The 111,148-nt window shown below is 68.0% G+C and carries 105 protein-coding genes, 1 rRNA gene and 1 riboswitch (1 of these 107 cut by a window edge); of the genes, 67 read left to right on the top strand and 39 right to left on the bottom strand.

What is annotated here, in order from left to right; all coding sequences use genetic code 11:
- From pnuC to NCCP691_RS14415, 3 genes are all read left to right on the top strand, one after another.
- On the top strand, positions 1–437 hold the 3' portion of the coding sequence (pnuC, locus tag NCCP691_RS14425; RefSeq protein ID WP_220809240.1) for a nicotinamide riboside transporter PnuC. 184 nt of this gene lie to the left of the window's left edge; 437 of the gene's 621 nt are visible here — the last part of the coding sequence; its start codon lies beyond the left edge, outside the window; it ends in the stop codon at positions 435–437.
- A complete protein-coding gene (locus tag NCCP691_RS14420) occupies positions 434–976 on the top strand; it encodes an AAA family ATPase (RefSeq protein WP_220809239.1) in 543 nt (180 codons plus the stop codon). The genes pnuC and NCCP691_RS14420 overlap by 4 nt, the downstream gene beginning before the upstream one ends.
- 106 nt (positions 977–1,082) lie before the next feature.
- Positions 1,083–1,580 carry an FxsA family protein gene (locus tag NCCP691_RS14415; RefSeq protein ID WP_220809238.1) on the top strand — a complete coding sequence of 166 codons (498 nt, stop codon included), beginning with the start codon at positions 1,083–1,085 and terminating at the stop codon, positions 1,578–1,580.
- A gap of 48 nt (positions 1,581–1,628) precedes the next feature.
- Here the strand turns inward: NCCP691_RS14415 and NCCP691_RS14410 are convergent, their stop codons facing one another.
- On the bottom strand, positions 1,629–2,090 hold the full coding sequence (locus NCCP691_RS14410) for a hypothetical protein (RefSeq protein WP_220809237.1): 462 nt from the start codon (positions 2,088–2,090) through the stop codon (positions 1,629–1,631).
- A 326-nt stretch (positions 2,091–2,416) separates the two neighbouring features.
- Between NCCP691_RS14410 and NCCP691_RS14405 the strand changes: the two genes are divergently transcribed.
- A complete protein-coding gene (locus tag NCCP691_RS14405; protein ID WP_220809236.1) occupies positions 2,417–4,096 on the top strand; it encodes a methyl-accepting chemotaxis protein in 1,680 nt (559 codons plus the stop codon).
- Between the two features lie 34 nt (positions 4,097–4,130).
- Here the strand turns inward: NCCP691_RS14405 and NCCP691_RS14400 are convergent, their stop codons facing one another.
- From NCCP691_RS14400 to NCCP691_RS14380, 5 genes are all read right to left on the bottom strand, one after another.
- Entirely contained in the window at positions 4,131–5,231 is a 1,101-nt protein-coding gene (locus NCCP691_RS14400) for a glutathione S-transferase family protein (RefSeq protein ID WP_220809235.1), read from the bottom strand.
- Positions 5,232–5,361: 130 nt separating this feature from the next.
- A complete protein-coding gene (gene cynS, locus NCCP691_RS14395) occupies positions 5,362–5,805 on the bottom strand; it encodes a cyanase (protein WP_220809234.1) in 444 nt (147 codons plus the stop codon).
- A 248-nt stretch (positions 5,806–6,053) separates the two neighbouring features.
- Complete coding sequence (locus tag NCCP691_RS14390; RefSeq protein ID WP_220809233.1) at positions 6,054–6,527, bottom strand: hypothetical protein; 474 nt, start codon at positions 6,525–6,527, stop codon at positions 6,054–6,056.
- Positions 6,517–7,731, bottom strand: a complete 1,215-nt coding sequence (locus NCCP691_RS14385; protein WP_220809232.1) for an MGDG synthase family glycosyltransferase — start codon at positions 7,729–7,731, stop codon at positions 6,517–6,519. The genes NCCP691_RS14390 and NCCP691_RS14385 overlap by 11 nt, the downstream gene beginning before the upstream one ends.
- A gap of 19 nt (positions 7,732–7,750) precedes the next feature.
- Positions 7,751–8,593, bottom strand: a complete 843-nt coding sequence (locus NCCP691_RS14380) for a UDP-2,3-diacylglucosamine diphosphatase (protein WP_220809231.1) — start codon at positions 8,591–8,593, stop codon at positions 7,751–7,753.
- A 185-nt stretch (positions 8,594–8,778) separates the two neighbouring features.
- Here NCCP691_RS14380 and NCCP691_RS14375 point away from each other — a divergent pair, with 185 nt between their 5' ends.
- Positions 8,779–9,600: an FRG domain-containing protein gene (locus NCCP691_RS14375; protein ID WP_220809230.1), complete on the top strand. Its 822-nt coding sequence runs from the start codon at positions 8,779–8,781 to the stop codon at positions 9,598–9,600.
- Between the two features lie 163 nt (positions 9,601–9,763).
- Here NCCP691_RS14375 and NCCP691_RS14370 read toward each other — a convergent pair whose 3' ends face one another.
- The gene (locus NCCP691_RS14370) at positions 9,764–10,564 is read right to left on the bottom strand and encodes an alpha/beta fold hydrolase (protein ID WP_238482449.1); all 801 of its coding nucleotides are present in this window, start codon (positions 10,562–10,564) and stop codon (positions 9,764–9,766) included.
- On the bottom strand, positions 10,561–11,580 hold the full coding sequence (locus NCCP691_RS14365) for a M14 family zinc carboxypeptidase (RefSeq protein WP_220809229.1): 1,020 nt from the start codon (positions 11,578–11,580) through the stop codon (positions 10,561–10,563). The genes NCCP691_RS14370 and NCCP691_RS14365 overlap by 4 nt, the downstream gene beginning before the upstream one ends.
- A gap of 142 nt (positions 11,581–11,722) precedes the next feature.
- Between NCCP691_RS14365 and NCCP691_RS14360 the strand changes: the two genes are divergently transcribed.
- Both NCCP691_RS14360 and NCCP691_RS14355 read left to right on the top strand, forming a co-directional pair.
- Entirely contained in the window at positions 11,723–12,487 is a 765-nt protein-coding gene (locus NCCP691_RS14360; protein WP_220809228.1) for a GNAT family N-acetyltransferase, read from the top strand.
- Entirely contained in the window at positions 12,484–12,750 is a 267-nt protein-coding gene (locus tag NCCP691_RS14355) for a hypothetical protein (protein WP_220809227.1), read from the top strand. The genes NCCP691_RS14360 and NCCP691_RS14355 overlap by 4 nt, the downstream gene beginning before the upstream one ends.
- On the opposite strand, the gene NCCP691_RS14350 is transcribed toward NCCP691_RS14355, so the two are convergent.
- From NCCP691_RS14350 to NCCP691_RS14335, 4 genes are all read right to left on the bottom strand, one after another.
- Positions 12,722–14,869: a TonB-dependent siderophore receptor gene (locus NCCP691_RS14350; RefSeq protein ID WP_220809226.1), complete on the bottom strand. Its 2,148-nt coding sequence runs from the start codon at positions 14,867–14,869 to the stop codon at positions 12,722–12,724. The two genes, NCCP691_RS14355 and NCCP691_RS14350, sit on opposite strands and share 29 nt — an antisense overlap.
- A 40-nt stretch (positions 14,870–14,909) precedes the next feature.
- A riboswitch (TPP riboswitch) is annotated at positions 14,910–15,008 on the bottom strand.
- Positions 15,009–15,044: 36 nt separating this feature from the next.
- Positions 15,045–16,733: a methyl-accepting chemotaxis protein gene (locus NCCP691_RS14345; protein ID WP_220809225.1), complete on the bottom strand. Its 1,689-nt coding sequence runs from the start codon at positions 16,731–16,733 to the stop codon at positions 15,045–15,047.
- Between the two features lie 84 nt (positions 16,734–16,817).
- Entirely contained in the window at positions 16,818–18,509 is a 1,692-nt protein-coding gene (locus NCCP691_RS21530) for a methyl-accepting chemotaxis protein (RefSeq protein ID WP_220809224.1), read from the bottom strand.
- 18 nt (positions 18,510–18,527) lie between these two features.
- Positions 18,528–19,010, bottom strand: a complete 483-nt coding sequence (locus tag NCCP691_RS14335) for a chemotaxis protein CheW (protein ID WP_220809223.1) — start codon at positions 19,008–19,010, stop codon at positions 18,528–18,530.
- A 249-nt stretch (positions 19,011–19,259) separates the two neighbouring features.
- Between NCCP691_RS14335 and NCCP691_RS14330 the strand changes: the two genes are divergently transcribed.
- From NCCP691_RS14330 to gloA, 4 genes are all read left to right on the top strand, one after another.
- Entirely contained in the window at positions 19,260–19,880 is a 621-nt protein-coding gene (locus NCCP691_RS14330) for an excisionase family DNA-binding protein (RefSeq protein WP_220809222.1), read from the top strand.
- A 52-nt stretch (positions 19,881–19,932) separates the two neighbouring features.
- Positions 19,933–20,301: an Hpt domain-containing protein gene (locus NCCP691_RS14325; RefSeq protein WP_220809221.1), complete on the top strand. Its 369-nt coding sequence runs from the start codon at positions 19,933–19,935 to the stop codon at positions 20,299–20,301.
- A 35-nt stretch (positions 20,302–20,336) separates the two neighbouring features.
- Entirely contained in the window at positions 20,337–22,472 is a 2,136-nt protein-coding gene (locus tag NCCP691_RS14320) for a hybrid sensor histidine kinase/response regulator (protein ID WP_238482448.1), read from the top strand.
- 61 nt (positions 22,473–22,533) lie between these two features.
- Entirely contained in the window at positions 22,534–23,070 is a 537-nt protein-coding gene (gloA, locus tag NCCP691_RS14315) for a lactoylglutathione lyase (RefSeq protein WP_220809219.1), read from the top strand.
- Here the strand turns inward: gloA and NCCP691_RS14310 are convergent.
- Positions 23,067–25,553 (bottom strand): penicillin-binding protein 1A, encoded by a 2,487-nt coding sequence (locus tag NCCP691_RS14310; RefSeq protein ID WP_373870360.1) that lies wholly within the window; start codon positions 25,551–25,553, stop codon positions 23,067–23,069. The two genes, gloA and NCCP691_RS14310, sit on opposite strands and share 4 nt — an antisense overlap.
- Positions 25,554–25,756: 203 nt before the next feature.
- Here NCCP691_RS14310 and NCCP691_RS14305 point away from each other — a divergent pair, with 203 nt between their 5' ends.
- The 4 genes from NCCP691_RS14305 (at position 25,757) to NCCP691_RS14290 (ending at position 28,213) form a co-directional block, all read left to right on the top strand.
- Entirely contained in the window at positions 25,757–26,071 is a 315-nt protein-coding gene (locus NCCP691_RS14305) for a hypothetical protein (RefSeq protein WP_220809218.1), read from the top strand.
- Positions 26,072–26,216: 145 nt separating this feature from the next.
- Positions 26,217–27,251, top strand: coding sequence for an SRPBCC family protein (locus NCCP691_RS14300; protein ID WP_220809217.1), 1,035 nt, complete (start codon positions 26,217–26,219; stop codon positions 27,249–27,251).
- 14 nt (positions 27,252–27,265) lie between these two features.
- Positions 27,266–27,469 (top strand): hypothetical protein, encoded by a 204-nt coding sequence (locus NCCP691_RS14295; protein WP_220809216.1) that lies wholly within the window; start codon positions 27,266–27,268, stop codon positions 27,467–27,469.
- A 93-nt stretch (positions 27,470–27,562) separates the two neighbouring features.
- Entirely contained in the window at positions 27,563–28,213 is a 651-nt protein-coding gene (locus NCCP691_RS14290; protein ID WP_220809215.1) for a CBS domain-containing protein, read from the top strand.
- 113 nt (positions 28,214–28,326) lie between these two features.
- On the opposite strand, the gene NCCP691_RS14285 is transcribed toward NCCP691_RS14290, so the two are convergent.
- Entirely contained in the window at positions 28,327–28,974 is a 648-nt protein-coding gene (locus NCCP691_RS14285; RefSeq protein ID WP_220809214.1) for a LysE/ArgO family amino acid transporter, read from the bottom strand.
- Positions 28,975–29,047: 73 nt separating this feature from the next.
- Here NCCP691_RS14285 and NCCP691_RS14280 point away from each other — a divergent pair, with 73 nt between their 5' ends.
- The 6 genes from NCCP691_RS14280 to NCCP691_RS14255 all read left to right on the top strand — a co-directional run bounded on the left by NCCP691_RS14280 (position 29,048) and on the right by NCCP691_RS14255 (position 35,362).
- Positions 29,048–29,944 (top strand): LysR family transcriptional regulator ArgP, encoded by an 897-nt coding sequence (locus tag NCCP691_RS14280; protein WP_220809213.1) that lies wholly within the window; start codon positions 29,048–29,050, stop codon positions 29,942–29,944.
- 98 nt (positions 29,945–30,042) lie between these two features.
- Positions 30,043–30,555: a C40 family peptidase gene (locus NCCP691_RS14275; RefSeq protein ID WP_220809212.1), complete on the top strand. Its 513-nt coding sequence runs from the start codon at positions 30,043–30,045 to the stop codon at positions 30,553–30,555.
- Between the two features lie 437 nt (positions 30,556–30,992).
- A complete protein-coding gene (locus NCCP691_RS14270) occupies positions 30,993–32,690 on the top strand; it encodes an AMP-binding protein (RefSeq protein WP_238482447.1) in 1,698 nt (565 codons plus the stop codon).
- Between the two features lie 84 nt (positions 32,691–32,774).
- Positions 32,775–33,986, top strand: coding sequence for an ABC transporter substrate-binding protein (locus NCCP691_RS14265; RefSeq protein ID WP_220809211.1), 1,212 nt, complete (start codon positions 32,775–32,777; stop codon positions 33,984–33,986).
- 93 nt (positions 33,987–34,079) lie between these two features.
- Positions 34,080–34,856, top strand: coding sequence for an enoyl-CoA hydratase/isomerase family protein (locus NCCP691_RS14260; RefSeq protein WP_220809210.1), 777 nt, complete (start codon positions 34,080–34,082; stop codon positions 34,854–34,856).
- 296 nt (positions 34,857–35,152) lie between these two features.
- Positions 35,153–35,362 carry a cold-shock protein gene (locus tag NCCP691_RS14255; protein ID WP_220809209.1) on the top strand — a complete coding sequence of 70 codons (210 nt, stop codon included), beginning with the start codon at positions 35,153–35,155 and terminating at the stop codon, positions 35,360–35,362.
- Positions 35,363–35,391: 29 nt separating this feature from the next.
- Here the strand turns inward: NCCP691_RS14255 and NCCP691_RS14250 are convergent, their stop codons facing one another.
- Positions 35,392–35,628 carry a hypothetical protein gene (locus NCCP691_RS14250; RefSeq protein ID WP_220809208.1) on the bottom strand — a complete coding sequence of 79 codons (237 nt, stop codon included), beginning with the start codon at positions 35,626–35,628 and terminating at the stop codon, positions 35,392–35,394.
- 42 nt (positions 35,629–35,670) lie between these two features.
- Between NCCP691_RS14250 and NCCP691_RS14245 the strand changes: the two genes are divergently transcribed.
- From NCCP691_RS14245 to NCCP691_RS14235, 3 genes are all read left to right on the top strand, one after another.
- Positions 35,671–36,528 (top strand): hypothetical protein, encoded by an 858-nt coding sequence (locus NCCP691_RS14245; RefSeq protein WP_220809207.1) that lies wholly within the window; start codon positions 35,671–35,673, stop codon positions 36,526–36,528.
- Positions 36,525–38,381, top strand: a complete 1,857-nt coding sequence (locus NCCP691_RS14240) for an adenylate/guanylate cyclase domain-containing protein (RefSeq protein WP_220809206.1) — start codon at positions 36,525–36,527, stop codon at positions 38,379–38,381. The genes NCCP691_RS14245 and NCCP691_RS14240 overlap by 4 nt, the downstream gene beginning before the upstream one ends.
- A gap of 83 nt (positions 38,382–38,464) precedes the next feature.
- Positions 38,465–38,995: an SRPBCC family protein gene (locus tag NCCP691_RS14235; RefSeq protein WP_220809205.1), complete on the top strand. Its 531-nt coding sequence runs from the start codon at positions 38,465–38,467 to the stop codon at positions 38,993–38,995.
- A gap of 5 nt (positions 38,996–39,000) precedes the next feature.
- Here the strand turns inward: NCCP691_RS14235 and NCCP691_RS14230 are convergent, their stop codons facing one another.
- Positions 39,001–39,999 carry a sodium-dependent bicarbonate transport family permease gene (locus NCCP691_RS14230; RefSeq protein ID WP_220809204.1) on the bottom strand — a complete coding sequence of 333 codons (999 nt, stop codon included), beginning with the start codon at positions 39,997–39,999 and terminating at the stop codon, positions 39,001–39,003.
- A gap of 93 nt (positions 40,000–40,092) precedes the next feature.
- Here NCCP691_RS14230 and NCCP691_RS14225 point away from each other — a divergent pair, with 93 nt between their 5' ends.
- Both NCCP691_RS14225 and NCCP691_RS14220 read left to right on the top strand, forming a co-directional pair.
- A complete protein-coding gene (locus tag NCCP691_RS14225; RefSeq protein ID WP_220809203.1) occupies positions 40,093–40,998 on the top strand; it encodes a LysR family transcriptional regulator in 906 nt (301 codons plus the stop codon).
- Positions 40,999–41,051: 53 nt separating this feature from the next.
- Positions 41,052–41,462 carry a hypothetical protein gene (locus tag NCCP691_RS14220; protein WP_220809202.1) on the top strand — a complete coding sequence of 137 codons (411 nt, stop codon included), beginning with the start codon at positions 41,052–41,054 and terminating at the stop codon, positions 41,460–41,462.
- A 28-nt stretch (positions 41,463–41,490) separates the two neighbouring features.
- On the opposite strand, the gene NCCP691_RS14215 is transcribed toward NCCP691_RS14220, so the two are convergent.
- From NCCP691_RS14215 to NCCP691_RS14205, 3 genes are all read right to left on the bottom strand, one after another.
- On the bottom strand, positions 41,491–41,742 hold the full coding sequence (locus NCCP691_RS14215) for a hypothetical protein (RefSeq protein ID WP_220809201.1): 252 nt from the start codon (positions 41,740–41,742) through the stop codon (positions 41,491–41,493).
- A 130-nt stretch (positions 41,743–41,872) separates the two neighbouring features.
- Complete coding sequence (locus NCCP691_RS14210) at positions 41,873–42,208, bottom strand: helix-turn-helix domain-containing protein (RefSeq protein WP_220809200.1); 336 nt, start codon at positions 42,206–42,208, stop codon at positions 41,873–41,875.
- A gap of 231 nt (positions 42,209–42,439) precedes the next feature.
- On the bottom strand, positions 42,440–43,591 hold the full coding sequence (locus NCCP691_RS14205) for a hypothetical protein (RefSeq protein WP_220809199.1): 1,152 nt from the start codon (positions 43,589–43,591) through the stop codon (positions 42,440–42,442).
- A gap of 412 nt (positions 43,592–44,003) precedes the next feature.
- Here NCCP691_RS14205 and NCCP691_RS14200 point away from each other — a divergent pair, with 412 nt between their 5' ends.
- Entirely contained in the window at positions 44,004–44,366 is a 363-nt protein-coding gene (locus tag NCCP691_RS14200) for a DUF4148 domain-containing protein (RefSeq protein ID WP_220809198.1), read from the top strand.
- A 165-nt stretch (positions 44,367–44,531) separates the two neighbouring features.
- Complete coding sequence (locus NCCP691_RS14195) at positions 44,532–45,266, top strand: aldolase (protein ID WP_220809197.1); 735 nt, start codon at positions 44,532–44,534, stop codon at positions 45,264–45,266.
- A gap of 101 nt (positions 45,267–45,367) precedes the next feature.
- Here the strand turns inward: NCCP691_RS14195 and NCCP691_RS14190 are convergent, their stop codons facing one another.
- Positions 45,368–46,675 (bottom strand): solute carrier family 23 protein, encoded by a 1,308-nt coding sequence (locus NCCP691_RS14190; protein WP_220809196.1) that lies wholly within the window; start codon positions 46,673–46,675, stop codon positions 45,368–45,370.
- A gap of 488 nt (positions 46,676–47,163) precedes the next feature.
- Between NCCP691_RS14190 and NCCP691_RS14185 the strand changes: the two genes are divergently transcribed.
- Positions 47,164–48,333: an NHL repeat-containing protein gene (locus tag NCCP691_RS14185; RefSeq protein ID WP_220809195.1), complete on the top strand. Its 1,170-nt coding sequence runs from the start codon at positions 47,164–47,166 to the stop codon at positions 48,331–48,333.
- Between the two features lie 136 nt (positions 48,334–48,469).
- Here NCCP691_RS14185 and NCCP691_RS14180 read toward each other — a convergent pair whose 3' ends face one another.
- Positions 48,470–50,173: a long-chain-fatty-acid--CoA ligase gene (locus NCCP691_RS14180; protein ID WP_274387237.1), complete on the bottom strand. Its 1,704-nt coding sequence runs from the start codon at positions 50,171–50,173 to the stop codon at positions 48,470–48,472.
- A 239-nt stretch (positions 50,174–50,412) separates the two neighbouring features.
- Here NCCP691_RS14180 and NCCP691_RS14175 point away from each other — a divergent pair, with 239 nt between their 5' ends.
- The 4 genes from NCCP691_RS14175 (at position 50,413) to NCCP691_RS14160 (ending at position 57,887) form a co-directional block, all read left to right on the top strand.
- A complete protein-coding gene (locus tag NCCP691_RS14175; RefSeq protein WP_220809193.1) occupies positions 50,413–52,125 on the top strand; it encodes an NADH-ubiquinone oxidoreductase-F iron-sulfur binding region domain-containing protein in 1,713 nt (570 codons plus the stop codon).
- Positions 52,122–54,944 (top strand): formate dehydrogenase subunit alpha, encoded by a 2,823-nt coding sequence (gene fdhF / locus NCCP691_RS14170; protein ID WP_220809192.1) that lies wholly within the window; start codon positions 52,122–52,124, stop codon positions 54,942–54,944. Before NCCP691_RS14175 ends, fdhF begins: the two co-directional genes overlap by 4 nt.
- Positions 54,945–55,063: 119 nt before the next feature.
- Positions 55,064–56,449: a DUF2868 domain-containing protein gene (locus NCCP691_RS14165; protein ID WP_220809191.1), complete on the top strand. Its 1,386-nt coding sequence runs from the start codon at positions 55,064–55,066 to the stop codon at positions 56,447–56,449.
- Positions 56,442–57,887, top strand: a complete 1,446-nt coding sequence (locus NCCP691_RS14160) for a GTPase/DUF3482 domain-containing protein (RefSeq protein WP_220809190.1) — start codon at positions 56,442–56,444, stop codon at positions 57,885–57,887. The genes NCCP691_RS14165 and NCCP691_RS14160 overlap by 8 nt, the downstream gene beginning before the upstream one ends.
- Before the next feature lie 30 nt (positions 57,888–57,917).
- Here the strand turns inward: NCCP691_RS14160 and NCCP691_RS14155 are convergent, their stop codons facing one another.
- The gene (locus NCCP691_RS14155) at positions 57,918–58,169 is read right to left on the bottom strand and encodes a GlsB/YeaQ/YmgE family stress response membrane protein (RefSeq protein WP_220809189.1); all 252 of its coding nucleotides are present in this window, start codon (positions 58,167–58,169) and stop codon (positions 57,918–57,920) included.
- A gap of 163 nt (positions 58,170–58,332) precedes the next feature.
- On the opposite strand from NCCP691_RS14155, the gene NCCP691_RS14150 reads away from it, so the two are divergent.
- Positions 58,333–59,250 (top strand): ZIP family metal transporter, encoded by a 918-nt coding sequence (locus NCCP691_RS14150; RefSeq protein WP_238482446.1) that lies wholly within the window; start codon positions 58,333–58,335, stop codon positions 59,248–59,250.
- A 79-nt stretch (positions 59,251–59,329) separates the two neighbouring features.
- A complete protein-coding gene (locus NCCP691_RS14145; protein WP_220809188.1) occupies positions 59,330–59,869 on the top strand; it encodes a DUF924 family protein in 540 nt (179 codons plus the stop codon).
- A gap of 70 nt (positions 59,870–59,939) precedes the next feature.
- Here NCCP691_RS14145 and NCCP691_RS14140 read toward each other — a convergent pair whose 3' ends face one another.
- Positions 59,940–60,281 (bottom strand): BON domain-containing protein, encoded by a 342-nt coding sequence (locus tag NCCP691_RS14140; protein ID WP_220809187.1) that lies wholly within the window; start codon positions 60,279–60,281, stop codon positions 59,940–59,942.
- A 301-nt stretch (positions 60,282–60,582) separates the two neighbouring features.
- Between NCCP691_RS14140 and gdhA the strand changes: the two genes are divergently transcribed.
- From gdhA to NCCP691_RS14125, 3 genes are all read left to right on the top strand, one after another.
- Complete coding sequence (gdhA, locus tag NCCP691_RS14135) at positions 60,583–61,926, top strand: NADP-specific glutamate dehydrogenase (protein ID WP_220809186.1); 1,344 nt, start codon at positions 60,583–60,585, stop codon at positions 61,924–61,926.
- 269 nt (positions 61,927–62,195) lie between these two features.
- A complete protein-coding gene (locus NCCP691_RS14130; protein ID WP_238482445.1) occupies positions 62,196–63,338 on the top strand; it encodes a YsnF/AvaK domain-containing protein in 1,143 nt (380 codons plus the stop codon).
- Between the two features lie 88 nt (positions 63,339–63,426).
- The gene (locus NCCP691_RS14125; protein ID WP_238482444.1) at positions 63,427–63,708 is read left to right on the top strand and encodes a hypothetical protein; all 282 of its coding nucleotides are present in this window, start codon (positions 63,427–63,429) and stop codon (positions 63,706–63,708) included.
- Positions 63,709–63,782: 74 nt separating this feature from the next.
- Here the strand turns inward: NCCP691_RS14125 and NCCP691_RS14120 are convergent, their stop codons facing one another.
- From NCCP691_RS14120 to NCCP691_RS14085, 8 genes are all read right to left on the bottom strand, one after another.
- Positions 63,783–64,172: a hypothetical protein gene (locus tag NCCP691_RS14120; RefSeq protein ID WP_220809184.1), complete on the bottom strand. Its 390-nt coding sequence runs from the start codon at positions 64,170–64,172 to the stop codon at positions 63,783–63,785.
- Between the two features lie 106 nt (positions 64,173–64,278).
- Entirely contained in the window at positions 64,279–64,725 is a 447-nt protein-coding gene (locus NCCP691_RS14115; protein WP_220809183.1) for a YaiI/YqxD family protein, read from the bottom strand.
- A gap of 65 nt (positions 64,726–64,790) precedes the next feature.
- On the bottom strand, positions 64,791–65,216 hold the full coding sequence (locus NCCP691_RS14110) for a hypothetical protein (RefSeq protein WP_220809182.1): 426 nt from the start codon (positions 65,214–65,216) through the stop codon (positions 64,791–64,793).
- Positions 65,217–65,410: 194 nt separating this feature from the next.
- Positions 65,411–65,815, bottom strand: a complete 405-nt coding sequence (locus NCCP691_RS14105) for a GFA family protein (protein ID WP_220809181.1) — start codon at positions 65,813–65,815, stop codon at positions 65,411–65,413.
- Between the two features lie 106 nt (positions 65,816–65,921).
- Entirely contained in the window at positions 65,922–66,590 is a 669-nt protein-coding gene (bluB, locus tag NCCP691_RS14100) for a 5,6-dimethylbenzimidazole synthase (RefSeq protein WP_220809180.1), read from the bottom strand.
- A gap of 84 nt (positions 66,591–66,674) precedes the next feature.
- Positions 66,675–67,373, bottom strand: coding sequence for a potassium channel family protein (locus NCCP691_RS14095; protein WP_238482443.1), 699 nt, complete (start codon positions 67,371–67,373; stop codon positions 66,675–66,677).
- Positions 67,363–68,655 (bottom strand): TrkH family potassium uptake protein, encoded by a 1,293-nt coding sequence (locus tag NCCP691_RS14090; protein WP_238482442.1) that lies wholly within the window; start codon positions 68,653–68,655, stop codon positions 67,363–67,365. Before NCCP691_RS14090 ends, NCCP691_RS14095 begins: the two co-directional genes overlap by 11 nt.
- Positions 68,656–68,922: 267 nt before the next feature.
- Positions 68,923–69,879, bottom strand: a complete 957-nt coding sequence (locus tag NCCP691_RS14085) for a hypothetical protein (protein ID WP_220809178.1) — start codon at positions 69,877–69,879, stop codon at positions 68,923–68,925.
- 208 nt (positions 69,880–70,087) lie between these two features.
- On the opposite strand from NCCP691_RS14085, the gene NCCP691_RS14080 reads away from it, so the two are divergent.
- The 5 genes from NCCP691_RS14080 to NCCP691_RS14060 all read left to right on the top strand — a co-directional run bounded on the left by NCCP691_RS14080 (position 70,088) and on the right by NCCP691_RS14060 (position 77,728).
- Positions 70,088–70,522, top strand: coding sequence for a hotdog fold thioesterase (locus NCCP691_RS14080; RefSeq protein ID WP_220809177.1), 435 nt, complete (start codon positions 70,088–70,090; stop codon positions 70,520–70,522).
- An 85-nt stretch (positions 70,523–70,607) separates the two neighbouring features.
- Positions 70,608–72,830: a hybrid sensor histidine kinase/response regulator gene (locus tag NCCP691_RS14075; RefSeq protein ID WP_220809176.1), complete on the top strand. Its 2,223-nt coding sequence runs from the start codon at positions 70,608–70,610 to the stop codon at positions 72,828–72,830.
- Positions 72,831–72,854: 24 nt separating this feature from the next.
- On the top strand, positions 72,855–74,903 hold the full coding sequence (locus tag NCCP691_RS14070; RefSeq protein WP_220809175.1) for a PAS domain-containing hybrid sensor histidine kinase/response regulator: 2,049 nt from the start codon (positions 72,855–72,857) through the stop codon (positions 74,901–74,903).
- 96 nt (positions 74,904–74,999) lie between these two features.
- Positions 75,000–75,572 carry a diguanylate cyclase gene (locus NCCP691_RS14065; RefSeq protein ID WP_220809174.1) on the top strand — a complete coding sequence of 191 codons (573 nt, stop codon included), beginning with the start codon at positions 75,000–75,002 and terminating at the stop codon, positions 75,570–75,572.
- A gap of 158 nt (positions 75,573–75,730) precedes the next feature.
- Positions 75,731–77,728, top strand: a complete 1,998-nt coding sequence (locus NCCP691_RS14060; protein WP_220809173.1) for an acyltransferase family protein — start codon at positions 75,731–75,733, stop codon at positions 77,726–77,728.
- Between the two features lie 10 nt (positions 77,729–77,738).
- Here NCCP691_RS14060 and NCCP691_RS14055 read toward each other — a convergent pair whose 3' ends face one another.
- On the bottom strand, positions 77,739–78,230 hold the full coding sequence (locus tag NCCP691_RS14055; protein ID WP_220809172.1) for a hypothetical protein: 492 nt from the start codon (positions 78,228–78,230) through the stop codon (positions 77,739–77,741).
- Positions 78,231–78,281: 51 nt separating this feature from the next.
- Here NCCP691_RS14055 and NCCP691_RS14050 point away from each other — a divergent pair, with 51 nt between their 5' ends.
- The 11 genes from NCCP691_RS14050 to NCCP691_RS14000 all read left to right on the top strand — a co-directional run bounded on the left by NCCP691_RS14050 (position 78,282) and on the right by NCCP691_RS14000 (position 92,724).
- Positions 78,282–81,701, top strand: a complete 3,420-nt coding sequence (locus tag NCCP691_RS14050) for an NEL-type E3 ubiquitin ligase domain-containing protein (RefSeq protein WP_220809171.1) — start codon at positions 78,282–78,284, stop codon at positions 81,699–81,701.
- 176 nt (positions 81,702–81,877) lie between these two features.
- Positions 81,878–84,985 carry an NEL-type E3 ubiquitin ligase domain-containing protein gene (locus NCCP691_RS14045; RefSeq protein ID WP_220809170.1) on the top strand — a complete coding sequence of 1,036 codons (3,108 nt, stop codon included), beginning with the start codon at positions 81,878–81,880 and terminating at the stop codon, positions 84,983–84,985.
- A 268-nt stretch (positions 84,986–85,253) separates the two neighbouring features.
- Positions 85,254–85,433 (top strand): hypothetical protein, encoded by a 180-nt coding sequence (locus NCCP691_RS14040; protein ID WP_220809169.1) that lies wholly within the window; start codon positions 85,254–85,256, stop codon positions 85,431–85,433.
- A gap of 132 nt (positions 85,434–85,565) precedes the next feature.
- Positions 85,566–86,321 carry a DNA/RNA non-specific endonuclease gene (locus NCCP691_RS14035; RefSeq protein ID WP_220809168.1) on the top strand — a complete coding sequence of 252 codons (756 nt, stop codon included), beginning with the start codon at positions 85,566–85,568 and terminating at the stop codon, positions 86,319–86,321.
- Between the two features lie 116 nt (positions 86,322–86,437).
- Positions 86,438–86,632, top strand: a complete 195-nt coding sequence (locus tag NCCP691_RS14030; protein ID WP_220809167.1) for a hypothetical protein — start codon at positions 86,438–86,440, stop codon at positions 86,630–86,632.
- A gap of 295 nt (positions 86,633–86,927) precedes the next feature.
- Positions 86,928–87,386 (top strand): MarR family winged helix-turn-helix transcriptional regulator, encoded by a 459-nt coding sequence (locus tag NCCP691_RS14025; RefSeq protein WP_220809166.1) that lies wholly within the window; start codon positions 86,928–86,930, stop codon positions 87,384–87,386.
- Positions 87,376–88,605, top strand: coding sequence for an MFS transporter (locus tag NCCP691_RS14020; protein WP_238482441.1), 1,230 nt, complete (start codon positions 87,376–87,378; stop codon positions 88,603–88,605). The genes NCCP691_RS14025 and NCCP691_RS14020 overlap by 11 nt, the downstream gene beginning before the upstream one ends.
- Positions 88,602–90,017: an MATE family efflux transporter gene (locus NCCP691_RS14015; RefSeq protein WP_220809165.1), complete on the top strand. Its 1,416-nt coding sequence runs from the start codon at positions 88,602–88,604 to the stop codon at positions 90,015–90,017. Before NCCP691_RS14020 ends, NCCP691_RS14015 begins: the two co-directional genes overlap by 4 nt.
- Positions 90,018–90,121: 104 nt before the next feature.
- On the top strand, positions 90,122–90,610 hold the full coding sequence (locus NCCP691_RS14010) for a CBS domain-containing protein (protein ID WP_220809164.1): 489 nt from the start codon (positions 90,122–90,124) through the stop codon (positions 90,608–90,610).
- Between the two features lie 60 nt (positions 90,611–90,670).
- On the top strand, positions 90,671–92,191 hold the full coding sequence (locus NCCP691_RS14005; protein WP_220809163.1) for an ankyrin repeat domain-containing protein: 1,521 nt from the start codon (positions 90,671–90,673) through the stop codon (positions 92,189–92,191).
- 74 nt (positions 92,192–92,265) lie between these two features.
- Positions 92,266–92,724, top strand: coding sequence for a CBS domain-containing protein (locus NCCP691_RS14000; protein WP_220809162.1), 459 nt, complete (start codon positions 92,266–92,268; stop codon positions 92,722–92,724).
- 4 nt (positions 92,725–92,728) lie between these two features.
- Here the strand turns inward: NCCP691_RS14000 and NCCP691_RS13995 are convergent, their stop codons facing one another.
- The 5 genes from NCCP691_RS13995 to NCCP691_RS13975 all read right to left on the bottom strand — a co-directional run bounded on the left by NCCP691_RS13995 (position 92,729) and on the right by NCCP691_RS13975 (position 96,197).
- The gene (locus NCCP691_RS13995; protein ID WP_220809161.1) at positions 92,729–93,022 is read right to left on the bottom strand and encodes a hypothetical protein; all 294 of its coding nucleotides are present in this window, start codon (positions 93,020–93,022) and stop codon (positions 92,729–92,731) included.
- Between the two features lie 101 nt (positions 93,023–93,123).
- Positions 93,124–94,272, bottom strand: a complete 1,149-nt coding sequence (locus NCCP691_RS13990) for a sensor histidine kinase (RefSeq protein WP_238482440.1) — start codon at positions 94,270–94,272, stop codon at positions 93,124–93,126.
- Positions 94,273–94,483: 211 nt separating this feature from the next.
- Positions 94,484–95,257, bottom strand: coding sequence for a gamma-glutamylcyclotransferase (locus NCCP691_RS13985; RefSeq protein ID WP_238482439.1), 774 nt, complete (start codon positions 95,255–95,257; stop codon positions 94,484–94,486).
- Between the two features lies 1 nt (position 95,258).
- Positions 95,259–95,678, bottom strand: coding sequence for a VOC family protein (locus NCCP691_RS13980; RefSeq protein ID WP_220809160.1), 420 nt, complete (start codon positions 95,676–95,678; stop codon positions 95,259–95,261).
- Between the two features lie 33 nt (positions 95,679–95,711).
- Complete coding sequence (locus NCCP691_RS13975; protein WP_220809159.1) at positions 95,712–96,197, bottom strand: MarR family transcriptional regulator; 486 nt, start codon at positions 96,195–96,197, stop codon at positions 95,712–95,714.
- Between the two features lie 168 nt (positions 96,198–96,365).
- Here NCCP691_RS13975 and scpC point away from each other — a divergent pair, with 168 nt between their 5' ends.
- Together scpC and NCCP691_RS13965 are read left to right on the top strand one after the other, a co-directional pair.
- Entirely contained in the window at positions 96,366–97,892 is a 1,527-nt protein-coding gene (gene scpC, locus NCCP691_RS13970; RefSeq protein WP_220809158.1) for a succinyl-CoA:acetate CoA-transferase ScpC, read from the top strand.
- Between the two features lie 227 nt (positions 97,893–98,119).
- Positions 98,120–99,625, top strand: a complete 1,506-nt coding sequence (locus NCCP691_RS13965; protein ID WP_220809157.1) for a hybrid sensor histidine kinase/response regulator — start codon at positions 98,120–98,122, stop codon at positions 99,623–99,625.
- Between the two features lie 30 nt (positions 99,626–99,655).
- Here NCCP691_RS13965 and NCCP691_RS13960 read toward each other — a convergent pair whose 3' ends face one another.
- Positions 99,656–100,204 carry an SRPBCC family protein gene (locus NCCP691_RS13960; protein ID WP_220809156.1) on the bottom strand — a complete coding sequence of 183 codons (549 nt, stop codon included), beginning with the start codon at positions 100,202–100,204 and terminating at the stop codon, positions 99,656–99,658.
- A gap of 215 nt (positions 100,205–100,419) precedes the next feature.
- Between NCCP691_RS13960 and NCCP691_RS13955 the strand changes: the two genes are divergently transcribed.
- The 4 genes from NCCP691_RS13955 to NCCP691_RS13940 all read left to right on the top strand — a co-directional run bounded on the left by NCCP691_RS13955 (position 100,420) and on the right by NCCP691_RS13940 (position 104,103).
- Positions 100,420–101,721, top strand: a complete 1,302-nt coding sequence (locus NCCP691_RS13955; RefSeq protein WP_220809155.1) for an NTP/NDP exchange transporter — start codon at positions 100,420–100,422, stop codon at positions 101,719–101,721.
- Positions 101,702–102,661 carry an aldo/keto reductase gene (locus tag NCCP691_RS13950; RefSeq protein WP_238482438.1) on the top strand — a complete coding sequence of 320 codons (960 nt, stop codon included), beginning with the start codon at positions 101,702–101,704 and terminating at the stop codon, positions 102,659–102,661. Before NCCP691_RS13955 ends, NCCP691_RS13950 begins: the two co-directional genes overlap by 20 nt.
- A 96-nt stretch (positions 102,662–102,757) precedes the next feature.
- A complete protein-coding gene (locus NCCP691_RS13945; RefSeq protein ID WP_238482437.1) occupies positions 102,758–103,558 on the top strand; it encodes an acyl-CoA thioesterase in 801 nt (266 codons plus the stop codon).
- Positions 103,559–103,566: 8 nt separating this feature from the next.
- Positions 103,567–104,103 (top strand): class IV adenylate cyclase, encoded by a 537-nt coding sequence (locus NCCP691_RS13940; RefSeq protein ID WP_220809154.1) that lies wholly within the window; start codon positions 103,567–103,569, stop codon positions 104,101–104,103.
- Positions 104,104–104,144: 41 nt separating this feature from the next.
- Here NCCP691_RS13940 and NCCP691_RS13935 read toward each other — a convergent pair whose 3' ends face one another.
- Entirely contained in the window at positions 104,145–104,315 is a 171-nt protein-coding gene (locus tag NCCP691_RS13935; protein ID WP_220809153.1) for a CsbD family protein, read from the bottom strand.
- Positions 104,316–104,553: 238 nt separating this feature from the next.
- Between NCCP691_RS13935 and NCCP691_RS13930 the strand changes: the two genes are divergently transcribed.
- The 7 genes from NCCP691_RS13930 to NCCP691_RS13900 all read left to right on the top strand — a co-directional run.
- A complete protein-coding gene (locus NCCP691_RS13930; RefSeq protein WP_220809152.1) occupies positions 104,554–105,024 on the top strand; it encodes a sterol desaturase family protein in 471 nt (156 codons plus the stop codon).
- Complete coding sequence (locus tag NCCP691_RS13925; RefSeq protein WP_220809151.1) at positions 105,021–105,725, top strand: fatty acid desaturase; 705 nt, start codon at positions 105,021–105,023, stop codon at positions 105,723–105,725. The genes NCCP691_RS13930 and NCCP691_RS13925 overlap by 4 nt, the downstream gene beginning before the upstream one ends.
- Positions 105,726–105,733: 8 nt before the next feature.
- Complete coding sequence (locus tag NCCP691_RS13920; RefSeq protein WP_220809150.1) at positions 105,734–107,008, top strand: glycosyltransferase; 1,275 nt, start codon at positions 105,734–105,736, stop codon at positions 107,006–107,008.
- The gene (gene crtY / locus NCCP691_RS13915) at positions 107,001–108,149 is read left to right on the top strand and encodes a lycopene beta-cyclase CrtY (protein ID WP_220809149.1); all 1,149 of its coding nucleotides are present in this window, start codon (positions 107,001–107,003) and stop codon (positions 108,147–108,149) included. Before NCCP691_RS13920 ends, crtY begins: the two co-directional genes overlap by 8 nt.
- On the top strand, positions 108,146–109,639 hold the full coding sequence (locus tag NCCP691_RS13910) for a phytoene desaturase (protein WP_220809148.1): 1,494 nt from the start codon (positions 108,146–108,148) through the stop codon (positions 109,637–109,639). Before crtY ends, NCCP691_RS13910 begins: the two co-directional genes overlap by 4 nt.
- Positions 109,636–110,574 (top strand): phytoene/squalene synthase family protein, encoded by a 939-nt coding sequence (locus NCCP691_RS13905; protein ID WP_220809147.1) that lies wholly within the window; start codon positions 109,636–109,638, stop codon positions 110,572–110,574. Before NCCP691_RS13910 ends, NCCP691_RS13905 begins: the two co-directional genes overlap by 4 nt.
- A gap of 458 nt (positions 110,575–111,032) precedes the next feature.
- A 16S ribosomal RNA gene (locus NCCP691_RS13900) occupies positions 111,033–111,148 on the top strand; the annotation flags it as partial.

The raw sequence follows: 111,148 nt of genomic DNA, 5'->3' as shown, positions 1-111,148 counted from the left end.
GGCTGCAGTTCGTGTTCATCGCGGTGTCGGTCTGGGGCTGGACGCAGTGGCTGCGCGGCGGGCCGGGACACGGCCGGCTGCGCGTGACCCGGCTGGACGCGCGCGGCGTCGCCTGGGCTGCGGCCGCCTGGCTGATCGGCTTCGTCCTGATCGCGCAGTTCCTGCGCACCTGGACCGATACCGACGTGCCCTGGATCGACGGCTTCCTGACGGCCGGCAGCCTGGTCGGCCAGCTGCTGCTGTCGCGCAAGAAGCTGGAGAACTGGCATGTGTGGATCGCCGTCGATCTGCTCTATGTCGGGCTCTACCTGTACAAGGACCTGGTGCTGACCGCGATCCTGTACGGCCTGTTCGTGCCGCTGGCCATCGGCGGCCTGCGCGCATGGCGCCGCAGCGAGCAGGCGCATGCGCGGGCCCCGGACGCGGTCGCCGCATGAGGCCGCGCCGCATCGCCATACTCGGCGCCGAATCGACCGGCAAGTCGACGCTGGCGCAGGCGCTCGCCGCGCACCATCGCACGCTCTGGGTGCCGGAATACCTGCGCGAATTCGTCGAGCGCGAAGCCCGCACGCCGCGCGAGGAAGAACAGGTCGGCATCGCGTTCATGCAAGTCGAGCGCGAGGAGCAGGCGGCGGCGCGGGCGCGCGAGCTGCTGTTCTGCGACACCACGCCGCTGATGACCATGCTCTACAGCCAGCACTACTGGGGCCGGGTCGACACCCGCATCGCACAGCTCGCGCTCGGGCGCGACTATGCACTGACGCTGGTCACCGCGCCCGACACGCCGTGGGAGCCCGACGGCCTGCAGCGCGAATCGGAGCAGGTGCGGCAGCAGATTCACGCGCAACTGCTGGCGACGCTGACCGCGCTCGGGCGGCCCTATCTGCTGGTGCGCGGCACCCCCGAAGCGCGCGTCGCACAGGTCGACGCCGTGCTCCAGGGCGGCCAGGCGATGCCGCCGGGCGCGAACGGATAGCGCCGAAGCGGCCGCGCATCGCATTCCCGAGAACGCCGGTCGCCGGCGCATGGTCAGACCCGCGTACCCGTCCGAATCGGGGATGCCCGAACCGAGCCGAGAGGGAGTGAAAAACATCGTGCGGCACCTGTTGCAAGCTGCAGTGCGCAATCCGAGGACGGCGGCCGCCATCCTCCTGCTGATGCTGGTCGCGCTGGCCGGCACGCTGTCCTACGCCGGCTTCATCGTGGTCGGGACGCTGGCCGGCTATCTCGGGACCAGCCGCTTCCTCGCCGGCCTGCTGCTGGGCGTGCTGTTCGCGAGGATACCGTGGGTGGCACAGGGAAAGCTGCGGACGGTCGGCTTGCTGCCCAGGACTGCGCGGCGCCCGGTCATGCTGGCCCTGCTCGTGCTGGCGCTGGCGACCTGCCTGTACCGGGGGCAGATCGTGGCGGCGCTGTTTCCGGGTTTTGCCTCGGGCTTCCTGCTTGCCTATCCGAGGATGAGAACCGCTTTCGTGCGGCGCACGCTCGCCTCGCTCTTCAGGCCGCGGGGCGATTCCCCGCCTTCCCCGCGCGCCGACGACGGCGTCATCGACGTCGAGTTTCGGGAAAAGAAGGACTGAGGCCGGGATGCCGGCGCGCCGACGCGGGAGAGCGCCGGCAGCGCCGGGTCATTCCCGCGCCCGCCCGATGTCTTCGAGGTCTTCGCGTCCCGCGCCCGGTGCGGTCGACCGCAGGCCGGACATCCTGGCCATCTTGCGCACCAGCGTGAAGACGATGCCCTGGTACTTGTGATCGAGGCTCTCCAGGTCCGCGAGCAGTGCGTCGTACTTGCTCCTGGCGTCCTCGCGGGCGGCGGGGTCTTCTTCGGTCACGCCGAATCTCAGCCAGGGGGCAGGCACGTCCAGCCAGGCGGCGATGATCCGGATCTTGTCCTGCGTCGGTATCGACTCGCCGAGCAGCCACTTGCGGGCCGCGTGCCCGGTGATCGGCTTGCCGTTGAAACGGAGGTTGAATTCCCGGGCGAGGCGGGTAGGGCTGTCCGCCGGGTAGTGCGCGCGCTGCAGCGCCTCGATGAGGCGGCGGGCGAACGCCTGTCGCTCGCCGGCGGCGGGAGGAGTGAGGTCTGACATCAGGTTTTCGGATGAAAGGGTTGAACCAGGACTTGCGCGGATCGGCGGCGCAAGACGATGCCGGCCGCGCTGGGCCGACCCTGTTCCGACCATTGACGAAAGGAAATGTTCCTCAGTTTTGCGAACGCTCGTACTTGAACCGCCGGGATGGGCGACGGCGGCGGCCAGTATCAAACTGGCATTAACCGTAAAGCGATGCACACGCAAGACTGTGTTTCCATGTGGAAACTCGTACACTCGTCCGGGACCTATTGCATCAATAGCCTTTCACTATCGTTCTGCATCAGGCTTGCGCGGGACGCGACGACCAACCCATTCCCCTCCTCATGAAGATATCGGATCTGAAAATCGGCAAGCGGCTCGCCGCAGGCTTCGGCGCGGTGCTCGCGCTCACCGGCGTGGTGGCCGTCATCGGCGTCACCCAGCTCACCAGCATCGACGATGCGACCGCCAGGATGGCCGAGTACGAGCGCCGCAAGTCGCTGTCCCTCGAGTGGGAAAAGGTCATCGAGACCAACAGCGTGCGCACCTTTGCGAAGGCCAAGAGCAGCAGCGCCGAAGACCAGAAATACCTCGACGCCGCGATGACGGCCGCCAGCAAGCGCGCCACCGAGATCCAGAAGGAGCTCGGCACACTGATCTCGTCCGAGGACGGCAAGCGCCTGTTCGAGGCCGTCGTCGCCCAGCGCACCCGGTACGTCACCCACCGCGACGGGCTCTTCAGGCTGAAGGAACAGGGCCAGGACATCGACGCGCTGGTCAGCCAGCAGCTGGTTCCGGAAATGGAAGCCTATGTGAAAAGCGTGGCGGATCTCACCGAATACCAGGACAAGCTCCTCACGGCCGCCGAGAAGCAGGCGCACGAGGATTTCGCCCTCGGCCGCAACATCGTCATCGGCTTCAGCCTGCTCGCCATCGCGCTGGGCGCCCTGCTGTCCTGGCTGCTCTCGCGCACCGTCACCGTGCCGCTCTCGGCCGCCGTCAGGCATGCGGAGGCGGTGGCCGCCGGCGACCTGACGAGCGAGATCAGGGTCGAGTCGAAAGACGAAACCGGCCAGCTGATGCAGGCGCTGAAGGACATGATCGAGAGCCTGCAAGGCCTGGTCGGCGAAGTCAGGACCGGGACCGAGACGATCACCACGGCCTCGGGCGAAGTCGCCGCCGGCAATCTCGACCTCTCTTCACGCACCGAGCAGCAGGCAAGCGCGCTCGAGGAGACCGCCTCCTCGATGGAGGAGCTGACCTCGACGGTGAAACAGAACGCCGAGAATGCCCGCCAGGCCAACGTGCTCGCGGCGAGCGCGGCCGAGACCGCGGTCAAGGGCGGCGCCGTCGTGTCCGACGTGGTCGAGACGATGAGCGCGATCAACGACTCGTCGAAGAAAATCGTCGACATCATCAGCGTCATCGACGGCATCGCCTTCCAGACCAACATCCTCGCGCTCAATGCCGCGGTGGAGGCGGCGCGGGCGGGCGAGCAGGGCCGCGGCTTCGCCGTCGTCGCCGCCGAGGTGCGCACGCTGGCGCAGCGCTCGGCCTCGGCCGCGAAGGAAATCAAGGCCCTGATCGACGATTCGGTCGGCAAGGTCCAGGCGGGCACGACGCTGGTCGACGAAGCCGGCAAGACCATGTCCGACGTGGTGGCCAGCGTGAAGCGGGTGACCGACATCATCAGCGAGATCTCGGCCGCCAGCCAGGAGCAGACGGCGGGCATCGAGCAGATCAACCAGGCGATTTCGCAGATGGACCAGGTGACGCAGCAGAACGCTGCCCTGGTGGAAGAAGCGTCGGCGGCGGCGAGCTCGATGCAGGACCAGTCGGCGAAGCTGTTGCAGGCGGTCGGCGCCTTCAAGGTCAGGGGCGCGGCGAGGGCCGCGAGCGCGCCTGCGCCCGTCGTCCATCGGCCGGCGCCCGCGGCGGTCAGGGCCCCGGCGCGCGCCGCCCGCGCGCTGCCCGTGGCCCGCACTGCCCGGCCGGCGATGTCCGGCGACTGGGAAGAGTTCTAGGCGCGGGCAGGCCTGCCGGCGGCCGGCCGCAGGCTCAGGAGGAAGGCGCGGGCCGTACGCTGAGTCCGGCCCGCGCAAGCCTGGGCGGATCTTCGAAGGCGATGAAGCGGTCGCCGCCGGCCGCATGCAGCATGGCGTCGACCGCGGCCCGCTCCGGGCCGCCGAGCGACAGATAGTAGTCGCGGCAGCGCTGGAGCATCCACAGGCTGTAGGGACGCACGATACGCCGGCCCTCGCATCCGTCCAGCGCAAAGGCATGCATGCCGATCGCGCGCGGCAGGGTCTCGCCGGGATGCGCCGCCATCCACTCCCGCACGCGCGCCGCCGAATCCTGCAGCACCGGCAGCTGCTCCGCGAACATGCGCCGCAACACCGGGATCAGGGTCTCGGGAAGCGCGTCATCGGCGAGAAACTCGCCCTGCAGCGGCGCCGGAGACATCATGCGCTCCACCCACTCCGCCACGCGCGGCGCGACCCTGCGCATGTGTTCGCCGCTTTTCGGGTCGCGATACTGATGCGCGTAGAGCGGGCCGATCAGGCCGAAGTCGCCGATCGACGGCCGGCTGCCGAACAGGAAAGGATGGCGTTCGAAATGCGCCGACAGGTCCCTCAGCAGCGCCTCGTAAGAGGCTTCGATCGCCGCATGCATGTGCGGCTCGGCGCCGAGCAGTACCGCCGCGCCGGCGAAGGGCTCGGCGCGCCGCCTGCCGATCTCGAGTTGCTGTTGCGGCGAGGCGCCGGGAGCGCTCAGGGCGCCGAACGCCTGCATCGCCCAGTCCCGGTTGTGATGCCAGCGGTAGTGCATGGCGGGGATGACCAGCCACTCGTCGCCGTAGGTCTCCAGCAGGAGCGCGGCGAGACGCTGGCGGGGTGAATCCGGATAGACCGGGGGGCCGCCGTGGCGAGCCTCGAGCGCGTCGATGATCTCCGTGCTGTCCTGCAGGCAGACATCATCGGGAGTGATCAGGACGGGAATCACCGGGAAGCCGACCCGGGGGAGAATGATCTCCTTGAAGACGGCGGCGTCGGCGGGCACCTCCCGGTAGTCGATGTGCTTCCATCGCAGATAGGCGCGCACCTTGCCGGTGAAGTAGCTGATTTCGGCGCCGTACAGCACGCATGGCTTTGCCTGCATCCTCGTCTCCCTCTCGATGTGCCGGAGCGGCGCTCCGGTCACTGGAAGCACTGATGCTAATGGAAAAAGCACGACCGTGCTTAAGTGCCCGGCCGCCGCCGCATGCGGGGTACGGCGGGCGTGGCGTGCCTCAGTAGGTCTTGTACGGCAGGAATTTGCCGCTCAGGACCACGTTGACGCGGTCGCCCTTCGGATCGGCCTGGCGCTGGATGTCCATCGAAAAATCGATGGCGCTCATGATGCCGTCGCCGAATTCCTCGTGTATCAGCTCCTTGATGGTGCTGCCGTAGACGCTGACGATCTCGTACCAGCGGTAGATCAGCGGATCGGTCGGTACCGCGGTCGGCAGCGAACCCTTGTACGGCACGATCTGCAGCCAGGCGGTTTCCTCGTCGCTCAGGCCGAACAGTTCGCGCGCGACTTCCGCCTGCTGATGGTTGAGCGTCATCTGGCCCAGCATGGCGGCGGTCGTCCACTCCTTGCTCTCGCCGATCTTCTCGGCGATGTCGGCCCAGCGCATGCGGTTCTTTACTTTGACGGAGAGGATCTTCCTGGTGACTTCGTTGCGGTCCATGCCGGCTCCTTTTTCGGGTGATGGATATCGGGATCGAGTGAACGGGGTTGGCGCAGCATCGGCGATAACGCCGCCCGGCTGGCGGGGCGCGGGCATGAGGGATTGCAAGCGATGTGCCCGGTCGATGCCGGGTTGCGTGACGCGGATGCCCCTGTTGGACGCGGGGCGCGGCCGCTTTTGGTGCAGGGCGGGCGGCATGCTGCGCCGCCGGCACCGTTTCGACGCAGTGCCCGGCTGCGGCGGCGCCCTCAGCGATCCGTGCGCGACAGCCGGATCAGGCCGAAAGCCACGGCGGAAAACACCCAGTACTCGACCGGGGCGCCCAGGACCCAGTGCTTGTGCCACGACACCGCCGCGGGATGAAAGAGGCCGAGGCCGTAGGCGGGATTGAGGACGAACCAGAGAAAGTCCTCGACGATCCAGAACACCATGATGAAGGCGAGCACCCGGCATTCGGCGCGCCACGACCAGCGTCCCCAGAAGAAGAACGGGAAATGAAACACCAGGGCGATGAAGGGAAACATCCAGGCGTGATAGCCGGTCATCGCGCGTCCGCCCCAGAACAGGTCGAGCAGCCAGTGCTCTTCGATGCGCCAGGTCGGCAGGCTGGCCGCCCATCCCGCCGCGCCCTCGATCTGGATCTCGACCTGGGCCAGGAAGGCCGCCAGCAGGACGACCCAGGCGAGCGCCGGCAGCACCGGCGACCCGATGTCAGCGCGCATGATCGGCGTGTCCTTGCAGGAGCGCGTCGATGACGTCGCGCGCGGCATCGGGACGCGCGACCTCGCGCGCGCGGCGCGACATCCGCGCGAGCAGCCCGGGTTGCTCCAGCAGGGTGCGCAGCCGGTATTCGATGGCGGCGGGCGAGGCCGCCTTCATGGCCACGCCCTGTTCGAGCAGGTACTCCGCGTTCCTGTCTTCCTGCCCCGGAATCGGCGCATGCAGGATCATCGGCAGCCCCTGGGCCAGGCACTCGGACACGGTGAGGCCGCCCGGCTTGGTGATGGCCAGGTCGGCGCAGGCCATCACCCGTTCGACCTGCCCGGTGAACGGCAGCGGAAACAGGCGCCCCGGATGGTCGGCCGCCAGAAGCCGGAGCGCATGCAGCGCGCGTTCGTTGCGGCCGGCCAGGACCACCAGCTGGAAACGCGGCGACGCGGCGAGCAGGCGCGCCGCGCAGGCGTCCAGTCCGCCCAGGCCGCCGCCGCCGCCCATCAGAAGCACCGTCGGCAGCCGCGGATCGAGCCCCAGGTCGCGCGCGCACCGCTCGCGGTCGAAGCGTTGCGAGAAAGCGGGCATCAGCGGAATGCCGGTCACGCGGATGGCATCCTCGGGGATGCCGCCGGCGCGCATCAGGAAGGCCACTTCCTCGCTCGCGGCGAAATAGCCGGCCATGCCCGGCTGCACCCAGGCACGGTGCAGGTCGTAGTCGGTGACCTGCACCCACACCGGACAGGCCGGCCGCGACCAGGCAAGCATTTCGGCCGGCAGGAAATGCGTGCAGACGATCGCGTCCGGGCCCAGCGTCTCCAGCAGCGCCCGCGCGCGGCGCGTCAGCCGCCGCTCGAGGCTGCGGCGGATGCGCTGCGCCCGGGTGTCGGGCGCCGACCGGTTGGCGGCGTCGTAGATCCAGCCCCACAGGCGCGGGCAGCGCGCGACCAGGGCCAGGTAAGCTTCGGTATAGAGCTTGCGGTAGCCGGACGGGACGAGATCCATCAGGTCGAGGTGGATGGCATCGAGGCCCCGGGCGAGCGCGGCGGCATGTATCGCCTGCGCCGCGCGCACGTGGCCTGCGCCTGCGCTGACGCTCAGGATCACGATGCGCCGCGGCGTCCTGTCCCCGGCGCGGACGGCCGGCGCGACGACCGCCGGCGCCGGCGCGCCGTAGCGGCGGCGGGCGATGAAGGGCAGCGAGGCGACGTTCATTGCGGCATCCCGCGCGGGCTCATGCCGGCACTCCGGCCATGCTTTCCTCTTCCGCGCGCAGCCGGTCCTTGACCACCACCACCTCCTGCCAGGTGACGATGCGCAGCGCGCCGTCATGGTCTTCCACCAGCGCGGTCAGGCTTTCGACCCAGTCGCCGTCGTTGCAGTAGGTGATGCCGTCGATGTCGCGGATCTCGGCCTTGTGGATGTGGCCGCAGATGACGCCGTCCAGGCCCTGGCTGCGCGCCTCCGCCGCCAGCGCCTTCTCGAAGGATGCGATGTAGCTCACCGCGTTCTTGACCTTGTGCTTCAGGTATTGCGAGAGCGACCAGTACGGCAGGCCGGCGCGCGCGCGCCAGGCGTTGTAGACCTGGTTGAACTTGAGGACCAGGGTATAGAGGTTGTCGCCGAGGTAGGCCAGCCATTTCGCGCAGGCGATGACGCCGTCGAAGCGGTCGCCGTGCAGCACCAGCATGCGCTTGCCGGCCGCGGTCACATGCACCATCTCGTCGCGGATGCGGATGCCGCCGAGGTCGAGGCCGATGTACTGGCGCACCGCTTCGTCATGGTTGCCGGGAACGAAGAAGACCTGGGTGCCGCGCTTGGCCTTCTTCAGCACCGCCTGCACCACGTTGTTGTGGGTCTGGTTCCAGTACCAGCGGCGCTTGAGCTGCCAGCCGTCGATGATGTCGCCCACCAGGTAGAGCGTGTCGGACTCGGTTGCCTGCAGAAACTCCAGCAGCCGCTCCGCCTGGCAGCCGGAGGTGCCGAGATGGAGGTCCGAGATCCATATGCTGCGGTAGCGATTGCGGTGCATGCGTCGGGTGAATGCGGCATCGATAAACTTTTCGCCTGGCTTCATGAGCGCCTCCTTCGTTGACGGGGGTGGCTGTGTATCCGCCGCCTACGAACGCTACCCGTGGATTGCTTCAGGGATATGAAATTGCGGTGTCACTTTGATGACATCGCTGCCGCCGCGCGCCGCCACATGGCTGTCATATTCGCGCCGCATCATGCGCGCATCGCGTCGATCAAAGGAAGCAGCGGGTGGAAGACATCTATCTGAAGACCTGGAGCCAGTTCGTGGACCTGACCGCCGAACTCGACGGCTGGGCATTCCGCGGCCAGCAGGAAGCGGGCTGGCCGCTGCTGAGCTCCCTCTCGCGCTACCTCTGCCGCTTCGGCATCGAGAGCGAGAGCTGGCGCGCCCGGGAAGAGCGCGCGATCCGCATCTTCCGGCGCAAGGCGCACAACTATCTGGCCGATCCCGGCGTGCTCGAGAACGACATGCGCTGCCTGACCCTGATGCAGCATCACGGCGCGCCGACACGGCTGCTCGATTTCACCAAGTCGCCGTTCGTGGCCGCCTTCTTCGCGCTCGAGAATGCGACCGGGGATGCGGCGGTGTACGCGCTCAACACACCGCGCCTGTGGAGCAGCGCGCCGCTGCAGGAGCGCTCGCTGACGCGGGAGCGGATCGATCCGCGGCGCGAAGGAAATTTCGAACGCTACTTCCTGGCGAACGAACACGAAGTGCTGTGGATAGGCGAGCCGTACGAGATGGACAGCCGGCTGGTGGCCCAGTCGGGCACGATGGTGGTGCCGGGAGTGCTCGGCAAGCCGCTCGACGCGGTGCTGCGCGCCTATCCCGGCGGCGACGCGCTGATCAGAAAAATCATTCTGCCGGCGGCGGTGCGCGAGGCGGCGATCAAGTCCCTGTACCGGATGAACATCACCAGCGCGACGCTGTTTCCCGACCTCGACGGGCTTGCCCGCTCGGTGCGCACCGAGCTGGAGATCATGTGGCAGGCCGGGCCGGGAACCGCGTCGGCCGGCATTACCGCGGCCGACCGGCGATTCGCGGCCTGAGGTTCAGACGCTGTGCAGGGTGACGTAGGCCGCGAGCATGACGGCGGCGGCGAACACGGCATTGGCGATACGGGTTTCCACGGCAGATCCTTTCATCGATTACCCGGCGGGCGGGCCATGCAGGCATGATGAGCGCGATGGCGGCCCGGCCTGCTGAACACGGTCAAACCATGCGTGGCGTTTCAGCCTCGGTTTGTTCCCGCTCAAAACTGCCGCGCAGCCACTCGTTCACCTCGCGCGCGACCCAGTCGCCGTCGTCGAGCGGCAGATCGTGGCCGGCCCATGGATGCAGCGCGAGGCTGGCGCCCCACGCCGCCGCCAGCCGCCGCGAGCAGTCCGGACTCACCAGGCCGTCGCCCCGGCTGGCGAGCACCAGCAGCGGCGCCCGCGGCTTGCCGTCCGGCCTGAAGCGCGACGACGCCAGCAGCTGGCGCAGCGTGTTGCCCGCGCTGACCGGCCGGGCCAGTCGCAGTGCCGTCCACCTGTCCAGCTCCGGCGCGTGCGGCGCGCGCCGGCTCGTCAATGCCCAGATGCCGCGCTCGATGGCGGCCGCGTCGCCGCGCGCGGCGGCCAGCCGCAGCAGCATCGGCCACGCGCGCCACCGCAGCCGGTGATGAAGCGGACTCAGGCTGCCGATGCTGGAATTGATCATCACGCAGCCGCGCAGCTGCGCCGGATGCGCGCGCGCCCAGGCGGCGGCGATCATGCCGCCCATCGACAGGCCGAGCACGAAGAACGGCGACGGTATGCCGGCGGCGGCGGCCTGGCGGCGGCAATCCTCGACCATGGCGGTCACGCTCGCCGGACTGCGCTCCGCGTGGCGGGCGCCGTTGCCGGGCAGATCCAGCATGTGCACCGGCACCGGCCCGAGCGCGGCGCGGAACTGTTCGGGGAAGCCGCCCCAGTGACGGCTTTCCCGGGTCAGGCCGCGCAGGAATATCCAGTGGGCGCCGCGCACGCTCACGGCGCCCCGCCATACCAGCGTGCCAGCGCCAGGCGCTCGCTCGCCGCGCGCGCACTGCCGTCCGGCAGCCAGCGTTCGCCCGCCGCCGCGGCACGGGTGAGGAAATCCAGCCAGACATGATGGCGCCGCAGCACCCGTTGCAGGCGATGCGCCGGAAACGGATTGAAATAGCCCTCGCGCGACGCCAGCTGCAGCGGGTTCTTGCGTATCCAGCGCCACGAACCCATCTCCAGGGTCATGGGCAGGAACACCGTCGACGGCGACTCGGCCGCCGCCTGCTGATAGAGGTAGTCCCAGAGATCGCCGTGGGTCAGGTACTGCCGGCTCTGCGGCTCGAAGGTGTAGTCGTGATGAGGATGGGCGCGCTCGAACAGCTGCTGCAGCGCGAACAGTTCGCCGAGATGCGGAATCGGCCGCCGGCTGCAGGCGTAGGGAAACCAGATCCGGTCGCGGAAGCCGAAGCCGGAGTGACAGTCGAGCACCAGCGACAGCGGCCGGCCGAACAATTCCTCGCGCACCAGCTCGCACACGGCGCGGGTTTCCGGCTCCATCGCGCGCGCGCCGCGGTACCAGGGCAGGCGCCGGCTCAGGCGATGGCCGCCCACCATCGGCGCCACCGCTTCCTCCGACTCCACCGGCGCATTGCGCATCAGGTCGACGCCGGCGGCGTTGCAGCGGGTGCGGCGATGCATGCCCGCTGGATTGACCAGCGGGACGAAGACCAGCCGCATCGAGCCGAGCAGCGCCTTTTGCGCCGGGTCCCAGGCCGCGCGCTCGAGCAGGGTCTCCAGGAAGGCCAGCAGCACCCGCGTGCCGATCCGCTCGAGGCCATGCACGCCGGCGAAGAAGCCGACCGCCGGCGCCCGCGGATCCGGCGTGCCCACCGCCAGCGCATGCACCGGAAAGCGCCGGCCGTCGCACTCCACGCTGCACAGCGTGCGGACGTCGAACACCCCGGATCCTCTTTCGATGATCCGTTCAAGCGCAATCAGCTCGTCGAACGAAGTGGCGGTCATGGGTGGCGGAAATCGGTAACCGATTTCTGACCGCGCGGCGCCGGCGGAAATCCGCGCGCGTGTCATGAAATTGATATGCGTTAGTAATGGAACTGAAGCAAACGCCGATTACGCTTGTGTTGTTCTCACGAAAGGAGCACACATGCAACTCGTCACGACACAGCGGCAGGCGGAACCGGGCAAGGCCAGGCTTGCCCTTTCCCTGGCATCGACCCCCGGCGAAGTGCGCGAGGTCCAGCGCCTGCGGTACAAGGTCTTCATCGAAGGCGGCGGGCTGGCGCGCCTGATGAATGAAGAGCGTCTCGACCGCGATCGATTCGACGACTGTTGCGACCACCTGCTGGTGCGCGACATGGCGACGCTGGAAGTCGTCGGCACCTACCGCCTGCTCAATCCGAAGGGCGCGCAAAAGCTGGGAGAACTGTATTGCGAGGGCGAGTTCGACCTGCGCCGGCTCGCGCACCTGCGCGCCCGGCTGGTGGAAGCGGGACGCGCCTGCATCCATCCCGACTATCGCAGCGGCGCGGTGATCATGATGCTCTGGTCCGGCATGGCCGACTACATGCGGCGCAACGGCTGCGAATACCTGATCGGCTGCGCCAGCATCAGCCTGGCCGACGGCGGCGCGCAGGCCAACGCGGTGTTCCAGCAGCTGAGCAGGGACGGGCACCTGTCCCCGCCGGAGTACCGCGCGCCGCCGCGGCTGGCGTTTCCGCTGCATGGCGACACCGACATCGCGCCGGCGCTGCCGCCGCTGCTCAAGGGCTATCTGCGCAGCGGCGCCTGGGTATGCGGCGAACCGGCGTGGGATCCCGAGTTTCACTGCGCCGACCTGCTGGTCCTGCTTCCGCTGGCCAACCTCGACGAGCGCTATGCGCGGCGCTACCTGGGAGACAAGGCTGCATGAAGCCCTGCTGTCGCCCCGGCGACTATGTCGCCGCCACCGCCATCGCAGCGGCGCCGGCCGGCACCGGGCAGCGCGTTGGCGATCCGGTGCAGGCGGCGGCGGGCGCCTGGGCCGCGGTGCTGGTCGCGCTGTGCAGGATCGGCCCGGGCGATGATGAGGAAGGCTTGCTGGCCGAGGCGGAGCGGCGGCGCGGCTGCTATCGCCAGGCGTGCTCGCTCGCGGCGGACGCCCGCCTCAGAAATCGAAGCGCGCCGTCACCCTGACCGTGCGCGGCGCACCGGGGAATACATAGCCGCCGAGTTGCGTCGACGCCTCGCGCCAGTAGAACCTGTCGGACACATTGTCCACGTGCAGCCGCAGCGTGGCCGGCACGCCGCCGACCCGCGTCGCGTAGGCGGCGCCGAGGTTGAGCAGGTGGTAGCCGGGCACGTTGACCGCCGCCACCGGCGTCACGAAGGACTTGCTGCCGGTGTACTCCCAGCTGCCGTCGAGCGTGAGGCCGGGCAGCTGCGGCAGTGCATACGCCACGCGCGCGATCGAGCGCAAGTCGGGAACATTCGAGACGCGCTTGCCTTCCAGCGCCGCATAGCCGGTGTCCTGCTGGCGCGTGTCCAGCGCGACCAGGCTCAGGCCGACCGACAATGCGGGCGTCAGCCGTCCCTGCGCCGCGAGTTCCATGCCGTCGTGGCGGGCCTCGCCGTTGCGCACCCAGGTATAGGACTCGTCGATGTAGTCGAGCGGCTTCTCGATGCGGAACAGCGCGGCGGACACCGACCAGCCGGCCGACAGCTGCGCCCTGGCGCCGAATTCCAGCTGGCGCGACCTGGCCGGGTCCAGCATCCGGTCCTGGTTGGTGGTGAAGAGCGGCGCGATCGTCCCGTGCTCCAGCCCCTGCGCGTAGGACGCATACAGCGACAGCGTCTCGCGCGGCATGAACACGAGGGCGAGGTTCGGCAGCAGGAAGTCCTTCGCGTAGCGCTCGTCCTGGCCGCGCTCCGGGTAGCGCTGATGACGTTCGAGCCGGGTATGGCGCAGGCCGGCGTGCAGTGTCCACGCGTCGGTCAGCGCGACGATGTCCTGCAGGTAGACGGCGCGCTCGTTGCTCTGCCGGCGCAGCATGATGTTGCTGGTCCGGATATCGGACCCCGGTACGTCGCGGGGCGCGTAGAGATTGCTGACCCCGTTGGGGGTGGAGCCGATGCAGTCGCTCGCGCCATAGACGCAGTCGCCGAAACGATCGCGCCGGCGCACCGCTTCCAGGCCGAAGGTGAGGGCATGACGCAGCCCGCCGGCGACCACGTTCCCCTGCAGTTGCGCGCGGCCGTTCAGCACCTGCTTCGACTCGTTCTCGCTCTGATAGTCGTAGATGTCGTGGTCGCCGTTGGCGCAGAAGCCGTACAGGATGCCTTCGGCGAGGCAGCCCGCCGGGAAGGCCGCGAAGTCGTCGCGCCGGACGCCATGCCGGTTGAAGGCGAGCGAGGCGCTCCAGTCGGCGTTGAGCTGGTGTTCGTAGCGCAGGCCGACATTGCTGCTGTCGGTCTCGGTCGGCCGGCTCCAGGGCTGGGCGTTGAGCATGGTGCGCGCGGAGACGCCGGACGGCAGCTCGGTGCCGCCGATCAGCTGGAAGCCGGGCACGGTCAGCTGCGACTTGTGCTGGTAGTCGAGGTCGAGCTGCAGCAGCGAGCGCGGCGACAGCCGCCAGTCGAAGGCGCCGGAGACGAAGCTGCGCTCGCCGTCCGCGCCCTGGACATAGGAGCGCAGCCTTTCCGCCGCCGCGTTGATGCGGTAGCCGAAGCGCCTGTCCTCGCTGCGTCCGCCGAGGTCGACCGCGCCGTACAGCCCGCCGTGACCGTCGGCGCCGAGCGTCGCCGCGCGCACCGGTTCGGCGGGCGGACGCTTGGTCACGTAGTTGAGCAGGCCGCCCGGCGTGGACACGCCCGCCTGCAGCCCCGACAGCCCCCTGAGCACCTCGATGCGTTCCTTGTTCTCCAGCGGGATGCTGGCGTCGGAGCTGATGATCAGCCCGTCCTTGCGGTAGCTGGAGAAGTTGTCGAGCGTGAAGCCGCGGATGGAAAACTGCTCGGCGTAGCCGATCGCGTTGTAGGACTCGTTCAGACCGGCCTCGATGCGCGCAAGGTCGGTGGTCTGGCGCACGCCGCGCTCATGCAGCTGCCGGCCGTCGTAGACGCTGACCGACGCCGGCGTCCGCAGCAGCGGCGTGTCGCCGAAGCCGCCGACGCTGGCGCTGCCGCCCGCGGTGGCCGATGGCGCGGTGACCGTGACGGCGGGCAGGGTGGGATCGGCTTGCTGAGCCGCCGCGGGCAGGGCGAGCGCGGCGAACAGGACGGGAATCGAATGGCGTACGGCGTGGGAGGCAGGCATGGTTTGTCGAGTCAGCGCCAGCGCGGGTGCGGGCGCGGACCGACGGTCGCGCGCGCTTCCCTACGCCGGCATTATCCGGATCAGGTTCGGAGGGTGATTCTCACCCGGAACGTTTGCTCCGGGACCCCTAGCGGACGCGCATCCTACCATACGGGCCATGATCCCGGGTGCGGCTTCAGGCGGGCAGCCGTTTCTGACGCGCGTGCGCAACGATGCCGGCGGCGCCGCCATCCGCGGCCGCGGGCCGGCGGCCGTGCAGCGGGATCACGCGCGCGCTCTGCACGGCCGCGCCGTGCGCATCGTCGAGCCTGAACACGCCGAATTCCTGCATCAGTTCCACGCCCTGGGTCTGCAGCGCGGCGGAGGCGGCGGCGGCCTGTTCGGCGAGCGCGGCATTCTGCTGCGTGACCTGGTCCATCCGCATCACGGTCTCGCTCAGTTGCGCGATGCCGCGGTTCTGTTCGTTCGATGCGGCGGTGATTTCACCCATCATGCCTGCCACCTGCTCGACCGAGGCGACGATGCCGTCCATGGTCTGCCGCGCGTGCACGACTTCGGCCGATCCGGCTTCCACCTGGCGCGCCGCGTCCTTGATGAGACGGGTGATCTCGCGCGATGCCTCGGCGCTGCGGGCGGCCAGCGAGCGCACTTCCATCGCCACCACCGCGAAGCCGCGTCCCTGCTCGCCCGCGCGTGCCGCTTCCACCGCCGCGTTCAGCGCGAGCAGATTGGTCTGGAAGGCGATGCCGTCGATGACGCCGGTGATGTCGCTGATGCGGCGCGAACTCTGCGCGATCGCTTCCATCGCCGCGACCACCTGGTTCATCGCCGCGCCGCCTTCCACCGCGATGTTCTGCGCGCGGTCGACCAGCGCGCGCGCATTGGCCGCGTGCTCCGCATTGTTCCTGACGGTGCCGATCATCTGCTGCATGCTCGCCGCGGATTCTTCCAGGCTGGCGGCCTGGTCCTCGGTGCGGGATGAGAGATCGATGTTGCCGGCCGCGATTTCCGCCGCGCCGGAGGCAATGCCCTGCGCATTGCGGCGCACGCCGGCGACGATGTTGGCGAGGCTGGTCTTCATGGTGGCCAGCGCGTGAAGAATCTGGCCCGTCTCGTCGCGCGAGCCGATGTCGATCGGCGCGGTGAGATTGCAGGCGGCGATCTGGCAGGCGACATCGACCGCGTGCGCGAGCGGCCGCGTCACCGCCCGCACGAGCATCACGCCGAGCAGGACATTGAAGACGACGCCTGCGCCCATCGCCGCCCACAGCCATGCCGCGTCCGCGGCATCGGCGTGGCGGATGCCGAGCAGGCCCACGCCGAGCGTGCATGCGCAGGCCACCGCGACGCTGAGCTGCACCCGCCGCGCGATGCTCAGCCGCGTCAGCGCCTCCAGCAGGCCGGGCAGGCCGGTGCGCACCACTTGACCGTGGCGAATCGCCAGGCCGCGGGCGCGGTCTTCACGAAAGCGCGCATACAGCGCTTCCGCCGCCTCCACCTGTTCGCGCGATGGCACGGTGCGCACCGAGGTGTAGCCGGTGACGCGGCCGTTTTCCCATATCGGCGTGGCATTGGCATGCACCCAGTAATGGTCGCCGTTCCTGCGCCGGTTCTTGACCAGCCCGGACCAGGAGCGCCCGGCCTTGAGCTGAGCCCACATGTCGGCGAAAGCTTCCGGCGGCATGTCGGGATGGCGGATCAGGTTGTGCGGCTGGCCGAGCAGTTCGGCTTCGCTGTAGCCGCTGACTTCGATGAAATCGCGGTTGGCGTAGGTGATGACGCCGCGGGTATCGGTGCGGGAGATGAGGGATTGATCGGGCCGCATCCGGTATTCGTTTCCGGTGACGGGATGGTTGACGCGCATCGGCTTGCCTCGTGGGACGGTTGGATGAAACGGCTGCCGCCCGGGTAGGGCGGCGGATCTGCATGGGGACTGCCGCGCGGGATGTCAGAAGGTTTCCCACTCGCCGTCGGGAGCGGGCGTGCCGACCGCTCTCGGCGCCGTCAGCGCGGCGTTGCGGGGCAGGGTCGGCGCCTTGCGGGCGGCGGCAGGCTTCGCTACGGCCGGCACGGCGGCGGACGCCGTGTCGCGGCCGCCGGGCACGCGGAACACGCTCACCGCCCTGGCCAGCTGCATGGCCTGGTCCTGCAGCGAGCTGGCCGCCGCGGCGGCCTGTTCCACCAGCGCGGCGTTCTGCTGGGTCACCTGGTCCATCTGCGTCACCGCATCGTTGACCTGGGCGATGCCCGTCGCCTGTTCGCGGCTCGCGGCGCTGATCTCGTCCATGATGTCGGTGACGTTGCGGATGCCGGACACGACTTCGCTCATGGTGCTGCCGGCCTGGTCGGCCAGGCGCGCGCCGGCATCGACCTTTTCCAGCGAATCGCCGATCAGTGTCTTGATCTCCCTGGCCGCGCTCGCGCTGCGCTGCGCCAGGGTGCGCACCTCGGCGGCGACCACCGCGAAGCCGCGCCCCTGCTCGCCGGCCCGCGCGGCCTCGACCGCGGCGTTGAGCGCCAGGATGTTGGTCTGGAAGGCGATGCCGTCGATGACGCCGATGATGTCGGCGATCTTGCGCGCCGACGTCGCCAGCTCGCCCACGTTGGCCACCATGGCGGCGACCGCCTCGCCGCCGCGCCCGGCCACGTCCGAGGCGCTGCGCGCGAGCTGGTTGGCCTGCTGCGCGTTCTCGGCGTTCTGGCGCACGGTCGAGGTCAGCTCTTCCATCGAGGACGCGGTTTCCTCCAGCGAGCTTGCCTGTTCCTCGGTGCGCGCCGACAGGTCCTGGTTGCCGGATGCGATCTCGCCCGATGCCGTCGCGATCATGTCGCTGCCGCTGCGGATGGTGCCGACGATGCCGGCCAGGCTGGCGTTCATGTCGCCCAGTGCGGCCAGCAGCGCCGCGGTCTCGTCCTGGCCGTCGGGCGTCACGCTGCGGGTGAGGTCGCCGGCGGCGACCGCGCGCGCGAACTCCACCGCGGCGCCCAGCGGACGGGTAATCGAGCGGCTGATCATCCATGCCGCGAGCATGCCGAGCAGCAGCGCCAGCACGGACAGCGCGACGACAACGCCGAACGCGGTCCGGTAGGCGGCATCGGCGGCCTCGACCTCGGCCTCGCTGGCTGTCTGCTGCAAGGCCAGGGCTTCGTCGATCGCTTCCAGCCAGGCCTGCGATGCGGGACCCGCCTTGCTGAGCAGCAGTTCGGTCACCTCGGCATCCTTGTTTTCCCTTGCCAGCGCCATGAGCTGGTCGTTGAGGGGGCGCGCCGCCGCGCGCGCGGCGTCGATCTTTGCCCGCAGCGCGGTCCCGGTGCTGGTGGCCGGCAGTTTCTCGAGTGCCGCGCGCGCGTCGTCGTAGCGCGCGCGGGCGTCGGTGATCTTCCTTGCCTCGGCCTCGATCTTCGCGCCGTCGTCGAGCAGTGCGAGCGTGCGGATGACGCGCGAGACGATATGCACCGACGACGACATCGTATGCAGCAATTCGGTCTTGCGTCCGTTTTCCTTCGTGATGCGCTCGAGCCGGTTCTGCGTCTCGCTCATGCTCCACAGTCCGGCGCCGGCGAGCGACAGCATCATGAGCAGTATCGCGGCGAAGGCGAGCCCGAGGCGGGTCGCGATGGAGAATCGGTTCAGTTTCATGATGAGGTCCTTTCCGGGTCAGGCGGCGGTGGCGAGATGGCGGCACTCGGGCGCCGCCAGCAGACGTTCGGGGTCGAGCAGCATCAGGCTGCGCCCGTCGAGCAGGGCCAGCCCGGTCAGGCAACCGAGATAGATGCCGCCGGCGGCGATCTCCGGGGCGGGGATGATCCGGTCGGCGGTCAGCGACACCATTTCCAGCACGTCGTCGACGACCAGGCAGGCCTGGGCGCCCGCCAGCGAAAGGACAATGGACACCGCGCGCCGCTCGATGGGGCCGGGCGCCAGGCTCAGCCGCGCACGCAAGTCCACCGCGGGCAGCATGCGGCCGCGAAAGACGATCGCGGCATTCCTCGCACCGTTCGCGCCTTCCGCCGCGGTCGCCGGCTCGTAGCGCAGCAGTTCGCGCACCTTGCCGACCTCGATCGCGTACTCCTCGTCACCGAGGCGAAAGACCAGGTGGTCCCGCCCGGCGGCCTTCTCCTGCTTGCTTGCTGCGTGCATCACATCCCCCTTCCTGTTACCGGTTTCGAGCATGGAATCGGCAAGTGCAGGCGGACTCGCGTTTCATTTCCGCCGTTCCGACCCGGTTATTTGTTACGTCATCGTTTTGCGCCAGGCCGCTTCGGCCTCATAATTCAGTGCGCCCTACGGAAGGGCGCCGGAAAGCTTGTTCAAAAATAAAACTTTTCAGCGAGTATAACAAAACTAACAAATACACGTTGATTTGTTAAATCTGATTGGGTCGATGGGATGGATAAACAACCGACGACAGGGGAGGTGTGCACGACGCAGGAAGTGGCGCGCCTGCTCGGCATCTCGGTCACCTCGGTGCAGCAGCTGGTCGAGGCCGGCGTCATCGAGGCATGGAAAACCAAGGGCGGCCACCGCCGGATACCGCTGCGCGCGGTGCATGCCTACCGCGCCTCGACCGGCGCCGCGCCGCCTGCCGGCCCCGCGCCGCGGCAGCCGGGCGACCGGGTGAGCGTGCTGGTGGTCGAGGACAACGAGATGCAGCGCGCCGCCTACGAGAAGAAGTTCGCGGCGTGGAAGCTGCCGCTCGACGTGCGCTTCTGCGAGAACGGCTACCAGGCGCTGGTGGAGATCGCGGCGCGCACGCCCGACGTGCTGCTGGCCGACATCGTCATGAGCGGCATAGACGGCTATGAAGTGATCAACACCATACTCGGCTATCCCAACCTGTCCGACATGCATATCGCCGTCGTGTCCGGCCTGTCCGAGGCGGATCTCGCGGCGCGCGGCGGACTGCCGCCGGGCGTCGTCTTCTTCGGCAAGCCGGTGAATTACGACGAGTTGCGCGGCTACATGCGCGCCTGCTGCGCCGCCGCCGCCCGCCGCGCGAGGCCGCGGTAAAAGTAACAGAATTGTTGGAATCAGCACCGAGAGCCCGCGAGCCGAAGACGCCATGACGCGCTACAGCCACATCGATCCGGAGGTCCTGCTCGACATGATCGAGCGAGACCCCGACGACTTCGCCCAACTGTCGCAGACCTTCCTGCGCATTGCGCCACCCGGCATGCAGCGGCTCGAAGCCGCGGCCGGCGCCGGCGATGCCGGCGCGGTCCGCCATGAGAGCCACGCGCTCAAGGGCAGCCTGATGCTGGTCGGCGCGTCCGCCTGCGCCGGACAGGCGAACGAGCTCGAGCGTGCGGCGATGGAGGCGCGGGCGGAGGATTTCCCCGCGCTCCTGCCGGCCCTGCGGACCGAATTTGCCGCGGTGCTCGCCGAAGTCGCCGCCAGCATCGTCGAGTTCGGACCGAAAGGCCCGGCATGAGCGGGACGCCAGGAGGGCATTCGCGACGGCTTGCGATGATCGTGGGAACGGCGGTGGTCGCCATCATCGTCGCCACCGCCGCCTTCTCGATCCAGGCGCTGCGCGCGCGCACCATCGAGGACTGGCGCACCCAGCTCGACAATCTGTCGCTCGTGCTGGCCGAAAACACTTTCCAGACCATGGCGTCCGCCTACATGGTGCTCGACAGCCTGGCCGAGGACGTGCGTGCCTTCCGCGTGGCCGACGCCGCCGGGCTGCAGGCCGCCTTCAGCGGCCCCGGCGCCCACCGCATGTTGCGCGACAAGGTCGGCGGCCTGCCGCAGATCGACGTCGCGACCATCGTCGATGCCAACGGCAACATCATCAATTTCACGCGCGAATTCCCGGCGCCGCCGATCAATCTGTCCGAGCGCGACTATTTCCACCATCACCGCGACAACCGCGATACCGGCGTCTACCTGAGCGCGCCCGCCCGCAACAAGGTCAACGGCAAGTGGACGTTCTACCTGAGCCGCCGGCTGGAAGGCGCACACGGCGAGTTCATCGGCATCGTCCTGGTCGGCATCTCCTCCGAATTCTTTTCCGATTTCTTCCGCAAGGTCACGCTCGGCGATGCCGCCGCCATCACGCTCTACCGCAGCGACCTCACGCTGATGGCGCGCTGGCCGCTGGCGGACGCCAGCATCGGACAGCGCAACCTGGCCAGCCTGACCCACGAGGTCCTCCGCCGCGGCAAGGACCACGAGGTGGTCATCAGCGACGCGCCGCGAGGCCTGGAGGGCGGGCGGCCGGTGCTGCGCATGAGCGCGCCGCGCAAGGTGCGCGAGTACCCGCTGATCGTGACCGTCACCGTCACCGAAGCGCTCTTCCTCGGCGGCTGGCGGCGCAGCGCGCTGCTGATCACGGCCATCACCGCCGCCAGCCTGGCGGCGCTGCTGCTGGCCTTCATGCAGATCGCGCGGCTGCTGCAACGGCGCGAACAGGATGCACAGCGGGCGCTGCAGCTGCAGAAGCAGGCCGAAAACGCCAACGCGGCCAAGTCGCAGTTCCTGGCGGTGATGAGCCACGAAATCCGCACGCCGATGAACGGCATCCTCGGCCTGAGCGAACTGCTGGTCGATTCCGCGCGCGACGACGCGCAACGCGCCTGCGCGCGCAGCGTGCACAGCAGCGCGAGCGGACTGATGCGGATCATCGACGAGATTCTCGACCTGTCCAAGGTGGAGGCGGGCAGCATGCATCTCGACCATGTTCCCTTCGATCCGGCCGCGCTGGCCGCCGACGTGGTCGCCCTGCACCGGCTCAACGCGCAGCGCAAGCAGCTGTCGCTGGAGCTGGTGATCGAGCACGATGGCGGCTGGGTGCATGGCGACCCGACCCGGGTCGGCCAGGTCCTCGGCAACCTGGTGAGCAACGCGATCAAGTTCACCGCCGCCGGCAAGGTCAGCGTGCGGCTTTGCAGCACCCGGCCGTCGGACGCGCCCGGACAGATCGACCTCGCGTTCACCGTCAGCGATACCGGCATCGGCATCGCGCCGGCCGCGCAGGCACGCCTGTTCGAGCCCTTCATGCAGGCCGACAGCGCGATCAGCCGCGACTACGGCGGCACCGGACTCGGGCTGGCGATCTGCAAGCGGCTGACGGCGCTGATGCAGGGCGAGATCACCTGCGACAGCGAGCCGGGCAGGGGGTCCACCTTCGGCTTTTGCCTGCGCGCGGCGGAAGCGCCGGCCCCGAAAAAGGCGGACGAGCCGGAGACGCTGCCGCAGGCACCGGCGGGCATTGGCTGCCGGGTGCTCGTGGTCGAGGATGCCGAGGTCAACCGCCAGCTCGTGCGGCTGCTGCTGCAGCGGCTCGGCTGCAGCGTCGAGGAGGCGGAGAACGGCGAGCAGGCGCTGCGCGCGCTGGAGACGGCACGCTACGACCTGGTCCTGATGGATTGCATGATGCCGGTGATGGACGGCTATGAAGCGACCGCCCGCCTGCGCGAGCGGGAAAGCGCAGGCGGCGGGGAACGCACCCCGGTGATCGCGCTGACCGCCAACGCCGTGGAGGGCGAACGCGAACGCTGCCTGGCGGCGGGGATGGACGACTACCTGTCGAAGCCGTTTTCGGCCGCCGCCTTCCGGGCCAAGATCCTGCAATGGGCCCGCACGCCGGCGCCGGCCTGAGCGCGGAAGCGCATCCGGATTTTCGCTATCCTTGCTGCTTTCTCCACAAGGACAGGCAATCATGGCATTCACCACCGAAATGCAGCCCGGCGTCTGCGCCCAGGCGCCGCAGGAAACCCGCGGCTTCGTGTTCAACCACACCATGCTGCGGGTGAAGGACCCGGCTGCCTCGCTCGATTTCTACAGCCGCGTGCTCGGCATGCGCCTGCTGCGCAAGCTGGACTTTCCGGAGATGAAGTTCTCGCTCTACTTCCTCGCCCACCTCGACGGCGACGCCGAGGTGCCCGAGCAGCCGTCCGCGCGCAATGCCTTCGTCTTCAGCCAGCGCGGCGTGCTCGAGCTGACCCATAACTGGGGCACGGAAAGCGATCCGGAATTCCGCTATCACGACGGCAATGCCCAGCCGCAGGGCTTCGGCCACATCTGCATTTCCGTGCCCGACCTCGACGCCGCGATCCGCTGGTTCGACCAGAACCAGGTGCCGTATGTGAAGCGGCCGGAGCAGGGCAAGATGCGCGATGTCGCCTTCATCAAGGATGTCGACGGCTACTGGATCGAGATCGTGGAACCCGCGCGCACCGGAAATCTGGGCAGCTAGCCGGGATCGGGAGGCTGGGGGCCGGCGGCGCGCGCGTCGCCGCCGCCCGGCAGCTTGTCGATCAGGCGCTGCACCGCCTCCATGAAGTCTTCAAGGCGTTCCTGCCAGCGCCGCCAGGTGCGCTCGATCTCCCGCGCCTGGCGCACCAGGTCTTCCACCGGCTCCAGCAGCGAACCGCCGTCGTCCCGCGGCGGCGGCGCCTCCGGCGGAGGCGGCTCGTCGCCGCCGAACCAGCCTTCGATGGTCTCCCACAGGCGTCCGAACAGCGATTCGTCGGGCCGCGGCAGCTGCGCCTGCGCATCGACCAGCCGCGCATCGAGCGCCTGGCGGAAAAAATCCCCGACGGGCAGCAGCGCGTTGTGCGCGCCCTGGCCCCAGTAGCCGCTGCGCATGGTGACGCGGCTGTCGTTGAAGCCGACCCAGGCGCCGGCCACCAGGCGGGCATGCATGAGGATGAACCAGCCGTCGGTATTGTCCTGGGTGGTGCCCGTCTTGCCGGCCACATCGGCGCGGATGCCGAAGCGCGAGCGGATGCCCTGGCCGGTGCCCTGGCTGACGGCGGCGCGCAGCATGTCGGTCAGTTCTTCCGCGGTTTCGCGCGACACCGCGCGCCGGCCGTCGGCATCGAACTCGGCCAGCACGTTGCCGTGACGGTCGGCGATGCGCGTCACCAGCACCGGCTTGCGGTACTCGCCGCCGGCGGCGAGCGTGGCATAGGCCGACACCATCTCCACCGGCGTCACCGGGCTGGTGCCGAGCGCCAGCGCGGGCACCGGGTCGAGCCGGCTGCTGTCCACGCCCATCCTGCGCGCCAGCTCGGCCGCTTTCTTCGGCCCGGTCTCCTGCATCACGCGCGCGGTGATGGTGTTCTTCGACAGCACCAGGCCGTCGCGCGCGGTCATCGGCTTCCCGGTCGGCGGCGTGACATCGCTCGGCCGCCATACCGTGCCGTCGGACAGCGGCACCTCGATCGGCGTGTCGATGAACTGCTTGCGCGGCGACATGCCCGCTTCCAGCGCCGCCCCATACACGAAAGGCTTGAAAGTGGAGCCGGGCTGGCGCCGCATCTGCCCCACGTGGTCGAACTGGTCCGCCGCATAGTCGCGGCTGCCGACCCAGGCCCTGACCTGCGCGGTGACAGGGTCGATGGCGACGAAGCCCGCCTGCAGCCGCGTCTTGTCCGCGCGCAGCCGCGCCGTGAACTCGGCGTCCGCGCGCAGCCGCGCCAGCGCCTCCTCCGGCGCCGCGCCGCCGTCCACCGCGCGCGCATAGGCCGAGGATTCGCGGATGAAGGTATCGAGCAGTCGCGGATTGGCCTGCCAGAAGTGCGCGAAGGGCTGCACGCCGCGCTGCAGCCGCAGATAGCTGTCGATCGCCGCCGACGGCGGACGCAGCGAGGCCTGCGCCCATTCGACGTTCGCCACCGCCTGCAGCGCGTCGAGCTGGCGCTGCACCGCGCGGTTGGCCATCGCCTGCAGGCGCGAGTCGATCGTGGTGTGGATCACCAGGCCGTCGGAATAGATGTTGTAGTCGTTGCGGTCGGCCCATTCGATCAGCCAGCGCTTGAGATGCTGGGCAAAGTGCGGCGCCGGACCGAGCGCCTCCTGCTGCCGCTCGAAATCCAGCCGCACCGGCCGCGCCGCGAGCGTATCGTACTGCGCGCGGCTCAGCAGGTTGCGCTTGACCATCTGCGACAGCACGACGTTGCGGCGCCGCTGCGAGCGCTCCGGATTCTGTACCGGGTTGTAGTAGCTGGTGCCCTTGAGCATGCCGACCAGGGTCGCGCTCTCGAGCAGGCCGAGCCTGCTCGCCGGCTTGTCGAAATAGGTGCGGGCCGCCATCTCGATGCCGTAGGCGTTGTACAGGAAGGGCACGGTGTTGAGATACGACTCGAGGATCTGGCGCTTGCTGTAGGCGTGCTCGAGCTTGAGGGCGGTGATGATTTCCTTGAGCTTGCGGGTGATCGTGCGCTGCCGGCCGATCTGCTCCGGATACATGTTGCGCGCGAGCTGCTGGGTGATGGTCGACCCGCCCTCGGGGTCGCCGATCAGCGCGCGGCCGGCGCCCACCACCATGCGCAGCGGCTCGATGCCGAAGTGCTGGTAAAAGCGATGGTCCTCGGTCGCGATCAGCGCATTGATCACATGCGGCGAGATCTTCTCCAATGGCACCCATTCCCGGTTGAGGCGGTTGTAGGTGGCCAGCCGCTTGCCGTCGGCCGACACGAGCACGCTCGGCACCTCGTTGCGCGCGCGGCGCAGGTCGGCGATGCTCGGCGTGAAGGGGATCAGCAGGAGCGTGTAGGCGACCAGCAGCACGCCGGCGATGAGGCCGAGGGAAAACATCCCCTTGAAGACGGCGGCGGCCCGCGTGCCCGCGGGCGTGTCACTGCGCGCCGCGGTGCGGAAGTAGCCGGCCAGGCGCGCCGACGGGGGCCGCAGGCGGGCCATGATGCGCGACAGGATGGACAGTAGCGTTTGCAATTTGCGTGAAAGCCCGTGAGAGACGATGCCGGGGAAGCGGGATGTGCACGATGTTAGCGGGCGGCCCGGCAAGGTCGTCGTGTTTTGTCAAGGAAAGACCGGGATGCGCCGTTTCCTTGATCTTTCGTTTGCCAGCATCGCCCGGCTGACCGTAAGCTTGCCGATGCAGATAAAGACAACCGGCAACTGGCAGAGTTGCCGCCATGCCGGCCATGCACATCAACCGCCTCGTCGAACAGGTCCTCAGCGAACGCGCCGTCGAATTGCTCGACACCATGGCGGCCCACGCGCTCGCGCGGCTGCCGCAGGACATCACCGCGGTCGCCAGCCTCGCGGTCGAAGCCGACAGCTGGAACGATACCGTCATCCTGATGCGCGAGATCTTCGAGGCCGAGATCCAGGTCGCCGCCGGCAACGACTGGCTCGACATGCGCATCCTGCAGTCATGGGGCGTGAAGGAAGGGCAGCTCGCCTGGCAGTTCACGCCCGCGTTCGGACAGGCCATCGCGGCACGCTGACTTTCCTGCGCAGACCGCCGCGCGGCTTTCCTTCTCAAAACGGCAACTTGTCGCGGCGCTTGCGCTCAGAGTCCTCCATGGGGGGCGACGCCTGTATGGCGGCGCCCCGCGATCAATCACATGGAGCAAGACAAGGAGAGCCAACATGTCGACCATCCGGCATTCAATCGAGGTCAGGGTGCCCGCGCACCAGGCCTGGCAGCAGCTCGCGCGCTTCGAGCTTTATCCGCAGTTCATGGAAGACGTGGAGGCGGTGCAGAAGCTCGACGACACGCATCTGCACTGGACCACGCGCATGGCCAACCGCTCCGTGGAGTGGGATGCGGAAATCACGGAACAGGAACCGGGACGATGCCTGGCCTGGCACAACACCAGCGGACCGACCAACAACGGCCGGGTCGATCTCGAACCGCTGGGCAATGACCAGTCGAAGGTGACCATCACGCTGCACGCCGAGCCGGAACAGGTGCCGGGCAACATGAGCGGCTATACCGAGCAGGAGATGGCGCAGCGGCTGGGACAGGACATGGCGCGGCTCAAGGACATCATCGAAGGCGGCCGGCAGTCGTCGCCGCCGGGTGCCGCGCAGGCCGCGCCCATCCCGATGCGTCACCTCGGAGAAATGCCGCAGGATACGACGGCCGAGGTGCACGGCAGCGTGCCGACATCGGATGCCATCGGCCGGCCGGCCGCCGCGATGAATGCCGTGGCTGAACCGCCGCCGCAGCCCGAGCTGCCGCAGCGCGCCCAGGCCGCGCCGGCGGCGCAGGGCGGGACCGCGCCGCAGGCCGCGTCCATGCCGCGGCAGGATGCCGGGGGCGATGTGCGCGACCGGCAGTTAACGGCAGGGAACGCCGCGGTGGCAGGCGCCGCGGGCGGCACCGACGCGGCCGCCGGCGCCCGCATGACCGGGGGCAAGGGCGGCGGCGGCACCGGCCCGCGCCATGCGGATGCGCAGGACCTGACCGGCGCCGCGGGCGGCTCGCTCGAGGGCGACCGGGTATCGCCCGCGGCCGGCGCCGACGCGGCCGGCGGCACCGGACTCGGCTCGGCGGTAAGCGCGGGAGACACCCGCACCGGGACCGGGACATCGTCCGGCTCGGGCACCGCGCTCACCGGCGGCGGGGCCAGCGGCGGACGCGATGCCGGCATCGGCGGCGGCGGCAGCACCGAACCCTGACGAAGGAGGATCTCATGTTCATCGATATCGGCGGCGGCTGGCAGATCAATCTCTCGCAGGTCGCGCGCATCCACACCATCGACTCCGGCGGCGCCGGCACCATGCTCAAGTTCTATTCCCCGAGCAATGAGCACCTCGGCGACTTTCAGGCGGAAACGCCGGAGCAGCTCACGCGGGTGCTCGATCAGCTGCACTGCTACGGGCGCATGGAGCGCTGACGCGGGCGGCGCGAAAACCTTTGGCGGCGGGATGGTTCATATACATCCCGGCCGCCCGCATGGACGCCGGCCAGCCAATGAAAGGAAGAGAAAATGCAGACGGTATCTGAAGTCATGACGCGCGACGTACGTTTCGTCGCGCCACAGGAAAGCCTGCAGCATGCGGCGCAGATGATGGACGAGCTGAACGTGGGCGCGCTGCCGGTATGCGACGGCGAGCGCCTGGTCGGCATGATCACCGACCGCGACATCACCATCCGCGCCACCGCGCGCGGCATGTCGCCGCAGGATGCGGCGGTCAGCGACGCGATGACGGGCGAGGTGCGCTGGTGCTTCGAAGACCAGCCGCTGGACGAGGTGATGATACAGATGGCGGACAGCCAGATACGGCGGGTGCCGGTGGTCACGCATGACGACCAGCACAAGCTGGTGGGCATCGTCGCGCTCGGGGACGTGGCCACGCGGTCGGCGGGACAGAAACAGGATGTCGAGGAAACCGTGGAGATGGTGTCCTCGCCCTCCGCTCCCGGACGCCATCCGACCGGCGGCGATGTCGCGGGGCGCACCGGATCCGGCGATTCGCGCAGCGGCGCGCAGGTGGCGGGCGGCACCACGATGGCGCAGGCGGGCGAGACCGCCGGCCGCGCCGCCGGCGCCTCGGGCAGCGGCCCGGTCGACAACAACGACACCAGCAAGGGCGTGGGCGGCGGCGATCTCAACATGGATGGCCTGCCGCCGTCCTGAGCCTCGACGGGAACGGACACCGTCTCATCCGCCCCGGCGACGACAGGGACGAGGGCCGCTGCAAGGACGGCCCTCGTCCGCCACCGCGACCCTACCGTGCCGACGCGGCCTCGCTATCCCGCGATGACATGCCGCAGCAGCAGGGCGGACAGCACGAACATGGTCAGGCCGATCAGGCTGTCGAGTAGCTGCCACGCCCTCGGCCGCGCGAACCAGGGCGCCAGCCAGCGCGCGCCGAATCCGAGCAGCGCGAACCAGCACAGGCTGGCGCAGCTGGCGCCGGCGACGAACCATCCCCGCAGGGCCTCGGGCTGGCCGGCGCCGATGCTGCCCACCAGCAGGACCGTGTCCAGGTAGACGTGGGGGTTGAGCAGCGTGAAGCCCGCGGCCTGGGCCAGCGCCGCGCCCCGGGTGAACCCCGGGCCGTCCGCCGAGGCGCGCAACCGCGCCGCATGGCGCGCCCGGCGCAGCGCCTGCCATCCGTAATACGCGAGGAACACGGCGCCGGCGAGCGCGAGCCCGCGCGCCAGCCCGGGACTCTCCCCCAGCGCCCGGGCCATGCCCATCACGCCCGCGGTGATCAGCGCGGCATCGGCGCCCGCGCAGAACAGCACGACCACGCCCACATGCTCGCGGCGCAGCCCCTGGCGCAGCACGAATGCATTCTGGGCGCCGATGGCGACGATGAGGCCCAGGCTGAGGAGCAGGCCCTGTACGAAAACCGGAAAGGCGGACGGCAGGCTGGCGGTCGAGGTGATCATTCGCCAAGCTTGCCAGCACTCGCCAATGAAGCCAAACTATCTTTTCTTCATCGGGATTAGAAACACTTACTGAATGCTGGACTATTCCGCCCTCTCCGCGCTGGCCGCCGTGGTTCGTGAAGGAAGCTTCGAGCGGGCGGCCCGCGCCCTGCATGTGACGCCCTCCGCCATTTCCCAGCGCATCCGCCAGCTCGAGGAGCGTGTCGGCTGCGCGCTGGTGATCCGCGAGCAGCCCTGCCGCGCCACCGACACCGGGCGTCGCCTGTGCCAGCATGTCGACCATGTACGCCTGCTCGAGCAGGAGCTTCAGGGCGCGCTGCCGGCGCTCGCCCCGCAGGGCATGGCACGCGTGCCCTTGCCGATCGCGGTCAATGCCGACAGCCTCGCGACCTGGGCCGCGCCCGCCATCGCGTCCTTCGCCGCGGAACATCCGGTGCTGATGGAGGTGGCGGTGGATGACCAGGACTACACGACGGAATGGCTGCGCGCCGGCGCGGTGCTGGCCGCGGTGACGTCCAGCGCCCGTCCCGCCCCGGGCTGCAACAGCCGCCCCCTCGGCGCCATGCGTTATCTCGCGGCCGCCAGCCCGGCTTTCGTGCGGCGCCATTTTCCGGACGGGGTGAGGGCGGCCAGCCTGTCGCGGGCGCCCAGCCTCGTCTTCAACGCCAAGGATGACCTGCAGGCGCGCTGGGTCCGGCGCCTGTGTCATCGGCACGTGGAGCTGCCGCGGCATACCCTGCCGTCGTCGCAGGCGTTCGTGACCGCGGCCCTGGCCGGCATGGGCTGGGGCATGCAGGCGCGGGAGCTGATCGCCGCGCAGCTGGCGGAGGGCTCACTGGTCGAACTGGTGCCCGACACCCCCCTCGACGTGCCGCTGTTCTGGCAGCACGCCCGGGCGGCATCCGCCGTGCTCGACGCGCTGAGCCGGGAAATCCTGGCGGCGGCGGCCGCCTCCCTGCTGCAGCGCTGAGCACGCGCGGCCGCTGCGCGCGCCGTGTTTGATGCAACGGCCATGACAGCGAGCATTGGCGCATTACAATTGCCGGGTTACCACTCCGGTCCCGACCAATGCCCCGCGCCAGTCTCGTCCTTTCCGTCCTGATGCTTGCCCTTGCCGGTTGCGGCACGCCGCGCGCGCCCGGCCCCGGCCCAGGCCCAGGCCCGATCAGCGCCGACGTCTTCCGCGACGAACCGCTGGCATCCGCCGCCGGGCAGGAAGTCGCGATGTACTCGCTGATGCTGCTGCGCACCGGCTATCGCTACGGCGGCAAGAACCCGGAGGCGGGTCTCGACTGTTCCGGCATGGTGACCCACGTGTACCGCGAGGCGGCCGGCGTCGCGCTGAGCGGCAATGCGGCCGAACTCGCCACCCGCGGCAGGCAGGTCGGCCTGCGCGAACTCCGGGCCGGCGATCTCCTGTTCTTCAATACCCTCGGCCGTCCGTTCTCGCATGTCGCGATCTATCTCGGCCGCGGCGAATTCATCCATGCGCCCAATTCCCGGGGCCGCGTCCGCGTCGACAAGCTGACCAGCGACTATTACGCACGGCGCTTCGAAATGGCGCGCACCCTGCTCGACTGAACCGCCCGGGCCATCGAACCGCTGCCCGGGCAGACGTGCGGGCGCGCCATCTTTGCCGATTGTCAAAACCCCGGCGCTTGCTGCGGCTGATGCCGAGTGACATACTGGACCCCAAAAAACGGCCGCGCCCCGACCGGTGCCCGGCCCGACCACGGCGCGCACCAGATCGACGCGCCCAGCACAAGGAGACGAGTGGAGATGAGGACCGATATCGCATCGCGCCGGACGCCGTCCATGCCGCCGCCGGCCCGCCCCGGCCGGGGCGCCCCTGCTCCACGAGGCCCGCGCTGATCCCCGCGCCGGCCGCCGGCCAGCCGATTCCCCGCAGGCAGGCGACACACTGAATCCCCGCCAGGCTGCGCACGCGGCCGGGCCGGCAGCAAGCCGCATCATTCACTCGATTCACCCGGTTTATCCGATCCGTACGAGGAGTCTTGATGGAAGCGCCAGGCAGTCAACCGGACATGACGCAGCGCCCCTGGACGAGGCTGCACCCGGCACCCCCCCATGCCGCGACCGCCGGCGGCGCCGGTGGACAGCCGGCGGACGGGCTCTCGCTGTTCCGCAGGGCCGCCGCCGCCGCGCCCGGCCATCCCGCGATCCACTATTTCGACCGCACGCTGAGCTATGCGGACGTCGATCTGCTCTCCGACCGCTTCGCCGCCTTTCTCGGGGCGCGCGGCATCCGCGAGGGCGACCGCGTCGCGCTCTACCTGCAGAACGTTCCGCAGTTCCTGATCTGCCTCGTCGGCGCATGGAAGGCGGGCGCGATCGGCGTCAGCATCAATCCGATGAATCGCGCACGCGAACTCGGCCTGCTGCTCAGGGACAGCGGCGCCCGCGCGCTCGTCCTGCACGGCGACCTCTACCGCGACGTGGCGGCGGACGTGCTGCGCGACCTGCCGGACGTGCTCGCGGTGACGACGCCGGCGCACGCCTTTCAGAGCAGGCATGACGCACGGGTATTCGGCGGGATGGAGCCCGCACGCTACGACGGCGCCGTGGCGCTCGACGAGGTCTTCGCGGCCGCCATGCCGGGCGCCGGCCTGCGCCAGGCGATGGCGCCGGACGCGCCGGCGATGCTCGTCTACACCTCCGGCACGACCGGCATGCCCAAGGGCGCGGTGATCAGCCACGCCAACTTCGCCATCGGCGCCATCCTCTGGCAGGAGTGGGTGGCGCTGCGCGACGGCGCGCCCATCCTGGCCATCGCGCCGCTGTTTCACATCACCGGCCTCCTCGGCCATATCGGGCTTGCCTTCGCGGCGAAGGCGCCGCTCATCCTGTCGATGCGCTTTCATCCCGCGGTCGCAGCCGAGGCGGCGCAGGAATACCGCGCCGAGTTCGTCGTCGGCGCGATCACCGCTTTCATCGCGATGATGAATTCTCCCGACGTGCAGCCCGGGCAGCTGCGCACGCTGAAGATGGCGTACACCGGCGGCGCGCCGGTGCCGGCCCGGGTCGCCGACGAGTTCATGCGCAGGTTCGGACTGCCGGTCCGCAACTGCTATGGCATGACGGAGACCACCTCGCTCATTGTCGGCGTGCCGCGCGACCGGGAAACGCCGGTCGATGCCAATGGCGCCTGCTCGATCGGCATCCCGGTCTACCGCAGCGATGCCTTCATCGCCGACGACGCCGGACGCCCGCTGCCCGCCGGGGAGACCGGCGAAATCTGCCTGCGCGGCCCGCAGGTGATCGCAGGCTACTGGCAGCGCCCGGACGCGACGAGCGACGCCTTCATCAACGGTTACCTGCGCACAGGCGACGTCGCCTACATGGATGAGGACGGCTGGATATTCATCGTCGACCGCAAGAAGGACATGATCAACGCTTCCGGCTACAAGGTGTGGCCGAAGGAAGTGGAAGACGTGATCTATACCCATCCGGCCATCCGCGAAGCGGCGGTGATCGGCGTGCCGGACGAATACCGCGGCGAGACCGTCAAGGCGGTGGTCAGCCTCCGGCCGGGCATGTTGCTGCGGCCGGAAGAGCTGATCGACTACTGCAGGGAGCGGATGGCGGCATACAAGTATCCGCGCGAGGTGGAAGTGATTCCCGAACTGCCCAAGACGCTCACCGGCAAGATCCTGCGGCGCGAACTGCGGCAGGGCCGGATCGACCCCGTGGCGTGACCGGCGGTCGCCACGATTGTGCGGGGAAGCTGTAGCGCCGGACACGAGCTTTGTGCGAAGTGAACGATAAACAGGAGACAGGCAATGAACAATCGCAAGTGGGCTTATGCCATGGTGTCCGCGGCGGCGTCCGCGTCTTTCGCGGGCGCGGCGCAGGCGCAGATATCCGGAGACGTGGTCAGGATAGGCCATATCACCGACATGTCCGGCCTGTACGCCGATATCGACGGGCCCGCGGGCGCCGAGGCGGTCAAGATGGCGATCGCGGATTTCGGCGGCAAGGTGCTGGGCAAGCCGATCGAGTTCGTCTCGGCCGATCATCAGAACAAGGCGGACATCGCCGCCTCGAAGGCGCGGGAGTGGTTCGACCAGCAGGGCCTCGACATGCTGCTCGGCGGCTCCAATTCCGGCGCCGGCCTGGCGATGGCCAAGATCGCATCCGAGAAGAAACGCCCCTACATCAACATCGGCGGCGCCACCTCCCGGCTGACCAACGAGGACTGCACGCCCTACACCGTGCATTACGCCTATGACACCTATGCGCTCGCGCAGGGCACGGGTTCGGCCATCGTCAAGCAGGGCGGCAAGACCTGGTACTTCCTGACCGCCGACTACGCGTTCGGCGCCTCGCTCGAGAAGGACACCTCCGACGTGGTCAAGGCCTCCGGCGGCACCGTGGTCGGCAGCGTCAAGCATCCGCTGTCGGCGTCCGACTTTTCGTCCTTCCTGCTGCAGGCGCAGTCGTCCAAGGCACAGATCCTCGGCCTGGCCAACGCCGGCGGCGACACCGTCAACTCCATCAAGGCGGCCAACGAGTTCGGCATCACCAAGTCGATGAAGCTCGCCGGCCTGCTCATGTTCATCAACGACGTGCATTCGCTCGGCCTGAACCAGACCAAGGGCATGTACCTCACCGACGGCTGGTACTGGGACATGAATGACGAGTCGCGCGCATGGGCGAAGCGCTTCTTCACCAGCGTCAAGCGGATGCCTTCGATGATCCAGGGCGCGAACTATTCCGCCACCATGCACTACCTCAACGCGGTGAAGGCGGCGGGCACGGACGATCCCGACAAGGTGATGGCCCAGATGCGCAGCATGAAGATCAACGACTTCTTCGCCAAGAACGGCTACATCCGTCCCGACGGCCGCATGGTGCACGACATGTACCTGATGCAGGTGAAGGATCCGAAGGAATCCAAATACCCCTGGGACTACTACAAGACGGTGCAGACCATCCCCGGCGAGCAGGCATTCACGCCGCAGGCGCAGAGCCGCTGTCCGCTGTGGAAGTAGGCGCACGGGCGGCAGCCGCGGGACGCGGCGCCGCCCGGCGTCGACCTTCGATCATGTGAATCAGCCATCAAACCGTCAACAGGAGCCGAAACCATGAGCCCACCCGTCATCCTGCGCCGCGACGGCGCGGTCGCCTCGCTGGTGCTGAACCGGCCGGATGCCCTCAACGCGATCAACATCCCGATGGCGGAGGCTTTCCATGCCTGCTGCATCGAACTCGCCGCCGATGCCTCGGTGCGCGCGGTGGTGCTGCGTGCAACGGGCAAGGCCTTCGGTGTCGGCGGCGACCTCAACGCGCTCCGGGTGGATCCCGTCAATACCGCGCGCCGCCTGATCGAGTTGCTGCATGAATCGGTGAAGATGCTCGCCGCGCTCGACGCGCCGGTGATCGCCAGCCTGCACGGCGCGGTCGCGGGCGGCAGCCTCAGCCTGGCGATGGCATGCGATCTCGCCATCGCCGCCGAGGACACGCGCTTCAACCTTGCCTACGTCAATATCGGCGCCAGCTGCGACGTGTCCGGCTCATGGAACCTGCCGCGACTGGTCGGCCTGCGCAACGCGATGGCGATCGCCTTGCTCGGCGATACCTTCGATGCGCGCGAGGCCTGGCGGCTCGGCCTCGTCAACCGGCTGGCGCCGCCCGCCGCGCTCGACGCGGAAACCGATGCGCTCGCGCGCCGGCTGGCCTCCGGCCCCACGCTCGCCATGGGCAGGATGAAGCGCCTGTTGCGGCAGGCATTCGACAACGACCTGTCGAGCCAGCTCGACCGCGAGCAGGCCAACTTCCTCGCCTGCGCCGCGAGCGGCGACTTCGCCGCCGGCCTCGAGGCATTCTTCGCGCGCGGCAAGCCGGAGTTCCAGGGAGTGTAGCGGCAGGCATTTATCTTCCGCCAACGAATGGCGCCGGTCGCACCGGAAAGCGTAGCGGGCGCGGACCGGTGCATGGACGGCCCCGCGGGCACGCGGCGAAAAAAAAGCCGAATAGCCTTAGGTGTTTCGGGCATGTGCGTGTATAGTGGCCCCTGCACTTGCATCAAGTCGTCATCATTGTTGGTCTCTTTCCCGTCTTGCTCGTCCGAGTAATTCCCGTCTGAATTCCCTCTGGTTGCATTTCTTGTTTCGGGTGTATCCGAGTTCAGTCATTATTTTTTTCAAGGGAATTTCTCATGAGTACTCAAACCGGTACGGTAAAGTGGTTCAACGATTCAAAAGGTTTCGGTTTCATCTCCCCGGATGACGGCGGTGGCGATCTCTTCGCGCACTTCCAGGACATCCAGGGAACCGGCTTCAAGAGCCTGGCCGAGAATCAGCGCGTGTCGTTCGAGCGCAGCACCGGTCCCAAGGGCGAGAAGGCCAGCAACATTCGTCCCGCCTGAGCCTGCTCCGCAGGGAAGGCAGGATAGAATCAAGCCGCGCCGCGTCGCCTCGATGGCGCGCCGCGCGAGTGAACGGCGGCCGGCCGCACTTTGCAGATAGCACTGGCGTCCGGCGGTTGTTCGACAAAGAGAAGCCCGCGAAAGCGGGCTTTTTTCATGGCATCGCCTTGCTCGTGGACAATTTCCCCTGCTGAATGCACAATGCCGCGCAATGGCGAAACGCCCTTGCCTGTCGGGGACCGGGCATCGCAGTACAGCGTCGTCATCCGGGTCAGTAAAAATAATTCACGTCCCCTGGGAGATCGCACATGTCCTCGCCGTGGCACCTTGCCCGCTGCCTGCTGGCGGCGTTGCTGTTCATCTGTCTCGCCGCATCCGCGCTGGCGGCGGCGCCGGTGGCGATGATCACGGACCTGAAAGGGCGTGCACAGCTTGCATCGCCCGCGCCGGGCAAGCCGCTGGCCATCCTGGCCGAACTGCCCGCCGGCGCCGAGATCGTGCTTGAGCCGGGAACGGATCTCACCATGGTGTACATCGGCTCCGGGCATGAATTCCGCGTGACCGGGACAGGCCGGATCAGCATCGGCCCCCAGCTTCCGGTCTTCAGCGGCCAGGGCAGGCTTGCCAGCAGCACCTCGCTGCTGTCGTCGATCGGCGGCAGGCTCAATACGGACGGCGGACGGGTGGTGCAGGGCGCGCTCGTGATGCGCGGCGCCGGTGAAAGACTAAGGCAGATCGCACCCCGCCAGAAGACCATCGATGAACGGCCCGCCTTCCAGTGGGTGCTGCCGGATGCGCTCCGCGGCGTGGCGTTCGAATTGCGCGATGACGTACAAGTCCTTGCCGCCGCCGAGGTGGCGGGCGACAGCTATACCCTGCCCGCCGGCGTCACGCTGGTCCCGGGCAAGACCTACACCTGGCGCATCTCGCCACTGCCCGGCGAAGGGACGGGCCAGCTGACGAGCAGCTTCATGCCTGCGATGCCGGATGAGCGGCAGCGCATGCATCAGATCAGGCCCGACCGGGGCGCCAGCTTCTCCGACCAGGTGCTCTATGCGCTGGTGCTCGAGCAGGCCGGCTTTGCCGGCGAAGCGATGAGCCAGTGGAGGGCGCTGTCGGAGGCGCGGCCGCAGGACGCAAGCCTGCGCGCAAGATGGGCAAGATGAGCGCAGGCCGCGAAGGCGACGGGCGCGACGGGTCCGCCGGCAGGGCGGAACGCCTTTCCCTGCGCAGCCTTGCGCTCGGCTTCGTCGCGATCGTCGTCGCGGCGGCGCTGTTCGGCGCGTCGCGCGCCGGCACCGCGCTCGACCTCGTCCTGCTCGACTTCCAGAACCGCATGCTCGCGGTCCATCTGCCGCGCGTGCCCGACAAGCCGGTCGCGGTGGTCGGCATCGACGAGGAGACGGTCGCCCGGCTCAGGGAGCCGCTCGCGCTGTGGCACCCGCATCTCGGCGACTTCCTGAAGGCGATGGCGCTGGCCCGGCCGGCGGTCGTCGGGCTGGACGTCGTGCTGCCCGACCGCTCGTTCGACTGGCTGCTGCCCGGTTATGACCGGCGCCTGCTCGAAGGCCTGCTGGCGGCACGCGGCGCGACGCGCGTCGTGCTCGGGCTGACGCTGGACGAAACCGGCGCGGCGCGCAGGATCCACCCGCCATTTGCCGCCGTCGCCGGGGCCGGGGCCTTCGGCTATGTGTTGCTGCCCCTCGATGCCGACAACATCGTGCGCCGCCTGCCGGCACCCCGGGATGAGGCGGGCGCGCCGGTGGCCAGTCTCGCCGGCCGCATGGCGACGGCGATGGGCGTGCTTCCGGCCGCCGGCGGCATCAGCTACGCGCTCGCGCCACCCGCCGCCTATGTGCCGCTGCACCAGGTGCTGGGCTGGCTGGAGCGCGGCGACGAGGCCGCGCTGCGCGCCGCGTTCGAGGGACGGCCGGTCCTGCTCGGCAGCGTGCTGCGCTTCGAAGACCGGCACTTCCAGCCGGTCAATCTCGCGCCCTGGGAAAAGGAGAATGGCTTGCAGGTGCCGGGCGTGATGATCCAGGCCCAGATGGTGTCCACCCTGATCAACCATGCCGCGGTGCGGCCTGCCCCCGCCGCGGCGTCCTTCATGCTGTGCCTGGCGGCGGGCCTGCTGTGGTTTCTCGCGCTGCGCCTGCCGGCGGCGATGGCGGCATGCCTCGTCGCGGTCGCCGTCATGCTGGCGGCGGCGACGGCCCTGCTGCATGCCGGCTGGCGCCTCGACCTGTCGGCGGCGATCGCCGCCGCCCTGCTGGCGCTGCCCGGCAGATGGGTGGCCGAGTCCCTGCTCGAGATCCGGGAACGGCAGCGCCTGCGGCGGGCCTTCGCGGGCTACGTCAGCCCGCGCATGATGGAAGAGATTCTTGCCGGGCGCATCGCCGGCGAACCCGGCGGCGAACTGCGCACCGTGTGCGTGATGTTCGCCGATGTGCGGGGCTTCACCACGCTGAGCGAGGCCACGGCGCCGCAGACGGTCATGGCCGTGCTCAACCGCTATTTCGAAGCGATGACCCGCGCGATCCACGCGGAAGACGGCACCATCAGCTGCTTCATGGGCGACGGCATCATGGCGATCTTCGGCGCGCCGAAGGCGATGGACGACCCGAGCGCAAGCGCCTTCGCCGCCGCGCGGCGCATGCTGGCGGCGCTGCCCGCGCTCAACCGGGAACTGCAGGCGGAGGGCAGGCCGCCGCTCGACATCGGCATCGGCCTCAATCTCGGCGACGCCATCGTCGGCCATGTCGGCTCGCGCGAACGGCATGACTACTCCGCCATCGGCGACACGATCAACGCAGCATCCCGGCTGGAGGGCATGAGCAAGGACCTCGGATTTCCCCTGATCTGCTCGGCCGCCGTGGTGCGGGCGCTCGGGTCGCCGCGATCGATGGCCGATCTCGGCATGCAGGCGGTGCGGGGACGCTCACCCATGCATGTCTATGGCTGGCGCCCCGAGCAGGACGGCGCGCCGGCGCCTGCCGTCGCCGCCGCGGCGCAGGGCTGAGGTTCGGCGCGGACGGGCATGGCCGTGGAACTCCGCGGCGAATTCGTTTTCGTACAAGCCTTGCCGCTCATCGACACGCCGTCATGCACACCCGTCCACCGTCTGCCGATCGCGCGATCCGCGCCAACGCAAGCCGCGTCCGCCGCGACGGCGTCTTTGTTTTCGAAGTGCACGCCGCCGCCCGGGTCCGCGCCTCGCTGTCCCGGACCTGGGAAGTACTGACCGACTATGAACGCCTGCCCGAATTCGTGCCGGAACTGGTGTCCTCGCGAATACTGGAGCGCAACGGCCGACAGGTGACGATCGCGCAGCAGAACCGCGCCGGCTTTCTGTTCGTCGCGCAACTCGTCAGCATGGTCGTGCGGATCGAGGAACATCCGATGACCGCCATGGACGTGGCGATGGTGTCCGGCGACATGCGCCACTACAGCGCGCACTGGGAACTGGCGCCGCTGCCGCCCGACGGCGCGGACGGCACGAGCATCGCGTTCACCGCCGCGCTCGAGCCGAATCTCTATCTCCCGCCCTTTGTCGGCACCCCGATCATGCAGGCCAGCGTGACGCGCATGGTGGAGGCGGTGGTGCGCGAAATCGAGCGAGCGCCACTTCACTGACGCCGCTACGCCAGCGCCCGGTGAGCGACGTAGGCGTACACCGGGATGCCGGCCAGGATGTTGAGCGGGAAGGTAATCCCGAGCGACATGCTGAAATAGACCGAGGGCCTGGCTTCGGGAATCGCGTAGCGCAGGACCGCCGGCACCGCGATATAGGACGCGCTTGCCGCCAGCACCATGAGCAGGGTCGCATTGCCCGCCGCGATGCCGAACGCCGCCGACAGGCCGAGTGCGAGGGCCGCGTGCGCGATCGGCGCCAGCACCGCGTAGGCGATCAGCCACGGCGATTGGCCGCGCAGCTGTCCCAGGTTGCGCGCGGTGAGCAATCCCATGTCGAGCAGGAAGAACGCGAGCATGCCCTTGAACAGGTCGACCGAGAAGGGCGCCATGGCTTCCTTGCCCGCCTCGCCGGTGATCAGGCCCACCGCCATCGCGCCGAGCAGCAACAGCTGGGCGCCGTCGGTGAACGATTCATGCAGGATCTTGCCGATGCCGGCCGGCGCGGGCGCGCCGCCGAGGGCAGCCGCGCCGCCCGACAGCGTCGGTCCGGCGGTCGCGGTGCGGCGCAGCGAATTCGCAAGCACGACGGCGATGACGATGGCCGGCGACTCCATCAGCGCCATCGCCGCCGCCATGTGGCCTCCATAGGGCAGGTTCTGGTTCTCGAGATACTGCACCGCGGTGATGAAGGTGACCGCGCTCACCGACCCGTAGGTCGCGGCCACCGCCGCCGCGTCATAGGGCGACAGGAAGCGCTTGAGCAGCTGGTAGCCGCCGATCGGGATCATGACCGCGAGCAGGATCGCGCAGCCGAGGCTGATCGCGATTTCGGTCGTCAGGCCGGAGGCGGACAGGGCAAAGCCGCCCTTCAGGCCAAGCGCCATCAGCAGGTAAAGCGACAGGAAGCGGGAAATGGCCGGCGGGATTTCAAGGTTCGACCTGAAGCTCCCGGCGAGGATGCCGAAGGCGAAAAAGAGGATGGCGGGATCGAGGATGTTCTGCATGTTGTTGTGCTGTTTTCGGTGACGGCGCATCCTATCCGAGCTATCCTATAAAGGAAAATCGATATTGATTATGGGATTTATAGAAAGTTGTCTATGCACGTGACTTTCCGCCAGCTGCGCCTGTTTCTCGCCGTCGCGGAACACCTCTCCATCACCGCCGCCGCCCGCGCCTGCCACGTGACCCAGCCCACGGTGTCGATGCAGGTGAAGGAGCTGGCGGATGCGGTCGGCATGCCGCTCTATGAACAGGTCGGCAAGCGGCTCTATCTCACCGAGGCCGGGGAAGCGCTGGTCAGGACGGCGCGCGCGATGGTGGATGAATGGAGCGCGTTCGAGCAGCAGATCGACGCGATGAAAGGCCTCACCCGTGGCCGGCTGCGGGTGGCCGTGGTGAGCACGGCGAAATATTTCGTGCCCCGTCTCCTCGGCACCTTCTGCGCCGCGCATCCCGACATCGACATCGCGCTGGAGGTGCTCAACCGCGACGGCGTGGTGGCCCGGCTGCGCGAGAACCGCGACGACCTGTACATCATGTCGATGCCGCCCGAGGACATGGAACTCGAGCGCCATGCGTTTCTGCCGAACCCGCTGAGGGTGATCGCGCCGCGCGACCATCCGCTCGCCGGGAAGAAAGCCATTCCGCTCGACGAATTGCAGCCGATACGCTTCATCATGCGGGAGAAGGGATCGGGTACCCGGCTTGCCTGCGACCACCATTTCGAACGGCTCGGATTCCGGCCGCACGTGCGGCTTGAACTCGGCAGCAACGAGGCGATCAAGCAGGCGGTGGCGGTGGGCATGGGACTGTCGGTGATCTCCGAGCATGCGCTCGGCCCGTCGCCCGACGCCGAACAGCTTGCCGTGCTGGATGTCGAGGGCTTCCCCGTGCAATCGAGCTGGTGGACGCTCTACCCTGCCGGCAAGCGGCTCTCGCCGGTCGCCGCCGTCTTTCTCGACCATGTCGAGCGCAACACCCAGGCGTGGCGGGCCGGCGGCTAGGCCGGGCGGCCGCCCTACGATACAGGCATGCGAACGCGGAAAGGAAAACCTCGATGAGGACGACAAGCACTGCACTGCTGATGGCCTGCGCCGCCCTGCAGGGCTGCACCCCGGGCGCCCTCGACAGCCGCCAGAGCATCGCCGGCGGGCTCGAATCCGAGATGCGGGAGACGCGCCGCCTGATCGAGCGCGAGGTGGGCGATGCGTCCGCGCAGCGTCCCGAGCAATGCCGCGTGCTGCCGCTCGGTGCCAGGGCCTGCGGCGGTCCGCAGGCCTATCTGGTTTATTCGACCGCGCGCGCCGACGAGCGCAGGCTGCAGGAACTCGCGCGGCAGTACACGGAAGCCGAACAGAAATACAACCGCATCGCCGGGACGATGAGCACCTGCAGCCATATCGAGCCGCCGCAGGTCCGGCTGCAACACGGCCGATGCACGGCCAGGTCCACGCACGACGACCGCTGACATTCCGCGGGCGTGCCGGCCGCCGCTTTCAGTGGAGCGACGAGAACGGTATCTGGTCGAGCCGGTCCCGCCACGACTGCGCACGGTCTTCGGGGCGGTCGAAGCGGTGGACCGCGATCGGCTGCCTGTCTTCCACCAGCACGGCGCGCAGCGCGAAGCCGTCGTACGAGGTGTCGTTCACCAGGCGCGCGAAGCTGCGTTCCGCGTCTTCCCGCCTCGACAGATGTTCGACGCTGCCGACGATGGCGCCGCCGGCATCGCGCAGATAGACAAGATACATATCGTTGTCAGCGCACGGCGGGAGCAGCCGGCGCGCTCGAATAAAAAGCCGTCAGCGCGGGCGCCGGCGGCGAACCGCGATCGTCCCCGCCTGAATGGATGATCGCGGCATGGAAGGACATGGGCGCTGCTCAGGCAAGGGCCGGCCGCATTGCCTGCCTGCCGTAGCAGGTCATCCGCGCCTTGCGCCTGCGCTCGCCGAGGAGTTCGCGCAGTTCGTCCACGGTCTTGCCCGCGGCCTCGGCCATGAGAATGAGCAGCGACGGCGTGATGGCGATGGCGCCGGAGCGGATCCCGCGCAGCACTTGCGGCGACAGCTGCAAACGTTTCGAAAGGCTGCGGTCGGTGGTCAGGTTGAACCAGCTCGCCAGCGTCGCCAGCAGGCGACCAGGCGCGTAGACGGAGTGAGTGTGCGTGTCGGATTGGTAGGATTGATTCGTTGCCATATTGCGTTCTGCCATGTTCATGAGGAGCTGCCGATGGCTCGCCGCAACGGATTGCTCCGATGCGTGCGGCAAGGCCATCGGCCGTCACCAGGAATGGCAAGTCTGACACGTGATCCGGGATGACTCTGTTCGCCAGCTGACAAACCGCGCCGAAAGTCGTGCCCGTCGCACCCCCAGATGAAGCGCGACGGAAAGATTGCAGGGCAGCGCGTGGCGGCCACGCCGCCAGCGCGCCGCCCGGTGGATTGCCGCTCAGTTGGCGACGATCCACTGCCTCGCCGGCATCGCCACGATCTCGCGCGCGCCGGCCTGCCCCGGGGCGACGTTGAAGGCGGACACGCGCACGGTCAGCGGGCCGTTCGGCAGCGTCCGGGTATCGAACTCCACGTAGCCGAAGCTGCCGTCGTAGGCGGTCGTGAAGCGGCCGTAGACCGGCTGGTAGCCCGAGGCCGGCAGCAGTTCGATGTTCCTCATGCCCGCGCCGCGCACTTCCACCACGACCGTGCCGCGCACCGTCGCGCCATGCGCCGGAGCCGCGCTCACGCCCGCGGTGAACGCGGCGCTGGCGCCGTTGGAGAAGGTCCAGCGGCGTGCCGGCATGACGACGATTTCCTGCGCGTCGGGCTGCCCCTCGGTGACGCTGTAGACGCTGATGCGCACATCGCGCGTGCCGTCGGGCACCGAACGGGTGTCCAGGTCCAGCCAGGCCACGGTTCTGTCCGCCGACACATTGAAGACGCCGAGGCGGGGCGTATAGCCCTGGGCGGGCAGGAGTTCGGCGTTGGCGATGCGGGTGCCGCGCACCTCCAGGCGCACGGTGCCGCTGACGGTGGCGCCGGATGCGGGCGCGGAAGTCAGCGTCGCGGTCAGGCCCGTTCCGGGCAGCGGCGGATTGCTGATGGTCCAGGTGCGGGCCGGAACCGGCACCAGTTCCACCGCGCCGGGCTGGCCGGCGCCGACATTGAATGCGGAAACGCGCGCGGCGAGCGGCCCGTTCGGCAACCGCGTCGTGTCGAAGTCCAGCCAGGCCTGGGTCTTGTCGCGCGACAGGCCGAAAACCCCGAGGCGGGGGGTATAGCCGGTCGCCGGCAGCAACTCGACATTGCCCATTTCCAGGCCCTGCACCTGCAAGCGCACGATGCCGCTCAGTACCGCGCCGTTGGGCGGCGCGCTGGTTGTCGTATAGCCCTCGCCATAGGCGTTGAACGGCGCGTACGGATTGTTCGTGCAGCGCGGCTCATACGAGCAGCTGTTCGTGGCGCGGCCGTCCACGGTCCACACGGTGGGCGCCAGCCGGCTCCCGCCCTGGTCCGCCACGGCGTCGCCATCGCCGCCGCCGCCGCAGCCCGCGAGACTCGTCAGCACCACGGCGGCCGCCGCTACCTTTTTCGATGTCGGGTTCATGTCATTCGTCCTTGCATTCGCCGGTGGCCCGGTACAGGAGTTGCGCGTCGGAGGCCCGGCGCAGGAGGGGGAGGGGCGCAACTCCGATGGGTTGGACGGAAGCGACGACAACCGGTTGCCGATGACGACTACGAAGAGTTGAGAAGCCTCAAACACCGCAGGTTACCGTGGTGCCGGGCACCGGCTGGCGACCGCTCGCCGGGGCGGCAAGATTATTTCCGCATTTCGCAATAGTCCATTGCGCTGTGGGCGGTTTATTCCGTCGGCGCGTCCGAATAGACTGCACTTCATCGATGAGCACACAAGAAAAACGCGTGCGACTCACCGAAGCAAAGCCTTCGACGGCAGACACCTTGCCTGCTCCGCCGAGACCGAGTCACTAATCGTCAATACACTTGTCTGGAGAATGAAAATGAATGCCAAGAAAATGATCGCCGCACTTGCCCTGCTCGCCACCGCCAGCCTCGCCTCCGCGTCGGAGTGGGTCGAGTTCACCGACTTCAAGTCGACCAGGACCCGTGCCGAAGTAATGGCCGAACTGGAGCAGTCGCAGGCCGACGGCAGCTACGCCGCCCTGCATCAGGAAATCGCCGACCCGGTTGCCGGCTTCGTGCCGGGCAAGACCCGCGCCCAGGTGCTGGCCGAGCTGAAGCAATCCCAGGCCGACGGCAGCTATGCCGTCCTGCACCAGGAATACCAGGGCCAGTTCCCGGCCTCCAGGACCGCTGCCGCCACCCGCCTCGCCGGCGACTCCAGGCCCGCCAACGCGAACTGAGTCAGCCGATGCATGAAGAGAACCGCTCCCGAGGGAGCGGTTTTTTTTGTCCGTCGATTCGTCCCGCCGTCGCCGGGCGGCCTGCATGTGGCGACAGCACCGGCGGGATAGAATGCAGGCGGACGGTGCCATTCACCGGCACCGGCCCCTGACAGAGGAGATGGCATGGCAAGCTCGCACCATGAGGAGGTGTTTTTTTCCGGTTCCGTCGCCCGGCTGCGTGCGGACCTCGCGCTCGCGCTTCGGGCGGCCGCGCATCACGGGCTGGGCGAAGGCGTCTGCAATCACTTCAGCATCGCCCTCCCCGAGGACGACTCGCTTTTTCTGCTGAACCCCCGCGGCCTGTTGTGGAGCGAAGTGCGGGCCGACGACATTGTCCTCGTCGACGGCGACGGGCGGAAGCTGGCGGGACGGCACGCGGTCGAGCCGACCGCGATGTTCATTCATGCGGCGATACACCGCATCGCGAGGAAGGCTTGCGTGCTCCACACGCACATGCCGCACGCGACCGCGCTCACGCTCACCGAAGGTCGCTGCCTCGATACGACGCTGTCGCAGAACGCGATGCGCTTCCACGGGAGACTGGCGGTCGACGACCGCTACAACGGGCTGGCGCTGGATGCCTCGGAAGGCGAGCGCATCGCACGGGCGATGAACGGCGCCGATGTTGCCTTCCTGGGCAATCACGGCGTGGTGGTGTGCGGTGAACGCATCGATTACGCGTACGACGATCTCTACTACCTGGAGCGCGCCTGCCAGGCCGAGGTGCTGGCAGGGTCGACCGGGCGACGCCTGATGCCCGTCGATGCCGGCCTTGCAGGCCGGGTCGCGGCGCAGTCGCTGGGCGAACGGCTGCAGGCCGAATTGTTTTTCGAAGCGCTGCGCCGCACGCTCGGATGATGGCGGCAGGATCGCCAGCCGCGCCGGCGCCCCGTTGAGGCCCGGGCGGGCAGCGGGACGGCGCCGGTCCGTCACCCCCTGCCCGTTTCCCGGACTCGGCCTTAGTCGGCTCGGTTCCCGCGCAGCGACAGCAGCGCGTACAGGATGATCGCGCCGAAGGTGGCGGTCCCGATGCCGCCGAGCGCGAATTGGCCCAGCTTCAGCGTGAAGTCGCCCGCTCCGAGCACGAGCGTGACGGCGGTGACGATGAGGTTGCGGTTGTCGGAAAAATCGACCTTGTTCTCGATCCAGATGCGCGCGCCGGCCACGGTGATCAGCCCGAAGACCACGATCGACACGCCGCCGAGCACCGCGCCGGGAATGGTCTGGATGATGGCGCCGAACTTCGGCGAGAAGCCAAGCACCAGCGCGATCAGCGCCGCGACGACGAAAATCAGCGTCGAATAGATCTTCGTGGCGGCCATCACGCCGATGTTTTCCGCGTAGGTGGTGACGCCGGTTCCGCCGACGCTGCCCGAGAGGACGGTCGCCACGCCGTCGCCGACGAAGGCCCTGCCCATGTAGCGGTCGAGGTTCTGGCCGGTCATGGCGCTTACCGCCTTGATATGCCCGAGGTTTTCAGCGACCAGGATGACGGCCACCGGCGCCAGCAGCGCCATGGCGTCGGCCTGGAACACCGGGGCGACGAAGCGCGGCACGCCGAACCATGCGGCATTGGCGACGATGGAGAAATCGATCGGCTTTCCCAGCCCGGCAAGGTTGGCCAGGACGAAATACACCGCGTACGCCAGCAGCAGGCCGATCAGAATCAGCAGCCGCTGCGCCATGCCGCGGGTAAACACCGCCACGCCGCCGACGCAGAGAATGGTCACGATTGCCATCCAGGCATCGAAGTTGTTCGCCACCACGCCCTTGACCGCGATCGGCGCCAGATTCAGGCCGATGACCGCCACCACCGCGCCGGTCACCACCGGCGGCATCAGTTTCTCGATCCAGGCGGTGCCGGTCGCCATGACCAGCAGACCGATCAGCGTGTAGACGACGCCGCAGGCGATGATGCCGCCGAGCGCCACGCCCATGTTGGCGTTCGGCCCCTGGCCGCCATAGCCCGACACCAGGATGACCAGGCCGATGAAGGCGAAGCTCGATCCGAGGTAACTCGGCACCCGGCCGCCGACGAACAGGAAAAAGAGCAGGGTGCCGACGCCCGACATGAAGATTGCCAGGTTGGGGTCGAAACCCATCAGCAGCGGCGCCAGCACGGTCGCCCCGAACATGGCGACGACGTGCTGGAGTCCCATGGCGAGGGTCTGCCCCCAGGGCAGACGGTCTTCCGTGCCGATGACCGGCCCCAGCCCGTCATGGGTGCTGGCGCGCAAACGCCACTTGGGAAAAAACGTGTTTGACATCAGGTTCTCCGGGTTGGCCGGTGCGTGGGCAGCATGTGCGCGGCACCGGCAATGAATAGAAAAATTTCCAGGCGAGAAGTTTATTGAGAGGCGTGCAATACCACAATAAGAAATTGTACGGGTGCTCAAATGGGCAGCGGGCGGCGGGCCGCTGCGCGTCGGACACCCGGAGCCCGCGCTGATTCATCGCCATGTCCCGTCGGCCGCGCTCCGTCCGGCCGCCGGCGAATCCGCCCGGCGGCCGCCGGCCCTTGATTTTCCCGGCACACGCGATCCAGGTGACTCCGCTCAAACCGGCTGAACAAAGGAGGATCGATTCCGCCGGCCGCTCCTCATAAGCAGGCGCTAACCGCGCCGGACGGGAAGCACCTCCGGGGCGCGTTCGCGCGAACTTCGGCAGGTACCGCCGCCCATTGCCGCGGTACCCGGACATCCCTGCGCGCTCCGGGCTGCGGGCACGGAGCGGCAATTCCATGAAGGAGAAAGCAATGATCCGCAAACTCATTCTTGGCTTCTGCATCCCCCTGGCCATCGCCGGCTGCGGCGGCGGCGATGGCGTTCCGGGAACGGAGACGCAGGCGAGCGCGGCGTCGATGATGCCCGGCACGAGCGTGGCGCCGCCAAGCCTGCCCGAGCCGGGCCTGCCGACGCCGGAGCGCCCCGGTCTGCCGGCGGAGCGCGCCGCGCCCGAGGCGCGCTTCACCTCGCCCTATGCGCTCACGCTCGATCGCGGCGGCAATCTGTATGTCGGCGGCAACGGCACGGTGCGCCGCATCGCTCCCGACGGCAGCGTGACGACGCTCGCCGGCGTCAACGGGGTGTTCGGCGATGCCTTCGGTCCGCCGGCCGACGGCACCGGCGCGGCCGCACGCTTCAACCGGCTGACGGCGCTCGATACCGATGCCGCGGGCCATCTCTATGCCACCGATACCTTCCTCAATGAAGGACGCATCCGCAAGATCACGCGGCAGGGCAATGTCACGACCGTCTTCGAGGGCATCTACGGACTCGGCATCGAGACGGATGAACACCATGGCCTCTACATCGCGGACAACTTCCGCTCGGCGATCGCGAGGCTGGCGCCGGACGGGAGCCTGACGCGCTTGCTCGAAGGCCAGCTGGAGCCGCGCGGCGTGGTGCGGGACGCCGGCGGCAACCTGTACGTGCTCAACACCGGGCAGGACTTTCCGCCGCTCGGGAAGACCACGTACAGCTGCACGCTGGACAGGATTTCACCCACCGGGGTGCGGTCGACGCTGGCAGGCGCGCGCGCCGCGCAGGAGTTCGACAACACCTGCGGACACATCGACGGGCCGGGCGCGGGCGCCAGGATCGGTGCCGGCGCGCAGGGGCTGGCCAGCGATCAGGCCGGCAACCTCTATTTCGCCGACACCGATAACCACACGATACGCCGGTACGGCACGGACGGCGTGCTGACGACGGTCGCCGGTTCGGCCGGCGTCGCGGGCAGCGCCGACGGCGCCGGCGGCGAGGCGCGCTTCAACCGGCCGACGAGCGTGGCGGTCGATGCGGCAGGCAACCTGTATGTCGCCGACTCCGGAAACCATGCGATACGAAAGATCACCCCGGCCGGCGTGGTAAGCACTTATGCGGGCCAGCCGGGCGAGCCGGGCAGCGTCGACGCCGGGCCGGTATGAAAAGCGTAGCGGGCCGCGGCACCGGGCCGGTCGCCAGGCGTGCTCGCGCCGCGGCCGGCTGACGGTCGTCGATCGGGTTCCCGCGGCCGCCCGTCACGCGTCGTGGCCGGTCGCGGCGACGCCTGCCCGGGCGCCCTCAGCGGGTGGCGGCGGCGTCGCGCGGCCTGGCCGCTTCCCGCAGCTCGCGCCGCAGGATCTTGCCCACATTGCTCTTGGGCAGATCGTCGCGGAATTCAATCGACCTCGGGCGCTTGTAGCCGGTCAGCTGCATCGCGCAGTACTTCATCAGCTCGTCCTCGCTCAGGCCGGGGTCCCGTTTCACCACGAAGAGCTTGACCGCTTCGCCGCTGTTCTCGTCCGGCACCGCGACCGCCGCACATTCGAGCACGCCGGGATGGGCCGCCACCACGTTTTCGATTTCGTTCGGATAGACGTTGAAGCCGGACACCAGGATCATGTCCTTCTTGCGGTCGACGATCTTCACATACCCGCGCTCATCCATGGTGCCGATATCGCCCGACTTGAACCAGCCGTCGGCGGTCATCACCCTGGCGGTCTCGTCGGGACGGTTCCAGTAGCCGGCCATCACCTGCGGTCCCTTGATCTCGATCTCGCCCGGCTGGCCCGGCGGGAGTTCATTGCCGGCATCGTCGGTGATGCGCACCGCCGCGCTCGGCAGCGGCAGGCCGACGGTGCCGGTGAAGGCTTCCGAGTCGACCGGATTGCAGGTCACGCCGGAACTGGTCTCGGACAGTCCGTAGCCCTCCACGATCGGACAGCCGGTGACGGACAGCCACTTGCCCGCCACCGTGTCTTGCACCGCCATGCCGCCGCCGTTGGTGATGAGCAGTTCGCTGAAGTCGAGCGACCTGAAATCGGGATGATGCAGCAGGCCGTTGAACAAGGTGTTGACGCCCGGGAAGGCGTGGATCTTGTAGCCGCGCAGCGCCCTGATCAGGGAAGCCAGGTCGCGCGGATTGGGAATCAGAATGTTGCGGGCGCCCATGCGCATGCCGAGCAGGCCGCAGGTGACGAAGGCGAACACATGGTAGAGCGGCAGCGCGCACACCAGCGTGTGCTGGCCTTCCACCTGCCGCTTCTTCAGGCCCGGCTGCATCCAGGCCTCGGAAGACAGCAGGTTGGCGATCAGGGTGCCGTGCAGCAGCACCGCGCCCTTGCTGACCCCGGTGGTGCCGCCGGTGTACTGGAGCACGGCGACATCGGATACCGAGAGGGACGGAGGCGTGTAGCGGCCGATCGCCTTGCCCTGGGCCAGCGCATCGTTGAACCGCGTGTGGCCGGGCAGGGCGTAGGCGGGCACCATTTTCTTCAGATGGCGCACGGCGACGTTGACGATCGCGCTCTTCGGAAAGCCGAGCAGGTCGCCCATGCTCGCGACCACCACCTTTTCCACCGCGGTGCGCGGCAGCACCTGCTCCAGCGTGTGGGCGAAATTTTCCAGGATGATGATGGCGCGCGCGCCGGAATCCCTGAGCTGGTGTTCCAGTTCGCGCGCGGTGTACAGCGGATTGACGTTGACCACGATGCCGCCGGCGCGGAGGATGCCGGCCACGGCGACCGGATACTGCAGCACGTTCGGCAGCATGATCGCGACGCGGTCGCCGCGCGCCAGCCCGTTCTTCTGCAGCCAGGCCGCCAGCGCGCGCGACAGGCTGTCGATGTCGCCGAAGCTGAGCGCCTTGCCCATGCAGACATAGGCTTCCCGCTCGCGGTACTTGTCAAAGGCCTGCTCCATCAGTTCGACCAGCGATGAATACTCGCGATAGTCGATCTGCGCCGGAACGCCCGGCGGATAGTAGTCCAGCCACGGCATCTGCATCATCGTCGTCTCCTTGCTTGTTGTAGTGGTACGGTGTGCGGCAAGTGCAATCTTGACGCAGAGCGGGCGCGGAATCCAGATGCAGCGCAAGATGCGAGGGAGGCGCCCGTCTTGATTTCGGACACCATGCCGGCGCGCCCCGGTTCTTGCGCGCGCGGCGTCCTGCTATAGTCGGCGCATAAAGACCGATACGACATGTTCCGCGCCGCTTGCATGTGCGCACGGAAAGGAGTGCGAGGATGACACAGAGGGTGATTCCCATCGCCGCGCCGGACGCCGGCCGCGAACGCAGGCGGCAGGCGCCGAAGGGCAGGCAGGTCGATCCCGCCGCGCTGGCCGAGGTGCGGGCGCTGCTGGGCGACGCCCCGCGCCGGCGCGACCTGCTGATCGAGCACCTGCACCTGATCAACGACCGCCACGCCTGCCTGTCGACCGCCCATCTGGCGGCGCTGGCGCAGGAGCTGGGCATGGCCCAGGCGGAAGTCTATGAAGTCGCGAGCTTCTATCATCACTTCACGATCCTGCGCGAAGGCGAGGGACCGGCGCCGGCGCTGACGGTCCGCGTCTGCGAGGGGCTGTCCTGCGAACTGGCCGGCGCGCGGGCGCTGCTCGACAGGCTGCCGGCCATGCTCGGTGCCGCCGTCCGCGTCGTCGCCGCGCCCTGTGTCGGCCGCTGCGACCAGGCGCCGGCCGCGATGGTGGGACGTCACGAAGTGCCGCACGCCGACCCCGCGCGCATCGCCGCGCTGGTCGCCGCCGGACGCACGGACGCGTTGCCGCCCGCCTGCACCGGCTTCGACGCCTACCGGGACGCGGGCGGATACCGCCTGCTCCGCGATTGCGTCGAAGGCCGGCGCGACGTGGAGAGCGTGCTGCGCGCGATGGAAGACTCCGGCCTGCGCGGCCTCGGCGGCGCAGGCTTTCCCGCCGGCCGCAAGTGGCGCATCGTGCGCGCCGAGCCCGCGCCCCGCCTCATGGCCGTCAACATCGATGAAGGCGAGCCCGGCACCTTCAAGGATCGCAACTGCCTGGAGACGGATCCGCATCGCTTCCTCGAAGGCATGCTGATCGCCGCCTGGGCGGTCGGCGTATCGGCGATCTACATCTACCTGCGCGACGAGTACGCGGGGTGCCGCGCGATGCTGCAGGCCGAGCTGGAGCGGCTGCGCGCGCAGCCGCCGGTGCCGCTGCCGGAAATCCACCTGCGGCGCGGCGCGGGCGCCTACATCTGCGGCGAAGAGTCGGCCATGATCGAGTCGATCGAGGGCAGGCGCGGCATGCCTCGCCTGCGCCCGCCCTATGTGGCCCAGGTCGGCCTGTTCGGCCGCCCCACGCTGGCGCACAATTTCGAGACGCTGTACCGGGTGCGCGAGATCCTGGAAAAGGAGGCGGACTGGTTCGCCTCGCACGGCCGCAACGGCCGCCGCGGCCTGCGCGCGTTCTCGGTCTCCGGCCGCGTGAAGCGGCCGGGCGTGCATCTCGCCCCGGCAGGCATCACGCTCAGGGAACTGATCGACGAGCACTGCGGCGGCATGGCCGATGGCCACGACCTGTATGCCTACCTGCCCGGCGGCGCCTCGGGCGGCATCCTGCCCGCCAGCCTCGCCGGCGTGCCGCTCGACTTCGACACGCTGCAGCCGCACGGCGCCTTCATCGGCTCGGCCGCCGTGATCGTGCTGTCGCAACAGGACTCCGCGGTGGCCGCCGCGCGCAACCTGCTGCGCTTTTTCCGGGACGAGTCCTGCGGGCAGTGCACGCCGTGCAGGGTCGGCACCGCCAAGACCCTGGCCCTGATCGAACAGCCGGAATGGCATCTCGAGCTGCTGCAAGACCTGTCGCAGGTGATGCGCGACGCATCCATCTGCGGCCTCGGACAGGCGGCGCCCAACCCGGTCGATTGCGTGATCCGCTATTTTCCACATGAGCTGCGGCAGCAGAGGAGGACGGCATGAATGCGACCGACCGCCAGCGCCTGAAGCCGGCGCCGCAGGACGGGCAGGCCGCCCTGGTGAATTTCAGTCTCGACGGCAGGCGGGTCAGCGGCAGGGAAGACGAAACCATCCTTGCGATCGCCCGGAGAGAGGGCGTCGAGATTCCCCGCCTGTGCCACATGGACGGGCTGGCGCCGGCGGGCAACTGCAGGGCATGCATGGTCGAGATCGACGGCGAGCGCACGCTGGCGGCATCCTGCTGCCGGCATCCGCGCGAGGGCATGTCGGTCAGCAGCGTCAGCGAACGCGCCCGCAAGGCCCGGGCGATGGTGCTGGAACTGCTGCAGGCGGACATGCCGGAAAACCGTCCGGCCCGGGGCAGCGAACTCGACGAGTGGAGCGCGAGGCTGGGCATCGGCAAGCCTCGCTTCGCGGCGCGGCCGCAGCCGGCGGCGGACGCCACGCATCCCGCCATCGCCGTCCGTCTCGATGCCTGCATACAGTGCACCCGCTGCCTGCGCGCCTGCCGCGACGAGCAGGTCAATGACGTGATCGGGCTGGCGCTGCGCGGCGACCGCGCGAGCATCGTGTTCGACATGGACGATCCGCTGGGCGCGTCCACCTGCGTCGCCTGCGGCGAATGCGTGCAGGCCTGTCCGACCGGCGCGCTGAGTCCGGCGCGCGCGGCCGCCGATGCCGTGCCGGAGCGTGAAGTGGACTCGCTCTGTCCCTTCTGCGGCGTCGGCTGCCAGCTCACCTACACGGTGCGGGGCAACGAGATTCTTTCGGTCGAAGGCCGCGACGGGCCGGCCAATCACAAGCGGCTGTGCGTGAAGGGCCGCTTCGGTTTCGACTACGCGCATCATCCGCAGCGGCTGACGCGGCCGCTGATCCGCCGCGAGGATGCGCCCAAGGATGCGGCCGCGGCGTCCGATCCCGACCGGGCCTTGCAGGCCTTCCGCGAAGCGAGCTGGGAAGAGGCGCTGGAGCGGGTCGGCAGCCGCCTGCGCGGGCTGCGCGACACACTGGGCGGCAGGGCGCTGGCGGGCTTCGGCTCGGCCAAGGGCAGCAACGAGGAAGCCTATCTGTTCCAGAAACTGGTGCGCACCGGCTTCGGCAGCAACAACGTCGATCACTGCACCCGGCTGTGCCATGCCTCATCCGTGGCGGCGCTGCTGGAAGGACTCGGCTCGGCCGCCGTCTCCAATCCGGTGATGGATGTGATGCAGGCCGAGGTCGTGCTTCTGATCGGCGCCAATCCGGCCGTCAATCATCCGGTCGCGGCAAGCTGGATCAAGAACGCGGTGAAGCAGGGCACCCGGCTCATCGTCGCCGACCCGCGGCGCTCCGACCTGGCCCGCCACGCGCATCGCTTCCTGCAGTTCAGGCCGGACACCGACGTCGCGCTGCTCAATGCGATGATGCATGTGATCGTTGCCGAAGGGCTGGTCGACGAGGGCTTCATCGCTTCCCGCACCATCGGCTACGAAGCGCTGCGCCACAAGGTGGCGCCCTGCAGCCCCGAGCTGATGGCGCCGGTATGCGGCATCGATGCCGGCCTCATACGGGAGGTGGCGCGGCTTTACGCGACCTCGCGCGCATCGATGATCCTCTGGGGCATGGGCGTGTCGCAGCATGTGCATGGCACCGACAACGCGCGCTGCCTGATATCGCTGGCGCTGATGACCGGCCAGATCGGCCGCCCCGGCACCGGCCTGCATCCGCTGCGCGGACAGAACAATGTCCAGGGCGCGTCCGACGCCGGCCTGATTCCGATGGTCTTCCCCGATTACCAGCGCGTCGACAGCGCGGCCGCGCGCGAGAAGTTCGAGCGGCTGTGGCAGACGCGGCTCGACCCGCACCCGGGGCTCACCGTGGTGGAAGTCATGCACGCGATCAAGGCCGGCCAGGTGCGCGGCATGTACATCATGGGCGAAAACCCGGCGATGTCCGATCCCGACGCCAGCCATGCGCGCGAAGCGCTGGCCGCGCTCGACTTCCTGGTGGTGCAGGACATCTTCCTCACCGAGACCGCCTGTCTCGCCGACGTGGTGCTGCCGGCCTCGGCCTTCCCCGAGAAGACCGGCAGCTTCACCAATACCGACCGCACCGTGCAGCTCGGCCGCCAGGCGATCGAGCCGCCCGGCGACGCGCGCCAGGACCTGTGGATCATCGGGCAGGTGGCGCGACAGCTCGGCCTGGACTGGCGGTATGCCGGCGTGTCGGAAGTATTCGAAGAGATGCGGCATGCCATGCCGAGCATCGCCGGCATCAGCTGGCAGCGGCTGCAGCGGCAGGGTGCCGTCACCTATCCCTGCCACAGCGAAGACGATCCCGGGGCACCGGTCGTGTTCACTGGGCGCTTTCCCACCGCCGACGGGCGCGGCCGCTTCGTTCCGGTCGACATCATTCCGGCCGCCGAGCAGCCGGATGCCGACTATCCGCTGGTGCTGATCACCGGGCGCCAGCTCGAGCACTGGCATACCGGCAGCATGACGCGGCGCTCCGCCGTGCTCGACGCGCTGGAGCCGGATCCGGTGGCGCTCGTCCATCCGCTCGATCTCGCGGAGCGCGATGTCGCCCCGGGCGGCGTGGTGACGATCGAGTCGCGGCGCGGCCGCATCTCGCTGTATGCGCGGGCCGACGACGGCATGCCGCGCGGCGCGGTCTTCGTCGCCTTCTGCTACGCCGAGGCCGCGGTCAACGGGCTGACCAACGACGCGCTCGACCCGTTCGGCAAGATCCCCGAGTTCAAGTACTGCGCGGTGCGCCTGCGCGGGGGCGGGCAGGCGCCGCCGGAGAGCGGCTTGCGGCGCGGGCCGCCGACGGAACGGGTGTAAAGCCTGTTCCGCTCCGCACGCCGCCCTGCCGCGCAGGGTCAAGGGCGGGCACATGACAAATAGTTATAATGACCCGCACCTTGTCCCCGCCCCGACAGCATCCCATCCCCGCGAAACCCGTGAATCCCAACCGGCTGGACGCCTTGCTCATCGCAGAAACCGTCAGGCTCGTCGAAGCGGACGCCCCGCTCGACGATGACGAGGCCACCCGCCGCGCCGCCGCGATGGACGGCGGCCGCGAGCAGCGCCTGCTGGCACGGGCGGCTCTGCTCGCGGACCGGCTCGGACTGTGGCGGGATCTGCAGGCATGGCGCACGCGCGCCGTCATCGCCTGGGCCGGCCTCGGCCTGCTCGTCTTCCTCGCCGGCTACGGCCTGCTCCAGGGCCTGCTCGGCGGCGGCCGCACGATCAACGTGATGCTCGCCTTCCTGACCGCCCTCGGCATGCACTTCCTGACACTGGCGCTCTGGCTGCTCGGCCTGCTGGCCGGCGCCGCGGCGCTGTCGCGGCTTTCGCTCGGCAATCTGCTGTTGCGCATCGCCTCGTGGCGCGCGTCCGGCGCCGGCGCAAGCGCTTATCGTTCCCGGTTGCCGCCGGCCGCGCTGGCGCTGCTCGATCGCGCCAGGCTCCTGCCCTGGCTGTTCGGCCTCGCCAGCCATGCGGTCTGGAGCATCGCCTTCGTGCTCGCCCTGGCCGGGCTTTGGCTCATGTTCTCGTTCCGCGAATACCGTCTCACCTGGGAAACCACGATACAGAGCAGCGAGTTCTTCGTCGGCTTCATCGAGGCCACCGGCCTGCTGCCGCGCCTGCTCGGTTTCCCCGTGCCGGACGCGGCCGCGCTCGCGGCCGACACCGCCGGTGTCCAGCGCTCGCTCGCCTGGTGGCTGATCGGCTGCACCTTCGTCTACGGCCTGCTTCCGCGACTGCTGCTGACGCTGTTATGCGCGGCGGTGACGGCGCGGCGCCGGCGGCGGCTCGCGCTCGATTTCGGCGACCCGTATTACCGCAAGCTGCTCGCACGGATGGACGACATCGGCCGCAGCGCCGTGATCGACCCCGAGCGGCATGCGCCCGCGGCATCCGCCGATGAGGACATGCGCGCGGCCGCCGATGGACGCGCGCTCGCACTGGTCGGATTCGAACTCCCGCCGGAATGCCCTTGGCCGCCGCCGGGCATCGCGCCGGCGCCCCGGCTGAGCATCAATGTCTCCGGTTCGGGCGACCAGCGCAGGGAAGCGCTGCTCGCGTTGCAGGCGCAGCGGCCGGGCCGCATCCTCTTCGTCTTCGACCAGGCGGCGTCGCCCGACCGCGGCGCCGCGCGGTTCCTGCGCGAGGCACGGGCAAGCGGCGGCGCGGCGTCCCTGTTGCTGCTGCCGGTGCGCGGCGGCGACGACGCCTGTGCGAACCGCTGGCGCGCATGGCTGGCCGACAGCGGGATGGGAAACCTGCGGACCTTCGACGATGCATGCGCCGCCGCGGCCTGGCTGGAGGGACGCGATGAATAAGCCGCTGCGCATCGCCGTCGTCGGCCACACCAATGCAGGCAAGACTTCCCTGCTGCGGACCCTGATGCGGCTCGCTTCCTTCGGCGAGGTATCGGACCGTCCCGGCACCACCCGCCATGTGGAAGCGGGCGATCTGCGCGGCGAGGGCGGCGACGCGATCCGTTTCTTCGACACGCCCGGCCTGGAAGACTCGGTCGCGCTGCTGGAATACCTGCACGGACTCGGCGCCCACCTCAGTCCCCCGGACCGGATCCGCCGCTTCCTCGCCGGCCCCGAGGCCGGCGGCGTGTTCGAGCAGGAGGCCAAGGTATTGCGCACCCTGCTCGATATCGACGCCGCGCTCTACGTGCTCGACACGCGCGAGGCCGTGCTGCCGAAATACCGCGCCGAGATGGACATACTCAGCTCCTGCGGCCGTCCCATCCTGCCGGTGCTGAACTTCGCCGCCGACGCGCGCAGCCGGCTCGGCGAATGGCAGCATGTGCTGCCCGAGCACAAGCTGCACGGCTCGGTGGCCTTCGATGCGGTGGCGCCCGCGACCGGCGCCGAGGAGGCGCTTTACCGCGCCCTGGTTTTCCTGCTGCCCGCGCGCGGCGGCGAACTGACCGCGATATGGGACGACATCCGGCAGCAGATCGTCGAGCGGCGCGATTCCGCCTGCCGCGTGATCATGGAAGCCCTGGTCGACCTGGCCGCGCTGCGGCGCGAGATGCAAAAGGATGATGCGGCCGGCGAGACCGCGAGGCAGCGGCTGGTCGCGGAACTGCGCGAGGCCGCGCTGCAGCGGATGCGTCGCGCCGTCGCGGATCTGCTGCTGATCTACGGCTTCCAGCGCGACGAGGTCGACGAAGCGCTGCTGCCATGGACCGGCGGCCGCTGGGAAGACGATCTGTTCAATCCCGGCGTGCTGCAGGACGCCACGAAGAAGCTCGGCGCCGGCGCCGCCATCGGCGCGGCGCTGGGACTGGCGGCCGATGTCGCGCTGGGCGGGCTGTCGCTCGGCGCGGGCATGAGCATCGGCGCGGCGGCCGGCGGCGTCGCCAGCCAGGGTTTCGGCGCGCTCGGACGCAAGCTTGCCAACAGGGCGCGCGGCATCCTCGAGCTGAGCCTGGAAAATGAAGTGCTGTGGGTGGCGGCGGGCCAGCTGTTCGGACTGCAGGCCGCGCTCGAACGCCGCGGCCATGCGGCCCAGGGCAGGATCAGTCCGGCCGCCGCCGACAAGGCGATCGAGACACGGCTGAAGAAGCTGATGGTGGCATTGCAGCCCGCCCGCGCGCTGGCGCTGCCGCCCGGCGAGCTGCGCCGCACCGACCGCAGGCGGGTCGCGCTGGCGGCCGCCCTGCAGCCCGCGGCACGGGAACTCGCCGATGCGCTGGCGTCCCCGGGCGCCGCCGGTGCGCATGGCGCCCGGCAGTGGAATCCCGGCACGCCCGTGTGAAATTTACCTGCGGCGCGCCGCGGCCGCGGCTCAGTAGCTCTTCCTTCTGACCATCCGGTAGAGGGCCAGCAGGATGATCGCGCCGATCAGCGCCGCGATGAAGCCGGCCGACTCGCCCACCTGGTACCAGCCGAGCGTGCGTCCCAGGAACGTCGCGAGAAGCGAGCCCGCAATGCCGATCACCGTGGTGATGATGAAGCCGCCGGGGTCCCTGCCAGGCATGATTGCCCGTGCAAGCAGGCCGACGATGAAACCGATCAGGATGGTCCAGATAATTCCCATAATTTCCTCTCGAATAATGTTGAAGGAGACAAAAGGGATCATCAGCAAGATGCGGGCCACGGTTTTCCATTCCCGCTTCGCAAGCTGGCACAGGTGTTGCGGTGCGGATGCGGGACGCGCAGCGCATCACCGCTCGCATTGACAGACTCACGGGCGGAACCGCATGGACGATCAGCTTGCGCAGGGAAAATTTTCAACGATTGGCACCGCAGAGGAAATCTCCTGGCAGCGCTGGCTGCTCGCCGCCGCCGGCTTCGCGATGCTCGTCTTCCTGTTGCTGGCGACATTGCGCTTTCTGCGCGGCGTCGATGCCCGCGCGGGATGGGCGTTCCAGGCCGGCTGCCTGACGGCCCTGTCGACGCTGCTCGGGACCCTGCCCGTGCTGTTCGCGCGCGGCTTCTCGCAGCGCCTGCAGGATGCCCTGCTCGGTTTCGGCGCCGGCGTGATGCTCGCCGCGAGTTCGTTCTCGCTGATCCTGCCCGGCATCGAAGCGGCCGAGGCGCGGGAGATGAATGCCTGGCAGGCGGGCGGCATCGTCGGCCTCGGCATCCTCGCCGGCGGCGCGCTGCTGTTCCTGTTCGACCGCCTGCTGCCGCACGAGCATTTCATCAAGGGCCAGGAGGGCTGGCACGCGCGCCGGCTCAGGCGCGCATGGCTGTTCGTGGGCGCCATCGCCCTGCACAACCTGCCCGAGGGCCTCGCCATCGGCGTGGCCTTCGGCGGGCCCAACCTGGTCAGCGCGCATGCGCTCGCCACCGGCATCGGCCTGCAGAACATTCCGGAAGGACTGGTGGTCGCGCTCTCCCTGCGCGGGGTGGGCTACAGCCGGCTTGCATCCGCCGCACTCGGCGCCGCTTCCGGCCTGCTGGAACCGGCGGGCGCGGCCTTCGGCGCGATGGTGATCGGCATGTCGGCGGTGCTGCTGCCCTGGGGACTGGCATTCGCCGCGGGCGCCATGATTTACGTGATCAGCCATGAAGTCATCCCCGAGTCGCACCGCAGGGGACACGAGCCCTCGGCCACCTGGGGCCTGATGCTCGGCTTCGTGCTGATGATGCTGCTCGACACCGCGCTGGCCTGAGGAGCAGTCTGCCGCGCCCTGACGTAGACTCGGGTATCGCGCGGCCGCGGCCGCTTCACCATGCAGAAAGGGAAGCCCGATGACAAGCAAGGATGTTCTCGCGTTCTGGTTCGACGAAATCAAGCCCCGGCAGTGGTGGGCCGCCGATCCCGCCTTCGACGCGCAGGTCGCCGGCCGCTTCGGCGCCCTGCTGGAACAGGCCGCGCGCGGCGAGCTCCATGCCTGGCGCGCCGACGCCCGCGGACGCCTGGCGGAAATCATCGTGCTCGACCAGTTCTCCCGCAACATCCACCGCAATACGCCGCGCGCCTTCGCCCGGGACGGCATCGCGCTGGTCCTCGCGCAGGAGGCGGTGGCCGGCGGCGCGCTCGACGTCCTCTCGCCGGTCGAGCGCAGCTTTCTGCTGCTGCCCTACATGCACAGCGAGTCGCGCCTGATCCATGTGCAGGCAGAAGCGCTCTATCGCGCCTGGGCGCCGGAAGACAATTTCAATTTCGAACTGCGGCACAAGGCCATCATCGACCGCTTCGGCCGTTATCCGCACCGTAATGCGGTGCTCGGCCGGCAATCGACGGAAGAGGAAATCGCGTTCCTGAAACAGCCCGGCTCGTCTTTCTGAGGCAGGGCCCGGAATGAAGGGATGAGGGTGAAGGAATGAAAGCGGGCGGCGGACGCCGCCCGCGGCAGGCTTACTTGCAGGTGGTGCAGACGATCAGCTGGTTGTCGACCTCGACCACGCCAGGGACTTTCTTGACGATGCCCGGCGCCTTCAGGAAGGCGGCGACCGACTTGACCTCGCCCTTGAGCCTGACCTTGCCCTGGGTGGTGTCGACGCTGACGTTGGCGCCGGCGGTTTCCGGATCGGCGGCCAGCGCGTTCTTCACGTTCTGGGTGATGGCGGCATCGCCCGAGGGCGCGGCGGCCGCGCCCTGGCCGGCGGCCGGCGCGGTGTCGGACTTGCCGCCCATGCCGGCGCAGCCGGCGAGGACGGCGGCGGAAAGCAGCAGGCCCAGCAATTTCGTTGTCTTCATGTCGTTCTCCTTGTTTTCACGGTGCTTTTTTTTCCGCGGACCATTGCCGCGGAACTCCGTCATTGTCCATGAAAATCCGGAATCCGTGTCGGCACCGCCCGGCCCCCGCTTCTGCGCCAGCTCAGGCTTGTCGCAAAGAGGGCGGCGCGAGCCTGCACCCGGTCCCGGGCGATCGCGCGATGCGTGAAGGCAGGCCGGCAGGCGCGGGGTCGCCGGGAACCCCGCAGCGTGCGCCTGCTCAGACTTTGCTAGTCAGGCAAAAGCGCCTAAGATCTGCTTTTGCACCAGATTGGGGATTTTCATGAAGTACAGCTCAGTACACCAGTTCCTCGAGTACGTCGCGTCCCGCAATCCCGGCCAGCCGGAGTTTCTGCAGGCGGTCACCGAAGTGATGGAAAGCCTGTGGCCGTTCATCGCCGAGCATCCGAAATATGCGGAACACGGCCTGCTCGACCGCCTGGTCGAACCGGAGCGGATCGTGATGTTCCGCGTCTCCTGGGTCGACGACCGCGGCCAGGTGCAAGTCAACCGCGGCTACCGCATCCAGCACAGCATGGCCATCGGGCCCTACAAGGGCGGCATCCGCTTCCATCCCTCGGTCAACCTCTCCGTGCTCAAGTTCCTGGCATTCGAGCAGACCTTCAAGAACGCGCTCACCACCCTGCCCATGGGCGGCGGCAAGGGCGGGGCGGATTTCGATCCGAAGGGCAGGACGCCCGGCGAAGTGATGCGCTTCTGCCAGGCCTTCGTCAGTGAACTGTTCCGTCACATCGGCGCCGATACCGACGTGCCGGCGGGCGACATCGGCGTCGGCGGCCGCGAGGTCGGCTTCATGACGGGCATGATGAAGAAACTCAGCAACCGCGCCGACTGCGTGTTCACCGGAAAGGGCCTCAGCTTCGGCGGCTCCCTCATCCGCCCGGAAGCCACCGGCTACGGCACCGTCTACTTCGCCGACGAAATGCTCAAGACGCGCGGGCGTACGTTCGACGGCCTGCGCGTCAGCGTCTCCGGTTCGGGCAACGTGGCGCAGTACGCGGTGGAGAAGGCGATGAGCCTCGGCGCCAGGGTCGTCACCGTATCCGATTCGAGCGGCACCGTGATCGATGAGGAAGGCTTCACGCCGGAAAAGCTGGCCGTGCTGATGGATGTGAAGAACCATCTTTACGGTCGCGTGAGCGACTATGCCGCGCGCGTCGGCGCCCGCTTCGAGGCGGACAAGCGCCCGTGGCACGTGCCGGTCGACGTGGCATTGCCCTGCGCCACGCAGAACGAACTCGACGCCGACGATGCCGCCACCCTCATCCGCAACGGCGTGGTCTGCGTGGCCGAAGGCGCCAACATGCCCTCGACCATCGAAGCGGCGAAGGCTTTCGAAGCCGCCGGCGTCCTGTATGCGCCGGGCAAGGCAAGCAACGCCGGCGGCGTCGCCACATCCGGTCTCGAGATGAGCCAGAACGCCGAACGCATGTCCTGGCCGCGCGAAGAAGTCGACGCCCGCCTGCTGCAGATCATGCAGGGCATACACGCGGCCTGCCTGCAATACGGCAAGCGCGCGGACGGCAGCGTCAGCTATATCGACGGCGCCAACATCGCCGGCTTCGTCAAGGTCGCCGACGCCATGCTGGCGCAGGGCGTGATCTGACGGGACGGGCCGCGGCGACCGGCGGCTTCCATCCCGCCGCGGTGTCGCGCTGACGCGCCCCCGCCCATCCCTCCGTGGCCGGTGCCCGCCGCCGGCCCTTCTTCCGATACGCCTGCTCACCTTTGCCCGGCCCCGGGCGCGCCCGTAACAGTCTGAGACGTCTTCGACCGGAACCAGTCGCGCCCACCCGCCTCCTACCTGCTACGCGTTCTTAAACACTTCGTGCCGCCGACGATACGGACAGGCATGAATACCCAAGGAGATGTGGCATGACGAATCCGAGAGGTCGCTCCATCGGCACCAGCGGCGACGATACCGTGGTGGCCGTGTACGACAATTACCAGGATGCGCAGAATGCGCTCCAGGCCCTGGCGGCGGACGGCATTGCCCGTACCGACATGCAATTGCAGCCGGAAACCGAAAGCACCGGCACGTCATCCGACGCCGCAACGACGAGTAGCGAGTCGGGCGGCGAGGGCGGAATCCGCGGCTTCTTCCGGTCGCTGTTCGGCGGCGACGAGCATGACGAGCACCGGCACATCTACCAGGAGTCGGTGCGCCGGGGCAGCTACATTCTGACCATTGATATCCGGGACGAAAGCGAGGCGGACCGCGTGGTCTCCACCCTCAACCGCTTCCATCCGGTCGACATCGACGAGCGGGTCAGCCACTGGCGCCGGCAGGGCTGGGCAGGTTACGACGAGAGCGCTCCGCGCTACACCGCGGAAGACATCGCACGGGAACGCAGCACTTATGCGTCGAACAGGGCGACGGCCGCGCCCGCGGAGCAGGCCCGCATCCCGGTGATAGAGGAAGAGCTGAAGGTCGGCAGGCGGGAAGTGCAGCGCGGCGGAATCAGGATCATCAAGCGCATCCGGGAAATCCCGGTGAGCGAATCCGTGCAGCTGCGTGACGAGCATATCCATGTGGGACGCCAGGCGGTCGACCGGCCCGCCGGACAGGCGGAATTCAAGGAGGCATCGTTCGAGGTTCGCGAGACCGACGAGGAAGCGGTCGTCTCCAAGACCGCGCGCGTCGTCGAGGAAGTCGTGATCGGCAAGGAAGTCGAGCAGCGGACCGAGCGGATCGACGATACCGTGCGCCGCACCGACGTCGAGGTGGAAAACCTGGCCGGCGGCGGCATGTCATCCGGCAGGGACGATGCGGAATTCCGGCGTCACTGGCAATCCACTTACGGCACATCCGGCGGCCGCTATGAAGACTACGATGCCGCCTACCGCTACGGCACGACGGCGGCCGGGTCGGACCGCTACCGCAACCACCAGTGGTCGGAGGTCGAGCCGCAGCTGCGCAGTGACTGGGAAGCGAATCACCCGGGCAGCGCCTGGGAGAAGGTGAAGGATGCGGTCCGCTATGGCACCGAGCGCGTGACGGGCAGGCGTGGCCACTGAGGCGGGCCGGGCGTCCGCCCGGCGAAACAGTGCTTTTGCATGACCTTGAACGGCCTGCGGGCCGTTTTCTTTTTGATCGGAGATGATGATGTTGAGAGAAAAGTTTGTCATCGGGCTTGCCGCATTGAGCCTGCTCGCGGGGCTGAGCGCCTGCCAGAAAAGGGACGAAGCGTCAGCGGAGAAAGGGCCTGCGGAAAAGGCCGGCGCCCAGGTCGACGCCGCGACCTCCAAGGCAGGGGACGCGCTGAACAAGGCAGGGGAAAAGACGGGGCAGGCACTTCAGTCGGCCGGCGAGAAGACGGGTGAGGCAGTCAGGCAGGGCGGAGAGAAACTCGAAGGCACGGCCCAGGAAGCGCAGAAGAAGGAATGACCGCCGTCGCCGCGGCAATCATCACTGAACCTCGGCGGGGCCGGGGCACTCGATCGCCGGTTATCCCGCCCGCTTCAGCCGACGGCGCCGCTGTCCTGGGCGGCGGGTTCCGCGTGTCCGGACAGCCATCGGGTCGCCGCGGCCAGGTCCTCGTAGACGATGCGATGGTTGTCGTCGCCGAAAGTCATGCGCCCGTGATACGCCAGCTGCGGGTTCGGGACCACTACCGCGACGCGGAAGCCCCGGGCCTGCAGCTCCGCATTCAGTCCTTTCTGCACTTCCTTCACTTCGTAGGTCGGCGCTTCCGCCTCCAGGAAATCAAAGAGAATGCTTCGGCTGCCGGATTCCTTGGCGAGCTGCAGCGCCCGCGCATGGCGATCAAGCACGGAGGTCACCGTCGACAACCCTCTGGTCCGAATAATGATGATCCCGCCGACGAGACCGACCCAGAACTGACTCTGCATGCGACTTTCGCTACCCATTTTCAAAGCAGGCATTATTCCGAACGGCGACAGCTGAAAGTTGACGTGCGTCAATCAATGTACGCTGCCGTACACGGCAGCTGCCAGCTTAGCGAGACCGCGCCAGTTCACGGTCGAGTGCATTGGCGAATCGCTGGCGGTCGGCATGGCTGAAGGCCGCCGGTCCGCCGGTATCCACGCCGCTGCCGCGCAACTCTTCCATGAAAGCCCGCATCGTCAGCTGCTGCGCGATCGTGTCCCGGGTGTACCACTCGCCGCGCGGATTGAGCGGCAGGCCGCCCTTCTCCAGCACCAGGGACGCCAGGGGAATATCACCGGTCACCACGATATCGCCGGGCTGGACGCGCGCGAGGATTTCGGCGTCCGCCGCGTCCGCGCCTTTCGGCACCTGGAGCGCGCGAATGAAGCGCGAGCCCGGCACGCGGATCAGCTGGTTGGCCACGAGTGTGACTTCGAGCTGGCGGCGTTCGGCCAGCCGAAAGAGAATGTCCCTGATGACGGCGGGGCAGGCGTCGGCGTCGACCCAGATGTGCATGGCGGATCAGATGAAACCGGCAGGCTGCGCGCCAGGCCGGCGCGGGCGGACGAGATCGTTCCCGATCATGCGGACGCTCGCCGGCCGACCCATTTGCGCACGACGTCCTGGTACTTCCTGAAGGCGGCTTCGTTCCCGAGTTCGCTGCGCCACTGGTAGATGGGAATGATGTCGGACGCCCCCAGCGCCCTGGAGGCGATTTCGACGCTCTGGGAAACATAGTGGCGCTTGCTTTCCATGCCGGTGAAATGCACCAGGAACGGCGTGTCCCTCGCGACCGGATGCGCCTTGGTCATTCGCAGAAAATCGTAGAACTGCCCGTCATTGAAATGAACGCTGCAGGCGATCAGATCAAACGGCCGGTCCAGCATGGCCACGGCTTCGCTCAGCGTCAGAACCGCGGTGTAGTCAAATTCCGGGGCCGGATACGCTTCGCCCAGGACAGGCAATGCCTCGGGAACCGTGGCGGAAAGTACCCTGATAACTTCCATGAATGAAACGCCGCTTCGCGAAATGAACATCCACGGAATTGTAGCCGGATCGGGAAGTCCGCTGTGGCATATCCCGCGGGGACGAAGGGGCTCGCGTTCAGCCGGGCGCAGCGGTGCGCGCCCCGGGAGACCGGCCGCGCGATGAAACCGGCGCGCTACTCCGGATGCTGATCGACGCGGAGGTCCCGCCTTGCCTAGTCCTGCGGAGGCGCGTACTGCTCGATGACCTCTTGCTCGGTGAGCATCGGCGTCTGATTGGCGAAGTCGTAGTACGGCGGCTTCTTGTCGACGTAGATCTGGCTCGTCATTTCCAGATCGGTCGAATCGAAGGCGCCCGCGGGAATGAAGTACTCCCCGGTCGCGAGGAACTTGTAGTAGAGATGCGTTCCGCATCGCTTGCAGAACGCCCGCTCCGCCCATTCCGAGGACGCATAGGTCGTGATCTGCTCGGCGCCGCTGAACTGCACATCCGGCCCGCAGTGAACGGCGAGCAATGGCCCGCCACCCCATCGGCGGCAGAAGCCGCAATGGCAGGCGCCGATTTCCCTTGCGTCAGGAGAAGTGAAACTCACCGCTCCGCACAGGCAATGACCGTTCATCTCTTTCCTCCTCTCATCAGCGTGGTCGATCCGGAAAAGTGATCTTGGCACGACATCGGGAAGGCGGCAACCGCGGCCTGCGCGGCGGGGGCGGTGCGGTGCGGCGCTAGCCTTGCACTGGCAGCTGGCGCACCTCGCCCCAGCTGTTTTCAAACACGATAGTGTCGACGGCGCGGCGCTGATCCCATTTTTCGATTTCGAGCATCGGCGCGGGATAGAAGGCTTCGACATGTCCGATGCAGAGGATGGCAATCGGCTGGCTCCCCTCGGGCATTCCGCACAGGCCGCGAAGGACCGCGGGATCGAACATCGATACCCAGCCGACGCCTATGCCTTCCGCGCGCGCCGCAAGCCAGAGATTCTGGATCGCGCAGGACGCGGAGGCGAGGTCCATCTCCGGCATCGTGCGGCGTCCGAAAACATGCGCTTCGCGCTTGTCCATCAGGCCCACGACGAGCACTTCCGCGCATGAAAGTATGCCTTCCACCTTGAGCCGCATGAACTCGTCCGAACGCTCGCCGAGTGCGGCGGCGGTCAGGGCACGCTCGTCGTTCACATGGGCGTGAAGCTTCCGGCGCAGGTCGCCGGAAGTGATGCGGATGAAGCGCCAGGGCTGCATGTATCCGACGCTCGGCGCCATATGCGCGGCCTCGATGAAGCGATCGAGCTGGCCGGGCTCGAGCGGGTCGGGTGAAAAATGCCGCATGTCTCTCCGTTCGCGGATCGCCCGGTACACGCCCTGAATCTCTTGCTGCTGAAACTTGTGCTTGTCCATTTTCTCGATGCAGTGGAAACGCTGGTGGGGAGACCGAAGCCCGGGATGCGGTCTGTATACGTTGGACCGGTCAAGCCCGCTGGCTTACGATTTCCTGAACTGTGCGGCGAATGATTCGATTTTCCTTGTCGGCCCCGACACGATCAGCAGATCGGCGGGAAGAATGAAGGTGTCCGGTGTCGCGTGCTGGAAGTCCTTATTGGCTCGTTTGACGCCGACCACCGTCACCCCGAACCGCTCACGAACGTGTGACTCGGAAAGGCGCAGGTTATGGGTGAGTTGCGGTGCGTGGATCTTTGCGATCGCGAAGCCGTCCTCAAACTCGATGAAATCCATCATCCGACCGGTGATAAGGTGCGCTACGCGTGCTCCCATATCCGCTTCAGGATAGACGACATGGTGGGCGCCGATGCGCTGGGCGATCTGTCCGTGTTCCTGGGTCATTGCCTTGACCCAGATATCCTTGATACCCAGTTCGGTAAGCACCATGAGCGTCATGAGGCTGGACGCGAGGTCGGAGCCGATGCCGACAATCGCATGAGTAAAGTCGGCAACACCGAGCTGCAGCATGACTGCTTCATTGGTCGAGTCTGCCTGCACCGCGTGCGTCAGTTTGTCTGCCCAGACTTGTACCAGGTCGGCGTTGCGATCGATTCCCATCACATCGTGCCCCAGCCGCATCAACGATTGCGCGACCGTCCCGCCGAAACGGCCAAGTCCAATGACGACAACGCTGTCGCCCTTGGAAAAGGCGAACTGTTCAGTGAAAATTCTACCCAACAATTGGATGCTCCTCGGGATAACGATAGGGCATGCGCCGCTCCGCGAGGACCAGCGACGTGGCAAGTGTGATGGTTCCCACCCTGCCGAGATACATCAGGGCGGTCAGTGTCAGTTGACCTGCCGGTGGCAGGTCCGCGGTAATGCCAGTGGACAGTCCGACCGTGCCGAATGCCGAAATGACTTCGAAGATGATGCGGTCGGTTGGAAAATCGGAAACGCGTAGCAGGATCATTGTGCCGAGTACGATCATGGCGCTGCCAAGGACGAGCACGGTTATGGCCTGCCTGTGCGCGGATGCGCCAATACGCCGCCCGAAGGCTTCGCTGTCGGTATGGCCTCTGATCTCCGCGAGCACCAGCATGACCAGGATGACAGCGGTGCCCACCTTGACGCCCCCTGCCGTTCCGGCGCTGCCCCCGCCGATGAACATGAGGAGATAATGGGCAGCCCACGTATCCCTCGTCAGCGCGCCAAAGTCGACGGTGTTGAAACCGGCGGTCCGGGCGGAGACAGACGCGAAAGCGGCGTTGAGTATTTTCTCCGGCATTGTCATCGCGCCCAAGGTCTTCGGATTGGCCGACTCGAAGGCGAGCACCGCGACAAATCCCGCAACCAATAAGATGCCTGTCCCGAGGAGAGTCAGCTTGGTGTGCAGGGACCAATGGCGGGGATCGCGAAATTTGAGTCTCAGGTCCTGCAGCACGGGAAAGCCGATTCCTCCGATGAGGATCGCAATCATGACCGGTAGCAGGATCAGGGCGTCTTGCGCATACCGGACGAGACTATCCGCATGAATGGAGAATCCTGCATTATTGAACGCGGACACGGCATGGAAGAGTCCGCTCCACGCGGCGTCGCCCCAGTTCAGTCCGTAAGCGAGATGCAGCCTCAGTGTCAGTACGATCGCTATCAGGATTTCACACGTAAAGGTCACGACAAGTACGAGCCTGGCGACTTGTGCGACATCACCCAATCCAAGGGAATGTGTCTCGACCTGCGTAACCAGCCTGGTGCGCAGCCTGGGGGAGCGGTTTACCATCAAGCCCAGCAAGGTCGCCGCAGTCATCATTCCAAAGCCGCCGATCTGGAATAGCACCATAATGACGGCTTGGCCAAAGGTCGACCAATAGGTGCCCGTATCGACGGTGGCCAGGCCGGTTACACAGACAGCGGACACCGAGGTGAAGAATGCGGTCAGCCACGGGGCTGCTAGTCCATCGGCGCGGGAGGCTGGAAGCATCAGAAGGATGGTTCCGGCAACTATCGCGAGCAAGAAGCTCAAGGCGACCGCCCGAGCCGGATGAAGTATCTTTCGCACAGTAATGCGTTCTTCTTACCAAAGAAGCGATTCTACTCTTCGATAAGAAAAATTTCCGTTCTGCCAGATGCGTGCCTGCAGTGAGGGGCGGCGGCCGCGCGGCTGCTCGGGCGGGATCAACTTGCACGTTCTGTTTTATCGGTGCAGTAGTGACCGAGGAACGAGCGCCGCGCAGCGATGCCCCTGTCCTTGCTCCGCGCGCCCTTGTGAAACGACACGTGGTCCGGCCGTTCAGCCGACGCTGGCGTCAAGCTCGCGTTTCACCCTGTCGTGAATGAAACCCGGGTTGGCCCGCTCTCTGATGCCGTCTGAAATCCAGGCCCAGGGGACGGTCTCGATTTCGTCCCGCAAGGCCGCGACCACATCCCGTGCCTCCTTGTCCGCGCCGCACAAGTAGCATGCGACCGCGAAGTGGTTCAGGCCGTAGTCGGAAAAGCCTCCGGCGATCGAGGAAAGTTTTTCCGCGAGGGTGTCTGGCGTCGCGTCGGCCCATGCATGCAGGGCCGCCGCCACTTCCTGTGCGCAGCGTCTGGTGCGTATCGTCTTTCGGGCGTCTTCCCCTGTCGCCAGCCGATACTCGCAATACGCCGCCGGGACCAGGCAGTGGATCAGGTGGCCGCCGGGCGCCCGGCCGGACGCCGTCCGCGCGAACCGGAACATCTCCTGATGGCTTCCGCCCCATTTCTCCGTGGTGGCGGCGAAATACTTGTAATGCGCCGGCCAGTGCAGCGGGGACCGCGACGTGGCGGCCAGAAAGAGGTGTTCGAGTTTCTTCCTGTCTCCATCGCCGCCGACCTCCGCATGTATCAGCCAGGCGAGGGGATCGGCGGAGGTCTTGTCCAGATCGGCCGCGATGAGCAAGGGTTCTTCCGCCCTGCCCAGGCTTTCGAGGAAGGGCCGCCATGCGTCGGCATCGACGTGTTCCGCATAACTGTCGCCACGGATCTTCCAGCCGCTGATGATGAGGCTGGCCCCGAGCACGGTATGGGCGAGTGAAGACCCGGACGCCGCCTGTGCCCATCGCGACGCGGCGGGCACTGCACCCTCATGGCAGGCAAAGCCGTAGATCAGTCGCTCGCGGTTCTCGTCCGTCGCGCCCGCGAGATACTGCTCGGCCTCGTGGTACGCACCCTTTTCCACCTTCGCCAGGAGGCGCGCGCCGATCGGCTGCGCACGATTGTCATTCACCACCGCGCGTGGTTTGAGACCGAGAGAGCTTAATAGCGACATCGCGAGAGTTTCTGCGGGACAATAATGTCGAGAATATCAGCAAAAAGGGCACTGCGCTCCTGATTGATGGGGCGCGAACAGGTACCGCCGGTCGGCGGAGTCCGCAACCCGCATCTTTCCACCCCATGGGACAATCGCGGCGCACACTGAAAAACAAGGAGACGCAATGGCAATCTGGAAAGCAGCAAAAACCATCGAGCAGCTGATGGCCGCCAACCACAACACCGCCGCCGCCAGCCTCGGCATCGAAGTCACCGCGGTCGGGGAGGATTCGCTCATCGCCCGCATGCCGGTCGACGCGCGCACGGTCCAGCCTTACGGCATATTGCACGGGGGCGCGTCGGTGCTGCTTGCGGAAACCGTGGGCAGCATGGCCGCCAACATGTGCGTGGATCCGGAGCGCAGCTATTGCGTGGGCCTGGACATCAACGCCAACCATCTGCGCCCGGCGACCGGCGGCTGGGTCACCGCCACCGCGCGCCCCTTCCATATCGGCCGCGCCACCCAGGTCTGGGATATCCGCATCGTCGATGACGCCGGCCGCATGGTCTGCATCTCCCGACTGACCATGGCGGTCGTTGCCAGACAGGCATCGGAATAATTGCAAATCAGGCATAATCGCGTGGTCCCGGCGGGCGGCCGGGGATCATTTCGCCGGCCGCGTCCGCGCCGGCAGCAAGGAAACCATGCGATTACGTGCCCATCTCACCCAGCTGGTCGTCGCGGCGCTTGCGCCGATGGTCATCGTGTCCGCGATCGCACTGAACAAGGTGAGGGAGCGGCACCGCGAAGCCGCGCTCGCATCCCTGCAGGAGACCGCGCGCGCCGCGTCGCTGCTGGTCGAGCGCGAACTGGTCGAGGTGCAGACCGCCCTGCGCGTGCTGGCCGTGTCGCAATCCCTGGCCGAGGGCGACCTCGAACGCTTTCACCAGAAGGCGACGGCGGCGATGAAGGGCATGCCGGGATGGACCATCCTGTACGACGATCAGGGGCGCCAGCTGGCCAATACCCGCGTGCCCTGGGGCATGGAGCTGCCTCCCCGCGGGGTCAATGTCGAGCAGTTCGGACGCATACTGCAGGAAGACCGTTTTCATATCTCCAGCCTTGCCTGGGCCGAGAACGTGCAGCGCAACGTGCTGCTGGTGGAAATGCCGGTCAGGCTGGGCGACCGCAGGTTCGTGCTGTCGCACGCCATCCTGCCCGAGCACATCAACAATACCTTCATTGAGCGCAGTATTCCCGGCAGCTGGGTGGTGGCGCTGTTCGACCGCGACGGCATCACGCTGGCGCGCAGCCACGGCGCGGAACAGTATGTGGGCAAGCCGGCCCGCGAAGATACGCGGCAGGCGATCCGCAGCGGCTACAGCGGCGTGCTGCGTCATGTCATCCGCGGCGAGGTCGAGGTGTACGACGTATTCGTGCATTCCCCGCTTTCCGGCTGGACCATCGCCGTCGGCGCGCCGGTCAGCGAGATCGACAGCGTGGTCAACCAGGCGGCGCTGATCTCCGGCCTCGGGCTGCTCGCCGCCATCGTCGCCGCTACCATCGCCGCATGGCTGATCGGGCGCCGGGTGTCGCGCTCGGTGCAGGGCGCCGTGCGCAGCGCCGCCACCCTCGGCCGCGGCGACCTGCCGGAGCCGCCCGCCCGTTCCGGTGTCGCCGAGATCGATGCCTTGCATCGCACGCTGCAGGAATCCGGCCGCATGCTGGCGCTGGAAAAGTCGCAGCGCCGGGCAGCCGAGGCGGAACGCAATGCGCTGCTGGAAAGCGAACAGCAGGCGCGCCGCGAGGCCGAGCGTCAGAACGGTGCCAAGGATCAGTTCCTGGCCATGCTCGGGCATGAACTGCGCAACCCGCTGGCGGCCATCACCAGCGCCGTCGAGGTGCTGGGCATCGACGGCGGCGGCGCGCGCGGAGAGGGCGCACGGACCATCCTGGCCCGGCAGGTGCGCCACCTGGAACGCATGGTCGACGACCTGCTCGATGTCAGCCGCGTCATGTCGGGCAAGGTCATCCTCGACAGGCAGCCGCTGGATCTCGCTGCCACCGTCAGCGGCTGCGTCGCCACGCTCAAGTCGACCGGGCGCGCGGAACGCCACGTCGTCACGCTGTCGGCGCTCAGGCCCGTCTGGGTGCAGGCCGATCCGGTGCGCATCGAGCAGGTGGTCAACAATCTTCTCGACAATGCCGTCAAGTACACGCCGGCCGGCGGCAGCATCCGCGTCGAGGTGCGTGCAGAAGGCGTGAACGCGCTGCTCTGCGTGCAGGACAGCGGAGTCGGCATCCCGGCCGAACTGCAGGCCCGGATCTTCGAAGTCTTCGTGCAGGGCGAACGCTCGCTCGACCGCTCGCAAGGCGGCCTGGGCATCGGCCTCGCCCTGGCGCGCCGGCTGGCGCGGCTGCACGATGGCGACGTCGAATGCCGCAGCGACGGCGCCGATGCGGGCAGCAGCTTCACCCTGCGCCTGCCGCTGGCGGCGGCACACCAGCCGGTTGCCGGCGAGACCCGCCGGCCGGCGCCCAGCTGCAGCGTGCTCCTGGTCGATGACCACGCGGATGCGCGCGACATGACCCTCGCCATGCTGGAAAACGACGGTCACCGCCCGCGCGCGGCCGTCGACGCGGAAGACGCGATCCGGCTCGCGCTGGCGGAGCGTCCCGATCTGGCGCTGATCGACATCGGCATGCCGGGCACCGACGGCTACGCGCTTGCGCGCGCTATCCGGGCCCGGCCCGAGCTGGCCGGCATCGTCCTGGTGGCCCTGACCGGTTACGGCTCGCCGGAGGACCGCGCCCGCAGCAGCGATGCCGGCTTCGATTTGCACATGGTCAAGCCGCTGACCCGCCAGAAGCTCGACACCGCCTGCGCGCTGCTCGATCGCGCCCGCCCGCTGGCCAGCGAGGCCTGACCCGACGCGCGCATTTTTTGCAAGATGCGTGCAGCGCTTGCACGCGTCGCCTTCGGATTTCGGCGCGCGCTGGCGGCGGACTACGCGGCATGCTTCCTGCTACGCCTCGGGCTTCCACGCTTCGACGGCGGCGACAGCCGCGTCCGCATCTCCCGACAGATGGCTCCTCGCAACGAACACGCCGCCGCATCGCCGGCTCCCGACCCGAGTCCGGTGCTCGGCGCGCAGGCGCTTGCCCTGTTCGACCAGGTGCCGACCGGTATCTGCATGATCGATGGCGGGGGGCGCATCCTCGGCGCCAATGCCTGGTTCTGCAGCCACATCGGCTACAGCCTGGAAGAACTGCGCGCATTGCGAGTGGCCGACATCACCCATCCGGAGGATCGGGACCGGGTGGACAGGGCCCTGCGGCAGCTGATGAGCGGGGAGACGCGCCACCACGGCCTCGACAAGCGCTGCCTGTGCAAGGATGGGTCGGTGCTCTGGGTAAACATCGACGCCAGCGTCGTCAGCGATAGCCGCGGCCGGCCCTTGCATGCGATCGCCAGCATGCGCGAGATCGAGGCGCAGAAGCGGGCGGAGACAGCGCTGCATGCCGGCGAGGCGCGATGGCGCGAGATGGCCGATGCGTTGCCGCTGATCGTGTGGTCGGCCCGCGCCGACGGCAGCCATGAGTATTACAGCCGTCAGTGGCAGGCAAGCACCGGCATGCCGCCGCAGGCGGCGCTCGGCGACGGCTGGCTCGACGCCATCCACCCCGACGACCGCCAGCATGTCCTCGAGACCTGGCGGCGCAGCGTGGATGCCGGCGAATCCTTCGAGGCCCAGTATCGGCTGCGCGACCGCGAGGGCGACTACCGCTGGGTGCTGGCGCGGGCGCTGCCCCTATGCGACGAACGCGGCCATGTCGCGCGCTGGATGGGCACCTGCTGCGATATCCATGACCAGCGGCTGGCGGAAGAGGAGCTCCGGAGCAGCGGCAGGCGCAAGAATGAATTCCTGGCGATGCTGGCGCACGAGCTGCGCAATCCGCTGGCGCCGATCAGCACCGCCGCCCAGCTGCTGAAGATATCGGCCGGCGACGAAAGACGGGTGCGTCAGGCGAGCGAGATCATCGGGCGCCAGGTCCGGCACATGACCGAGCTGGTGGACGATCTGCTCGACGTGTCCCGCGTGACGCGCGGGCTGGTGACGCTCGACAACGATGAATTCGACCTCAAGCAGGTCGTGGCCGCCGCCATCGAGCAGTCGCGGCCGCTGATCGAAGGCCGCCACCACGTGCTCAAGACACGGATGGACGGCCAGCCGGCGATCGCGCGCGGCGACCGCACGCGCATGATCCAGGTGGTCGCCAACCTGCTCAACAACGCCGCCAAGTACACGCCGCAGGGTGGCGAGATCACCCTGTCGCTCGACGTCCTGCGCGATCGCGCGCGGCTGAGCGTGCGGGACAACGGCATCGGCATCGAGCCCACGCTGCTGCCGCGCATCTTCGAACTCTTCACCCAGGCCGAACGCACGCCGGACCGCGCTCAGGGCGGTCTCGGCCTCGGCCTGGCCCTGGTCAAGCACATCATGACGCTGCACGGCGGCAGCGTCGAGGCGCACAGCGAAGGGCTGGGCCGGGGCAGCCTGTTCGCCGTGACGATCCCGCTGCCGGCGGATGCGGCGACCGGCACCCGGGACGAACACCGGGCACCGCCGGCTGCCGGTCCGCTGCATCTGATGGTGGTCGACGACAACCAGGACGCCGCCCACACCCTCGCCGCGCTGCTGGAAGTGCATGGGCACCGCGTCGTCGTCAGCCACAACGGCGCCGACGCGCTGGCGCGCGCAGCGAACGATCCGCCGCAGGTTTTCATACTCGACATCGGCCTGCCCGACATCGACGGCTTCGCGCTGGCGCGGCGCCTGCGCGCGATGCCGCGGACACAGTCCGCCCTGCTTGTCGCCCTGACCGGGTATGACCAGGAGCAGGACCGCGACCGGGCGCGGGAAGCGGGTTTCGACCACCATCTGGTCAAGCCGCTCGACATGGACCGCCTGTTCGCGCTGCTCGGCGCCAGACGCTAGCGATCGGGCGCGGCCGGGGCTGTTCCCCGCGGTCCGGTCGCGGGCCGCGCTTCGCGTGCAAGGGGAATCCTCGCGGCGCGGCGCCGTCATACCGTCATGTCCGCGCATGTGCTGATCACCAACGCCATCCTCTATGTCTTCATTCCGCTGTGGCTGCTCGCCGGCTTCGGCGACTGGCTGTTTCACCGCCGCACCGGGATCAGCCACAACGCAGGCCTGAAGGAAGCCGTGCTGCATCAGCTGATGCTGGCCGAGGTTGGCCTCCCGCTGCTCGCCGGCCTGTTCCTTGAAATCAACGCCTTGCTGCTGGCGCTGATGATCGCCGGCTTTCTGCTGCATGAGGCCACCGTGCTCTGGGACCTGCGCTACGCGTCGAGCCGGCGCACCATCGCGCCGGGCGAACAGATCGTCCACAGCTACCAGGAGCTGCTGCCGCTGATCCTGCTGACCCTGGTGGCGGTGCTGCACTGGGACCAGTTCCGGGCGCTGCTCACGCTGAGCGGGGAAGCGCGATTCGTATTCGAGTGGAAGCGCGATCCGCTGCCCGCGGCCTATGTCTGGACCGTCATCGTCGCCGGCGTGCTCCTGATCGGCATCCCCTACACCGAGGAGCTGTGGCGCTGCTGGCGCGACCGCCACGGCGTTCCCCCGCTTGATACGGCGCAATGATGCGCGGCCGCGACAGCCGGGCGCTTGTCGTAGACAAAATGCTATTTGTCAATGCGGGGCCGTGACAGGGGGGCGAGAATCGCAGGCCTGTCACGCAAATGCGAAGCAGTCTCATCGCCACTTGCGCTAGCTTAAAACCGGACTGGATGCCGCGCCGAATGAAGCCCACACAAGCTCTCGCCTACCGCCCCGATATCGACGGCCTGCGCGCCATCGCCGTACTGGCGGTCATCGCCTTCCATGCCAATTCCGACCTGCTGCCCGGCGGCTTCATCGGGGTCGACGTCTTCTTCGTGCTGTCGGGCTTTCTGATCACCGGCCTGATCTACAAGTCCCTGGAGCAGGGCAGCTTCAGTTTCGGCGACTTCTACCTGCGCCGCATCAAGCGCATCCTCCCCGCGTATATCGCGGTGGCGCTGGTGACGCTCGGTTTTTCCTCCTGGCTGCTGATCCCCAACGACTACATCTTCTACACCACCTCGCTGGCGGCCTCCTGGGCCTTTGCCTCGAACGTGTTTTTCTCGATGCTCAGCTGGGGCTATTTCGGTCAGCGCACCGAGGAATTTCCGTTGCTGCATACCTGGTCGCTGTCGGTCGAGGAACAGTTCTATTTCATCTTCCCGGTGATACTGATCCTGCTGCACCGGTACGCGCGCCGCTGGCTGGTGCCGCTGCTGCTTGCGATCGGCGCGGCCTGTCTCGCCTTTTCGCAGTGGAAGATCGGCGAGGTGCGCTCCTATTTCCTGCTCAGCTCGCGCGCACACGAACTGATGATCGGCGCGCTCACCTGGTTTGCGTCGCAGCGCCTGCCGGCGCTGCGCCCCGGTGCCGCCCTCGCGGCGGGAACGGCCGGGCTCGGCATGGTGCTGGCGTCGATGCTCGTGATCGGCCAGGACACGCCTTTTCCCGGCCTGAACTCGCTCTACCCCTGCCTCGGCGTGGCGCTGCTGATCTATGCCGGCCGTACCGGCACACCCCTGCGCGCCGCGCTGGCGAGCAAGCCGATGGTCGCGGTCGGACTGATTTCGTATTCGCTCTATCTCTGGCACTGGCCGATCTTCGCATTCCTGCGCTACCGTCGCATCGATCTCAGCCTGGAAGTCGCCGCGCTCGCCGTGCTGCTGACCTTCGCGCTGGCCATCCTCACCTGGAAATTCATCGAACAGCCGATACGCCATCGGCGCGAACTCGGGTTCAGGCAGGCCGCGCTGCGCTATTACGTGCTGCCGGCAAGCGCCTTCCTTGCGGTCGGCCTGTATTCCTACGCGAGCGAGGGCATGCCGGAACGTTTCTCGGGCGAGATGCGCGAGCTGATCTCCAGCTATTCCTTCGAGCGCGACCTCGGCCGGCTCTGCGCGGTGCGCGAGGGCGACGAGCGCGAGATCGACAGGCAATACCTGGAGCGTCATTGCGCCTGGGGCGACACCACGCGGACATCGGCCTCGCTGCTGCTGATCGGCGATTCGCATGCGCATCACTTCAAGCCATTCATGCAGCAGCTCGCGACCGCGGCCCACGTCAGGGGCGTCTACCATGTGCAGGGCGGCTGCTTCCCGACCACCGGCGTGCTGTCCGCGACCGGCGCCGAAGGCACTACCTGCGAGCGGCGCAATGCGGCGCTGCTCGCGCTGGCCGGTCATTACAGGTACGTCGCGCTCGGCGGCCAGTGGGCCACCCATCCGTCCCTGGCGTCGCTGGAGAAGGAACTCGGGATCGTGGTGGAGAAGATCATCGCCGCCGGCGCCACGCCCATCATCCTCAAGGACAACGCCGACTTCGAGCCCGACCTGTCCCAGTGCGTGCTGCACCGCAAGCGCGGCTGGCTGCCGGCCGATACCAACTGCCATATACCGCGCGCGCACATGGAGAAAACCCAGGGTCCGGCGGACCGCATGATCGATGGCCTGCAGGCCCGGCATCCGAAGCTGCTCGTGATCGACCCCAAGCAGGTCATGTGCGATGCCCGCGAATGCAAGACCTGGTCGGGCAACATGGCCTTCTACAAGGATTCCAACCACATCAATACCCGCGCCGCGCTCTACCTCGGCGACCGCTACAACGCGGAGATCGGCAATCCGCTGCAGGGCGCCGACGGCGCACGGCCGCTGCACATGCAGACGCACGCGCTGGCCGGGCAGCAGTGGGGCAGGCGGTAAGCAGCCGGAATCAGCCCCCGAAACGCACGTTCAGCACACCGAGGCTGCCAAAGCTCACCGATACATCCTGCTCCGCCGGCACCTCGAAGCTCGGCACGTAGGAGCCGGTAATCACCGCCTCGCCCGCCCGCAGTCCCCGCCCGCATTCCCGCAGAAAATTCGCCAGCCAGTAAAGCGGCAGCAGCGGATTGCCGTCGGGATGGGCGGCGTCGAAGCGCTGCTCGCTTCCCGCGGCCGACACCGCGATCGGCATCGATGCCGCCTCGCGCGCCGCGCCGGCGTCGATGCGCGGGCCGATGTAGAGGCCGTCGTTGAGCAGCCGGTCGGCGAGGTGTTCGGCGAAGGGCACTTCTTCCGGCTTTTCGTAGCGGCTGCCGATCAGCTCCAGCGCGAGGTGCACCGCGCCGACCGCCTCGTCGATCTCTGCCGGCGCATAGGGCGCGGTCCGCGCAGGAAGATCACGCGCGAGGATGAAGGCGAGTTCGGGTTCGATGCGCACCATGGTCGCCCGGGCCGGGGCCGGGCAGGGCGACGAGTGCCGTATGCGGTCCGCATGAATCGGCGCCACGACGAGCTTGCCCGCGCCCGGCGTTCCGCATTTCCAGCCACCGATCCGCGCGCCGAGGGCTTCGGTCGTCCTCTCCTGGATGGCGAGGGCGGTGTCGATATCCGCAGGGCGGCAGGATTCGGGCAGGCGCGGCCCGGCGGCTTGCTGCCGCTGGCGTTGCGCCAGGATGGCGGCGGCGGATTGAACGAGAGCGTGATCGTGCATGGGACGGCAGGGGCGGCAGGGAACGGAAAGCAGGATTGTATGCCGCTTCGTCATCCCGCATCGTCCCATCGGCGCCTGCGGCGAACGGTGTTCGCGCGGCGAGCGGGCGATGAGCGGGCGGTGGAACCCGCCGGCGGCCGCCGCCACTCACCGGCTTCGCATTCAATCGAGATCATGACCATGCGCCTTTTCGCGTCGATCGCCTCCAGGACGCATTCCCGCTTTCATTCCGGCCAGTCAGAACGTTCAACTGGTGCCGCGGCGGCCGCTCCACCGGCGGCGCCCGCGGCTTCGCGCCATCCCGCCCGCGCGCAGTTCACGGTTCGTCACCGTGAGCGCCGGCAGATGGATTCCGGACACCGGGACGCGATCGCCGCCGTGGACCGGGAACTGGCGCTTGCGGTGCAGGCTCCCGTGCAGGACGACCATCGCATCAGCCAGGCGCTCGGCGACGTCCTGGACCTCGGATGTTTCCGGCCCGCGTGTCGCATGGAAGATATTGAGCCGCTGTTGCAGCCTCTCGAGGCACGTCCGCTGGACGCCGACGACGCGACGATACAGGCGCACGCGCGCGACTTTGCCGAAAGCGTCGTTGCGCGCCGTCCGTCGGGGCCCGCTGCGCAGTCGGCCCGCACGGAGGTCGACAGGATCGCCGGGCTGGCGCAGCGGTATCTCGCGTCGAACCGGTCCGACGCCATCTCCTTCTATCAGGAGGCCGCATCCGAACCCGGCCGGCGCCAGCCGCAGAAAATGGCACTGGAAACATTCGCGCAAGCCTTGCCCCTGCTGCGGGACAGTGAACGGAAGGTGGCGCTGTTGAAGCGGCTTATCGACGTCTTGCCGAACCTGGAGCATCACGCCGTGGTGGCGCGGAACACGCAGCGGCGCGGCCTGTTCATCCTCGAGGAGGCGATGCAAGGCCTGAGTCCCGACCACAGGGCCGAGCTTATCGAACATCTGCTGAAGAACATAGGCGGTCTCAGCACCGCATTCAGTCGCCGTTACCCGCCGGTGGCGATGAAGCTGCTGGGCCAGACGGCGAAAGGAATGACCACCACCGGCGCGCCGCTCGCCGTCACCGCCGGCATGACGGGCATCGGCATGGTCTCGGTGCCGTTGATCGCGGCGTCCGCCGGGGCCTTCGTGGGGGTTCTCGCGGCGGCCGGCGTCGCCACCTATCTCGGCATCGGCAAACAGGCACAGGGCACCGCGCTTTACCTGCTGAAACGGGAACTGGCCGGCCTCAGGAAGGATTGGGCCAGGGTGGATGAGGCACGCCGGGCAAGTCTGGCGCGGGAGTTCCGGAACCTGCGGGAGAATTCCGAACAGCTCGACGGGACGAAGCACACGACGCTTTTCCAGTTCTTCAGGGATGACTTCATCGATCCGGCCAATTTTCCCGCGCCGGGCGGCCACGCGGTGAGCGAGGCGATGAGGCGGCAGGGGCAATATCTCCGCGCCAAATTCGCGGCCGCGCATGAGGGCATCGGCGCCCATGCCGGCCATTACTGGACACGCCTCCACCCGTCCGTCCGCCCCGCCATTTCGCCTCCGCCGAACGGCGCCGAGCGGGCGCTCATGCAAGTCGTCGACGCGCTGTGCCGGGAGGCGAAAAGAATGAAGGTGAGCGAGGCAGGCATTCCCGATCGCTTCCTCGAGAATCTCCGGACGCATTGCAGCCCTGGCGGAAGGTGGGCCGGCATCCTCGAAGCATGCTTCAGGCACATGCGCGGGATGGCCGAGTATCAGAACGAGTCGACCCGCCCCGGCGTGCTCCGGGAGCTGATGGCCATGATCGATCGCCTCGCGACGGGAGACGCCGAATTCGTGCAAGAGTTCGTCGTCCAGGCCGAGCAGGCGCCGGCGCGTTGCGGAAACAATGCGAGGGACACGTACAACGCCATGTGCGACGCGGTGGTATATGACAAGGCGAGGCGGGGCGAGGACGGCTTCAAGGATGCCGGGGCGCTGGTCGGGCATGCGCGCCAGGCCTTCATCCGCCGGGCGCTGGCGGAAGCGACGGCGAGATGTATCGACGCCTGGCGGCAGGCCGGGAATGAACGCATCACACCCGACATCGAGGTGGACGTCGGCCTGCTCGCCGAAAGCGTTCTCGGCCGGCGATTCGGCCTCGGGAATCCCGTGCGGAACATGGACAACCGGTCCTCGGTCAGCCATGTCACCAGGCATGAACTCGCAGGCATCGAGGCGAGAGCCAGGGAGATCGTCGACGATGAGGACATGCTGCTCGACTTCCTGGCGGAATGGAAGCCGCTGAGGGATGTGATCGCGCGCGATCCCGGCTTCGGGGCCGCGCTGGCCGAGCGCATCGCATCGGCCCGCGCCGCTTTCAGCGATCGGGATGGCCGTCCCGTGCCGGACGGGCAGATCGTGGAAGCCGCCGACGAAGTCGTGAAGGTGGAGAAAGAGGCGACGGCGGACTTGCTGCGCACGCGCATCCGGAACATCCTGAACCTGGCGTCGGACTCTGCCGCCACGGACGGCGGCGCGCCGGGACCGGACGAGGCGCTTGCGGCGCCGGACGGCGCACACGCCGTCGAGCCGGCTTGGGTGAGGCAATTGCAGTCGCTGCGCAACCCGGAGGATGACGCGCGTGATGAGCGCCGGGTGGCGGCGGAAGTCATGGCGTCTCAGTACGCGGTCCCCGATTCCCCGGCGGCGGTCATCCGCCCCGATGACCTACCGTTCCCGCTGGTCGAGAACCCCGGCGGCGGAGACTGCCTCTTTCTGGCACTGGAGGCGCCCGTCGCCGAAACCCGCGCGGCGCTCAGGCGCGCGATCGAAGGCCGTGAGGATGACGAGCGGACGCGGGGAATGAATGCGCAGAGCGTAGCGGCCGCGCTTGCGCAGATGCCCGCTACGGCGCATCGCGCCGCCGCACTCTCCGGCGGCGTCCACTCGGTGCCGAATGCCGTGTATGCGGAAATGGTCGGCACGGCGGGCGTCTATGCCGGCGAAGACGAGCTGACGCTCTACAGCGGCCTGCCTGAAAACCGTGGCAAGAAGATTGTCGTGATTGACGCCGACAGCAAGGTCCTGCTTATCGCGAACGGCACCCGGCAGGGCCTCGAATATGAGGTCTCCGACCGTCGGGCGGCGCTCGGGCGGTTCGTGGAAGAGGCCGACATCGCGCTGTACAAGACGCCGGACCACTGGCGGCGGCTGGCCCGCCCGGCGTAAGCGGCGGCTGCTGCGGGGGCGGCCGGCGGTCGTCGGCGGCGGCGCCGCGCGTGGACCGGAAGTCCGCGCGATGGAACCGGATCGCGCGCGCGCGGCACTCAGCGATTTTGGAGGGGCCGAAGGCGCCGCTTGCACGCGCCGTGGGGCCTTTCCTTCACCAGCCCGAGGCCACGACCATGCACATTCCCTCAATGACCGCCTTCCTGTCGCCCCTGCGCCGTCACCTGCGGGCGAGTGAAGCACAGCCGCAGCCGCACTCGTCCCGGCAGGCCGCGCCGCCCGCGCCCGCGGCAAGCCGACAGGTGCACAGGCCGGAGAACGGCGGCCGCCCGCATTTCAGGATCGAGCATGCCGAGCGAAGGCAGATACAGTTCGACCAGTTCCGGGCGATCCTTTCCGTGGACCGGACCATCGAGCACGCCGCACGCGGCGAGCGTCAGGAACCTGACCGGGTATATGCCGCGCTGAGCGGTTTGCTCGACGCCGATTTCTTCAGGCCGGCGAATGAAGCGCATCCGCCCGAGAAGTATTTCGATCAACTCCACGCCTGTCCGCTGGACGCCGACGACAAAACGATCCGGCAACACGCGCAGCGTTTCGCGGAGCGGGTCGTCTCGTTCAGGCAGGCCCGGTATGAAGTATCGAATCCTGTAAAGCCAGTTCCCGATGCGAAGGACGTCGCCAGGATCGCCGGGCTGGCAGAGCGGCACCTCAATTCCAACAGGGTCGACGGCCATTCTTTCCGCCAGGAGGTCGCGATCGATCCCAGGCGCCGCCTGACGCAGAAGATGGGACTCGAGACCATCCTGCAATCCTTTCCGCTGCTGCAAAACGAGAACCGGAAGGTCGATCTGCTCAAGAAGCTGATCGATGTGCTTCCAGATCTGCAGCAAAACGCGGTCCTGTCCCGCAACGTGCAGCGCCGCGGTCTGTTGGTACTGGAAGAACTGATGTCGTCCCTGAGCCCGAACGCCCGGGCCGAGATCCTCGAGCACTTGACGACGAACATCACCCAACTCAGCACGCAGGCGAGCCGTCGCTACTCGCCGCACCTGGCAAACCGGGCGATGCGCGGCCTGGCCGTCGCCCATGTCGCGGCGCTGCCGATCATCATGTCCGGCGTCGCTGTCGGCGCCACGGCGATCACCGCGGCATCGGGCGGTGCGGCCGCGGGCACGATCGGCCTGTTTGCGCTGGCCGCCTATCTCGGCACGAAAAAACAAGTCCAGGGAACCGCGCTGTATCTGCTCAAGCGGCAGTTGTCCTCGCTCAGGAAGGACTGGAGCGAGGTGGACGGCACGCACCGGGAAAAGCTGACGCGCGCGTTCGAGGGATTGCGCGGGCAATGGCGGAATCTCGACGCCACGAAGCTGACGACGCGCAACGCGTTCTTCAACGACGACTTCATCAATCCGGCCAGATTCCCCTCCCGTCCCGCGAATCCGGTGTCGGAAGCGGCAAGACGCCAGGGGAACCGCATCCGGGCGCAGTTGCGGGGGCGGTTTGAGCCGCGCATGGAGCAGAGCCGCGGCGCGGCCGTCAATCCGGCCCCCGTATCGGACCCCTCCAGACCGTCGCAGCCGCAAAGCCAGCAGGAGCAACAGCTCATGGAGGTCGTCGCCATCCTCCGCAGGGATGCGATGCGTATGAATCTCTGCACTACCGACCTGCCGGCATCGTTTCTTGAGAATGTGCGTCTTCACGCGGGCGGAATCCCTCGCTGGGACAGCATTCTGTTCCAGTGTTTCAACCGCATCTCCGCGCTCGCCGACTACGAGAACGAGGCAACCCGTCCCGGTCTCCTGCGACAGGTTGTCGCCATGACGGACCGCCTCGCCAACGGCGACCGCGGCTTTGTGAGGAAATTCATCGAGATTGCGCTGGACGCGCAGGGTGATTGCGGCAACAGGGTACAGACCGTGTACCAGGACCTGCACTTCCTGGTCGCCTGGGACGAGGCGATGAAAGGCAAGGACGGATTGAGCAAGCCAGCCGTCCTGCTGGCCCTGGCGCGCCAGGGCTTCATCCGGCAGGTGATACAGAATGTGATGACCGAATACATCAACGAGCGCCGCATGCAGGGCCGCCAGCTGGTGACGCCGCGCCAGGAGGTCGAAGCCGCTCTGCTCGCGGAAATTGCGATGGGCAGGCGGCTCGGCTTGCGCGATGAAGTCCGGGACATGCGCTTCAAGGGTACCGTAGCCGGTATCTCGCGGCGTGACCTCGCAAGGGTCGAAGAGAGGGTGAAAGCGGTCATCGAAGACGACGGGGTATTCTTCGATTATCTGCTGACCTCGCCATCGGTGATCGCAGTGATCGAAGCCGATCCGGCCTACCAGGCAGAGCTGGGGCGCCGCGTCGCGCCGCATCGCGCGGAATTCGAGGCGCTGGCCGACAAGGCACTCGCAACCGGCAGCGAGCAGGACGAGCGAGCGCAGGAGGCTGCGGGCACCACGGTGACGGACGAGGAATACCACGCGGCCGCCAAGAGGGTGATGGAGATGGAGAAGGAGATCGCATCCACCCTGTTGCGGGAGCGGCTTGAGGCCATGGTGAGCAGTTACGGGCACGGCGCCTCGCGCGACGCCGCGCCGGCGGCCGACCAGGGCGAGGGCACCGCGAAGGTCGAGGCGGAGCCGCCCATGCCGGAGTGGCTGACGACGCTGATGTCGATTGCGCGCCCGGGCGACGACCTGGCGCATGAACGCGAGGTGGCGCGCGAGACCATGCAGTATCAGCACGCGGCCCGCGATCCTTCGCTCGGCGGCATCGCGCCCGCCGACCTGCCGTCGATCCCCATCGAGAATGCCGGCGGCGGGGATTGCCTGTTCCTGGCGCTCAATGAACCGGCGACGGAGATACGGAACGCACTGCGACAGGCGATCGAGGCCCGCGAGGATGACGCGGCTGCCCGGACGAGAAACGCGCACAACATTGCCTCCGCGCTGTCGCAGACCCCCGAAATGGCGCACCTGGCGGCGGACTTTGTCGGCGGCCTGCATCAGGTGCCGAATGCGGTGTACGCGGAGATCGTCGGCACGCCGGGGATCTACGCCGGCGAAGACGAGCTGACGGTCTACAGCACGCTGCCCGCCAACCGCGGCAAGATCTTCCTGGTGATCGACGAGGACGGCACCGTCCTGCGTATCCAGGACGGGAGCCGGACCGCCGTCCCCTACGATGCCGCCAGCAAGCAGGCGGAGCTGAAGCGGCTCGTCGACGAGGCCGACGTCGCGCTTTACAAGACGGCAAACCACTGGCGGCGCCTTCCGAAGACGACGTGAGGCGGACCGCCCGCCCGGCAGGCATGTTCCGGAACTCGCATCCCGGCGCCGCATCCAAACCGGGTCCGCGCGGTGCCGCGGACGGCGGCGCCGGCGGAAACCCGGACATGTTCCGCCGCCGCCTTTCAGACAAGCCGACAAGACGGCCCGCGTCGTCGCCATGACTGCGGCGGAGCAGCCCACGGAACGAATACGAATGTCAGGAATCTTCCCTCAATTGCCGGTCATCCCCGCCTTGGACGTCGCAACGACCGTGTGCGAGTGGGTGATGCCGAAGACCGTCCTGCCGCAGCGGCACTATGCGCGCACCTGCACGGCGCTGCCGCCTGGCCGGCCCGACTGCCTGTCGGTCAGCATAGAACACGGCGACGAGGGCACCGAGCGCAGCGTGGCCGCCCTGTACGGCGAGCGTGCCTGCCTGATCCACTATAGCATCGAGCGGGGCTGAGCGACCAAGCGGCCGAGCGACCTGGTGGCTGTCGCCAGCCCGCCGGCCTGCGGCTAGAATCACGCACTGAAAATTCTCCGGGCGCCGTCGACGGCGCTCGGATCCGTCGCGGTCCCGTTCTTCGAGTCACTGATGTCATCCAGGCAGTACCTCCTCGCAGCATCGCTGCTCGCCCTCGCTCTGCCACTCTCCGCCGGAAACACCCCCGACAGCAGTCCGGGATTTCGCGCCTGTCCGCAGTTTTTCGCCGGCGCCGCCTCTCCCCGGGTGAACAAGTCATTCCAGGTGCCGCCGCGCGCGCTCTGCTATCAGGCGTTCGCGGTCTTGTATTCGGGCTTGTCGAAAACGCCCGTGTTCGTGGCCGAACGGCTCAGCCGCGCCCAGCTGTCGGACGCCAGGGACGAAAAACGCACCAACCGCTTCTTTGCCGACGCCCGCCTGCCGGTCGCCGAGCGGGCGCAGCTCGACGATTACAGGGGCAGTGGTTATGACCGCGGCCACATGGCGCCGGCGGCGGACATGCCCGACGCGCGCGCGATGGCACAGAGTTTCTCGCTCGCCAACATGGTGCCGCAGGCGCCGAGGAATAATCAGAAGTCCTGGGCGGGCATAGAAAGCGCCACCCGCAAATATGCGATGCGCGCAAAAGGGGACGTGTACGTGATCACCGGTCCGGTGTATCGGGGCAAGCCGAAGACGATAGGCCGCGGCCGCGTCTGGGTGCCCGTCTATCTGTTCAAGCTCGTGTATGACCCCGCGACCGGCCGCGCGTGGGCGCACTGGATCGAAAACACGGATCAGGCGCGCGCGGGCAGGCCGATCAGTTATGAGGAACTGGTCAGGCGTACCAACATCGAGTTCCTGCCGAAAGCCCGGCCGAAAAACTGAGCGGCCGGGAAAGGGAGCGTAGGCCGCGACCCGTTCCGGCCGTCCTGCTGCTAGAATCGGCAGCTTTTTTCAGGAAGGTTTTTCATATGCTGGCTGCGTTCTGGGCCTTACTGGCCATGGCTGTGCTCGCGGGAGCGGGTTATTCCCACTACAGGTATCGGGTGAAATACAACCGCTACTACGCGCGCCTGTTTTCGCGCGACCCGCAGGAGCGTGCGGGCGCGACCCTGCCCACCTTCAATCCCCATGTGAAAACAGCGGCCGTGCTGACGGTGCTCTGCATCCTGGCGCCCGTTTCGCTCGCGCTCTAGCATTCGCCGCCTGAACAACCGGTTCGGCGCCCGCCAGACCCTTCCCGACCGGCACTTGTCGGCGTCGAAAGACGTCGCTTCCCCAGCCAGCGTCCGGCCACCGGGCAGTACGTTGCGCACCGCCATGTAATCGGCCATGTAATCCGCCGCGTAATCCGCATCGCGGTCCTCAAGCCCGCGCTTTTTCCTCGCCCCGCAATTAACCGTCAATGAAGTTCGCGCTTGCGCCGGCCGCCAGGAGGTGCTATACAGTTGCATATGCAACGATTGCATATGCAATGAAAGGAGCCGCGCAATGTCGCCCACCGCCGCAGGTACGAAGCCGCAAGGCTGCACCAACTTCAAGCTGCGCCAGCTCACGCGCCGGGTTTCCCAGCATTACGACGCCGAACTCGCCAGGACCGGCCTGAAGACGACCCAGTATTCCCTGCTGTCGGTGGTGCTCCGGCTCGGGCCGGTACAGCCGCGCGAGCTTGCCAGGAACATGCGCATGGATGCCTCGACCCTCAGCCGCAACATGAAGCCGCTGGTCGAGGCCGGCCTGCTGGAGGTGCTGCCGGGCAGGGACGAACGCAGCCGCAGCGTGGCCATCACCGAAGCCGGCCGCGCGCGGCGCGAGGAGGCGCAGCGCCACTGGCGGGCCGCCCAGGACAAGATCAACCGGGTGCTCGGCGTCGACCGCGTGCTCGCCCTGCACGCGCTGATCGATGAAGCGCTTGCGCTGCTGTCCCCCGAGGAGACCGATGATGAGTGATGCACACGGCGGCGGCGCCCGGCAAGCCGCGTTCTGGATCGTACTGCTGGCCGCGGCCGGCACCTTCGCGCTGACGATGGGCACCCGCCAGACCATGGGCCTGTTCCTCAGCCCGCTCAATACCGCGACCGGCCTCGGCATCGGCAGCATCAGCCTCGCCTTCGCCTTCGGCCAGCTGTGGTGGGGCCTGACCCAGCCCTTCGCCGGCGCCTTCGCCGACCGCGTCGGCGCGGGACGCGTACTGTTCGCCGGGATCGTCCTGGTGGCGATCGGCACGCTGATCACGCCCTGGATGCAGAGCACCGCCGGCCTGGTCTTCGCCATCGGCGTGCTCGCCGCGGGCGGCGCGGGCATGGCGGGACCGGCGGTGCTGATGGCCACCGCCAGCCGCATGATTCCCGCTGAGAAGCGCGGCCTCGCCAACGGCGTCATCAATGCCGGCGGCTCCTTCGGCCAGTTCGTGATGGCCCCGGTCGCCGGCGCGCTGATGGCCGCCACGGGCTGGATCAGCGCGATGCAGGTCCTCGGCCTGATCGTGCTGCTCGCGCTACCCGCCGCCTTCCTGCTGCGCGGCGCGCCGCAGGCGGCCGGCCCGCAGCAGCCGGCACTCGGCACGCGCGAGGCGATCCGCGGCGCGCTGCGCGAGCCGAGCTACCTGATGCTGGCCGGCGGATTCTTCGTCTGCGGCTTCCATGTCGCCTTCCTCGCCACCCACCTGCCGGGCGTGATCGCCGGCTGCGGCCTGCCCCTGCAGTACGGCGCATGGGCGCTGGCGGTGATCGGCCTGTTCAACATCGTCGGCAGCGTCGCCATGGGATGGGCGGTCGGCCGCTGGCGGATGAAGTCCCTGCTGTCGCTGGTCTACGCCACGCGGGCGGCCGCGGTGCTCGCCTTCCTGCTCGCACCGAAGACCGGGACCGTGGTGCTGCTGTTTGCCGCGGTCATGGGCCTGACCTTCCTGTCGACCGTGCCGCCGACGGCGGGGCTCGTCGCCAAGCTGTTCGGCGTCGGCAACATGGCCACGCTGTTCGGCATCGTGATGCTGTCGCACCAGATCGGCGGCTTCCTCGGCGCCTGGCTCGGCGGCCGGGTGTTCGAATTCACCGGCAGCTATGACTGGCTCTGGTACGTGGACATCATGCTCGCGGTCGGCGCCGCCCTGATCCATCTGCCGATACGCGAAGCGCCGATGCAGGCCAGAGCGGCGGTGCGGGCATGAGCGCCGCACTCGACCCCCGCACCCGGCGCCTGCTCGAAGGCCCGATCGTGCCCACCCTGCTGCGCCTCGGTGCGCCGAACGTGCTGGTGATGCTGGCCCAGGCCGCGGTCGGCCTGATCGAGACCTGGTTCGTCGGTCGTCTCGGCACCGAAGCGCTGGCCGGCATGTCACTCGTGTTCCCGGTGGTGATGCTGATGCAGATGACCTCTGCAGGAGCCATGGGCGGCGGCATCGCCTCGGCCATCGCCCGCGCGCTCGGCGCACGCCGCAAGGCCGATGCCGACGCGCTGGTGCTGCACGCGCTGCTGATCGCGGTGCTCTTCGGCCTGCTGTTCATGGGCGTGGTGCTCACGGGCGGGCGCTGGCTGTACGCATCGATGGGCGGCACCGGCGCGGCGCTGGAGGCGGCGCTCACCTATTCCAACTGGGTATTCGCCGGCGCCATCGTCGTCTGGATCTTCAATTCCCTGTCGGCGGTATTGCGCGGCACCGGCAACATGGCCGTGCCCGCGATCGTCACCGTCGGCGGCCTGCTGGTGCTGGTGCCGCTGTCGCCGCTGCTGATCTTCGGCTGGGGTCCGGTCAGGGGAATGGGCATCGCCGGCGGCGCCGCCGCGCTGCTCGCCTACTACCTGCTCGGCAGCCTGATCCTGGGCGCCTACCTGTGGGCCGGCAAGAGCGTGCTGCGCCCCTCGCTGAGAGGGCAGGCGCTGCGCTGGCCGCTGTTTGCCGACATCCTGCGCGTGGGCTTGGCCGGCACCGTGTCCACCGTGGCCACCAATCTCGCGATCGGCATCACCACCGCGCTCGTCGGTAGCTTCGGCACGGCCGCGATCGCCGGCTACGGCACCGGCGCGCGGCTGGAATACCTGCTGGTGCCGCTGGTCTTCGGGCTCGGCGCGCCGCTGGTGGCGATGGTCGGTACCTGCATCGGCGCCGGCCAGCGCGAGCGCGCCCTGCGCGCGACCTGGGCGGGCGCCGCGCTGTCGTTTGCCATGGCCGAGACCATCGGCCTGCTCGCCGCGGCGTTTCCGCATGCATGGCTGTCGCTGTTCGACGCCGATCCCGCGATGCAGGCCGCCGGCGCGCAATATCTGCGGGCGGTCGGGCCGTTCTACGGATTCTTCGGTCTCGGGCTGGTGCTCTACTTCGCCTCGCAGGGCGCCGGACGCCTGTTCTGGCCGGTCACCGGCAATGTGCTGCGGCTGGCGGTGGCGGCGATCGGCGGCTGGCTCGCACTGAAGTTCGGCGGCGGCCTGCTGCTGGTGTTTCTCGCGCAGGCGCTGGCCCTGCTGGTGTATGGCAGCGTCAATGCGGCGGCGATCGCCGGCGGCGCCTGGTTCGGCCAGGTGGGATGGCCGCGCCGGACCTCGGCCCTGCTTGCCCGTTTGCATGGCATGCCGGGAAGCTGACGCGGCCGCCCGGCCAGAACTCCGCCGGGGTTTCGGGTTCAAAAAGCTGCCGCGGGTGCAAAGCCTGCCCGCGGCGACGACATCCGCAACCACGGGGAAGGGTTATGCAGACCATTGCCGACATCATGAGCTACGGGCTCGCCGCGGCCACGCCGCAGAGCAGCCTGAAGGATGCGCTGGAGCGCATGCGCGACGCCCGCGTCGGCGCGCTGCCCGTGCGCGAGGACGAGCGCCTGGTCGGCATCGTGACCGAGGAGGATATCCGCCAGCGCGCCAGCGCGGACGAGGCCGACTGGGACAGCAAGCCGGTGGCACAGGTGATGACGCAAGACCCGGTATGGTGTTTCGACGATCAGCCGGCCGACGACGTCCTGCTGCTGATGGCCCGGCATGCGGTCCGGCATGTCCCGGTGCTCGACCGCAACATGCGGATAGAAGGAATGGTTTCCCTCACCGACATGGCCAACCGCGTGGCCGGGTTCTCCGACGAGGTGCGCCAGGAAGCCGAGCGGGTGTTCGGCCCGGAGCAGCTGGCGTCGACACCGACGCATGGCCACCGGACCTCCACCAGCACCGCGGACGGTCGCTTTTGAACGGGGGCGGCATGAAGCGGCACTCGCCCGAACGCGCGCGCGCGTGCCTGCGGGGACGCCATGGATGATTCCGGGGATCTGAACGCGCGCCTGGTCGAGGCGATAGACGGCTGCGATGCGGCGGCGGTGCGCGCCTGCCTGCGCGAGGGGGCCGACCCGGGTACGCTGGACGAGGAGGGCTGGCCGTTGCTGCAGCGGAGCGCGGGCTGCAGCGACGTCGAGGTCCTCAAGGCCTTGCTGGAATGCGGGGCCGATCCGAATGCCAGGACACGGGACGGCAGCACCACCCTGATGATTGCCGCCACGCTCGGCAACCGCAACGCCGTCGGCGCGCTGCTGGCGTCGGGCGCCAACACCCTCGACCGCGACAACAACCAGGCGACCGCGCTGATCTATGCAGCCAACAACGGGCATGCCGAGATCGCGGAAGCGCTGCTCCAGGGCGGCAGCGACGTGCACGCGCGGGAAGCGGACGGCATGAGCGCACTCCACGCGGCATCCGGCCACGGCCACGTGGCGCTGATGCGTCTGCTCGTCGACTGGGGCGCGCTCGTCGCCGATACCGACCGCTACGGCATGACGCCGCTGCTGCTCGCCGCCGGCAACGGTCATCGCGAGGCGACCGAAGTGCTGCTGGCGGCCGGCAGCGACACCGGCGCCCGCGACGAACTCGGCTACACCGCATTGCACTGGGCAGCCAGATATGGCCATGTGGCGGTGGCCGAGTGCCTGCTAGCCGCCGGCGCCGACCCCGGGTTGCGCGACAGGCGCGGCATGAGCGCGCTTCATATCGCGTCCGGCGCCGGTTACGAAAACATGGTGCAGACCCTGCTCGGCGCCGGAGCGGATCCGCGGGCGCAGGAAGAGCAGGGATGGGCGCCGCTGCACCTGGCCGCCGCCAACGGCCATCCCGCGGCGGTCAGGCTCCTGCTCGACGCCGGCACCGATCCCTCGGCCGCCGGCGCCTCGGGCCGCACCGCGCTGCACCTCGCCGCCGCCAACGACGACACGGTGCTGATGCAATTATTGCTGGATGCGGGCGCCGCGATCGAGGCGCGCGACCGGCACCACTGCACCGCGCTGCATGTCGCGATGAGCGAGCAGAGGCGGGATGCGCTGCGCCTGCTGCTGCAGGCCGGTGCCGAGGTCGACGCCAGGGAGACCGAAGGCTTCACCGCCCTGCACATGGCCGCGGTCGGCGGCGATGCGGTCAGCGTGCCGCTGCTGATCGGCGCCGGCGCCAACGTCAATGCCTGCGACGACGAGGATTGCCTGCCCTTGCATCTTGCCGCCGCGGAAGGGCAGCTTGAAGTGGTGCGCATCCTGCTGGCCGCCGGCAGCAAGCTCGATGCGCGCGACAGGGATGGCTATACGCCCCTGCATTTCGCGGCGATGCACGGGCACATGGAGGTCGCCGCCGAACTGCTCGCCGCCGGCGCCTCGGCCGCCGTGCTGGATGGCGACGGCGGCACCGCCGCCGCGCTGGCGAGCGATCCCGAGATCATTGCCCTGCTTGCCGCCGCGAACGACGCCGCGCCCGCCGGCCGCGCCGCCGATGCCTCCGGTACGGCGCCGGCATGATGCGCGGGGCGGCGAACTCGCCGCCCGGGCCGCGTTCCAATCCTGTCCCACATCCCGCCCCACAGGAGAACAGCATGCAGGCAATCTCGGAAGTCATGACGCGCGACGTCGCCACCGTCGGCCCGAACGACACGCTGCAACAGGCGGCTCAACTGATGCGCGACTGGAACATCGGCGCCGTGCCGGTGTGCGACGGCAGGCGGCTGGTGGGCATGATCACCGACCGCGACATCACCATACGCGCCACCGCCGAGGGCAGGCGGCCGGACGAGGTCCAGGTCTCGGAAATCATGAGCGACGAGGTGCTCTGGTGCTTCGAGGATCAGACCGTGGGTGAAGTGCTGCAGCAGATGGGTGACCGGCAGATCAGGCGGCTGCCGGTGGTCAGCCGCAACATGGAGCTGGCGGGCATGGTCGCGCTGGGCGATCTGGCCACGCGCGCCGACGCCGACACAGACAGCACCTTCGAAGACATCTCGGCGCCGCAGCCGCCGGAACGCCCGAGCACGGGCAAGCAGCCGAGCCGCCACTGACGGCTTACCGGCCGGTCGCCGGCGGCGCGTCGCGCGCGGAGCCCCGCTTTGCGTCCTGCGCGTCGTCCGGCTTGCCGCGGCGGGCTTCGCCCTCCTTGCGGCGCTGCGCATCTTTCCTGTCGCCCTTCTGGATCATGCTCTTCGTCGGTGACTCGCCGCTGGTGCCGATGCTGTCCTGCGGGCCGACCGCCTCCGCCTCCACCTTGGTCGGATCGGAAGCGCTTCCGCCCGGGACCTGCGCGAACGCCGTCCCCGCCGTCGCCAGTATTGCAAGCGCTGCAAGCCTGCGCGTTGCCATGTGCCTTCTCCTCGATGCAGGCCGGCCGCCCGGGCAGGAATGCCGGAGGCCGGATGCTGAAATCGCTTAGAAGCCGTCGGCGGGCGAAGTTCAAACGCCTGCTACGACAGCACGGGTGCGTTCTGGAAGGGGCGGCAATCCAGGGGAATATCGATGGCGAAGGTGGTGCCGCGCTCCTGGTCGCTGTCGACGTCGATGCTGCCGCCGTGGCTTTCCGCGACGCTGCGCACGAAGGGCAGGCCGATGCCCCAGCCCTGTTTCTCGCCCTGCCTGGCCGCGGTCGCGCGGCGGAATACCTGGAAGATGGACTCCACCTGGTCCGGCGGGATCGGATCCCCGCGGTTGTGCACCGACAGCAGCAGGCGTTCGTGATACGTCTGGTAAGAGATGCGCACGGGCGTGTCGGGCGCGCCATACTTGACCGCATTGCTGATCAGGTTTTCCAGCGCGCGCTTGATCGCGTCGCGGTCCCACCAGCCGTGCACCGACGGGCCCGTCAGCTCGAATCTCGGGCCGAACACGGTCGCGGCCTGCTCGCAGACATCCCCCGCCAGTTCGGCGATGTCGAAGCAGGACGGATGCAGCGACATTCTCTGCCCGCCCTGAAACACCGCGGTATCGAGCAGGTCCTGAATCATCTTGTCGATGCGGCCGAGATTCTCGACGATCTTGCCGGCGACCTTCTCCAGTTTGTCGAAGTCCCGCAGATAGGGAATGACTTGCGCTGATGCCGTCGCGGCCGCGAGGGGACTGCGCAGGTCGTGCGCCAGCGTGGCGACGAACTGCTCGCGGAAGGCCGCCTGCGCGAGCGAAAACGCGGTGGCCGACTCGCGTACCGCGCCATCGATCGCGGTGCTGATGATGCGCACCTCGTGGGTGCCGAGCGCGACGCCGTGCTGCTCAAGCACCTCGAAGATCGTCGTCCTCAGAATCTGGTACTCGCAGATCACCGCCGTGACTTCATAGTTCGTCAGCCGCGCGCGCTCGCCGCCATGCTCCATTGCCGCCGACGGCGTGACGCTGGCGGCCCCGGTTCTCGGATAATCCGGCGTCAGCGCTTCGGCGATGTTGTCGTAGAGCGTCGGCAGCGTGTTGATCAGGATGGGGTGAGGAAGCGAGCCGGCGCCCTTGACGGATGAGCTGACTTTCTTCATCCATTCCGCAAAGACAGGTTCGCGCAGCTCGAGCATCCTGAGACTCAGCGGCGAGAGGCCGCGCGCATCGGTATTCTGGTCGCTTGCTAAGGTCATTCGGTTTCCTTCGGTGTCACGCCATGCGTCGCCGACTCGCCGCGGGATGGGTCACCCGAGACCTCACTTTGCGCCATGCGGCCGGCTTGTCAAGCACAGCGGCCGGAGTCATTGCGCTGCAAGAATACGCGCGAGGCTTTCGTGTGCGGACGGAAACGCCTAAGACAGACCGGCGCAGGCGTGGCGAGTTCAAAACGCCCGGCCGCCGCGTTCAGGCCGGCGCGGACAGGCCGTGGTCGAGCGCGATGCGCCGCGCGACCAGCCGCTGCAGCCGCCACAGGTAGCGGTCGTGCATGCCGTGTTCTTCCAGTTTCCGCACCGTATTGAAGAGATACTCCGCGCCCGATCCCCAATGGCCGCAGGCGCGGGACAGAACGGCGGCGATTTCTTCGGGCGCCAGCTTGCCGGTATACGCGCGCGAGCCGCGATTGATGACGAAAGCGATCGCGCGCACGGGCGCGCCGTCCCGCATCACCGTCACCCAGCGCGGAAGCGTGTTGGCGGGCTTGACCGTGGTTTCCCGCCTGCACAGCTTGTGCAATTGCTGCCGCAGGCCGGCGGCGGGCATGCGATACAGCATGCCCTTGCACTGGCCGCCGCGGTCGAGCGACATCATCAGACCCGGGCATTCCTCGCTGCCCCGGTAGCGGCGGATGCGGAAACAGAACGATCGGTGCCAGCCGCGTGCGACGCCGGGACTTTCCTCCGTGTGCTCGCATTCCGGTTTCCAGATCAGCGAGCCGAAGGCGAACAGCCATGCATCCTCGCCAGGAGGATGCGTGGCCAGCAGCCCGTCGACCATGCGCTCGTAATCGTCGTCCGTCTGGTAATCGACGCCGGCGATCGGGCCGGGGTCTTCCACGGCACGGTGGACCAGGGCCACGAGTTCGGGCGTCAGGGACATGCGGCGCGCGGGCATCCGGCCTTCTGCGGGTGGGGAATAGTCGGCGGCGGTTTCGGGTGCCGCGATGGGGGCGCGGGTCATGCTAGCCGGCCGGCAGCAGCTGCGGATTCCAGACCGCTTCCCAGAGGTGTCCGTCCGGGTCCTGGAAGTAGCCGGAGCGGCCGCCCCAGAATGTCGGCGCGGCGGGTTTGACGATGCGTCCGCCGGCGGCGGCCGCGCGCGCCATCACCTCGTCGACTTCGGCCTGCGTGCGCACGTTGTGGCCGAGCGTCACGCCGCCTGTGGCGGCCGGTGCGGGCAGGCCGCTGTCCGCGGCCATGCTGGCGCGCGGCCACAGGGCCAGTTTCAGTCCGCCTTCGAGATCGAAGAAGGCGACCGCGCCGTGTTCGAACTCCTGGCCGACGACGCCATCGGTGCGCCATCCCAGTCCGTCGCGATAGAAGCGCAGCGCGCGTTCGAGATCGTCGACGCCCAGGGTGATGACGGAAATACGGGCCTTCATCCGAGCCTCCTCCATGCGCAATGCATACAGCTGCTATTTTCCATCCCCGGCCGCCGCCGGCAAGTCCACCTTCTTCACCGGCCCCATGTCGGCGGCGATGAAATCCTCGAGCGCAGCGGCCAGCCGGTCCATGCGCTCGCCGAGCGCCTGTTCCAGGTAGCGGTACTGGCGGTCGATGAGCGGCGCGATATCGCGCACGGTGCGGTCGCCCTTGGCCGACAGCGCGATGCGCAGACGGCGCTGGTCTTCGGGCACCGCATGCCGGACGATGAGTTTCATCTCCGTCATGCGCGCCAGGATGCCGGCCATGCTCGAGCTGTGGAAATGACAGGCCTCGCACAATTCCCATGGCTCGAGCTCGCCCTGTTCGTCGAGCGCGCGCAACACCCGCCATTGCTGCTCCGTCAAGCCGAAATGCTGAAACAAGGGACGGAAGTGGATCATCAGGCGTTCCCGCGCCTGCAGGAAAAGCTGAGGCAGGTTGCGGTATGCGACCCGACGGTTTGCGTTTTTCTTCATTTTTCAGAAGTCTCCTGGTCTCGCCTGTTGTCGATTATAGCCTTGACGCAACAGGGCTTAAGTGATTCAATCACTCGTATATTAGTGAATGTGAGCAGTTTGGCAGCATCCTTCGTCGGGTTCCCGCACCGTTCGCTGCTGCAGCTCTTCCACCTCCCGGAGAAATCAATGCAAGCAGTGTTCGAACAACGTATCCGCATGCCCCAGCTGCGCTCGCGCGTGGTCGACGCCACCGAGGCGGCGCAGTGGGTGAAGGACGGCATGACCATCGGCATGAGCGGATTCACCCGCGCCGGCGACGCCAAGGCGGTGCCGCTCGCGGTGGCCGAGAAGGCCCTGCATGAGAAGCTCAAGATCACCCTCATCACCGGCGCCTCCCTCGGCGGCGACATCGACAAGAAGCTGACCGAAGCGGGCGCGCTGTCGCGCCGCATCCCCTTCCAGTCCGACCCCGTGCTGCGCGCGGCCATCAACCGCGGCGAGGTGATGTATGTCGATCACCACCTGTCGGAGACCGTCGAGTTCCTGCGCGCCAGCCAGCTCGCGCCGGTGGACGTGGCCATCATCGAAGCGGTCGCCATCACCGAGGACGGCGGCATCGTGCCCAGCACCTCCGTCGGCAACAGCGCCAGCTTCGCGATTCTCGCCTCCAGGGTGATCGTCGAGATCAACCTCAGCCAGTCGCCCGAGCTAGAAGGCCTGCACGACATCTTCATCCCCGGCCGCCGGCCGCATCGCAGCCCGATCCCTATCTGCGAGGTGGACGACCGCGTCGGCACCAGCATGATCCCGATTCCGCCGGAGAAGATCGTCGCCATCGTCTTCACCGACAAGCCGGACAGCCCCTCCAACATCCTGCCCGCCGACGAGGAAACCGCCGCGATCGCCGGCCACCTGGTGACGTTCTTCGAGCGCGAAGTGCGCCAGGGACGCCTGACCCGCAGCCTGCTGCCGCTGCAGGCCGGCATCGGCACCATCGCGAATGCGGTGCTGGCCGGGCTCGCGGACAGCCCTTTCCAGAACCTGACCATGTACTCCGAGGTGCTGCAGGACTCCACCTTCGATCTGTTCGACGCCGGCAAGCTCGATTTCGCCTCCGGCTCCTCGATCACGCTGTCGCCGGAGAAGGGCAGGGAAGTGTTCTCCAACATCGGCCGCTACAAGGACCGGCTGGTGCTGCGTCCGCAGGAAATGAGCAACCATCCGGAAGTCATCCGCCGGCTCGGCATCATCGCGCTCAACACCGCGCTTGAGGCCGACGTGTACGGCAATGTGAATTCCACCCACCTGTTCGGCACCCACATGATGAACGGCATCGGCGGCTCCGGCGACTTCGCCCGCAATGCCTACCTGTCGATCTTCGCCACCAAGTCGCTGGCGAAGAACGGCGCCATCTCCAGCATCGTGCCGATGGCCTCGCACGTGGATCATAACGAGCACGATGTCGACATCCTGGTGACCGAGGTCGGCCTGGCCGACCTGCGCGGACTGGCGCCGCGCGAGAAGGCGCAGACCGTGGTGCGCAACTGCGTGCCCGAGCCCTACCGCCAGTTGCTGCTCGACTACCTGGCCGAGGCCAACCGCCGCGGCGGCCACACCCCCCACCTGCTGGAGGAAGCCCTCGCCTGGCACATCCGCTACCGCGAAACGGGCAGCATGCTGCCGGACGGTCTGCCGGAACTCGCGGCCGCCTGATCCGGCGCCGGCATCTCCGTCGACCCGGACCGGCGGTCCGCGGAGCAAGGGCGCCCCGGTGGGCGCCCTTGCCTTGTTGCTCCACGAGCAATCTTCTTCTACACTGCGCAGCTTGGACTTGTTCCCTTGCAAGTGCCTCTTTCCGGAGGCGCCAGTCCGGCCGCCCGGGCGCCGGCCGCTGCAAGCCCGATCACACATCACAGGGCCAGCCGATGCTCAACCGATTCATGCCACTGCAGGACCTGGCCCTCGCCATCGCCGAGAACTCCGTTCACGGCATCGTCGTGATGGACGACGACGGCTACTGCCTCTACGACAACCGGGCATGGACGGAGATCACCGGGTTTACCGCGCAAGACATGGTCTCGAAGCCGGTTCACGACTGGGTCCATCATCACCACCCCGACGAGCGGCCTTTCCCGATCACCGAATGCCCGATCGGCAACACCCTCGGCCGCAACGAAAACGTCCGCAATCACCGAGACCTGTTCTTCAGGAAGGATGGCTCCCCCTTCCATGTGTCGTGCGCGGCGAGCACCATCAGCGTCGACGGCGCGCCCTCGCTCAAGATCCTCGAGATCCGCGACATCACCGACGACATGCAGGTCGAGCGGCGCAAGGATGAATTCCTCGCCATGCTCGCGCACGAACTGCGCAATCCGCTGGCGCCGATCGCGGCGGCCGCCGACCTGCTCCAGGTCGGACGGCTGGATGCCGCCGGGATGAAGCAGGCGAGCGACGTGATCTCGCGCCAGGTTTCGCACATGTCGGCGCTGATCAACGACCTGCTGGACGTCTCCCGCGTGACGCGCGGCCAGATCCGGCTGGAGCGGCGGGATGAAGACATCCGGGGCATTATCGCGGAGGCGGTCGAACAGGTCCGGCCGCTGGTCGAGGCCCGCCGCCACTGGGTCGCGGTGAACACCTCGCCGGGCAGCACCTTTGTCCATGGCGACAGGAAGCGCCTGGTGCAGGTCTTCGCCAACATCCTCGCCAATGCGGCGAAGTACACGCCGGACGGCGGCGAGATCGCCGTAAGCATCGACGCCCGGCCGGGCGAACTCAGGGTGGAGATTGCCGACAACGGCATCGGCATGTCGGAGGAAATGACCAGCCGCGCCTTCGAGCTGTTCACGCAGGCGGAGCGCGCACCGGACCGCATGCAGGGCGGCCTGGGCATAGGCCTGGCGCTCGTGCGCAGCCTGGTCGCGCTGCACGGCGGCAGCGTGGCCGCGCGCAGCGCGGGCGAGGGCAGGGGAACGACGATCACGGTCGTGCTGCCCGCCGTCGCGCCGCAGGCAGCACCTGCTGAAGCTGCGGGCCGCGGCAAGACCATCCCGCGCGTCGCGCGGCCGCTGAAAATCATGGTGGTCGATGACAGGCGGGACGCGGCGGAAATGCTGGGCATGCTGCTGACGTCGCTCGGCCACCGCGTGCGGCTCGAGTTCGATTCCCATGCGGCACTCGCCGCCGCCGGCGAGGAAAACTTCGACGCGTTTCTGCTCGACGTCGGCCTGCCCGGAATGGACGGCATGGAACTGGCGCGCCGCATACGGGGGCTGCCACGTCACGGCGAGGCACTGCTCGTCGCCGTCACCGGCTACGGCCAGTTGCACGACAGGGACAAGGCCATCGACAGCGGCTTCGACCATCACCTGATCAAGCCGGCGGACCTGCAGCGGCTGAGCGAGATCCTGGACGCCGCCGCCACTGAACCGGCGCGGCGGTCATAGCGGGCACGCCCGCGCCCGCCTGCCGCTACCTTACTGGCGCGGAATGGTGCCCCGCCACGCGCCGGTCTCGACACCCCGGCTTTCCACCAGCTGCTTGTAGCGCTTGAGGTTGGCCTTGGTCTGCATCTTGACGAAACCGAGGGCGTCGCCGACCTTTTCGTCGATCGACTCGGGATCGTAGTCCATCTGCAGCATCACGCGCGTCTTGTTTTCCGAGATCTTGTGGAAGGTCACTACGCCGGCGTTGTGCACGCCGCCGAGGCTGCGCCATGCGATGCGCTCTTCCGGGATCTGTTCGGTGATCTCGGCATCCCATTCCTTTTCCTTGCCCGCAATGCTTGCCTTCCAGTGCAGGCGCTTGTCATCCAGCTGGCGGACTTCATGCACGCTGTCCATGAATTGCGGCAAGTCCTCGAACTGCGTCCACTGGTTGTAGGCGGTGCTGATCGGCACATCCACTTCGATGGATTCTTCCACCGTCGAGGTCATGTCCGATCCGCGCGAGCGTGTGAGCTGTTTGGAGAGCAGGTAGCCGCCGACGGCAATGGCTGCGGCGGTAGCAATACGACGACCAAGCATAGCGCATCCTTTCTTCGATTTAATCTGGATAGGGGCCGGACGAGGCAAGCGCCCCGTCATTCACGGTCCGATCGTATTTCCTGGTCAAAGTTCTAAGCGGACGCGGCGCGGGACGTCCGCCACGGGCGGCGCCAAAAAATGAGACTATCGACGCAACCGCAAGCAAGTGGAGGTGGGAAAAAGTGATTCCGGGGAAGCCAGGCGCAGCCGAGGCCGTGGTCCACAGACTGCTCGCCCGCGCCGTCGTGCTGCGGCCGCAGGAAACGGCGGCGCTGCTGCTCGGCTTCACCGCCTTTCTCAGCCTGCTGTGCGCCTACTACCTGTTGCGTCCCCTGCGCGACGCGATGGGACTGGTCGGCGGCGTCGGCCAGTTGCCCTGGCTGTTCTCCGCCACCTTCGTCTCGATGCTGGCGCTGGTGCCGGTCTTCGGCGCGCTCACCGCGCGCCTGCCGCCGCGCCGCTTCGTGCCGCTGGTCTATCGTTTTTTCGCGCTCAACATCCTCGGCTTCGGCGCGCTGTTCGCGACCGGCGTGCAAGAGGTGGCTGTATCGCGCGTGTTCTTCGTGTGGCTGAGCGTGTTCAACCTGTTCGTGATCAGCGTGTTCTGGAGTGTGATGGCCGACGGCTTCAGCAGCGAGCAGGGCAAGCGGTTGTTCGGCTTCATCGCGGCCGGCGGTACCGCAGGCGCGCTGCTCGGGCCGGCGCTCGCGGCGGTGCTCGCGGTACGCTTCGGCGTCGCGCTGCTGGCGCTCATCGCGGCGCTGCTGCTGGAAGTCGCGGTGCAGTGCCTGCGGCGCCTGCAACATGCGGAATCGCACGGCGGGAAGGACGGGCCTCCGGCCGGCGAGCGCCTCGGCGGCGGCATCCTGGCGGGGGTCACGCTCATCGCGAGGGACCGCTACCTGCTCGGCATCGTCGTGTACCTGCTGCTGCACAGCTGCGCATCCACCCTGCTGTACTTCGAGCAGGGCCGCATCGTCGCCGCCGGCTTTGCGGACACGGCCTCGCGCACGCGCTTCTTCGCCCTGGTCGACCTGTGCGTGTCGGGGCTGGCGCTGAGCCTGCAGCTGTTCGGCAGCGCCTATGTGATACGCCGCGCGGGAGTGGGTGTCGCGCTCGCGGTGCTGCCGCTCGCCACGCTGGCCGCCTTCGGCGCGCTCGCTGCCTGGCCCACCGTCGCCGTGCTCGGCGCGGTGCAGGTGCTGCGGCGTTCGCTCGACTATGCACTGGCCCGTCCGGCGCGCGAGACGCTGTTCACCGTGGTCGCGCTCGGCGCCAAGTACAAGGCCAAGAATGTGATCGATACCGTCGTCTATCGCGGCGGCGATGCAGTCAGCGGCTGGCTGTCGGCGGCATTGACGGCGCTCGGGCTGGGATTTGCAGGCATGGGCGCGGCCTTCGCGCCGGCCGCCGTGCTGTGGGTGGGACTGTCGGCGTGGCTGTCGCGGCGGCAGGCGCGGTACGCGGAGGAATCGACAACGCAGCGAAAGGAAGATCATGAACCACGCATCGAATGAACGCCCGTCGAAAGGCGGCATGTCGCGCGCCGAGTTTCTGCGCCTGGCCATGGGCGCCGCGGTCGGTCTCGGCCTGGGTCCCGGCCTGGGTGCGCAGCCGGCGCCGGCCCGCATGCTCACCCGGCGGATTCCTTCCAGCGGCGAAGCCCTGCCGGTGATCGGCGTCGGCACCTGGCAGACCTTTGATGCCGGCCCCGGCGAAGCCGAGCGGGCGCCCTTGCGGGAAGTGCTGCAGGTGCTGTTTGCCGCCGGCGGCTCGGTGATCGACAGTTCGCCGATGTACGGCCGCTCGGAAGAGGTGGCCGGCGATCTGCTGGCGGGACTGGGCGTGCATGAGCGCGCCTTCGTCGCCACCAAGGTCTGGACGCGCGGACGGGAAGAGGGCATCCGCCAGATGCGCCGCTCGATGCAGCTGCTGCGGGACGAGCGCATCGAGCTGATGCAGGTGCACAACCTGGTGGACTGGCGCACGCAGCTCAGGACGCTGCGTACGTGGAAGGAGGAAGGCCGCATCCGCTATCTCGGCGTGACGCACTATACCGAGAGCGCCTACGACGAACTGGAGGCGGTGATGCGCGGCGAAAAGCTCGACTTCGTGCAGCTCAATTACGCCCTCAACGATCGCGCCGCCGAAGCGCGGCTGCTGCCGCTCGCCGCCGAGCGCGGCATCGCGGTGCTCGTCAATCAGCCGTTCGGCGGCGGCGGCCTGCTGCGCGGCCTCGCCGCCCAGCCGCTGCCCGACTGGGCGGCGGAGATCGGCTGCGAGAGCTGGGCGCAGGTGCTGCTCAAGTTCGTGCTCGGCCATCCCGCCGTCACCTGCGTGATTCCCGGCACCAGCCGTCCCCGCCACATGGCCGACAACTGCCGCGCTGGAACAGGCGTGCTGCCGGATGACAGCATGCGCAAGCGCATCGTGGCGTGGTGGGAAGGGCGCCGCTGAATCCCGGTGCCGGCGGGGTCGTGGCGCGTCCGGTAGGTTTTCCGCAGCTGAGCGATACTAGCGCGCGGATGACATGCAGAAAAACGGGAGACGAGATTGACAGCACATGTTTTCGACGCAGCGCTCGCGCTGAACGGCGCCGGGGAAACGCTCACCGGCCACACCCATCCGGCCTACGCCAACATGGTCGGCCCATTCGGCGGCATGATCAGCGCCGTCCTGCTCAATGCGGTGCTGCAGCATCCGCAGCGCCTCGGCGACCCGGTGTCGCTCACGGTGCATTACGCCGCGCCGATCGCCGACGGCGGATTCGGGCTTGTCCCCAGGGTGATGCGCACCAACCGCACGACCCAGCACTGGCTCGTCGAACTCGTGCAGGCCGGCGGCGTGGCCGCCTATGCCACCGCGGTTACCGCCACCCGGCGCGATACCTGGTCCGCCTCCGACGCCGTCTTTCCCGAGGTGCCGCCGGCCGACAGGGTCGCGGTCGCGCCGCCGGTGCCCCGCGCCGCATGGACCGCGAGCTATGAAATGCGCTTCATCGACGGCGCCCTGACGATGGAGGAAGGAGAGCGCGCCGACTCCCTGACCCGGCTCTGGATACGCGACCAGCCGCCGCGCCCGCTCGACTACGCATCGCTCTCCGCGATCTGCGACGCCTTCTTCCCGCGCATTTTCGTGCGGCGTCCGAAGTGGGTGCCGGTGGGCACCGTCACGCTGACCACCTACTTCCACGCCGACGCCGCGCAGCTCGCCGCGGTCGGTGCCGCGCCCGTGCTCGGCGTGGCGCGCGCCAATCGCTTCGAACAGGGCTTCTTCGACCAGTCCGCGGAAATCTGGAGCGGCGACGGCAAGCTGCTCGCCGCCAGCCATCAGCTGGTGTACTTCAAGGAATAGGTTCACGCATGGCAAGGAACATCGAGATCAAGGCGCGCGTGGATGACATCCGGGCGCTGGAACGGCGGGTGGTGGCGATCGGCGGCGCGGGCCCGCAGCCCATCGCGCAGGACGACACTTTCTTCCGCTGCGAGAACGGACGCCTGAAGCTGCGCGCGTTCGACGACGGCACCGGGCAGCTGATCTTTTACCGGCGCGCCGATGAACAAGGGCCGAAGGAGTCCTTCTATGTGATGTCCGAGACCGCCGGCCCCGATGGCTTGCGGCAAGCGCTGACGCTCGCCTATGGCATGCGCGGACGGGTGAGGAAGCAGAGGTTGCTCTACATGATGGGGCGGACGCGCATACACCTCGACAGGGTCGAGGGCCTCGGCGATTTCATGGAGCTGGAAGTGGTGCTGGCCGACGGCGAGGCGGCCGGGGACGGCATGCGCGAGGCGCAACAATTGATGGCGCGGCTGGGTGTGGATGCGGCGCAGCTCGTCGAAGGCGCCTATCTCGATCTGCTCGAGGGAAAGACAAACGCGGCAGCCGTGTCGGAATGAAAAAAGGCGGGATACCCGCCTTTCTTCATCCACGGCCTGACCTACTTGCCGAAGGTGTCCTTGAGATTGCCGACGCCTTTCTGGATCTTGCCCTCCGTCTGCCTGACGTCGCCCTTGACCTGCTGCTTGTCGTTGCCGGCCAGCTCGCCCGCCTTCTGCTGCAGCTTGCCTGCCGCGTCCTTGATGTTGCCCTTGACCTGGTCCTGGTTCATGACTGGCTCCTTCGTCAATGGTTGCTCACACCTTTCAGACGCCGGCGCACCGCGCGAGTTCACCCGCGACATCCATTCGCGTGCCGCCGCGCATCGTCGGAATTGCTCTCGATAAGCATTTCGCACTCCCGGCCGCCGGCGATGTCTGATCAAAGTCCGGTCCGGTGCATGTTTACCGCGGCGCATTCCGCCGCAACCGTAAGATCGTGGATGGACCGCGACCAGCCTGCTTACGCCAATGCAACTCACCCACATCCTTCTGCTGACAGCGACGCTCGTGATCATGGAGATCGCGGTGACGCTGTTCCATCGGCATGTGATGCATGGGATCGGGTGGAAGTGGCATGCATCGCATCATGAGCGCGGCGCGGGCCGGGGCTGGGAGCGGAACGACTGGTTCGCGGTCGTGTTCGCCGGCGCCACCATCCTGCTCTTCATACTGGGCGGCAGTCACGCCGGCGTGTGGTGGATCGCGCTCGGCATCACGCTCTACGGCCTGCTCTACGGACTGCTGCATGACGTTCTCACGCATCGCCGCTTCGGCCCGAACTGGCAACCCAGGCATGCCTACCTGCGGCGCCTGGTGGCCGCGCATCGCCTGCATCACGCGGTACGCAGCCGGGAAGGCGGGGTTTCCTTCGGCTTCCTGTATGCGCCGCCGGTCGAGACGGTGCGCCGGCAACTGCGTTCGCGCCAGGTGCGGCAATGAGGCGCAGTCTTCAGGACGCCACCGGCGCCACGCTCGCCGTGCTCATCGCCGGCGCCTGGCTGGCGCTGCACGTGGCGGGCGTATTCTTCCTCGACGCCGGCCGTCCGGCCACGGCGCTGCTGGTGGTGCTGCAGACCTGGCTGTCGGTCGGCCTCTACATCGTCGCGCATGACGCGATGCACGGCTCGCTCCTCCGCTCGCGCAAGGCCGGGGAGCGCGTCGGCGCGCTCGCGGTGTGGCTGTACGCGGGCTTCGGCTGGCGCCGCCTGGTGACGATGCACCGCTCCCACCACCTGTACGCCGGCACCCCGCAGGACCCGGACTTCGCGCCCGACACGCCGTCGGCGCTGCTGCCCTGGTATCTGCGCTTCATGCGCACCTACTTCGGCGCGCGCGAATGCGCGGTCATGGCGCTGCGCGTCGGTGCGTACGTGCTGCTCGGCGCCCGTATCGAAAACATCCTGCTCTTCTTCGCCGTGCCCGGATTGCTGTCCTCGTTCCAGCTGTTTTATTTCGGCACCTACCTGCCTCACCGGCACGAGACCGACGCCGCCTTCCCCGACCGGCACCGCGCGCGCAGCAGCCGCTACGACTATCTCGCCTCGCTGCTGAGCTGCTTTCACTTCGGCTATCACCATGAACATCACCGGCGGCCGGACGTACCCTGGTGGCGCCTGCCAGCGCTGAGAAGAGGAGACTGAAGACACCCATGCCATCGCGCCATATCGTGTTCGCCACCGCCGGCTCGCTCGGCGATCTCTATCCGTTTCTCGCGCTCGGCGGCGAACTGCAGCGGCGCGCCCACCGGGTGAGCATCGCCACCAGCGCCAACCACCGCGATGCGGTGCTGGCGGCGGGCCTCGGCTTTCGTCACATGCGGCCCGACCCGGAAAACACGGCGGCCTTCCATGCGCGCTTCATGCATCCGAAGACCGGCGGCGAGTTCGCGTACCGGCACCATCTCGCACCCGCCGTGCGCGACAGCTACGCCGACCTGGCCAGGGCCACCGCCGACGCCGACCTGCTGGTCAGCCAGTCGCTGATGGCGCTGGCCGCGCCGCTGCTCGCCGCCAGGACCGGCATTCCCTGGATATCGGCGGTGTTTCAGCCGATGACCCTGTTCTCGCTGCACGACCAGCCCAACTATCTGCCGTCGCCGCTGCTGCGATGGCTGTGCGGGCGTTCGCCGGCGCTGCACGCCCGCGTGTTCCATTATGTCCGGCTGCATACGGCGCAATGGGTGAAGCCGGTGCTCGACCTGCGCAGCGAACTCGGCATCGCCGGCCGCGAGCACCCGATGTACGAGGGCCAGCATTCGCCGCGGCGCGTGCTGGCCATGTTCTCGCCGCTGTTCGGCTCGCCGCGTCCCGACTGGCCGGCGTCCGCCGTGCAGACCGGCAATGCGGTGTACGGCGAGTCGCGCCGCGAGCGCGTGCCGGCACTCAATGAATTTCTTGCGCGCGGCGGACCGCCGCTGGCGGTATTCACGCTGTCCGGCTCGGCCAGCAACGATGCCGGCGACTTTTACCGCGAGGGCCTGGCGGCGGCCGGCATGCTCGGCATGCGCGCGCTCCTGGTGGCCAGCGGTCTGGCCGCCACTTCTCCGTTGCCCGACCCCTTGCCCGACTGGGCGCTGCGCGTCGACTACGCCCCCTTCGAAGACGTCTTCCCGCATGCGGCGGTCGTGGTGCATGCGGGCGGCATCGGCACCGTCTTCAAGGCGCTGCAGGCGGGTGTGCCGCAGGTCCTGGTGCCGCACGCGCATGACCAGCTCGACAACGCGCTGCGGATGGCGAGACTCGGCGCGGCCGAAGTCATCGGCGGCAGGCGCACCGGCCGGCGCAGCCTGGCCCGCGCGCTGCGCTCGGTGCTGCGCAGCGAAGGCATGGGCCGCCGCGCCGCCGAGCTTGCGCTGGCGGCAAGGCAAGAGGATGGCGTCGGCCGAGCCTGCGACGTGATCGAAAGCGAGCTCGCCCATGCATGATCTGATCCTCGTCGGCGGCGGGCTGGCCAACGGCCTGATCGCCTTGCGGCTGAAGATGCTGCGCCCCTCGCTGCGCCTGCTCATCCTGGAAAGAGAGGCGGCGCCCGGCGGCAACCATACCTGGTCTTTCTACCGGCGTGACCTCAGCCCGGGGCAGCTCGACTGGCTGCGGCCGCTCGTCGCGCACAGCTGGCCCGGTTACGAGGTACGTTTCCCCGGCCATCACCGCCGGCTCGACACCGGCTGTCACAGCATCAGCTCGGCGCGCTTCCAGGAAGTGCTGCGCGACATGCTCGGCGCATCGATCGTATGCGGCGCCGATGTCCAGGACCTGACCGCCACCGGCGTGCGGGCGAACGGCAAGCTGCTGCAGGCGAAAGCGGTGCTGGACGGGCGCGGCCATGCCGCTTCCCACCACATGCGCTATGCATGGCAAAAATTTCTCGGCCGGGAAGTGATGCTCGAAGCGCCGCACGGACAGGCGCTGCCCTGCATCATGGACGCCACCGTCGCCCAGGAAGACGGCTACCGTTTCGTCTATACGCTGCCGCTCGGTCCAGACAGGATGCTGATCGAGGACACGTACTACAGCAACGGGCCGGCGCTGGATGCTGTCCGCGCGCGCGCGGGCATCGACGCCTACGCCGCCGCACGGGGATGGAAGATCGCCGCCGTCACGCGCGAAGAATCCGGCATCCTGCCGATCACCCTGTCCGGCGACATCGATGCATTCTGGCGCGAGCCGGCCCGCCAGCTGCCGTGCAGCGGCCTGCGCGCCGGCCTGTTCCATGCCACCACCGGCTACTCGCTGCCCTGCGCGGTGCGTCTTGCCGACCGCGTGGCCCGACTCGACACTTTCACGCCGCCGGCGCTGCGCGCGCTGATTCATGATTTCTCCGTCGAACAGTGGCGCGCCCAGGCGTTCATGCGCCTGCTCAACCGCATGCTGTTCTTCGCCGGTTCGCCGGCGCAGCGCTTTCGCGTCCTGCAGCGCTTCTACACCCTGCCGCAGGGCCTGATCGAGCGCTTCTACGCCGGCCGGCTCACCCGGTTCGACGAATTCCGGATTCTCGCCGGCAAGCCGCCGGTACCCGTGCTGCCCGCGCTGCGGGCGGCGGTATGGACAGGAGGACAGGCATGAGCAAGGCCATCGTCATCGGCAGCGGTTTCGGCGGACTCGCGCTCGCGCTTCGCCTGCAAAGCGCGGGCATCGACACCATCATCCTGGAGCGGCGCGACAAGCCCGGCGGCCGCGCCTACGTCTATCAGGACGCCGGCTTCACCTTCGACGCCGGGCCGACCGTCATCACCGACCCGACCGCGCTGGAGGAACTGTTCGCACTGTCCGGACGGCGCATGGCCGACTATGTGACGCTGCTGCCCGTCAGTCCCTTCTACCGGCTGTGCTGGGAAGACGGCTACAGCTTCGATTACGTGAACGACCAGGAAGAGCTCGACCGGCAGATCGGCGCCAAGTCGCCGGACGACGTCGCCGGCTACCGCCGCTTCCTCGATTATTCCCGTGCGGTCCTCGACGAGGGCTATACCAAGCTCGGCCACGTGCCGTTTCCCGATTTCCGCAGCATGGTCCGGGTGGCGCCGCAACTGATCCGCCTCGAGAGCTACCGCAGCGTCTACAACATGGTGTCGCGCTTCATCCGCGATCCGCACCTGCGGCAGGCATTCAGCTTTCATTCGCTGCTGGTCGGCGGCAATCCTTTCGAGACCTCGTCCATCTACGCGCTGATCCATGCGCTGGAGCGCCAGTGGGGCGTGTTCTTTCCGCAGGGCGGGACCGGCGCCCTCGTGGCCGGCATGCTGCGCCTGTTCACCGAGCTCGGCGGCCAGGTCCGGCTCAACGCCGGCGTCGATGAAATCCTGGTCGAGCAGGGCAGGGTGGCGGGCGTGCGTCTCGAAAGCGGCGAACGCGTCGACAGCCAGCTCGTGGCGAGCAATGCCGATGTGATGCACACCTATGACCGGTTGCTGCGCGCGGATGCGACCGGGCGACGCCGCGCGGCGTCGCTCAGGCGCAAGCGTTTCAGCATGTCGCTGTTCGTGATCTACTTCGGCCTCAGGGGCGTGCGGCCCGATGTGCGGCACCACACGGTGCTGTTCGGGCCGCGCTATCGCGAACTGCTGCAGGACATCTTCCACGGCAAGGAGCTGGCGGAGGATTTCTCGCTCTATCTGCATGCGCCGACGGTGACGGACCCGAGCCTCGCGCCTCCCGGGCACAGCGCCTGGTACGTGCTCGCGCCCGTGCCGCATCTCGGCAACGCCGCGATCGACTGGGAGGTGGAGGGGCCGCGCTACCGCGACCGCATACTCGATTACCTGGAGCGGCAGATCATCCCCGGACTGCGGCGCGACCTCGTCACCGCGCGGATCTTCACGCCCTGCGATTTCCGCGACGAACTCAACGCCCACCTCGGGTCCGCTTTCTCGCTTGAACCGGTGCTCTGGCAGAGCGCTTATTTCCGTACCCACAACAAGGAGCGCGACATCCCCGGCCTGTACTTCGTCGGCGCCGGCACCCACCCCGGCGCCGGCATCCCCGGCGTCGTCGGCTCCGCCAAGGCCACCGCCGGCCTCATCCTCCAGGATCGCCTGCAGCGGAGCGCGGCATGATGGAAAGCGTCAGCGCATACAGCGAACAAAGCATCCGCCTCGGATCGAAAAGCTTCGCGCGGGCCGCCGCGCTGTTCGAGCCGCGCATGCGCGAGAGCGTGATGATGCTCTATGCCTGGTGCCGCTATTGCGACGACGTGATCGACGGCCAGGTGCTCGGCCACGATCAGCACCGGCTGAGCCAGGCCGACAAGAACCGGCGGCTCGCGCTGCTGCGGGAGGAAACGGAAAAGGTCTGCGACGGCCACGCCAGCGACCTGCCCGCCTTCGCGGCGCTCGGGGAGGTGCTGCGCCGCCATCGCATTCCGCGCCGGCACCTGTTCGAACTGCTCGACGGCTTCGCGCTCGACGCCGCCGAAGCGCCCTTCGCCACGCTCGACGACACCTTGCATTATTGCTACCACGTCGCCGGCGTCGTCGGCGTGATGATGGGTTACATCATGGGCGTGCGCGACGAGCAGGTGATGCATCGTGCGGCCGACCTCGGCATCGCCTTTCAGCTGACCAACATCGCCCGCGACGTGCGGGAGGACCTCCAGGTCGGGCGCTGCTACCTGCCCGAGGAGTGGCTGGCACGCGCGCGCATCGATCCCGGCCAGGCTCACCTGCCGGCGCACGCGCCGGCGCTGCACGCACTCGCCTGCGACCTGGTCGAACTGGCCGAGCCTTACTACGACTCCGCCCGCATCGGCATCGCCGCCTTGCCCTGGCGATGCGGCTGGGCGATCGCCGGCGCGCTGCGCATCTATCGCGACATCGGACTCAAGCTCCGCGCGGAAGGGCCGGCGGCATGGGATACACGGCTCAGGGTGTCGGACGCGCGCAAGCTCTGGCATCTCTGCGGAGGATTCGTCGCGGCGAGCGTCGCCGCCGGCCGCCGGCCACGCTCGCCCGTCCGGCCGCGCACCGGCCTGTGGACCAAGGCGGGCATGTAGCAGACCCGCTTCCGGTGTCTCCCGCGATTGCCATTTTTAGAAGACCCGCGCTCTTCAAAAAGAAAAAAATAAAAAACTTCGCGCGGGCACTTGCACAAGGTCTTTGTCTTCGCTATAGTTCGCCTCCCGTCGCGCAGCACGACAAACAAACGAGCCGAAACGCTCGGTGCGTGAAGCGCGAAAAGTGCGAAGGAAGTCCTTGATTTCCATAGCGCGGACCACAGATAGGGATGGTCAGCGGACGAACACGACGCTTCGTCGGCAAGCAGATCTTTAACAAGTAACAGCCGATAAGTGTGGGTACTTGGTACGGTGCGTAGGCGAGCAATCGTCGAAGCTAAAAAGTAATCAAGTGCTCGCACAAAATATAGGTAGGAATCGCAAGAGAACTACCTGTCAGTATTTTGAGTGAGCGACGGTTCTACGGAACCTGCCCGAGAGGGCACAAAACAGGTATTGAACTGAAGAGTTTGATCCTGGCTCAGATTGAACGCTGGCGGCATGCCTTACACATGCAAGTCGAACGGCAGCGCGGGGGCAACCCTGGCGGCGAGTGGCGAACGGGTGAGTAACA

It is taken from the genome of Noviherbaspirillum aridicola (assembly GCF_019656455.1).
GTDB classification, from domain to species: Bacteria; Pseudomonadota; Gammaproteobacteria; order Burkholderiales; family Burkholderiaceae_D; genus Noviherbaspirillum; species Noviherbaspirillum aridicola.
This window is presented reverse-complemented; position numbering and strand designations above follow the sequence as displayed.

What these genes read in the sequence shown, in the direction of transcription:
- NCCP691_RS14420 (WP_220809239.1), top strand. Translation starts at nt 434, where the DNA reads ATGAGGCCGCGCCGCATCGCCATACTCGGCGCCGAATCGACCGGCAAG.
- NCCP691_RS14410 (WP_220809237.1), bottom strand. Translation starts at nt 2,090, where the DNA reads ATGTCAGACCTCACTCCTCCCGCCGCCGGCGAGCGACAGGCGTTCGCC.
- NCCP691_RS14405 (WP_220809236.1), top strand. Translation starts at nt 2,417, where the DNA reads ATGAAGATATCGGATCTGAAAATCGGCAAGCGGCTCGCCGCAGGCTTC.
- NCCP691_RS14400 (WP_220809235.1), bottom strand. Translation starts at nt 5,231, where the DNA reads ATGCAGGCAAAGCCATGCGTGCTGTACGGCGCCGAAATCAGCTACTTC.
- cynS (WP_220809234.1), bottom strand. Translation starts at nt 5,805, where the DNA reads ATGGACCGCAACGAAGTCACCAGGAAGATCCTCTCCGTCAAAGTAAAG.
- NCCP691_RS14390 (WP_220809233.1), bottom strand. Translation starts at nt 6,527, where the DNA reads ATGCGCGCTGACATCGGGTCGCCGGTGCTGCCGGCGCTCGCCTGGGTC.
- NCCP691_RS14385 (WP_220809232.1), bottom strand. Translation starts at nt 7,731, where the DNA reads ATGAACGTCGCCTCGCTGCCCTTCATCGCCCGCCGCCGCTACGGCGCG.
- NCCP691_RS14380 (WP_220809231.1), bottom strand. Translation starts at nt 8,593, where the DNA reads ATGAAGCCAGGCGAAAAGTTTATCGATGCCGCATTCACCCGACGCATG.
- NCCP691_RS14365 (WP_220809229.1), bottom strand. Translation starts at nt 11,580, where the DNA reads ATGACCGCCACTTCGTTCGACGAGCTGATTGCGCTTGAACGGATCATC.
- NCCP691_RS14360 (WP_220809228.1), top strand. Translation starts at nt 11,723, where the DNA reads ATGCAACTCGTCACGACACAGCGGCAGGCGGAACCGGGCAAGGCCAGG.
- NCCP691_RS14355 (WP_220809227.1), top strand. Translation starts at nt 12,484, where the DNA reads ATGAAGCCCTGCTGTCGCCCCGGCGACTATGTCGCCGCCACCGCCATC.
- NCCP691_RS14350 (WP_220809226.1), bottom strand. Translation starts at nt 14,869, where the DNA reads ATGCCTGCCTCCCACGCCGTACGCCATTCGATTCCCGTCCTGTTCGCC.
- NCCP691_RS14345 (WP_220809225.1), bottom strand. Translation starts at nt 16,733, where the DNA reads ATGCGCGTCAACCATCCCGTCACCGGAAACGAATACCGGATGCGGCCC.
- NCCP691_RS21530 (WP_220809224.1), bottom strand. Translation starts at nt 18,509, where the DNA reads ATGAAACTGAACCGATTCTCCATCGCGACCCGCCTCGGGCTCGCCTTC.
- NCCP691_RS14335 (WP_220809223.1), bottom strand. Translation starts at nt 19,010, where the DNA reads ATGCACGCAGCAAGCAAGCAGGAGAAGGCCGCCGGGCGGGACCACCTG.
- NCCP691_RS14330 (WP_220809222.1), top strand. Translation starts at nt 19,260, where the DNA reads ATGGATAAACAACCGACGACAGGGGAGGTGTGCACGACGCAGGAAGTG.
- NCCP691_RS14325 (WP_220809221.1), top strand. Translation starts at nt 19,933, where the DNA reads ATGACGCGCTACAGCCACATCGATCCGGAGGTCCTGCTCGACATGATC.
- NCCP691_RS14320 (WP_238482448.1), top strand. Translation starts at nt 20,337, where the DNA reads ATGATCGTGGGAACGGCGGTGGTCGCCATCATCGTCGCCACCGCCGCC.
- gloA (WP_220809219.1), top strand. Translation starts at nt 22,534, where the DNA reads ATGGCATTCACCACCGAAATGCAGCCCGGCGTCTGCGCCCAGGCGCCG.
- NCCP691_RS14305 (WP_220809218.1), top strand. Translation starts at nt 25,757, where the DNA reads ATGCCGGCCATGCACATCAACCGCCTCGTCGAACAGGTCCTCAGCGAA.
- NCCP691_RS14300 (WP_220809217.1), top strand. Translation starts at nt 26,217, where the DNA reads ATGTCGACCATCCGGCATTCAATCGAGGTCAGGGTGCCCGCGCACCAG.
- NCCP691_RS14295 (WP_220809216.1), top strand. Translation starts at nt 27,266, where the DNA reads ATGTTCATCGATATCGGCGGCGGCTGGCAGATCAATCTCTCGCAGGTC.
- NCCP691_RS14290 (WP_220809215.1), top strand. Translation starts at nt 27,563, where the DNA reads ATGCAGACGGTATCTGAAGTCATGACGCGCGACGTACGTTTCGTCGCG.
- NCCP691_RS14285 (WP_220809214.1), bottom strand. Translation starts at nt 28,974, where the DNA reads ATGATCACCTCGACCGCCAGCCTGCCGTCCGCCTTTCCGGTTTTCGTA.
- NCCP691_RS14280 (WP_220809213.1), top strand. Translation starts at nt 29,048, where the DNA reads ATGCTGGACTATTCCGCCCTCTCCGCGCTGGCCGCCGTGGTTCGTGAA.
- NCCP691_RS14275 (WP_220809212.1), top strand. Translation starts at nt 30,043, where the DNA reads ATGCCCCGCGCCAGTCTCGTCCTTTCCGTCCTGATGCTTGCCCTTGCC.
- NCCP691_RS14270 (WP_238482447.1), top strand. Translation starts at nt 30,993, where the DNA reads ATGGAAGCGCCAGGCAGTCAACCGGACATGACGCAGCGCCCCTGGACG.
- NCCP691_RS14265 (WP_220809211.1), top strand. Translation starts at nt 32,775, where the DNA reads ATGAACAATCGCAAGTGGGCTTATGCCATGGTGTCCGCGGCGGCGTCC.
- NCCP691_RS14260 (WP_220809210.1), top strand. Translation starts at nt 34,080, where the DNA reads ATGAGCCCACCCGTCATCCTGCGCCGCGACGGCGCGGTCGCCTCGCTG.
- NCCP691_RS14255 (WP_220809209.1), top strand. Translation starts at nt 35,153, where the DNA reads ATGAGTACTCAAACCGGTACGGTAAAGTGGTTCAACGATTCAAAAGGT.
- NCCP691_RS14250 (WP_220809208.1), bottom strand. Translation starts at nt 35,628, where the DNA reads ATGACGACGCTGTACTGCGATGCCCGGTCCCCGACAGGCAAGGGCGTT.
- NCCP691_RS14245 (WP_220809207.1), top strand. Translation starts at nt 35,671, where the DNA reads ATGTCCTCGCCGTGGCACCTTGCCCGCTGCCTGCTGGCGGCGTTGCTG.
- NCCP691_RS14240 (WP_220809206.1), top strand. Translation starts at nt 36,525, where the DNA reads ATGAGCGCAGGCCGCGAAGGCGACGGGCGCGACGGGTCCGCCGGCAGG.
- NCCP691_RS14235 (WP_220809205.1), top strand. Translation starts at nt 38,465, where the DNA reads ATGCACACCCGTCCACCGTCTGCCGATCGCGCGATCCGCGCCAACGCA.
- NCCP691_RS14230 (WP_220809204.1), bottom strand. Translation starts at nt 39,999, where the DNA reads ATGCAGAACATCCTCGATCCCGCCATCCTCTTTTTCGCCTTCGGCATC.
- NCCP691_RS14225 (WP_220809203.1), top strand. Translation starts at nt 40,093, where the DNA reads ATGCACGTGACTTTCCGCCAGCTGCGCCTGTTTCTCGCCGTCGCGGAA.
- NCCP691_RS14220 (WP_220809202.1), top strand. Translation starts at nt 41,052, where the DNA reads ATGAGGACGACAAGCACTGCACTGCTGATGGCCTGCGCCGCCCTGCAG.
- NCCP691_RS14215 (WP_220809201.1), bottom strand. Translation starts at nt 41,742, where the DNA reads ATGTATCTTGTCTATCTGCGCGATGCCGGCGGCGCCATCGTCGGCAGC.
- NCCP691_RS14210 (WP_220809200.1), bottom strand. Translation starts at nt 42,208, where the DNA reads ATGAACATGGCAGAACGCAATATGGCAACGAATCAATCCTACCAATCC.
- NCCP691_RS14205 (WP_220809199.1), bottom strand. Translation starts at nt 43,591, where the DNA reads ATGAACCCGACATCGAAAAAGGTAGCGGCGGCCGCCGTGGTGCTGACG.
- NCCP691_RS14200 (WP_220809198.1), top strand. Translation starts at nt 44,004, where the DNA reads ATGAATGCCAAGAAAATGATCGCCGCACTTGCCCTGCTCGCCACCGCC.
- NCCP691_RS14195 (WP_220809197.1), top strand. Translation starts at nt 44,532, where the DNA reads ATGGCAAGCTCGCACCATGAGGAGGTGTTTTTTTCCGGTTCCGTCGCC.
- NCCP691_RS14190 (WP_220809196.1), bottom strand. Translation starts at nt 46,675, where the DNA reads ATGTCAAACACGTTTTTTCCCAAGTGGCGTTTGCGCGCCAGCACCCAT.
- NCCP691_RS14185 (WP_220809195.1), top strand. Translation starts at nt 47,164, where the DNA reads ATGATCCGCAAACTCATTCTTGGCTTCTGCATCCCCCTGGCCATCGCC.
- NCCP691_RS14180 (WP_274387237.1), bottom strand. Translation starts at nt 50,173, where the DNA reads ATGCAGATGCCGTGGCTGGACTACTATCCGCCGGGCGTTCCGGCGCAG.
- NCCP691_RS14175 (WP_220809193.1), top strand. Translation starts at nt 50,413, where the DNA reads ATGACACAGAGGGTGATTCCCATCGCCGCGCCGGACGCCGGCCGCGAA.
- fdhF (WP_220809192.1), top strand. Translation starts at nt 52,122, where the DNA reads ATGAATGCGACCGACCGCCAGCGCCTGAAGCCGGCGCCGCAGGACGGG.
- NCCP691_RS14160 (WP_220809190.1), top strand. Translation starts at nt 56,442, where the DNA reads ATGAATAAGCCGCTGCGCATCGCCGTCGTCGGCCACACCAATGCAGGC.
- NCCP691_RS14155 (WP_220809189.1), bottom strand. Translation starts at nt 58,169, where the DNA reads ATGGGAATTATCTGGACCATCCTGATCGGTTTCATCGTCGGCCTGCTT.
- NCCP691_RS14150 (WP_238482446.1), top strand. Translation starts at nt 58,333, where the DNA reads ATGGACGATCAGCTTGCGCAGGGAAAATTTTCAACGATTGGCACCGCA.
- NCCP691_RS14145 (WP_220809188.1), top strand. Translation starts at nt 59,330, where the DNA reads ATGACAAGCAAGGATGTTCTCGCGTTCTGGTTCGACGAAATCAAGCCC.
- NCCP691_RS14140 (WP_220809187.1), bottom strand. Translation starts at nt 60,281, where the DNA reads ATGAAGACAACGAAATTGCTGGGCCTGCTGCTTTCCGCCGCCGTCCTC.
- gdhA (WP_220809186.1), top strand. Translation starts at nt 60,583, where the DNA reads ATGAAGTACAGCTCAGTACACCAGTTCCTCGAGTACGTCGCGTCCCGC.
- NCCP691_RS14130 (WP_238482445.1), top strand. Translation starts at nt 62,196, where the DNA reads ATGACGAATCCGAGAGGTCGCTCCATCGGCACCAGCGGCGACGATACC.
- NCCP691_RS14125 (WP_238482444.1), top strand. Translation starts at nt 63,427, where the DNA reads ATGTTGAGAGAAAAGTTTGTCATCGGGCTTGCCGCATTGAGCCTGCTC.
- NCCP691_RS14120 (WP_220809184.1), bottom strand. Translation starts at nt 64,172, where the DNA reads ATGCAGAGTCAGTTCTGGGTCGGTCTCGTCGGCGGGATCATCATTATT.
- NCCP691_RS14115 (WP_220809183.1), bottom strand. Translation starts at nt 64,725, where the DNA reads ATGCACATCTGGGTCGACGCCGACGCCTGCCCCGCCGTCATCAGGGAC.
- NCCP691_RS14110 (WP_220809182.1), bottom strand. Translation starts at nt 65,216, where the DNA reads ATGGAAGTTATCAGGGTACTTTCCGCCACGGTTCCCGAGGCATTGCCT.
- NCCP691_RS14105 (WP_220809181.1), bottom strand. Translation starts at nt 65,815, where the DNA reads ATGAACGGTCATTGCCTGTGCGGAGCGGTGAGTTTCACTTCTCCTGAC.
- bluB (WP_220809180.1), bottom strand. Translation starts at nt 66,590, where the DNA reads ATGGACAAGCACAAGTTTCAGCAGCAAGAGATTCAGGGCGTGTACCGG.
- NCCP691_RS14080 (WP_220809177.1), top strand. Translation starts at nt 70,088, where the DNA reads ATGGCAATCTGGAAAGCAGCAAAAACCATCGAGCAGCTGATGGCCGCC.
- NCCP691_RS14075 (WP_220809176.1), top strand. Translation starts at nt 70,608, where the DNA reads ATGCGATTACGTGCCCATCTCACCCAGCTGGTCGTCGCGGCGCTTGCG.
- NCCP691_RS14070 (WP_220809175.1), top strand. Translation starts at nt 72,855, where the DNA reads ATGCGTGCAGCGCTTGCACGCGTCGCCTTCGGATTTCGGCGCGCGCTG.
- NCCP691_RS14065 (WP_220809174.1), top strand. Translation starts at nt 75,000, where the DNA reads ATGTCCGCGCATGTGCTGATCACCAACGCCATCCTCTATGTCTTCATT.
- NCCP691_RS14060 (WP_220809173.1), top strand. Translation starts at nt 75,731, where the DNA reads ATGAAGCCCACACAAGCTCTCGCCTACCGCCCCGATATCGACGGCCTG.
- NCCP691_RS14055 (WP_220809172.1), bottom strand. Translation starts at nt 78,230, where the DNA reads ATGGTGCGCATCGAACCCGAACTCGCCTTCATCCTCGCGCGTGATCTT.
- NCCP691_RS14050 (WP_220809171.1), top strand. Translation starts at nt 78,282, where the DNA reads ATGAATCGGCGCCACGACGAGCTTGCCCGCGCCCGGCGTTCCGCATTT.
- NCCP691_RS14045 (WP_220809170.1), top strand. Translation starts at nt 81,878, where the DNA reads ATGCACATTCCCTCAATGACCGCCTTCCTGTCGCCCCTGCGCCGTCAC.
- NCCP691_RS14040 (WP_220809169.1), top strand. Translation starts at nt 85,254, where the DNA reads ATGCCGAAGACCGTCCTGCCGCAGCGGCACTATGCGCGCACCTGCACG.
- NCCP691_RS14035 (WP_220809168.1), top strand. Translation starts at nt 85,566, where the DNA reads ATGTCATCCAGGCAGTACCTCCTCGCAGCATCGCTGCTCGCCCTCGCT.
- NCCP691_RS14030 (WP_220809167.1), top strand. Translation starts at nt 86,438, where the DNA reads ATGGCTGTGCTCGCGGGAGCGGGTTATTCCCACTACAGGTATCGGGTG.
- NCCP691_RS14025 (WP_220809166.1), top strand. Translation starts at nt 86,928, where the DNA reads ATGTCGCCCACCGCCGCAGGTACGAAGCCGCAAGGCTGCACCAACTTC.
- NCCP691_RS14020 (WP_238482441.1), top strand. Translation starts at nt 87,376, where the DNA reads ATGATGAGTGATGCACACGGCGGCGGCGCCCGGCAAGCCGCGTTCTGG.
- NCCP691_RS14015 (WP_220809165.1), top strand. Translation starts at nt 88,602, where the DNA reads ATGAGCGCCGCACTCGACCCCCGCACCCGGCGCCTGCTCGAAGGCCCG.
- NCCP691_RS14010 (WP_220809164.1), top strand. Translation starts at nt 90,122, where the DNA reads ATGCAGACCATTGCCGACATCATGAGCTACGGGCTCGCCGCGGCCACG.
- NCCP691_RS14005 (WP_220809163.1), top strand. Translation starts at nt 90,671, where the DNA reads ATGGATGATTCCGGGGATCTGAACGCGCGCCTGGTCGAGGCGATAGAC.
- NCCP691_RS14000 (WP_220809162.1), top strand. Translation starts at nt 92,266, where the DNA reads ATGCAGGCAATCTCGGAAGTCATGACGCGCGACGTCGCCACCGTCGGC.
- NCCP691_RS13995 (WP_220809161.1), bottom strand. Translation starts at nt 93,022, where the DNA reads ATGGCAACGCGCAGGCTTGCAGCGCTTGCAATACTGGCGACGGCGGGG.
- NCCP691_RS13990 (WP_238482440.1), bottom strand. Translation starts at nt 94,272, where the DNA reads ATGACCTTAGCAAGCGACCAGAATACCGATGCGCGCGGCCTCTCGCCG.
- NCCP691_RS13985 (WP_238482439.1), bottom strand. Translation starts at nt 95,257, where the DNA reads ATGACCCGCGCCCCCATCGCGGCACCCGAAACCGCCGCCGACTATTCC.
- NCCP691_RS13980 (WP_220809160.1), bottom strand. Translation starts at nt 95,678, where the DNA reads ATGAAGGCCCGTATTTCCGTCATCACCCTGGGCGTCGACGATCTCGAA.
- NCCP691_RS13975 (WP_220809159.1), bottom strand. Translation starts at nt 96,197, where the DNA reads ATGAAGAAAAACGCAAACCGTCGGGTCGCATACCGCAACCTGCCTCAG.
- scpC (WP_220809158.1), top strand. Translation starts at nt 96,366, where the DNA reads ATGCAAGCAGTGTTCGAACAACGTATCCGCATGCCCCAGCTGCGCTCG.
- NCCP691_RS13965 (WP_220809157.1), top strand. Translation starts at nt 98,120, where the DNA reads ATGCCACTGCAGGACCTGGCCCTCGCCATCGCCGAGAACTCCGTTCAC.
- NCCP691_RS13960 (WP_220809156.1), bottom strand. Translation starts at nt 100,204, where the DNA reads ATGCTTGGTCGTCGTATTGCTACCGCCGCAGCCATTGCCGTCGGCGGC.
- NCCP691_RS13950 (WP_238482438.1), top strand. Translation starts at nt 101,702, where the DNA reads ATGAACCACGCATCGAATGAACGCCCGTCGAAAGGCGGCATGTCGCGC.
- NCCP691_RS13940 (WP_220809154.1), top strand. Translation starts at nt 103,567, where the DNA reads ATGGCAAGGAACATCGAGATCAAGGCGCGCGTGGATGACATCCGGGCG.
- NCCP691_RS13935 (WP_220809153.1), bottom strand. Translation starts at nt 104,315, where the DNA reads ATGAACCAGGACCAGGTCAAGGGCAACATCAAGGACGCGGCAGGCAAG.
- NCCP691_RS13930 (WP_220809152.1), top strand. Translation starts at nt 104,554, where the DNA reads ATGCAACTCACCCACATCCTTCTGCTGACAGCGACGCTCGTGATCATG.
- NCCP691_RS13925 (WP_220809151.1), top strand. Translation starts at nt 105,021, where the DNA reads ATGAGGCGCAGTCTTCAGGACGCCACCGGCGCCACGCTCGCCGTGCTC.
- NCCP691_RS13920 (WP_220809150.1), top strand. Translation starts at nt 105,734, where the DNA reads ATGCCATCGCGCCATATCGTGTTCGCCACCGCCGGCTCGCTCGGCGAT.
- crtY (WP_220809149.1), top strand. Translation starts at nt 107,001, where the DNA reads ATGCATGATCTGATCCTCGTCGGCGGCGGGCTGGCCAACGGCCTGATC.
- NCCP691_RS13910 (WP_220809148.1), top strand. Translation starts at nt 108,146, where the DNA reads ATGAGCAAGGCCATCGTCATCGGCAGCGGTTTCGGCGGACTCGCGCTC.
- NCCP691_RS13905 (WP_220809147.1), top strand. Translation starts at nt 109,636, where the DNA reads ATGATGGAAAGCGTCAGCGCATACAGCGAACAAAGCATCCGCCTCGGA.